Consider the following 115343-nt stretch of genomic DNA (forward strand, 5'->3'; position numbering starts at 1 on the left):
CCCATGGAGCTTTACTGTAGCCTGGTATTGGAACTTTGTGCATCATGTACAGGATAGGTGGGAAGCTGAGAAGCAGGGGCGCCAGCCTCTGTGGAGCTGTCGGTGGGATACCACCCTTGATGTACGGAGTTTCTAACTCGTCGCCCTTATCGGGCGAGAGGACCATGCCAGGTGGGCAGTTTGACTGGGGCGGTCGCCTCCCAAAAGGTAACGGAGGCGCCCAAAGGTTCCCTCAGAATGGTCGGAAATCATTCGTAGAGTGTAAAGGCAGAAGGGAGCTTGACTGCGAGACCTACAAGTCGAGCAGGGACGAAAGTCGGGCTTAGTGATCCGGTGGTTCCGCATGGAAGGGCCATCGCTCAACGGATAAAAGCTACCCTGGGGATAACAGGCTTATCTCCCCCAAGAGTCCACATCGACGGGGAGGTTTGGCACCTCGATGTCGGCTCATCGCATCCTGGGGCTGAAGTAGGTCCCAAGGGTTGGGCTGTTCGCCCATTAAAGCGGTACGCGAGCTGGGTTCAGAACGTCGTGAGACAGTTCGGTCCCTATCTGTCGCGGGCGTAGGAAGTTTGAGGAGAGCTGTCCTTAGTACGAGAGGACCGGGATGGACGCACCGCTGGTGCACCAGTTGTCACGCCAGTGGCACAGCTGGGTAGCTATGTGCGGACGGGATAAGCGCTGAAAGCATCTAAGCGTGAAGCCCCCTCCAAGATGAGACTTCCCACAGCGCAAGCTGGTAAGACCCCTCATAGACGATGAGGTTGATAGGTTCGGTGTGGAAGCGTGGTAACACGTGGAGCTGACGAATACTAATCGGTCGAGGACTTATCCACACACTCTTAGCAAACATGCAGATCCAGTTTTGAAGGTGCGACCTTCAAACGTTCCTCGGTAGCTCAGTTGGTAGAGCAATCGGCTGTTAACCGATCGGTCGGCGGTTCGAGTCCGTCCCGAGGAGCCATATATACGGAGAGTTACCCAAGAGGCCGAAGGGGACGGTTTGCTAAACCGTTAGTATGCGCAAGCGTAGCGAGGGTTCGAATCCCTCACTCTCCGCCATATGATTTCTTAATAACATAGCAATTTGGCGGTGTAGCTCAGCTGGTTAGAGCGTTCGGTTCATACCCGAAAGGTCGGGGGTTCGATTCCCTCCGCCGCTACCATCCTAAGTTGCGGTCGTGGTGGAATTGGCAGACACACCATCTTGAGGGGGTGGCGGGGCGACCCGTGCGAGTTCGAGTCTCGCCGACCGCACCATAATAGTATCACTTGCATGGCCCGTTGGTGAAGCGGTTTAACACAGCAGCCTTTCACGCTGTCATACAGGGGTTCGAATCCCCTACGGGTCACCTAAAAAACCAACTAGTTGTTGGGGTCCCCGCAAAGTACTCGGAATATGCTTCAGAGCATACTCTTCACTTTGTGGGGGAAATAGTGGAGGCTTAGCTCAGCTGGGAGAGCATCTGCCTTACAAGCAGAGGGTCGGCGGTTCGATCCCGTCAGCCTCCACCATAGTTACTACTGACCGAAAAGGTCCCTGTCGCGGGATGGAGCAGCTCGGTAGCTCGTCGGGCTCATAACCCGAAGGTCGCAGGTTCAAATCCTGCTCCCGCAACCAAATTATTCACTTGAACTACGTCGAATGTACATCTTGCTCAAGTGAGATGGGAGTATCCGTAGGATGCAACCAAATATGGAGCTGTGGTGAAGTTGGAGTTCACGCCGGTCTGTCACACCGGAGGTCGCGGGTTCGAGTCCCGTCAGCTCCGCCATTTTCCTTCAAGGAATTGGCGAATGAAACAAATGAGGCTCGGTAGCTCAGTCGGTAGAGCAGAGGACTGAAAATCCTCGTGTCGGCGGTTCGATTCCGTCCCGAGCCACCACTAATATGATATGCCGGTATAGCTCAATTGGTAGAGCACCTGACTTGTAATCAGGGGGTTGTGGGTTCAAGTCCTATTGCCGGCACCACTTGTTGGGGTATAGCCAAGCGGTAAGGCAACGGACTTTGACTCCGTCATTCCTAGGTTCAAATCCTAGTACCCCAGCCATTTGCACGAGCCATTAGCTCAGTTGGTAGAGCATCTGACTTTTAATCAGAGGGTCGAAGGTTCGAGTCCTTCATGGCTCACCAGTTTTTTCTCAATAAGGAAAGCAGTGCTGCACGGCAAATACGCCGTAAGCCTTTTCTGTTTTTTTAAACCATGCGGGTGTGGCGGAATGGCAGACGCACCAGATTTAGGTTCTGGCGGGAGACCGTGGGGGTTCAAGTCCCTTCACCCGCACCATAGTAACAGAAAGGGTTTGTAGCCAGAGCAAACCTTTTACCCTGAATATGCGGACGTAGCTCAATTGGTAGAGCGTCGCCTTGCCAAGGCGAAGGTCGAGGGTTCGAGACCCTTCGTCCGCTCCATATGTGCCCTTAGCTCAGCTGGATAGAGCGTTTGACTACGAATCAAAAGGTCGGGAGTTCGAATCTCTCAGGGCACGCCATTTCTTTCATATGAAACCGCAGAGTAGGACGATCTCCTACTCTTTTTTGCATAATTTGAGGACAATTTTACAAATTTTAAGTATTTTTTCCTTGTATCTCCCATGAGCATCCATTACTTTAGGATTAGGATGCTCTCTATTCATAAAAACAGGGGGTAAACCGCGTAGGAGTGGCTGTTACAAACCTGACTGAAGAATCCAAAGAAACAGGAGTTGTATCATCATGAACCCAATAAAAGTGGAAAATACGCATCCTGCTGTAACCAAGCTCATTGACAATATACAAAAGGTTCTGATTGGAAAGCGTTCTGTGATCGAATTGATGGTGTCTGCCGTTTTGGCGAATGGACACGTACTTTTGGAGGATGTACCTGGCGTAGGGAAGACCATGCTCGTACGTGCATTGGCCAAATCGATTGGCGGAGCCTTCAAACGCATTCAGTTTACGCCTGACTTGCTGCCGACCGATGTAACAGGGGTAGCGATCTTTAATCAAAAGAGTCTTGAATTCGAGTTTCGCCAAGGTCCGTTGTTTGCCAACGTCATCTTGGCGGATGAGATCAACCGGACATCGCCAAAGACCCAATCTTCCTTGCTGGAGGCAATGGAAGAGCGTTCCGTGACCGTAGATGGCGTGACCTATCGGCTGGAGGATCCATTCTTTGTCATGGCTACCCAAAACCCTTTGGAGTACGAAGGGACATTTCCTTTGCCGGAAGCCCAGCTGGACCGCTTCTTGATGCAGCTTAGTCTGGGTTACCCGAGCGTTGAGGAAGAGATGCGAATGCTCACTCGCTTCTCGGAAGCCAATCCATTGAATCAGTTGGAGCCTGTCATGACCGCAGAGGAATTAAAGCAGCTCCAGGAGCAAGCAGCCAGGGTAAAAGTATCGGATGGGATCAGGGAGTATATCGTGCGCCTGTGCCATCGTACCCGTGATCATCATCATATTTATTTGGGAGTGAGCCCGCGGGGTGCTTTGGCTCTGTATCGGGCCGCACAGGCACTGGCTTTCGTTCGCGGACGAGATTACGTCATTCCGGACGATGTAAAAGAGCTGGTTCCTGTCACATTTGCTCACCGGATGATCGTGAAGCCGGAAGCACGTCTGGAAGGAGCGACCGTTGATCGGATTCTAACGGTGATTTTGGCCGAGACCCGCGTGCCGGTCAGCTGAGGCGGTGACTGCGGATGAGACAACAAAGATGGGGCAAAGTCAAAGTAATCGGGTTGGTCTTGCTCACGTATGTATTTGCAAAATTTCAGGGCGGGTTTGCTAGCTGGTTTTTGTTTTACAGCAGCCTTGTCTTCTTGGCGTATGAACTGCTTACGTACTTCTTTCTGTTCTTTGGCCTGGAGGTCGTGCGTGAAATTGACCGCAACCGCCTTCAGAATGGCGATGACGTGATTGTAACGATTCGGCTGCGTCGTCGGTTCTGGTTTCCACTCGGCTGGAACATGGTGCTCGAGCCGCTGCCGGATCGATTGGCGGGCGTGTATGAGCCGCATCGACAGCTCGTTTTCCCATGGTTTAAGCGAGAAGTGGAGTTTCGCTACGTCATTCCCAATCTGCCGCGCGGATACTACCGCCTGGGTGACTGTGTGGTGAGTGGGGGCGACTTCTTCGGATTTATTGAAAGGAGAAAAGTGTACCCGCTGACGCATGAGTTTCTCGTCTATCCGACGTATCAGACGATTGAGCATTGGGCGTTGGGTGACGGCAGCTTTAGCGGGAATGTGCACGTCTCCCACCGTCGCTCTGATGATGTGGCGGCAGTACGCGGAGTGAGGGAATACCATCGCGGAGACCGCCTCAGTCAGATTCATTGGCGGGCTTCAGCCAGAGGGACTGGACTGAAGACAAAGGAATTCGAGCATCAGGCGATGAACCAGGCTGTGTTTTTCCTGGACGTCGAAAAGGCGAGCTATCAGAAACTGCCTGAGAACCTGTTTGAAACGGCAGTAAAGCTGACGGCGAGTCTGATCGCCTATGCCAACCGCAATTTGTATCATTATGGACTGGTGTATAAGCAGCACGAGAGGATCAGTATTCCGGCTGCCATCTCACATTCGCATTTTTTGCACGTATTTGACCAGCTGGCCCGTGTCATGCCGCAGGGAAGTGATGCTTTCTCACGTGTGGTGGGCAGGGAGGCATTGGAGCAGCCGCAGGGCGTAACGCTGATCCTGGTGACTCCACGCGTAGAGAAAGAGCTGATAGGACGTCTGATTGCCCTCTCACAAAAGGGCAGGCGAATCCAACTGTTCTTCGTGCATGCAGAGGCTTCGATATCTGCCGAACAGCGGAAAACCTTGCAGCTGCTTACGGCCAGCAAGGTGTCATGTACAGCGATCCACATCGATCATGACGAGTGGAAACGGATAGGGGGTGCGTAGACTCATGCGTGTATGGAAACGTCCCAGTCTGCTGGAGTGGGTGTCGGCCCTCTTGCTGTTCCTGATGATACGAGAGTGGCTGCTGCCTTTGCAAGAGCTGACGGATACAGGGATGCTCTGGCCTTTTCTCGGGATAGCCGCCATCGTCCTGATCCTTGATCAGATCATACCCTACCGCTGGTTGACCTTACCGATCAAGCTGGTTGTCATCTTGTTCCTTCTGCACACGACGCTGTTTGACACTTCGATATTCGGTACACAGTGGCTCAAGGAGCTGGCTGCGCAGATGCTGCGAGATATCCCGCACGCCTTTCAGCAGGATTGGGGAGCGATGTCTCCTGTGACGCGGAATGCCTTGTTTGACCTGCTTCTCACGGTCCTGCTGTCGATGATCACTTATTTGGTGCTCGAACAGCGTCAAGGACTGTGGTTTGTCGTATTGACGGAGCTTTATCTGGCTGTTCTCGATACATTCCTTCCGTACGAGGGGGATGGAGGAATTATCCGCACCTTGATTTACGGATTCTTGCTGCTCGCGGTCAGCCATTTGACGACCATGACGAAACACGCTACGCTGGCGGGGAATCGGAGCTGGATCGCGCTGCGAACGTTGATCGCTCCTATTCTGATCATTGCGGTAAGCGTCGGCATAGCCTATTCGGCTCCGAAAAAGGATGCGAGCTGGCCAGATCCTATCGCGTATTTTACGGGTCAGAATCAGGGAGCTCCTGTCGGGGCTATGAAGAAGGTCGGCTACGACAATAACGATGAACGCCTTGGCGGTCCGTTTTTGCAGGATGATACCCTCGTGTTCGTCGGTATTACGAATGAAGAAAGCTATTGGCGCGGGGATTCCAAGGATCTCTACACCGGAGTCGGCTGGGAAAAAGGAATCCGCGAGTACGAGTCCATCCTAGACCCGAGCAAATACGAATGGAAAGACCAGCTGTTCACCGGCTTTGAAACAAAGAAGGTCAAGGCTACCCTGCAATTCAAAGGTCCACAGCAGTTCGCAACTGTCTTTTATCCAGGACAGTTGAACAAAGTAAGCAATTACCGGCCGCCAAACGCGACAGTCGTCTACGACAAGATGAATCAACAGCTGGAAGTGCGGGCAGGAGCGGTCAAGCTGCTGCAGACAACGAACCATTCGAATCAGCCGGCTACAGGGCCCAACACCCTGCTGTTGAAGCTGAATCAGTATGAGATCGAGGCCGAAGCGCCGATCGTCAGTGAAAAAGCCGTGACCGAAGCGGGGACTGAGTACCCGAAAGAGATCAAGGAGCGGTACTTGCAACTGCCGCCAAGCCTTCCGCCACGAGTCAAGGAGCTCGCGCAAAACATCACCAAGGATGCCAAAACTCCTTATGAAAAAGTGAGGGCCATCGAGAATTACTTGCGTTCGAGTGGAAAATATAAGTATGAAACGAAGGATGTTCCTGTACCGAAGGAAGGTCAGGACTTCGTCGACCACTTCCTGTTTGATAGCTATCGCGGCTATTGCGACCATTTCTCTACATCGATGGCTGTCCTGCTCCGTTCCATTGACATCCCGACAAGATGGGTGAAAGGGTTTGCGCCGGGCGAGCGAGTCGGGCAAGATGAGCAAGGAAATCAAATCATGGAAGTGCGAAATAAGGACGCTCACTCGTGGGTGGAAGTGTACTTCCCAAACCACGGATGGGTACCGTTTGAAGCAACCAGCACGTTTATGTCTCCAGTCCGCTTCAAGTATGATCTGCAAACCTCAGAGCCGCAGGTTCCGCTGCCATTGCCTGATTTGGGGAATGTGGCTGCACCGGATCGGGGTGACGGACGTCTCGATGATCTGGAAGAGGGAGATAGCGTTTCTGGAAGAGGGAGATAGCGTTTCTGGAAGAGGGTTTTCGATCCCGTGGCAGGTAAATGCAGGAATCATCGTCCTGCTTGTCGCCGGTGGATACGTGGCCTGGAAACGCAGGCAAGACCTCAATGTATGGTGGCTCCGCCGGCAAATGAAAAATGAACGAAGCACGGAGTACAATGTGCGCTACAATCTGCTGATGCGCATGATGGAGAGCGTCTACACGCGCCGCCAAAAGGGTGAGACCTTGCGGGAATACGTGGGTCGAATCACCATACCGGGTGACAAAAGGCAGGATCTGCGTTATCTTACGGAGCTGTATGAGCGCATGATTTACGGATACAAGGGTATGGAACAAAAGGCGCGTACAGTTGCAGAGCAATTGATGGAACGATTGATCCGTCAACTGAAGCCTTGAACAATGCCTTGTCATCTGCTAGAATGACGATCAATGAGTCTCGTATAATGATCAGGAATATGGCCTGAAAGTTTCTACCGCCCAACCGTAAATTGGGCGACTACGAGGAAGCACTTCGGATTTTTGTACATGCAACCGCACATGTGTACACAAGCTGGGACGCTGCCTCCGTAACAATGGTCGGAGGCAACAGTCCCGGTTTTTTTGCAAATATGCGACAATTGCATGGCCGTATCCGAGAGAAGCGGATAATTTACGTAACGAGTGAGTAACTGGGGTGCCAAGGGCGCCGGTACTTGCGAGTCCTGTGCTTTGCAGGAGAAGGGGGATATGATGGACAAGTCATTGGAAATGGTTGTCGTACTCGATTTCGGAGGCCAGTACAATCAATTGATCGCGCGTCGTGTTCGCGATCTGGGCGTTTACAGCGAGCTCGTGCCTTACAACACGCCTGTGGAAAAGATCAAGGAGATGAACCCAAAAGGGATTATTTTCTCCGGCGGACCTGCAAGCGTATATGAAGAAGGAGCACCGAAAGTAGATCCAGCCATTTTTGAACTGGGCCTGCCAGTACTGGGTATTTGCTACGGTATGCAGCTCATGAGTCACATGCTCGAAGGGAAAGTGGAGCGCGCGGGCAAACGCGAGTACGGAAAAGCGGAACTGCGCTTGCAAGATGCGCACAATCTGTATGAGAAATGGGATGCAAACGAAATCGTGTGGATGAGCCACTCCGATAAAGTCGTCGAGCTCCCGACCGGATTCCGCGTAGACGCAGTGAGCGACAGCTGTCCAGTAGCGGCCATCAGCAATCCGGATCGCAAGCTGTACGGGGTACAATTCCACCCAGAAGTTCGTCATACCGTAAAAGGGACCGAGTTTATCTCTAACTTCCTGTTCAATATTTGCGGTTGCGAAGCGAACTGGAGCATGACCACCTTCATCGAGGACGAAGTGGCGCGCATCCGTGAAACAGTAGGGAACAAGCAAGTGCTGTGCGCACTGAGCGGCGGCGTGGATTCCTCTGTTGTAGCTGCATTGATTCATAAAGCAATCGGCGATCAGCTGACTTGCATGTTCGTGGATCATGGTCTGCTGCGTCAGGGTGAAGCAGACAGCGTAATGGAAACGTTCGGCAACCAGTTCCACATGAAAGTGATCAAAATCGATGCACGTGAGCGTTTCTTGAACAAGCTCAAAGGCGTGTCCGATCCTGAGCAAAAACGCAAAATCATCGGCAACGAGTTCATCTACGTATTTGATGAAGAAGCAGCGAAGCTGACCGACATGGACTTCCTGGCACAAGGCACATTGTACACGGACATTGTAGAGAGCGGAACGGCAACGGCTCATACGATCAAATCCCACCACAATGTAGGCGGATTGCCTGAAGACATGAAGTTCGAGCTGATCGAGCCGCTGAAAGCACTGTTCAAAGACGAAGTACGCAAACTGGGTACAGAGCTGGGCTTGCCAGATGAGATCGTATGGCGCCAACCATTCCCAGGTCCTGGATTGGGTATTCGCGTTTTGGGTGAAGTTACAGAGGAAAAACTCAAGATTGTTCGTGAATCTGACGCAATTCTTCGCGAAGAGATCGCTAAAGCAGGTCTTGATCGGGAAATCTGGCAATACTTTACGGCTCTGCCAAACATGACAACTGTAGGGGTAATGGGCGATGTACGTACTTATTCCTACACGGTAGGGATTCGGGCGGTAACTTCCATTGACGGAATGACTGCTGACTGGGCACGTATCCCATGGGATGTGCTGGAGAAGATCTCGACTCGTATCGTAAACGAGGTAGACAACGTAAACCGCATCGTCTATGATGTGACCTCCAAGCCGCCAGCAACAATCGAGTGGGAATAGAGTCTCGTAAAAAGACGAAAATTGAGTAAGCAAATAGAACAAATCATTAAATTCCGGATGTTATCGAGTGGTAAAAAATTAATGTTCGTATTTTCGTTGACAATCACTATGTCACCTGATACACTTCTGAATGTGAACAGGTAATATAAGAAGGTTCGTATATTCTTGAGAATATGGCTCAAGAGTTTCTACGGGGTCGCCATGAACGACCTGGCTACGAACAAAATGTCAACGGGATGCGTTAATTGTTATTATTATCGAAATTGTTCCCGGAATGTTTTGTTTAAAAGGCCAGGCGTAGGAATGCGCTACGGCCTTTTTTATTGCCACAACGACATTTTGGGGGGAACTATCGGTGCGCAAGTATTTTGAGTTTGACAAACTAGGCACCAACTACCGTCGCGAGACTATCGCAGGTATCACCACGTTCTTGGCAATGGCATACATTCTGGCTGTGAATCCGTTCATGCTCAGCGGTGCAGATCTACCAGCTGATCTGAAAGCGAACTATCCGGAGTTCGGAGCCGTATTTACAGCAACCGCTCTGGCAGCAGCACTCGGTACTTTGCTGATGGCCTTCATCGGTCGCTTGCCAATCGGACAGGCACCAGGTATGGGATTGAATGCATTCTTCACCTACACCGTTGTGTTGACCATGCAAATTCCTTGGCAGCAAGCACTGGCTGGCGTTTTCCTTTCATGTACGATCTTCCTCATCCTGTCTCTGACGGGTGTTCGTGAAGCGATCATCAATGCGATTCCGAAGGGTTTGAAATACGCGGTATCTGCAGGGATCGGTTTGTTTATCGCCTTTATCGGTTTTAAAAATGCGGGTATCGTGGTAGCGAATGAAGCAACGTTTGTGTCGCTGGGTCATTTTACTTTCTTCCACGAAGGCATGAAGCCAGAGCAGATTCTGGCTGCGAAAAATGCATTGCTCGCTGTATTCGGTCTTCTCGTTACCGTTGTTCTGATGGCTCGCAGAGTAAACGCGGCGATCTTCGTCGGGATGGTAGTTACAGCGGTTGTCGGTATGATTTTCGGGCTGGTTAGCCTTCCTGATAAAGTGGTTTCTGCTCCACCAAGCCTAGCACCTACTTTTGGTGCGGCATTCCAATACCTCGGTGATTTTTCTTCTTTGTTCAGTGTGAAAATGCTGATTGTGGTATTGACCTTCCTGTTCGTAGACTTCTTTGATGCGACAGGAACGCTGCTGGGTGTAGCCAGCCAAGCAGGTCTGCTGAAAGATGGCAAGCTTCCACGCTCGGGCAGCGCGTTCTCGTCTGATGCGATTGCAGGTATGGCAGGTGCGATCCTCGGTACTTCTACCACGACTGCCTATGTAGAATCGACAGCAGGGGTAGCGGCAGGCGGACGTTCTGGTTTTACCGCGCTGGTTACAGGTTTGATGTTCATTTTGGCTCTGTTCTTCTCGCCGCTTCTGGCGATCGTAACACCGGCTGTTACCGCTCCGGCGCTGATTCTGGTAGGGGTATTGATGGCTTCTCACATCACGCAAATCGCTTGGAATGAGATGGATGAAGCATTCCCGGCTTTCCTGACCATCATCCTGATGCCACTCACTTACAGTATTGCGACTGGTCTGGCTTCCGGGTTCATCGTGTATCCGATCGTCAAAGTGCTGAAAGGAAAAGCGCGCGAAGTACATCCGGCTATGTACGTGCTGTTCTTCGTCTTCCTGGCATATTTCATCTGGCTTCGCGAATAGGATCAACGCATAGAACGGCTTCCTTTCATTCGAGGGAAGCCGTTTTTTCTATGGAATGACACCGGTGGACATTCCCCGTCTTGCATGAGCACTGCCTTTCGCGGTATGATAGGAAAAATCTTTTCTAGAGGATGGTCCTGATGATCGGTCTAAACCTTTTCCTAGAGCAGCATCACCACGGCTAGAGCGTTTGTATCTTCGGAAATTTTTCCGCAGGTGCAAGCGCTTCTTGTGCTTCGTGCCTGCGGTGGTGAATGAAAGCCATGCGGGCACCTTGTCGCCGCGCATGGCTTTTTTGCATTTCCCATTCAAACGAGAAAGAGGTGCTTTCCCATGGAAAACAGCGTACTGAAAAACGTCAAAGGCACGAAGGATTTTATGCCGCAGGAGCAAATGCTGCGCAACCGCATACGCCGAACGCTCGAGGAGGTGTTTGAAGCGTATGGGTGCAAGCCTTTGGAGACGCCCATGCTCGCCAATTACGACCTGCTTGCCTCCAAGTACGGAGGGGGAGCGGAAATCCTGAAGGAAGTCTACCGATTGAGCGATCAGGGAGAACGGGAGCTGGCACTGCGCTATGACCTGACCGTTCCATTGGCCAAGGTCGTCGGGATGAACCCGGAGATGCGTTTGCCCTTTAAACGCTATGAGATCGGCAAAGTGTTCCGCGATGGTCCTGTCAAACCAGGGAGATTCCGCGAGTTTGTGCAATGCGACGTGGATATCGTCGGGTCAGCCTCGATGTTGGCAGAAGCAGAGCTGATCAGCATGGCCTTTGACGCATTTGATCGCCTGGGGCTTGAGGTCTATATCGAGGTCAACAACCGCAAGCTCCTGTCAGGCATCTTGCAGGAGCTGGGGATTCCCGAGGACCGGGCAGGTGACGTCATGCTTTCACTCGACAAGCTCGAAAAGATCGGGGTGGCTGGCGTGCAGGAGGATCTGCGGGAGCGGAAGGTGGATGAATCGCTGATCACGGCGATCGTTTCCTTTTTGCAAGAGGGAGAGATGACGCTGGCGAGTCTGGAAGAGCGCTTTTCCTCGGCGTTGGTTCAGCAGGGGATACAAGAACTCAACCAATTGTTCGCGTATGTCCAGGGGGCTGGTGCGGCAGGAGACATTCGTTTTGCTCCGTTCCTGGCGAGAGGGCTTGGCATTTATACCGGGACGGTTTATGAAATCTTTTTGCAGGATCAGCGAATCACCTCCAGTATCGGCAGCGGCGGGCGCTACGATAAAATCATCGGTCAATTTTTGGGGGATGGAAGGGAGTATCCGGCTGTTGGCATCTCGTTTGGTCTGGATGTCATCCTCACTGCCTTGACCATGGAGAGTGTCGAGCATGACGAGCGGGCAGCAGATGTGCTGGTGGTCCCGCTCGGAACCGAGGCACTCAGCCTGGGACTGGCCAATCGACTGCGTGGCTGCGGCATCAGAACGGAGCTGGAGCTCTCAGGACGACGTTTAAAAAAAGCACTCGATTACGCGAACAAAGAGAGGATTCCCTTTGTCCTGATTTTCGGGGAGAACGAAGTGGAGAGTGGAGTCGTGGTCTTGCGTGACATGAGGGAAGGAAATGAGGAAGCGGTCCCGCTCACCTCCATCGAACAGCGGCTTTCTGAGGCGATCACGAATAGGTAGTCTTTTATTTCCCGTTTCGGTACGATAGGAGAAAAGGGGGAGTTTGCATGAGAAAATGGCTCTTGATGCTAATTTGCACCCTATCTTTCCTGTCTGCTATTGTTCCCTCGGGGGCTTTTGAAAAGATTGAACCGACCACCTTTGCCCCTCTCTACAAAGCCGATGTGCGAGTCGATCCCGCAGGCAAGCGTGTAACGGGGAGTGTCGAGATCCGCTTTTGGCCAAAGGATGCGTCACATGCCTATCTGCACCTCTATCCTCTCACGTTTACAGAAGAGCACAAAGATGATTTGTGGGACGAACTTTTAGGCAAACATGCGGGACTTGGAACGTATGATAGTAACAGGATCACGGTACAGGGGAAACCGGTTGCATTCAAACGGATACAAGACGTAATCGAAGTGCCGCTCGTTTCTGCCAAAGCATCAGAGCCGGTCATGCTCAAGCTGTATTTTGATATGACTCTCCCTCAAAACGAAGGAAGGATGTCCTACGACGAACATTCTCTCTGGTTGGGGAATTGGCTGCCGATTCTCGCTGTCTTTGACAAGGCGGGGTGGCATCTGGACCCGTACGAGCCCATCGGCGATCCCTTTTTCAGTGAGAATGCCCATTACCAAGTGAATGTCACCCTGCCAGCCGCCTATCAGCTGGCGAGTACCGCGACTGACAAGGCAGCAACCGTGGACAGCTCGGTGCAGGGAGAAAAGACATACCGTCTGCAAGCGATGAACGTGCGGGATTTTGCCATGGTGGTGATGGACTCTACCTATCATTCGCTGGAGGACAAGGTAGGCGGCACCAATGTCAGGACCTGGTATCGGGACAAGGACTTTGACACTCAGGCGAAGCAAACTCATTTTGCTGCCGTAGAGGCGCTCCGTTACTTCAATAGCCAGTTCGGGGATTATCCGTATACGGAATACGATGTGGTCCGGACCGGAGGGAGCATCAATGGGATGGAATATCCGTCCATCGTCTTTTTGGACGGCCGTCACTTTACGCAGGAGGGCAATTCCGGAATCGTCACGGCCGTACATGAAACGGCCCACCAATGGTTTTACGCTCTGGTCGGCAACAATCAAGTCGAGGAAGCTTGGCTAGACGAAGGCTTTGCCGAATATGCTTCACTCGCCTTCCTGTCAGACAAATATCCCAGGCTGGGTGCGAGTCGCGTACTCGGGCGCTTGGAGCATGGGACGACCGTCTCTTCATATGCACAGGAAAAGCTGCGTCCGTGGCAGCCTCTGCGGGCATTTCCGGATAATGAAAGCTACAGCGCCCTCGTCTACTCTCGTACGACTTCCATGCTGTGGAAGCTGCGGGAGGTATGGGGAGAAGAGCGATTGCACGAGGTCTTGCGACGATATGTGAACAACTACCGATTTGGCACTGCCAGCGGAGCGGAATGGAAGGCTCATTTGTCTAGGGCTGCCGGAGAGGATTCCAGCGCGTTTCTCGATTATTGGCTGAATGCAGATTGGAGTCAAAAGGACGCCGCCGAAGAATGGCTGCAGCGTCAACGTCAGAATCAAAGGAATCTCGGGCAACCTATACAGGATGGAACCATAGAGAAGTAACCTGAAGGCAGGGGAACGCCGTGTGGCGAAAAGGGTGGATAGGCAGCTTCGCAGTTGGAATCGTTCTGGTCGGTATGTTAGGGGTAAGAGTATGGATGGGACAGGCAGGCGCGGATGAGGTGGAGACGTTTTTGCCGGAGCAGATTCCGGCAGCTGCCTCGTACCGTGCGGATGTGCAGGTCGAGATGAAGACGCATACGGTCAGGGGGACAGTGGCCGTTCGTTTTGCCCCTCAGGATGACAAGGCCTATTTTCATCTGTACCCGAATGCATTTCAAGCAAAAGCCGACTTGAGCGGAGAGAATTGGGAGCAGGTTCTCGGGAAGCAGCGGGAGCCGGGGAACATCCAGATCACGGAGGTGCGGGTCGATGGAAAAAGGGTGCCTGTCCTGCTGAAAGGGGAACTGGAGACCTTGCTCGAGGTTCCGTTAGCGGGAAAATCGGCTGCCCAGCAGACGGAGGTAGAGCTTCGTTTTGCTCTTCAAGTTCCCTATAACAACGGGCGACTTTCTTACAACGATCATGCCATGTGGCTGGGCAACTGGCTGCCGATCCTGGCGGTGAAGGGAGACGGGGGCTGGAGGCTGGATCCCTACGCAGCCATTGGCGATCCTTTTTACAGCGAGATGGCAAACTATCGCCTGCGGGTACAGCTCGAGGAAGGCTATCAGTTGGCCTCAAGCGGCATTGAGAGCATCGCGGTCGTGACCCAGACTCGTCCGCAGCGACAAACCATCTATGAGTTGGACGCTTGGAATGTTCGTGATTTTGCTCTTGTCGTGATGGACGACACTTATCGACAGCTGACCGGCAAGGTAGGGGATGTCACCGTGCGGACGTGGTCGCAGGAGGGAGATGATCCCGCTTCGGTCGATCATTTGCACCAGGTAGCCATGAAGTCCTTGAACTACTACGGTGAGCAGTTTGGGCGATATCCGTATCAGGAGTACGATGTGGTGAAGACGGGCGGCTTTTTCGGGGGAATGGAATACCCGAGCATCGTCTTTATTCAGGATGAGTACTTCGGTCGGACAGATCCGGTCGCAGACGCGATTGTGGCGCATGAAACGGCACACCAATGGTTCTATGCTCTAGTGGGCAATGACGAAGTGCGAGAGGCATGGATGGACGAGAGTCTGACTGACTATGCGACGATGGCCTTTTTGTACAGCAGCGATCCTAATCGCGCCCGCGGGTATATCCAGCTTCGCCTGAGTCAGTCCAAAGCGGCAGAGAGGTACGCGGCGCAGGGCCTGAATGCTTGGCAGTCTCTTCTGCAATTTCCGACCTGGAAAAGCTACACCGATCTGGTCTATGGACGTGGAGCGGCGATGTGGTGGACGCTGAGAGAGAGCTGGGGAGAGAAGCAACTGCACCACCTGCTGCGGCAATACGTCCATGACAACCAATACGCGCAAGCCGATGGGCAGGAGATCATCAAGCTGCTTTCTCAGGCAGCGGGGGCGGATGCCACTCCTTTCATCGACTATTGGCTGAGGTTGAAGCTCGATGAGAGAGGTGCTGCAGAAGCGTGGGTGGAAAAGGGTAAACACGAATGATGGTATTAATCTCTTTTTATAATGTTCGGATACAAGGTTGACAGGCAAAACTTCTCCCTGCTACACTGAGGAAGTTGAAAGAAATGAGCTCGAATAGCCCAGGCGATGAGGACGGCCAATATGCCGTTAGTCGGTTGGGTTTTCTAATGATGATACTGACATAGGGGGCGAAGGGTGCCATGGCCAAACCGTTAGCAGGTGTCATAATGGGCAGCACGTCTGATTGGGAAACGATGAAGGAAGCTTGCGCAATCTTGGATGAGCTGCAAGTACCATATGAAAAGAAAGTGGTGTCCGCACACCGCACTCCCGACTTGATGTTTGAGTATGCGCAAAGCGCCAAAGAGCGCGGCCTGGAAGTGATCATCGCAGGGGCGGGAGGAGCAGCTCACCTGCCGGGCATGGTAGCAGCGAAGACGGAGCTTCCTGTGATCGGAGTGCCAGTGAAGTCCTCCAATCTCAATGGTCTGGACTCCCTGCTGTCCATCGTTCAGATGCCGGGCGGAGTGCCAGTGGCAACTGTCGCTATCGGTAAAGCAGGAGCCATCAATGCAGGACTCCTGGCCGCACAAATCCTGGGGATCAAATATCCGGAAATTCAGGGGCGCTTCGTCGCAAGGCGAGATGCGGTCCGGAACAAAGTGCTGGAGGCTAGTGAACTCGAATGACAAACACAACGAATAAGCAGATCAAACCGGGATCGACCATCGGCATCCTTGGCGGCGGACAGCTAGGGCGAATGATCGCTCTCGCCGGACGAGCTATGGGCTATCGTTTCGTTACGATGGACCCGACCGAAGACGCTCCATGTGGACAGACGGCCGATCGGCAAATCGTCGCCAGCTATGAAGATGTGGAAGCAGCTATGCAGCTGGCAGCAGTCAGTGATGTCATTTCGTATGAATTTGAGAATGTGGATGCCAGGGTGGCTGAAGTTTTGGAGAGTCAGGCCTACGTACCGCAGGGAAGCCGCTTATTGCGGGTCACACAGAACCGCATTCGGGAAAAGACTGCGATCCGTGAAATCGGCATTCCAGTTGCACCTTTCCACGTGGTGGCGAGCCTTGCGGACTTGCAGACCGCTGTTCGTGAGCTGGGCCTGCCTGCCGTCATGAAAACAGCGACGGGCGGTTATGATGGCAAAGGTCAATGGGTGATCAAAAGCGAAGCAGAGCTTGCGGAAGCGTATGAAACGCTGGCAAAGGCGGGCACGGAGCTGATCGTGGAGCAGTTCGTTCCCTTTCAAATGGAGCTGTCCGTCATCGCCGCACGAAATCCTGCCGGTGAGCTGTCCGTATTTCCGACCGCGGAAAACGTGCATCAGGACAACATCCTGCACCTGAGCATCGTACCGGCACGTGTGAGCGAAGAGGTCAAAGTCCGTGCAGAGGAAATCGCGCGGACGATAGTGGAAAAGCTGGATGTGATCGGGCTGATCGCTGTGGAGATGTTCTTGACCGCAGACGGGCAATTGTACGTGAACGAACTGGCTCCACGTCCGCACAACTCGGGACATTTCACGATGGATGCTTGCGTGACCTCGCAATTTGAGCAGCATGTCCGGGCGGTATGCAACCTGCCTCTGGGATCAACAGAGTTGCTCTCTCCGGTCGTCATGGTTAATATTTTGGGAGAGCATCTGCAGCCGGTCCTGGATCGGATCGATAGCCTGCCTCGCTCTGCTAAGCTGCACTTGTACGGCAAAGCAGAAAGCAAAGTGAAGCGAAAAATGGGACATATCAACGTGTTGGCCCCTACTGTGGATGAAGCGCTCGCAGCCATCGAGCAGCTGCAAATATGGACGAATAAAACGGAGGTACAATCATGATCGAACGTTATTCCCGACCAGAAATGCGCGCCATCTGGACAGAACAGAACAAATTTCAAGCGTGGCTGGAAGTGGAAATTCTCGCATGTGAAGCATGGTCCAAGCTGGGAGTCATTCCTGAAGAAGACGTGAACAAGCTGTGGGACAAAGCGAGCTTTGACATCAAGCGGATCTACGAAATCGAAGAAGAAACGCGCCATGACGTTGTGGCATTCACCCGTGCGGTATCCGAAACACTGGGAGAAGAAAAGAAATGGGTGCATTACGGCCTGACTTCTACGGACGTGGTGGATACAGCCCTTTCCTATTTGCTGCGTCAAGCCAACGAAATTCTGGAAAAAGACATTGAGGATTTCATTGCCGTTTTGGCTGACAAGGCACGTGAGCATAAGGATACCGTTTGCATGGGCCGAACTCATGGCGTACATGCGGAGCCGACGACTTTTGGCCTGAAGCTGGCACTGTGGCATGAAGAAATGAAGCGCAACCTCGCTCGTTTCCGCGCTGCGAAAAAAGAAGTGGCTTACGGAAAAATCTCAGGTGCAGTAGGTACCTACGCGAACATCGATCCGTTCGTAGAGGCGTACGTATGCGAAAAGCTCGGTCTGTCTCCAGCGCCGATTTCTACGCAAACCCTGCAGCGTGACCGACATGCGGAATATATGGCGACACTGGCTCTGATCGCGACCTCCCTGGAGAAATTCGCGACAGAGATTCGCGGCCTGCAAAAGAGCGAGATGCGCGAAGTGGAAGAGGCATTTGCCAAAGGGCAAAAAGGTTCTTCTGCGATGCCGCACAAGCGCAATCCGATCGGCAGCGAGAACATTACAGGTATGGCTCGCGTGATCCGCGGCTATATGCTGACTTCCTACGAAAACGTATCTCTGTGGCATGAGCGGGACATTTCCCACTCTTCTGCGGAGCGCATCATTTTGCCGGATGCGACCCAAGCACTCAACTACATGCTGCGCCGCTTCAGCAACATCGTGAAAAACTTGACTGTCTTCCCGGAAAACATGAAGCGCAACATGGATCGCACCTTTGGTCTGATCTATTCGCAGCACGTCATGCTGAGCCTGATTGAAAAAGGCATGAGCCGCGAGCAGGCATACGACACGGTACAGCCGCGCGCAATGCAAGCGTGGGAAGAGCAGCGTTCTTTCCGTGCCATCGTGGAAGAAGACCCAACCATCAGCGCTGCGCTGACCAAGGAAGAGCTGGACGCGTGCTTCGACTACCGCTATCATCTCAAGCACGTGGATACCATTTTCCAACGTCTTGGCTTGCTGTAAAAAGCGTCAAAAATATAGACGAAAAGAACCGTCAGGAGCTTCCTGGCGGTTTTTCTCGTAAAGATTAGGCGAAGCGAAACTTTCCGGATTGTGGCGAGAGCGTGTCCAAAAGGGATGAGATGCCGCGCGATTTTCCCACAGCTTTCCACATTCTTTACGCGCTTTTGCCACACCGGATTGCTACCATGGACTTGTCCGAAGAGGGAGCGGCGGGAATGGATTACGCAAGCTGCATGTAAAACTTACAAAAGTGTAAGGTTCCTGAAAGTTAACTCGATAGTTCCCACTTCAGATCCCCTTTACAATGAAATCAACTCATACGGATCAATGAAATGGGAGATCGATTATGAATACCGCACTGTTATATCCAACATTAAGTCATCAGCAAATTTACGAAGAATACTCCGCCAAAATATATCGCTATTTCCGCTACCGTGTCAAAAACGTCTGGGATGTCGAGGATCTGACCACGACGGTATTCATCAAGGTATACTCCAAGCTGGAGCAGTACGATGGCCGTCACCCGTTCGGAGCGTGGATTTTCCGCATCGCTCACAATGCCCTGATCGACTACATGCGCAAAAAGCGGGAATGCCCGGTCGATCAAGAGACGTTTTCCTCCATGAAGGCAACGGATGATTTGCCGGAGGAGTGTCTGATGACGCAGGAATCCACAGATGTCCTGTGGCAGAAGGTACATACGTTGACGGCTGATCAGCGCAATGTGATTCAGCTGCGGTACCTGGCTGATCTGAGAATGAACGAGATTGCCGAGATCCTGGGAAAAACGGAAGCATCGGTCAAAATCCTGCACTTCCGCGGAATCAAAAAGCTGCAGCAGATCATGAAGGCGCAAGCCTAGGGTGGACGACAGGTCCATCCTTTTTTGCTTTCTGAAGTTTAATTTGGCTGGCGTGACAAAGGATGAGAGTATAAGAAAAAAGGTGGGTGCTTCGCTCGTGGACTGGGCGACAAGCCCAGTTTTTCTAAGGTATAGTAGAGGATGGAAGAATGCAAGACTTAGGATGAGGGGAGCTTAGCACGATGTCGACCATTATGATCGTTGAGGACGATCCCAAGATCAATCAATTACTTCAGAACCAACTGGAAAAATACGGTTACCATACAGTGAATGTCGAGCATTTTGACCGGGTCATGGACGTATTTACGGAGGTCCGCCCCGACCTGGTCCTGCTCGATGTGAATTTGCCAAAGTTTGACGGATTCTACTGGTGCCGTCAGATGCGCCAGGAATCAAATTGTCCGATTCTGTTCATCTCCGCACGCGACAGTAAAATGGATCAGGTCATGGCATTGGAAAATGGGGCAGATGATTACATCACCAAGCCGTTTGATTACGATGTGGTCATGGCCAAAATCCGCAGCCAGCTTCGGCGCGCATACGGCTTGTACGCGCCTCAGGAGGGGGAGCGGACGGTGGAAGTGGCAGGCCTCAAGCTCTTTTTGGAGCGGATGGAGCTATCGATACACGATAACAAGGTCGAGCTCAGCAAAAAGGAAGTCCTGCTGCTGGAAGCGCTGATGAACCAGTATCCGCGTGTCGTCAGCCGGGAGCGCCTCCTGGAAAAGCTGTGGGATGAACAGTTCGTGGATGAAAATACGCTGAACGTCTATATCACGCGCGTGCGCGGGAAGCTAAAGGACATGGGGCTGGAGGGAGCCGTTGAAACGGTGCGCGGCTCTGGCTATCGCTTGAAGGCTGTCTGGGAGGACGGACAATGAAGCTGTTTCTCCGGGATCAATGGGCTTTTGCGGCTTTCTTCCTCGTGCAGCTCATCCTGCTTCTGTTAATCTTTGCGCTGGATGGGTACTGGAACGAGTCGCTGATGATATATGCCGTATTCCTGTCCGTCTTTTTTGCAGGTGCTTTCATGGTTGTGCGTTATTTGACCCACCGTTCCGTCTATCAGCGTTTGAGCAACCCGGTGGAATCGCTGGAGGAGCTGATGCAGACTCACGGGAATGCCGCGCTCAGCCGCGCTCTGGATGAGACCTTTATGGAGCATTATCGCCTGTACAAGGAACAGCTGCATGCCTATGAAAACAAGCAGCGAGACTATACGACGTTTATCCAGCAATGGGTGCACCAGATGAAGACACCGATCTCCGTCATTCATCTGCTCTTGCAAAATGAAGACGATCCGACCGCTGAAAGTGTGCGGGAAGAGGTCGACCGCATCAAACGCGGACTGGAAACGGTTCTGTACATTGCACGCCTGGATCGATTTGAACAGGATTTTCTCATAGAGCCGGTGACACTCCACAGCCTGGCGCAAAATGTACTCGCGGAAAACAAGCGGCTGTTCATCCGCAATCAGGTCTATCCAGAGCTAAAGGTGGACGGGCACTGGAGGGTGGAATCGGATGAAAAGTGGCTTTCCTTTGTCTTGACCCAGCTGTTGACCAATGCCGTTCGTTATTCGGCGGGAAAAAGCAACAAGGTGACAATCCGTGCTTACGAGCTCGGCCCCAGTGTGGCGCTGGAGGTCCAGGATTACGGGATCGGAATTCCACCCGAGGACACCAGGCGTGTGTATCAACCGTATTTCACAGGGGAAAACGGCCGGAAATACCCGGAATCGACGGGAATGGGGCTGTATTTGGTCAAGGAAATTTGCGGACGTCTGCATCACGGGGTAGAGCTGGAGTCAGAGGTAGGAGTGGGGACGACGGTGCGGATCATCATGTCCGCTGTGCTCCCAACCTTACAAGATCGTAAGAAAGCTGAAAGTTAATTCGATAGCGATGCGACCCGCGCTTCCGTATAGTGGGTATGTAGGTGAGAAAGGAGCAAGGCCGATGGACATGTTGCAGGTGAAAAGTCTGAGTAAAATATACGGAGGCAAGGTAACTTACCGCGCGCTGACCGATATAGATTTTACGATTCGCAAAGGAGAATTCGTAGGCATCATGGGACCATCCGGCAGCGGAAAAACCACGCTGCTGAACATGATCTCGACCATCGATTCTCCGACCTCGGGGGTCGTCCTATTGAGTGGAACCAACCCGCATCTGCTGAAAAAGGAAAAGCTGGCACTGTTTCGACGCAGGGAGCTGGGATTCGTCTTTCAGGACTTTAATTTGCTCGATACGCTGACGATCGGGGAAAATATCGTTTTGCCGCTCACGCTGGAGGGAGAGAGTGTCGCAGTCATGGAGGAAAAGCTGCAGACGATCGCCGCGAAGCTGGGCATAGAGGAGATTTTGGACAAGCGGACGTTTGAGGTATCCGGCGGACAGCGCCAACGGACAGCGATCGCGCGTGCCATCATCCATACGCCATCTCTCTTGCTCGCGGATGAACCGACAGGGAATCTCGATTCGAAGTCATCGCGCAGCGTGATGGAAACGCTGGCGGCTATCAATCAATCAGAAAATACGACCATGATGATGGTCACGCATGATGCCTTGGCAGCGAGCTATTGCCACCGCGTCATTTTTATCAAGGACGGTCAGTTGCACAACGAAATGTACAGGGGAGAGAGTCGCCAGGTGTTCTTCCAGAAGATCATTGACGCACTGTCGTTTTTGGGAGGGAACAACTATGACCTTTCGACAATTCGCGTGTAACAACGTACTGCGCAACAAGCGTACGTATGCCGCTTTCTTTTTGAGCAGCGTCTTTTCCGTCATGATCTTTTTTGTCTATGCGATGTTCATTTTTCACCCGGGGATTGCCGACGAGGAAATTCACGGGTCCGTGGCGACCGGGATGATGGTGGCAGAGTACATCATTTTCCTGTTCGCGTTTTTCTTTCTCTTTTACTGTGTAGGTGCATTCCTGAAAAAAAGGGAGAAAGAGTTCGGGATCCTGTTCATGCACGGTATGACAGCGAGGCAGCGCAATCTTCTGATCTTTATGGAAAACATGCTGATCGGCGTCTTTTCCATCATTTGCGGGATTGGGCTCGGTCTCGTGCTAGGCAAGCTGTTTTTCCAATTCGCCGGATTTTTGCTGGATGTGCAGGCTCTGGCGTTTTACTTTCCGTGGCAGGCGATCGTTCTGACCTTCGTCGCTTTTTTGATCCTGTTCGGGGCGATCTCGCTTTTTACCGTCTTGTTGCTGCGAAGCCGCTCTCTGCTGGATCTGCTCCAGGGAAGCCAGCGTCCAAAGAGGGAGCCAAAGGCATCCGTATTTCTTTCGCTTTTGGCAGCAGGGCTCTTGCTCATTGCTTATACGCTCGCGCTCACGGCAGACGGCATTTCGGTAGTCGTCCTTCTTCTGCCCGTCACAGTCCTGACGATCGCCGGCACGTACCTGCTCTTCACGCAGATGAGCGTATTTCTGATCGGTTTTATGAAGAGGAACCGTTCCCTTTATTGGAAACGGACCAATCTGATCACGCTGTCTGATCTCGACTACCGGATGAAGGACAACGCCCGGATGTTTTTCCTCGTCTGCATCGTCTCGACGATCGCCTTTTGTGCCATTGGAACACTGGCTGCGCTCGCCGGGTCGATCCAGGAAACGGTGATCAAGACCAACCCGTTTGCCTTCGAGTACCAGACCAAAACCGGGAATCCGTACGAGCAAGAGCATCTTTCCTTGATCGAGAACGGTCTGCAGCAAGCAGGTTTTTCCTTTGAGAAGCATCAGGTGATGATGCGGGTGCTGCCGCAGAAGGTGAATGACGAGAAGGTCGGCGTCGTGAAGCTGACAGATTACAATCGGTTTGCCCTTGCGGCGAATACGCGGGAGCTCAAGCTGAATGAAAATGAAGCGTTCCTGGTCGTCCGCTGGTTTGGCGATGCTGTGGAAAACAAGGTGCTGGATGTCGGGCAGAGCCAGCTGATCGTCAAAACGGACACGAAAATCAATCCATTGCTGAGTGGACTGGACTTTGACCGCCTGGCGGTGATACCCGATGCCGTCTATGACAGACTGAGCGGCTTGGACGAAGAAACGCGCTTCGGATACGTAGTGCCCAAATGGAAGGATACGCAGGAGATCAGCTTGAAGCTGCAAGAGGAGATCGACCATTCCACCGATCAGTACTACTTTTCCGCCCGAGCACCGGTCTACCACACCATGAAGCAGATGGCGAACATGGTGCTCTTCATCGGATTGTTTGTAGGGGTACTGTTCTTTGTGGCGGCGGCGAGCTTTCTTTACTTCCGCCTGTATACGGATTTGGAAAACGATAAAAGGCAGTATGGGGCGATCGCCAAAATCGGGCTTTCTGATCAGGAGCTGACCCGAATCGTGACCACCCAGATCGCTCTTCTGTTCTTTGTGCCGATCGTGGTAGCGATCATTCACAGCATGGTTGCCTTCGTGTCCTTGCAGAGCTTGCTCAAGATCATGCTGGTGGCATCTGTCGTGAAGCCGACCGCGATCGTCTTGATCAGCTTTGTGGTGGTTCAGGCCATTTACTTCTGGATTATCCGCAACCGTTACTTGTTCCACTTGAAGCGATCCATGTCCCGATAAAGGCGAAGACAGACCTCGTGAGGAAAGGCATAGCCCTTTGGCGCGAGGTCTTTTCATGTCCTATCGGGAACTTACATAAACTAGGAAGCAAGAACGAACGAGGAGGGGGATGAAGATGGAGAGCGACCAACAGTCGTGGATGGAAAAAGCAGTGAAGATTGCCCTGGAGAATGTGCTTCAGAGCCACGGCGGGCCTTTTGGGGCGATCGTCGTCAAGGATGGGCAAATTATCGGAACAGGCCGCAATGAAGTAACGACGACGAACGACCCGACTGCCCATGCGGAGGTCCAGGCCATTCGGGAGGCATGCCGCAATCTGAATGCATTTCAATTATCCGATTGCGAGCTGTACACGAGCTGCGAGCCCTGCCCGATGTGCCTGGGAGCCATCTACTGGGCGCGTCCGAAAATCGTCTATTTTGCCTCCACAAAGCAGGATGCGGCGAAAATCGGATTCGATGACCACTTTATTTACGAGCAAATCGGAATTCCATACGAAAACCGCTCCATTCCTTTTAAGCAAATTCATCCGGAAAACTACCTGTCTCCATTCGAGGCGTGGATGGAATCACAGGACAAGGTCGAGTATTAGCAGCAGGAAGAGGAGCCGGCAAAACAGTCACCCCCAAGGGGCGTGGCTGTTTTCTTTTTGCCTGCATGCTGTACGTGGGGCTGCCCTAGGAGAAATCTTTCGCAAACCGCACTTTATATCAACCGAAAATATGATAAAGAATAATAAAAAATTGAAAATGCTTTCAAAATGAAATTTTCAGATAAACTGTTGCTTATTGTCGAAATTCGTATTATAGTAACAACATCAATAACGAAATTCGTCCACATTCGAAAGTAATTTGACTGTTTAAAGGACCAATTATTAGGGAAAAAGACGAATAAGGTAGGGATGATATGGAAGAGAAATTCCGACGATCTCTTTATCCAGAATTAGATGACATCGACTACGGTATTGTCCGTGCCCTGCAGGAAAACGCGCGTGTACCGTTCACCCAGATTGCAAAGGAGCTTGGCGTCACGGAAAAAACAATCCGGATGCGGGTTCAGCAAATGCAGGATGAAGGAGTCTTGAGCTTGGTTGGCATTGTAAATCCAGTCAAGGCGGGGCTAAACGTACAGGCTTTTGTTCAAATTGCTACAGAAGCGGACAAGCTGGACGATGTGGTCGCGGTGTTGAACGGAATAGTGGAAGTACGCTTGGTGGTCCTGACATCTGGTGATTACCAATTGATCACGCAAATTCTGGTTCGCAACTACGAAGAATTATCCGAATTTTTAATGAAAACCATGAACAAGATTCCAGGGGTTACCCGGATAAACGTGATTAATGAATTGAAGATCTTAAAATCCAAGTACAAATTCGTTCGGTGATTCATCGCGACATCGGAAGGGGGAATGCCACCGGAGTAAGTGCCGTTGGGAGAATCGCATTCCATGGAAATGAGAGCACAGAGCAAACAATCACTGAAAAGCAGACAGCAGGGGTGTATAAAAGTTTTGGCTTAGCCAGGACGCTTATACCTACAAAAAAGAGAAAAGGGGTCATCCTATGTTTTCGAAAAAAGCCAGCAAAACATTGATGAGTGCCGTACTGGGAACCATGCTCTTGGTAACAGGTTGTGGAGGAGGAGGCAGCGCCGCTCCTAGCACAGAAGGTGGAAATGCAGCAGCTCCTGCACCATCTACAGGTAAAAAGGTAATCAACATCGGTCTGAAGGCAGATCCGCCTTCGATGGATCCGAATATTTCGACTTCGCTGTATGACCGTCAAGTCTACGCGAGCCTTTATGACAAGCTGTTTGAGATCGACCCAAGCGGAAAAGTAGTGCCAATGCTGGCGGAATCCTACGAGGTAACCCCAGATGGTAAAACATACACCTTTAAATTGAAGCAAGGCGTTAAGTTCCACGATGGAACCGAATTTGACGCTGAAGCGGTGAAGTTCAATTTCGAACGGAACATGACAGATGCGAAATCGAAGCGTAAGGGCGACATGAAATTCGTGGACTCTGTAGCTGTGGTAGACAAAAACACAGTGAAAGTACAAATGAAAGAACCGTTCGCTCCATTCCTGTCCATCCTGGCTGACCGTGGCGGTACCATGGTATCCCCTGCAGCAGTCAAACAGTATGGCGATCAATACCTGAACCACCCAGTGGGAACCGGGCCATTCGTCTTTGTTGAGCAGGTAAAAGGCGACCACGTCACCTTGAAAAAGAACGAAAACTACTGGAACGGTGCACCGAAAGTAGATGAAGTGACTTACAAAGTATTCACCAATGGTACGGCGAAGGTGCAAAACCTGCGTTCCGGCATGCTGGATATCATCGACGATACACCAGTAAAAGAAATTCCAGCGGTAAAAGGCGATTCCAACCTGACCCTGACGGCAGAATCCGGCTGGGGCTACCAAGGTCTCTATCTGAACAACTCCCGCGCGCCGTTTGACAACAAATACTTGCGCCAAGCTGTAGATGCGGCAATCGACCGCGAAGCATTGGTAAAAGTACTGTTCAATGGCTATGCGGCACCTGCTCGCACGGCATTTGCAAAAGGCAGCTTGGCTTACAACGAAGCGTTGAACACACCAGTAGCTCCTGACGCTGCGAAGATCAAAGATTTGCTGGCGCAAGGTGGACAACCAAACGGCTTCAGCTTCAAGCTGTACATCACGTCTTCCCCTGAAAACGAACAATTGGGTGCGGTTCTGCAAAACATGTGGAAACAGCATGGCATCAACGCTACTCTGGAAAAACTCGAGTACGGCCAATTGCTGGAAACAGGCGAGAAGGGCGAATTCGACGCATTGCAACTGGGCTGGTCCGGACGTCAAGACCCTGACCAAAACTTCCATGACTTCGTAGTGACTGGACAATCCAACAACGATGGCCGCATTACTCTGCCGAAATTGGACGAGCTGGTACTGAAAGCACGCAGTGAAGTGGATGAAACAAAGCGCAAAGCGATGTATGAAGAAGCAACCAAATTGCTGCAAGACGAAGCTGGCTACTCCTACATGTACCATCAGTTCGTGCTGATCGGCATGAACAAGAAAATATCTGGATTCACGTATGTTCCAGACGGTTTGATCCGTACAGCAACGCTGGACAAGCAATAAGCTTGCGGGCTCAGGAATCACTACACTATAACAGCAAGAGCGAGGAGGAATTGTCATGATGTTTGTGGTCAGACGCCTGCTGCTGACAATCCCGATTCTCCTGCTGGTGTCGATTCTTACGTTCTCTTTGATCCATATGATCCCGGGCGATCCTGCCCGGGTCATTTTAGGACAAGAAGCGACACCGGAAGCCTATCAGGCACTGCGAACGGAGTTGGGACTCGACAAGCCGATCGTGGTGCAATATTTTTCCTGGCTAGGAAAAGTGGTTACGGGTGATTTGGGAATGTCCATTACGGACCGGATTCCGGTCTCCGAATTGATTAAGCAAAGGCTACCCGCAACGGTGGAGCTGACAATCGGGACTTTTCTCGTAGCGATCCTCATCGCATTTCCTGCGGGGATCCTGGCGGCGACGCGGCGCGGTACCTGGATTGATTATACGAGTACCTTTACTGCACTAGGAGGTATGAGTATCCCGAGCTTTTGGCTGGCGATGATGATGATCATCTACTTTGCCGTTGAGAACCAATGGCTGCCTTCATCGGGCTACGTTTCCTTCTTTGAAAACCCTACGCAAAACCTGCTGGCCATGATTCTGCCTTGTGTGGCCACTGGCCTGAGGGAATCGGCCGTCCTCATGCGCATGCTGCGCTCCTCGCTATTGGATGTGGTCAACATGGACTTTATTCGCACTGCGAAAGCAAAAGGCTTGAACGAAGCGCGCACCATTCTGGGTCATGCCTTGCGCAACGCGATGGTACCCGTCGTAACGACATCCGGTCTGATGATCGCAGGTCTCTTGGGAGGTCTTGTCATTACGGAATCGATCTTTTCTATCCCTGGTTTTGGGCGTTTGATCGTTGAATCCGTATTCAAACGGGATTATGTGACCGTACAAGGTGCAATTCTTGTTTCCGCTGTACTGGTCGTTATCGTAAACCTCGCTGTAGATATTTTGTACGCAGTTATTGACCCACGCATCAAAAGCGGGAAAGGAGCGGGCGAGTGATGAAAACCCTAGGCAAATTTCTCCGAAACGGGCTTGGTGTCATCGGAGCGGTGATTATCCTCGGACTGATTGTGGTGGCGATCTTTGCACCTCAGATTGCTCCGTTCGACCCCAATGCGCAAGACTACAACAAAATCCTGCTCGCTCCTGGCGGCGAGCACCTGTTTGGAACGGATGACCTCGGCCGCGATATATTCTCTCGTGTCGTCTACGGGGCACGAATCTCCATGGAAGCCGCATTGATTTCTGTCGGGATCGCGATGCTGATTGGCGTACCGATCGGTCTTTTATCCGGCTACTACCGCGGTTTTTGGGACGAGTGGATCGTCATGCGAAGCGTTGACGCGATGCAGGCATTTCCTTTCCTGATCCTGGCGCTTGCGATCTCTGCGGTTCTCGGCTCTGGATTCGGCAATGCGATGCTGGCGATCGGGATCGGCTTTGCCCCTGCCTTTGTCCGCATCACACGCGGTCAGGTACTGACTCTTCGCAATATGGAGTACATTCATGCAGCTCGTTCGGTCGGTGTAAAAGATGCACGCATCATTTTCCGCCATATCTTGCCGAATGCACTCAACCCGATCATGATTCAAGCTACGCTTGCGATGGCGTCCGGTATCATCGCAGAGGCATCTCTGTCCTATCTGGGACTTGGCGTCCAACCTCCCACACCTTCGTGGGGCAGCATGCTGAATCAGGCGCAGACGCTGATGTCAGTTGCGCCTTATGCCACCTTCTATCCCGGTATTGCGATCTTCTTGGTCGTACTCGGATTCAACTTGCTGGGTGACGGATTGCAACAGGTTCTAGATCCGCGGTCACGAAAATAATAAAGGGAGTGGAGCAGATGACGACCATCTTGGAAGTGGAACAACTGAGAACCCGGTTTCGCACAGACAGCGGTGTCGTCAGTGTCGTTGACGGCGTCGACTTCTCCATCCGTGCCGGCGAAACGCTCGGTGTCGTAGGTGAATCAGGCTGTGGGAAAAGCGTAACCAGCCTTTCAATCATGCGGCTGCTGCCGCCCAACGGTAAATCGGAAGGATCGATCCGCTTCAACGGGAAAGACGTGCTGGATCTGTCGGAAAAAGACATGCAGCGAGTTCGTGGAAACGAAATCGCGATGATTTTCCAGGAGCCGATGACTTCTCTCAATCCGCTGCATACGGTAGGTAAACAGATTGAAGAAGCAGTCATGCTCCATATGAAAGTGGGCAAGGCGCAAGCGAAAGAGCGGGCCATCGCCATGCTGAAAGCAGTAGGGATGCCGCGTGCGGAAGAGATCTACGGCGAATTCCCGCATCAGCTCTCCGGCGGTATGCGTCAGCGGGTCATGATCGCGATGGCGATGTCCTGTGACCCCAAGCTGATCATCGCGGACGAGCCGACCACGGCGCTCGACGTGACGATCCAGGCGCAAATCCTCGATCTGATGCGCGACCTCAAGGAAAAGACGGGGACTTCGATCATGCTGATCACCCACGATTTGGGTGTTGTAGCTGAAATGTGCGACCGCGTCATCGTCATGTACGCCGGCCAGGTCGTGGAAGAAACAGACGTAGACACGCTGTTTGAGAGTCCGAAGCATCCATACACGATCGGCCTCATGAATTCGATTCCAGAGCTCGACGATGAGCGCGAGTACCTAGACACCATTCCGGGAGCTGTTCCATTGCCGCAGCAAATGCCAAAAGGCTGCCGATTCGCTCCGCGTTGTTCCAAAGCAATGGCGATCTGTCATGAACAGCCGCCTGAGCTGTTGCAGCTGGAGGGCCAAAAATGCCGCTGCTGGCTGTATGCAGATGGGGGGGAACAAGAATGACGACACCTCTGTTGGAAGTCAAAGGATTAAAGCAACATTTTCCCATCAAGGGCGGATTCCTGAAAAAAACGACGGGGTATGTAAAAGCCGTCGACGGTATCGACCTGCAAGTGTTTCCGGGCGAAACGCTGGGAATCGTAGGGGAATCAGGCTGTGGCAAATCGACCACGGGACGAAGCATTATGCGCCTCTTGGAACCGAGCTCAGGCGAAGTATGGTTCGACGGCAAGGATTTGGCAAAGCTTCCGAAAGAAGAAATGCGCCAGATGCGCCGAAATTTGCAAATGATTTTTCAGGATCCGTATGCATCCCTGAACCCTCGCATGACCATCAAACAGATTTTGATGGAGTCGCTCATGGTGCACAATATTGGTACACCTGCCGAGCGTGAAAAGACGATCGAAGAGATCATCGAGATTGTAGGTCTTCGCAAAGAGCATTTGAACCGCCATCCGCATGACTTCTCGGGTGGTCAGCGCCAACGGATTGGGATTGCGCGTGCATTGGTAGTAAAACCTAAGCTGATCATCGCCGACGAGCCCGTATCCGCTCTGGACGTATCCATCCAGTCGCAGGTGCTCAATCTGCTCAAGGACTTGAAGAAAGAATTCAATCTGACACTCATGTTCATTTCCCATGACCTGTCAGTCGTCAAGCATTTGTGCGACCGGATCGCTGTGATGTATTTGGGCCGCGTCGTAGAAATCGCCGATAAACGCACCTTGTTTGAAAATCCGAGCCATCCGTATACACGGGCTTTGCTGTCCGCAGTACCGGTGGCCAAACCCCGCCAAAAGCGGGAACGCATTTTGCTCACTGGCGATCTGCCGAGTCCGGCAAATCCGCCTAGCGGTTGCACCTTCCATCCGCGTTGTCCTTACGCTACGGATGTATGTAAAACGACAGTACCGAGTCTGGCCGATATCGGAGCCGGGCAGCTGGTATCCTGCCATCTGGTGCAATCGGGTGAACTTCGCCGTTAGAGGCAGGACGGAGGAACAACATGATTTACTGGCAACTGTTTATCGCGTTTTTCCGCATCGGTATTTTCGGTTTCGGGGGAGGTCCTACCATGGTTCCCCTGTTTCACACCGAGTGCGTGAAAAAGTACAAATGGGTAACAGATGAAGACTTTGCAGATAATCTGGCACTGGGGAATGCTCTTCCGGGACCGATCGCAACCAAGCTGGCTGCGTTTATCGGCTACCGGGTAAGAGGCTGGAAGGGCGCATTGGTGGCAAACATCGGAGTCGTAATGCCAATTGTCATCGTGATGATCGCGCTTTTGGAAGTCATCTACAAGTGGAAGGATGCGCCAGGGGTTTACGGCATGATTCAGGCAATCGGTCCTGTAATCGCGGTCATGACCGGCGTGCTCACTTGGGAGTTTTTGCAAAAGGCTTGGCAAGGCGCTTCCAACAAAACCGGTGTAAGTATTTCGCTCGCCCTTTCTTTGGTCGCTTTGTTGTTTCTTGACTGGCATCCAGGAATTGTCGTAGCAATCGCTTTGGTGATTTCCTTTGCTTACTCTACCTGGTCGGTCCAGAGGCGCAAGAAAAAGGACGGCAAGGAGGGCGCAGCATGATTTATCTTCAGTTATTCTGGGCATTTTTCATCTCGAACATTTTGGGATACGGCGGCGGCCCTCCCAGCATTCCGCTGATCCAGAATGAAGTCGTCGATCATTACAAATGGATGTCGGTGAAGGAATTCGGGGAAATGCTTGCAGTAGGGAACGCACTCCCAAGCCCTATCGCGACGAAGCTGGCTGGCTATGTCGGCTACCAGGTAGCAGGAGTTCCCGGAGCGATAGTAGCGTTGCTTGCGACAGTAGCTCCTACGGCGATCGCGATGATCCTGCTCCTGCAATTCATCAATCTTTTCCGTAGTGCTCCACAAGTAAAAGCCATGACTCAATCGGTCCGCCCAATAGTCACGGTACTTTTGGGAACCATGACATACCAGTTTATCATGGGTGCGGTAGAAGGAATCGGGTGGATGCAAACCATCATCCTGTCCGTTGCTTCTTATCTGCTTCTGGAAACCTGGAAAGTACATCCTGCGTTTGTCATTTTGGGAGCCATGGTGTACGGGTACATCTTCATTGGCTAGGATCAAGTTCACAAGGAGGCATAACTTCATGGTTAAATATGACGCAATGGAATACCCGTATGCATCTCGGCGTATGACCACTTTTGCTAAAAACGGGATGGTAGCCACTTCACAGCCGTTGGCAGCGCAAGCAGGCTTGGATATTTTGAAAAAGGGCGGAAACGCCATCGACGCTGCTATTGCAACGGCAGCTTGCCTGACTGTCGTAGAACCGACGTCCAACGGCATCGGCGGTGACGCGTTCGCGCTGGTATGGGTAAAAGACGAGCTGTACGGACTGAACTCCAGCGGTCCGGCTCCGCAAAGCATTTCGATCGAGGCGGTAAAAGCAAATGGACATGAAGAAATGCCTACGTACGGCTGGACTCCGGTAACTGTACCCGGTGCGCCTGCTGCTTGGGCGGCGCTGTCCAAACGCTTTGGCAAATTGCCTTTGACAGAAGTTTTGAAACCGGCGATCGATTATGCAGAGAACGGTTATCCGCTTTCTCCAACACTCGCTCATTACTGGAAAGTGGCCTACAAGAAATTTTCCAAATTGTGCACAGGTCCAGAATTTGCGCATTGGTACGAGACGTTTGTCCCAGGTGGAAAAGCACCGCAAGCGGGTGATATTTGGAAATCCCCAGGACATGCAGCAACCCTGCGCCAAATCGCAGAGACGAATGGCGAGAGCTTCTACCGCGGAGAGCTGGCAGAGAAGATTGATGCTTTCTCCCGTGAGTGCGGCGGCTTCTTGAGAAAAGAAGACCTGGCTGCGTTTGAGCCGGAGTGGGTCAAACCGCTGAGCGTGAACTACCGAGGTTATGATGTATGGGAGATCCCGCCGAACGGCCAAGGCATGATTGCCCTGATGGCACTCAACATCCTCAAAGGCTTTGACTTTGATGCCAAAGACACGACGGAAACGTACCACAAACAGATCGAAGCCATGAAGCTGGCGTTTACAGACGGTTTGAAATACATCACCGAATCCAGCAAAATGAGCGTCACGGCAGAAGAGCTGCTGGCAGATGAATACGCAGGCACTCGCCGCGCATTGATCGGAGACGAGGCACTGACTCCGGAGCCGGGAAATCCTCGTTCCAGCGGTACCGTCTACTTGGCAACGGCAGACGGCGAAGGCAACATGGTATCGTTCATTCAGAGCAACTACATGGGATTTGGCTCTGGCGTAGTGGTTCCGGGTACAGGCATCGCCCTGCAAAACCGCGGGCACAACTTCTCGCTTGATCCGGCTCACGATAATTGCCTGGAGCCAGGAAAAAGAACGTTCCACACCATCATCCCAGGCTTCCTGACAAAAGACGGAAAGGCAGTCGGACCATTTGGCGTCATGGGCGGATTCATGCAGCCGCAAGGTCATGTGCAGGTCGTCATGAACACCATCGACTTCCATCTGAATCCACAGGCTTCCCTCGATGCGCCTCGCTGGCAGTGGACGGAAGGCAAGGTCGTCGAGCTGGAGCGCCACTTCCCTGAGCATTTGGCGATGGCACTCGAGCGCAAGGGACACCAAATCAAGTGGGCGCAGCTGGGCAACTACTTCGGTCGCGGTCAGATCATCTGGCGCGATGAAAACGGCGTGCTCTCCGGCGGTACCGACATGCGCACGGACAGCAGCATCGCGGCGTGGTAAAAGTGAGGAAATAACGAAGAACCGTATGGAGCAAAAGCTTCCGTACGGTTCTTTTTTGTGACAAGGCTTTGGGGTTAGACAAAGTACCGCTGCAAGGTCAATCCATAGATAAAGATACCAAAGATCAGAGCTGTGGAAATACTGAATCCACAGACAGCTCCAATGCCCGTTCCAATTCCCCGAACACCACAATTCGCGATTGCCGGAACACTTCTTTCCCTTCTCGAAACAAGAGGATGGTCGGAGCGGTAAAAATGAGAAACTCCCCGGACAGGCTGGGGATCGTTTCAATCGAAGTGACCATGAATGGCACCTGTGTAAAGGACTTTAACAGCTCCTTTGTTTTTGCAAAGGTGGCATCGCATACCCCGCAGTTTTCCATTTTGACAAACAGCATGCACACAGGATACTGGGCGATGTCAGCCCTAAGCTCGGATAGTTCCTTATATTCTCGCATGTGCGGTCACCTCGGCTAAAAGCATGATAACTCTACCTCACCATGATAGCAAAAAGCCCTCTGCTGAGACAGAGGGCTTACGACGCGTGCACTACTATGCTCTCACAACGCTTTCAAACTGTCCTTTATGCGCTCCGTTGCAGAAAGGTTTGTTCGACGACAAACCGCATCTACAGAGATGGGCTTGCGCCTTTGTTTCCAGGGGTTTTCCTTCGCCATCCAGCAGGGTGAATTCTCCCGTCACGAGCAGTGGACCATTATCCAAGACCTTGATATCCGACATCTTCTCACCTCCTGTCCCTTCTGGTTATTTTTTCACAAAATGTGAGCGATTAGACAGGCCGTAAGTATGGAATGTGCACGGCCTTTTTTGCTACCCTTCGACACTATTTTTACTGAAACGGCCCCTTTTTATGAAAAAAATCCCAAAAATTTTTTGGGTACATGCAACAAAAATTCCCATATTCCCGTCTGTGAGTGTGATGAGGATTCCCTAAAAGATGGAAGGAGGGCATGGGGTGCTGTCCTATTTTGTGGTAGTTCCGGTGCTTCTCGTCATGATCATTGCAGTCTATACCGACCTGCGCAGACGTCTCATATACGACTGGCTCACTCTTCCAGGAATCGCCTATTTTCTCATTTACCATGCGTTTGCCCATCCGGACCAATGGACTATGTATGGGCTCGGGGTCGTTTTGACCGGGGGGATCTCCTTGCTGATGGCGATGGTGAGCAATGGGCAATTGGGAGGAGGAGACATCAAGCTGTTTGCACTGGTGGGAGCGGCAGTAGGCTGGGAAGCAGGTCTTTATATCTTGTGTTTCACTTACCTGCTCGCAGGACTCATCGTCATTCCGATCTGGCTGGCATCCAAATGGTCAGGGAATCAGGCGACGGGACGGGAAATTCCTTTGGCTCCTTTTATCGCGGGGGGAACGAGCCTATTGCTCATGGCTGTAGCATTTATCTGATGATGGATAGGGAGAGGGAATCACTCGATGTTGGAATCGAAACGAAGGGCAATCATCTTTTTGGCGCTGTCTCTCATTTTGGCGGCGACGGCAGGCTTTTTGTTCTTGAAAAAAATCAAGGACTTGAATTCACAGCTCGGAGAAATGGTGGACATTTACGTGGCGAGCACAGATATCGCATCCCGGTCGCTCATTTCGCCCGACCAAATCAAGACCATGCAAATTCCAAAAAAATATGCGGATCATTCGTATGTGACGGATAAGCTCAGTCTGAAGAATCAGGTAACCGTTGTTCCCTTGTCGGAAGGAGACATCATTACGAAAAACATCATCAAGCCCGCTGCCACAGTAAGAGACCAGAACAATCGCCTCGTGACGGTGTATGCTTCCGGCAACATTGTATTCGACCAGCAGCTCGAGGCATTGGACCGAGTCGATATCATTGTCTCGCACGAGGTGAATGGGAAGCCTGCGACGGAAGTCTTCATGAAGGATGTGCCGGTCGCCATGGTCGCGAAGACAGACGACCACTTTAAAGGAGTCGCCTTGGAAATGCCGTTTGAACAGGTGCCTGCATTCATACACCAGCAGCACTACGCCGAGGTCATGCGGATTCTGAAGGCCAATGTAGGCAAGGGTGAGCTGGGCATCCCGCAGCCGTTTCAGGAGCCGCAGCCCAAGGAAACTCCAGCACCGGCAGCTGGGGAGAAAAGCCCGTCTGCACCAGCGAATGGTCAACAGACACCAGCGAAACCCGCTGCGCCTAGTCAACCGACAGCTGAGCCATCTAAATCTGCACAACCGACATCTGTCGTCAAACCGGAGGGCAAGTCATGAATCCAGATCTGAAAATTCTTGTCGTTGCCGACTATGATTCGATCAAGAGCTTGTTGAGTGAAGCTCTCAGCCATTTCGGAAATGTCCAATTCACTACGTCGCGTGAAGTCAAAAAAGAAATCGACCGGATCGCACCTGATGTCGTTTTGATCGTGCAGCCCGAGGATGGATCAGGGGTCGAGCTGGTGCAATACATACAGGGAGAACTTCCGGAAGGGCTCGTCATTTTCTTGACGGAAAAGCAGGACTTTGGCTTGCTCCGGGATATCATCCGCGCAGGCGCCATCGAGTATATCGTTCTGCCTGACGAACTGGTGCTGCTCACGGATCGGCTGGACAAAATCGCCGAGCTGGGGCAAACGCAGCAGCGAAAAAAGGGGACGGCTACCTCCGGCAAAGCGTTTGTTCGCGGCAGAGGAAAAGTGTACTCCTTTTACAGCGGGAAAGGCGGATGCGGGCGCACGCAGCTGGCGACCGGCTTTGCGCAGGCACTCAAGCTGGAATCGACTGCACGCGTTCTTTTAATCGATTTGAATCTTCAGTATGGCGGGGTGGAGACCTTTTTCTCTCTGGACTCGAGTCGTACACTTGCCGATCTGGTCCCGGTCATGAATGAGATGAATGAAAATCACATTCGCAATGTTTCCCTTCGCGAGACGCATTCCAAGCTGGAGGTGCTGGCGAGCCCGCGCGATGCCGAAACAGCGGAAAACATCTCGGAGGAGTTCATCACCAGGCTCATTCGAGCGAGTCGACGCAGCTACGACTTCGTGATCATCGATCTGCCTACCCATATGAATGAACTGACGTACACGGCGCTGGAGGAATCGGACTTCATCTACTATGTGATGAATCTGGATACGCCGTCTGTCCAAATCTATCGGCTGACCGAAGAACTGTTCAGAAGACTGCGAATCGATACGGAAGGACGGCTCGAGGTCGTGGTCAACCAGGTCGGCAGGGATAACGAGCTGACCGTTTCCGATCTGAAGGGACTGATCCAGGCTCCGATCTCAGCCCAAATCAGCCGTGATCATAAAGGTATCCAGGCTGCAGTGAATCAGGGACAGCCCTTGCAGCGGGAGGCCAACGAGAAGAAGCTGATCCCGGCAGCGAAAGAAATACGAAAATGGGTACTGACCAAGCTGTCGTAGGAGGGAGATTGCCATGGCGTTGTTCAGGCGAAAAGAAGAGAAGCACATCGCGACAGAAGAAGCCCCGCGCCCGGTAGCGGCTCCTGCGTATCACAATCCGTACATCGATGAGCTGGCGGAGCATTACAAGTCAAGGCTTTTGCGAGAGACCAATCTGGAGCGGCTGACGAGTCTCGCCTCAGGAGAAATGCGTCTCGCGATCGAGCGCATGGTTTCTCAGTACATGTCAGAAGAGAAGGTCGTCATCCCGCGCAATGAAAAGGAAGTGCTGCTGACGCGTCTGATCAATGAGTCGGTAGGATTAGGGCCTTTGGAGCCGCTGCTCGCTGACCCGGATATTACCGAAATCTCGATCAATGGCCATCAGGAAGTGTACATCGAGAAAAAAGGCAGGCTGGAGCTGACCGATTTGAAGTTTCGCGATGAGGAGCACCTTCGCCATATCGTAGACCGGATCGTAGCCCCGCTCGGCCGCAGGATTGACGAGAGCTCGCCGATGGTCGATGCCAGGCTGAAGGACGGCAGCCGTGTGAACGCGGTCATTCCGCCGATCAGTCTGAATGGGACGCTCGTCTCGATCCGGAAATTCCGCAAAGACCCGTATTCCATGGCGGATCTGATGAAGTTCGGGTCGTTTGATGGAGCGATGTGCCGCTTTTTGCAGGCCATCGTAGAAGCAAAGATGAACGTGCTCATCTCCGGAGGAACAGGGAGCGGGAAGACAACGCTGCTCAATGCCGTATCGCGCTCGATTCCTTCCTATGAAAGGGTCATTACGATTGAAGACTCGGCGGAGCTCAAGCTGGATCGCTCCAACTGCATCGGGCTGGAGGCGCGTCCGCCCAACATGGAGGGAAGAGGCGAGATCACGATTCGGCATCTGGTGAAGAACTCGCTGCGGATGCGGCCGGATCGCATTATCGTCGGTGAGGTTCGCGGTGCAGAGGCATTTGACATGCTGCAGGCGATGAATACCGGTCACGAAGGGTCGCTTACGACGGTCCACGCCAATTCCCCGCAAGACGCTTTTACCAGGCTGGAAGGGATGGTCGTCATGGCGGGAATGGATCTGCCTTCTTCCATTATCCGCGAGTACATCGTGAGTGCTCTGGACTTTATCGTGCAGGTCACACGGCTCTCGGACGGGACGCGCAAAATGATGTCCATCTCGGAAGTATTCACAGGACCAGACAAGCAAGTGGTCGTAAACGAGATATTTCGCTTCCAGCGGATCGGGATGGGCAAAAAGGGGGAAGTGCTGGGGTATTTCACTCCTACGGGCAAGGTTCCCCAGAGTCTGGAGCGGCTGCGGATGTTTGGAATCGAACTGGAAGAATCCATGTTTACGATGGGCGAGGTGAACAAGCGTGAGCATCTCTATCCTGTTTAGTCTCTCTGTGCTGCTCGCGATCTGGGGGATGTACGAATACCTCGGCTACCGTGCGAAAAAGACGGAGTGGAAAAAACGCACGGAAGAGTGGTACGACATCAAATCCAAACGGAAGAGCTTCATCATTGTGTGGGGAGACCGCTTTGACCGCACCCCTCACGCAAAAGAAGTCCAGCAAAAGCTGGTTCGCGCCAATATTGCGCTGGCTCCGTCCGAGTATTATGGCATTCTGCTCATCGGCGCGATGGGAGTGGCTTTCTTTCTCAACAACGTGGTAGGCTTGCATGCTCCTTACAATCTGGTGGGTGGCGCAGCATGCATGTACATTGCCCAAAACCTGATGTTCATCGTGCGCCGCAACAAATACCAGGAACGACTGAACGACCAGCTGTCAGACGTATGCCGATTGCTAGCCAATTCCTTGCGGGCAGGCATGACCCTCTCACAGGGAATCGAGCTGGTGGCCAAAGAGATTCCGCAGCCGGCTGGGCAGGAATTCAGCCGCATGGCGCGTGAGCTGCAATTGGGCGTCAGCTTCGACCGGGCCCTGACAGATATGGAAAAACGCATTCCAACGAGAGATTTTCGGATCTTCGCCGCTACGCTGTTCATCCAACGGCGAGCAGGGGGCAATCTGAGCGAAGTGCTCCAGGAGATGGCGGAGACTCTGGAGGATCGCCGCATCGTCAATCAGGAGATCAAGACCATGACGGCTGAGCAGCGATACGTGTCGATTCTTGTCCCCATTATGCCGATTGCTCTCGTGCTGATGATGAACACGATGAATGAAGGCTTCATCGATCCGCTGTTTTCGGGATTCGGCCTTGTTCTATTGGGCTTCTTCATCGTCGGTACCGTGCTTTCCTACGTGCTGGTCAAAAAAGTCACCAACATAAAGGTGTGAGAAAATGGACGCCCTGATCATCACGAGTATGTTCTTGTTTCTGCTGTTCTTTTTGATCTTTTTGAAAGAAGCCTATCGGTTTTCAGTCGAAAGGGAGAAGCTGATCGCCCACGTCCATGACGCGACTGGCAACAAGGTCTACGATGTGCGAAAGCGGGAGACCTCCTCGCAAAAGTGGCTCAAGCGGATGCTCTCCTACAGTGATGACTACGCGGCACTTGGACAGCGCATCAATTTTTTCAGTGAGTCGCACGAGGTGGAGGAGTGGCTGCTGAAGGCGGGCCGTCCGCTCGATCTGACAGTGGCCCGGTTCCAAGGGGCTAAAATCCTGCTCGCCCTGCTCGGTTTTATCGCAGGAACGGCGTTTTTCATACTGGGATTTCCCTTCGCGCAGTTTGGCTTGATCATTTGGCCGCTAGCCGGCTACTTCCTGCCCATTATCCTGCTGAAAAGAAAAGCGAGAGAGCGGCAAAACCAGCTGCGCTACGACCTTCCGGAATTTCTCGATACAGTAAGCGTCACCCTTCAGGCGGGGGTAAGCCTTGATCAGGCGCTGCGCGATGTCATCCAGTTTTTCCACGGACCGCTGCGGGAGGAATTCTCCCGTTTCAATCAAGAGCTCGATCTGGGGGTCCCGCGAGAGAAAGCGTATGAGCAGCTGCTGCGACGCAATGACAATCCGGAGTTTCAGATGCTGATCAAGGCGCTGATCCAGGGGATGAGGCTCGGGGTTCCGATCGCCGTCACCTTTAAAATCCAATCGGAAAACATGCGCCGCATTCGCAAGGAACTAATCAAGGAAAAAGCGGCGAAGGCTTCGCCAAAAGTGACGCTGATCACGACATTTGTCGTCGCTCCGACCGCTATCATGCTCATTGGCGGCCTAATGGTGCTCAACATCATGGAGAACGTAGACATGTTTTCCAGCCTGTTTGGAAAATAGTAGGAATCCCTTTGAAGGAGGTGATGCCCCTCGGAAGGAAGGATATATCGAAAATGGTGTTAATTGGCGAAAAAATGAGAAGAATGAGGGGAGTAATAATATGATGACAAACATGATGCAAAACCTGTATGCAAAGGTAACGACTTCGCTGAACAACCAGAGAGGGGCACAAGCCATTGAATGGATCGCATTGGCAGGGGTCGTGCTGGCCGTATTTGCTGCCATCCAAACCGTATTCAAGGGCGATACGGCAGTCGGAAAAGCGGTTTCCGACACGCTCTCCAGCATCATTGGAAAACTGGACTGATTCTTTTGGCAGGTGCCGGTGATAGGGGGATACTCAGATCGCCGGCACCCCTGCTTCACATACATAACCGTAGAAATCAACAGCAGGGAGGGTATTTCGCTTGAAACGTATCAAGCCATTCATACTGGCTGTCCTGATTCCTGGCTTATTGCTTCTGCATGCTTGCTCTTCGGAGACAACGACGCCGACACCGCCAGCAGCGACTACGGAGCCCGCCCAGCCAGCGGGTACAGACAAGGGGAATGGACTGCAGCCGCATGAGCAGACTGCCCAAGAGCCTAGCAGGGATGAGAAGCTGGAGGCTCTGAAGGCTCTGATTCCGGACAGCGTGCCGAAAATCCCGGAGACCACCGAGGAATTTTACACGCAATTGCCTGGGCGTTATTCCGGCATTCTATACGGCGAGAAAGATGAAGAAATCGAAGAGATTCTCAAACAGTTTCCCGTTATCGATAACCCGGATCAGGAAACGATCGAGCTCTATTATCGCGCCCTGCTGGGACTGTTCGCGGAGGATTATCCGGATCCACAGGACATCATCGACCAAATCAAGCTGGCTTCCTTTGGGAGTCCGGAAATCGATGATCCTCGCTTCAAGTTCAAAGAGCAATACAACGTGGAGATTCTGCTCGATGCGAGCGGCAGCATGGCGGCAAATGTGAATGGACAGACCAAAATGGAAGCAGCCAAAAAGGCCATTCAAGCTTTTGCCGAATCCTTGCCGGAAAAAGCGAATGTTGCCCTGAGGGTGTACGGACATAAAGGCAGCGGCAAGGATTCGGATAAAGCCCTATCCTGCGGGAGCAGCGAGCTGGTCTACCAGCTCCAGTCTTACCAGGCCAACGGACTTTCGGCTGCGATGAATCAATTCAAGCCGACGGGGTGGACACCGCTCGCATTGGCCATGCAGCAGGCCCAAAATGACCTGGGCAAGTTCAAAGGCGACAAAAACACGAACATCATCTACCTGGTCAGCGACGGGATTGAGACGTGCGGCGGAGATCCCGTCGCAGTGGCGAAGCAATTGAGCGGCTCAGACATCACCCCCATCGTAAACGTGGTGGGCTTTGGCGTGGACGGAGAAGGGCAGAAGCAGCTGAAGGAAGTAGCCAAGGCGGCGGGTGGACGCTATGTGCTGATCCATGACCAGAGTGAACTGGAAAAAGAGTTTAATCGGGCAAAAGAAGTGGCGAACAGATGGAAGGCTTGGAAAAGCGATGCTTCCTATGAGGCAAACTCCACACATATCTCACGGTCCGTCGATATTTCGGTATTTGCCTATGACTGGAAAGCGATCGCCAGAAATGAAAGCTACAATATGAATTCCGCGATCATTTCGCTGGGATATCACAATATCCTGCCCGATTCGATCACAGATGAGCTCGATAAAATCAAGGAGAAACAGGAGGACGCGGCGCTCGAGCGGGCAGACGAATTGGAAAAGTTCCTGGATACGTTGAACGATAAGTCCTACAAGGAAGCCAAAGAAGCGATCGACAAGCAATTTCAAGCAAATGTGAAGACCAATTAATTCGGGGCCCAAAAACACTTTATTACCTTGAGAATACTTGGCGGGGAGGTTCATATCGTGAGGAGCCGGTTTATTCGTCCCATTTTGGCTGGGACCTTCGCTTTTTTCCTTCTGCTGTTGCACTGCTTCCCGATCATCGTCATGGCGGAAAGCACACTACCCGTACCGAATCTGCAGGCGCCCAATTATCAGCCTCCCGATCTGCAGGCACCGGAATGGGAGACGCCCGATCTGCAGGCCCCGGAGTGGGAAACGCCAAAGCTGGAGTCACCGCAGTGGGATACGCCGCAATTGCAAGCGCCGAATCAGGGAGTACCGAATCTGCAAGCGCCAAACCAAGGCGTACCCAACCTGCAGGCACCGAATCAAGGAATTCCAGAGCTGAACGGGCCGAATTGGAATATTCCCGAGCTGCAGGCACCCAATATACAAGCTCCGAATGGGCAGACGCCCGAACTGCAGGCGCCCGACAGAAACGTGGTGCCGCATCAGCCCGCGGACTTGTCTACGGACCCCCAATCACCGGAGCCCTTTAGCGAGAAAAAAGAATACGACATCATGAAGCTGTCCATCAAAGACATGATGGGAGGGACCTTGACGTATTCCGCCGATCTGATTCAGCAGGGAGAAGTGGACCTGCGCACCGGTGCGGGAAAATACGGATTCTTTCTGCTGCAGGTGGGGCTGAAGGGTGTGGATATCGCTGCAAAGGACACACCCTTGGGCAATGTGACGAGCCTGACTCTCGATGGCTTGGACGCCAAAGGAGCATATGACAGCTATCGTTTTGTCCTGCAGCAAAACCCGCTGAACACAGGGGCAAACATCAACACGCTCGGATCTTTTTCCAACGCAGCCAACGCGGCGAATCAAGTAAGAGTCCCGGGCCTTGTTGCGGGTCTGAATGTCGGGGTCGCCGCCATCAGCCTGCCTTTCGACACCTATGAAACGTTCAGCAAATTCGGTCAGGCGTTTGACAGCGGCCTCAGTGAGGATAAGCAAAACGAAAAGTTCGTAGACGGGGTCGGGGCCCTGGGCAGCACGCTCATGGATGCCGGAGTGATCGCTTCCGTGATACCGGGAGGACAGACGGTGGCCGGCGTGCTGGTGATTACCGGAGGCATTCTCTGGGGAGTGAGCAAGCTGGTCAAGTGGAGCGACAAGCTTTCGAAGGGCGCGGTTTCCCGAGGGATTCGGGATGGAATCGGCAAAGCGGTAGGATGGATGAAGTCCATATTTTCACACTAACGGAGGTCTCGTCCGATGAAAGTGACAGAAACGGCACCGGTCCGAGCGCAGATCGACAAATACAAGCGCTTCCTGGAAAAATCGCAGCTGTTCAACCATGCGGCCAAAATCAACGATCGACTTTACTACAACGTACAGTACTGGAAGTGGGGAAAGAGCGAGGCAGCCGGTTACCTCATCCTGAGGCCGGACGGAGAAGAGGTGCCGCGGGAAGAAGCGGTGCCGGTACTGCGCTTGTTCATGCTGCATAATGTGGCTGCACACGAATTGAACAAAGAGCTGGCACAGGCGAAAGACAAACCCGTCTGGATGTACACGGAAAAACGGGATCATCTGCAAGCTTTGCAGCCCCATTACGAGGATCAAACGGACGAAACCATCCGTAATGACATGAAGAGTCTCATCGATGTATGCCAGTACGTGATAGAAACGCGGGATCAGCTCCAAGCTCTCTACGACAAAGGGGTCGAGTCGCTGAATCATGTGCTGAGGGTGGGCTATGTCGCTCCCGAAGACAAAAAGGACCTGGACGATTTGTTCCACGAGGCGAATTACAAGCTCTACGTAGGATTGCGCAGACAAGCAGAAATCAGGGAATCGGTCGATCGACTGGCTGCGTTCCTGCAAAATGTCGAAGTGCCGCTTCCTGGCGAGCTGAAGGCCAAGCGCAAGAAATTGATTGATTTGCTTGACTCCTACAGAGATAAAAAGCTGAGAGCCACGAATGACGAATCCATCGAGGGATTCGAGGCTGTTGCGTCGGGGCGGCCCGTCCCCTTTGAATCCAGGGAACAGCTGATAGACGCGTTTGAAAAGAAAAAGGAATATCATTTTCAGAGCAAGATCGTGCCCATTATTCGAAACTCGTAAGGTTGGATGAGGCAGGGAGGGAGAAGCCATGAATCCGATGAAAGCAAGCATCCATTTTTACGCGCGAAATATAGAATCGCTGCTTTTGCTGTCCACCGTCATCGTGCTGCCTTTCTTGATCGTGCACAACATGACGCTCAACTACGTGAATTTCCTGGCTGCCATCACGGGAGCCAAGGTCGTGTCCAGCTTTTTCAATCTATTTTTGCTTCTGCTGTTTTTGATGGTCGTACAAATCCCGTTTGCGCAGTTCGTGTTAAGCGACCTGGAAGGAGAGGAGCGTCCGCTGCGCAAGGCATTCCGGGCATTCGCCGAGCATGGCTTTGCGGTCTTCCTGTTTGGCATCGTCTATGTGCTGGCGGTATGCACGGGGATGCTTCTCTTTGTGATCCCGGGATTGATCTTGCTTATGCTGTTTTACCTCACCCCCTATTTGGTCGTGATGAAAGGAAAATCGCCATGGCGATGCCTGCGTATGGCTTTGGATATGGGAAAGAAGCATTTTGTCCAAATCTTTGGGCTGCTGATGTTGGCAAGCGCGATCGAATGGGTGATCAGCCTGGTGGGACTCTATTCAGTCACTTTCATCACGACCAGCTTCGGAGCTGTATTTTTCACGCAATTGCTGTTGAACCTGATCCTGTTTCCCTTTGTGGCGATCCTGTTCACGATGTATACCTACAAATGGAGTACAGAGCGGGAGAGGGTGGAGGACGTTTTGGCACTGGAGGGATGATACCATGGGAAAATCACGTGAGAAGCTAAAGAATGAGCGGGGCTCCGTGACTGTGGAGTTCATCGGTATCTTGCCCTTTGTTTTTCTGATCCTGCTGATCCTGTGGCAGTTTTTGACCGGCGTGTACGCGGTGATCATCGCGCAGTCGGCAGCCAATGAAGCGGCAAAGGTGTATGCCATCACGCAAAGTTCCAGTGAAGCTCTGAATGCTGCGCAGCACATCGTAGGGAGTGCGGGTGGAGGCATTGCCTATAATGGCGGTGACTCTGGCATTTCCGGCGACGGCAGCTACTTTACGGCGAAAGTCGGTGTGAATTTGGATTTGTTCTTTCTGCCGGATTTCATCAAAGATAACATGAGCGAAGAAGACAGGGTGATCTCCTTCTCGAGAGAGCTGCGAGGACGGGTGATTCATTAAAATGAGACAGGCGATCATGCACGTGCGCAATGAGCGAGGAAATGTCACCATCCTGGTGCTGACCATTTTTTTCTTTCTGCTTCTTGTGATCTTTTCGGTCTTGTTTAACATCTCTACCATTTTCGTCGACAAGGAAGTAGCGGCAAACAGTGCTCAGCAAGCCAGTTTGGCAGCGACGGATATCATCTACGATGAGGCGGAGGAGGCCATCCATACCTATGACCGATCCATTAAGAGCTGGACGGACCCTATCTTTATTTGGCCGCTGGTCGAAGAGCAAATGAAGTCCATCCAAGCTTCCCATCCCGACTGGTCGTCGAGTGAAGTCCGGTTCGAAGCCATCGATCGTGTCTTGCTCTCTGCCATACCTACTTATCCCACTCTCGAGATGTATGTGGTGATCGGACTGCATCAGGCTTCGTCCCAGATTCCCGGCGTCGTCACGGACATTTTGGCGAGCAACAAGAGCACGCTCAGCGGATCCTCCCTGAAGCTTTTCAATGGGGAAGACCGCATCGAGGTGAGGACATCGGTCCGGTATGAGAGCAAAACATTTGGGCTGGATTTCATGCCGGAGCATGCTGAACAAATCTATCAGACCGGCGAAAGTCGGAAAATCGGCTTTATCCAAGTGACAGGATGGGAGCAGCTTCCTCAGACGTTAACGGAGGGAAGCAGCTGGTGACCCATGCAACAAGCTCTAAGGAGGCGGTATACATGAGAGAAAAACGCAGATGGCATCGTATCCTTGGAGGCATGCTCGTGTCTCTCCTCCTGACAGGCTGCTCGATCGGGGCAGCAGGCTCGATGATTTCCGCTCCCCAAGCACAGCTTCCCCAATCCGCGCAGGAGTTGATCATGGCAGCACCCGGACCGATCTCCGGCGTCCCCTTTTACCAGCCGCAGTATCCTCAGCGCGAAAAAATCGCTCAAATCCTCGATGGACTGCCTCCCCTTTTGGACGGCATGGATGAATCGCTGCTGAGACTCTATTGGTCAGAATTGCTGAAGCTGTTTTCAGAAGATTATCTGAGCCCGCAGATGGTGGTAGACCGGTGGAAGATGGCTTCATTCGGGAGTCCGGATATTGGAGATGCGCGTTTTCTATTCCGAGAGCACTTCAATGTAGAAATCATTCTGGATGCGAGCGGGAGCATGCGGGAGAAAATCGGGGAGAAAACCAAGATGGAGCTGGCCAAGGAAGCGATCAAGGAGTTTGCCGAATCCCTACCGGAAGAGGCGAAAGTCTCATTGCGCGTATACGGACATCAGGGAAGCGGCTCCGATGCAGACAAACAGCGGTCATGCAGCAGCAGCGACATCGTCTATCCGCTTCAGTCCTACGATGCTGGGAAGCTGGATGAAGCGCTAGGGCTGTTTGAGCCGGCAGGCTGGACGTCAATCGCATATTCCCTGCAAAAGGCCAGTGAAGATCTGGCCGCATTCCCGGCAGAAAAAAATACGAATGTGATTTACCTAGTCAGCGACGGGATTGAAACGTGCGGAGGAGATCCAGTCGCGGTCGCCAAAGAATTGTCCCAGTCAGACATCATGCCCTTGCTCAATGTCATCGGCTTTGATGTGGATGCACAAGGGCAAAAGCAGCTGAAGGAAATCGCTCAGGCATCGGAAGGGCTGTACGCCAATGTAACCAATCGTGATCAATTCCGGCAGGAGCTGGAGAGAGCCCGTGAAATCGCACAGAAGTGGGAGCAATGGAAAAAGGACGCGATGACTGAAGTAGACGCGGTTCTGATCGACAGGCGAAAGTGGATCGATGCGTACGATCGCGACTGGTACGAGAAAAATTGGCGTGAGAGTCTGAATATCGGAGCAGCCATTGAGTATTTGGAGGCGACGGGGAAGATCGGCAGGGAAGCAAAGAATTTCCTCGTGCAGCAACGAGCGGCCAGAGAGGCATTGGCTACGGACGCAAAGGAAGAACTGACCGATTACCTGGTTCATCTCACGAATAAGACCTATGAGGAAATGAAAGTGGAGATCGAACAAAAATACAGCGGGAATTGATGTCCCGCTGTATTTTTTGTTTCCTAGATATAGGTGAACGTCACGACTTGCTGCAATTGCGTATCGACTCCGATCGCGATCGCTTTGAGTCCGTCCGTATAGTAAAAATAGCGTTTGAGATCAGCGGGATTGGCATAGGATGATTTGACCAGCTGAAAGGCGGTGGGCGTCAGCAGTTTCTGTGCACGGATAAATTCTGCAGCTGCCCTTTCCAAATCGTCTTCAGTGGTGGCATCGGCTGCTCTCTCTCCATTTGGGCCGACCTTATCGATGGACACCGAGAGCGCTTGCTTGGACTTTGGGTCAATAATCGCGTGGTAGGCGGCGATTTCCCCCGCTAGCGGCTCGCGGTTCAGGACGACGTGGACGGGAACCCCTCGAAAGATCGGCTCTCCTGAAGTCGATTCCACCAGCTTTGCCGGATCATCAAGTGTAATTTGCCGATCCGTGGCGTCCACTTCAATACGATAATATTGTCTCACAGCGGCAGAAGCAATTTGAGCTGCTTCTTCTTTTGTCAGCCCTTGCACTTGATCAGGGGAAGCCGTGATGGGATTGCAGCCCCCAAGCACAGCAACAAACAGGAGCATGAGCCCCTGAATCCACGCATATTTCTTCATTCGTACCCTCCGTATGTTCCTTGAAGTCAAGTTCTATAGTAGCAAGGATTGAGCCATCTCGAAATCGATTTTCCTTTCCAGTACCTTACGAAGTTGTAAGCTTGGGGAGAGGAGATTTGCAGCAGAGAAAGGAAATTCCAGCTGAAGAGACGAAACATTCGGTGTATATCCATTTTCAAAAGGGGGAGCGGGCATGAATGCAAAAGAACTGAGTGAGGCCATTCAATCCTATGTAAGAACGGAGACCTTTCCCGTCGGCGTGAAATTGGTGAAAGAGGAAGCCGATTTGCCTCGAAAGGCAAAACGCCCCACCCGAGATTTGGGCTACCAAATTACAATCTGTCAGGCAGTTGGCTTTTCCCGCCGATACGGCTGGAGCATCGCCATGAACGGAGCGGATCTTTCCTGTCCCATCGCCCAGGTGGCATTTGGATACGAGGAACAGCTTCCTTTCTACTCGGAAGGAAATCTGGCCTGCGGGATGTATACCGACACGCTGGAGACAGGGGCAAAGAGCGAACAGGACGTTCCCAAGCTTACGCAGGAGGAGAGCGGCTATTACGTGTCGTTTCCGTTGGAGCGGGCAGAGGTGGACCCTGATGTTGTCGTCATCTACGGAAATTCGGCTCAGGTCATGAGGCTGGTTGCCGGGATGCTGTACAAGAGAGGCGGATCGATTCCGTCCACCTTCTCCAGTAGGGCAGACTGTGCGGACATCGCGATCAAGCCCCTGCAAACAGGCGAGCCGCAAGTCATCGTGCCCTGTTATGGCGATAGGCTGTTCGCGCAGACACAGGACCATGAGATGGCTTTTAGCTTCCATTTCCGCGATGCGGCAGAGCTCGTCGAAGGGCTGGCCGGCACACAAAAAGGCGGCATACGCTATCCGATTCCGTCCTTCCTCCGTTATCAGGCTGAGTTTCCCCCTACGTATCAAAAGCTGGCGGGAATGTTCGGTGAATCAAAGGATAAGGAATTGTCCTCGTAGGGAGAGGTAGGCTGTGCGTTTATTGGCTGCGAATAGGCGAAGAGGCATCGCCTTGACCGTTTGCGTGGCGGTTCTGGTACTTGGTACACCTCATCCACGATAAGAAGCAAAACATCGTTCCTGTCCGCATGCGCGTCATCGACCAAGTGGACGGCCAGTTTTATAGCTATATCTATAAGAAATGTTACAGCTGTCCGGTAGAGGAACAGAAGGGGAAGGGCTTTTTGAGGAAAAGCGAGAAAATCCGGACGAAGCCTGTTCCGAGGCTGGCCCGCGCAGATGTTTTTTTTCGCAAGCTGGACATTGGTATGAGGGATCAAGTTACAGCTGATATTTTCATAAAAGTGAAACGAAGCCCCCAGCCAAAGTAGCTGAGGGCTTCGTTTTTTTAAAAGAAAAACTTACACCAGATTCTCCGGATTCAAGCCTTCCAGCTCTGGCAATACGAAACGGCCGTCTTTGCGGATCAACACGTCGTCAAACCAGATTTCACCGCCGCCGTACTCAGGACGCTGGATTTGCACCAGATCCCAGTGAACGGAAGAACGGTTGCCGTTGTCGGCTACGGTGTAGGCATTACCCGGCGTGAAGTGGAAGCTGCCTGCGATTTTCTCATCGAACAGGATGTCGAGCATCGGGTGCAGGATGTGCGGGTTGAAGCCGATCGCGAATTCCCCGATGTAGCGAGCTCCTTCGTCTGTGTCGAGAATGTCGTTCAGCGCCTTGGTATTGGAGCTGGTGGCTTCGACGATTTTTCCTTCTTTAAACGTAAACTGGACATCGGTGAAGGAAATGCCGTTGTAGTTGGTTGCTGCATTGTAAAAGATGGTTCCTTCTACGGAGTCACGGACAGGTGCCGTGTAGACTTCGCCGTCCGGAATGTTGCGTTTGCCGTCGCACTTGATGGCGCTGATGCCTTTGATCGAAAAGCGCAGGTCGGTTTTCGGCCCGACGATGCGTACGCGATCGGTGCGCTCCATCAGTTCCTTGAGCGGAGTCATGGCATTGGACATTTTCGCATAGTCCAGGTTGCACACGGAGAAGTAGAAATCCTCAAAGCCCTCCAAGCTCATGCTCGACAGCTGTGCCATCGACTTGTTTGGATAGCGCAGAACGACCCAGCGCTTGTTCGGTACACGCTCGTTTGTATGTACAGGCTGGTACAGGACGCGGGAGTAGATGCCCATTTTGTCCTCAGGCACATCTGCGTATTCATTGATGTTGTCATAGGCGCGCACGGCGATGTACGCGTCCATGTCTTTCATCCGATCGTATTCAAATTTGGCCATCAATGCCATATGCTCTTCGCTAGTGCCTTGGTACAGGGCGCGGTTCACTTCCTGATCCTTCAGCGTGACCAGTGGCAGGGCACCGACCGCAAAGGACTCGCGTACCAGTGCGCGAACCAGTTCAGGCTGCAGTCCCGTGTTTTCGATCAGAACCTTTTCCCCTTTTTGCAGATTGAGCGAGTAGCGGACAAGACGGCTTGCGAGTTCATTAATCCGTGGATCTGCCATGTTTCGCAACCTCCATAGTAAAATTTTTTTTAACGTGTAAGAATTTATGAGCGCAACGCTTATAAATTCTGGAGCGCATAAAAACGATCCACTATAACGCGGTCGCTCCTCTTTGAAATAACCTCGATAGAAGTTTTTTTATTAGATATATTATTGCACAATTTCAAGCCAGCATGCCAGTGTATATGCAAAGCTTTATAAGCATGCCTCGTAGATTCTCACGATGTCCTCCGCGTTCAGCTTGCGAGAGCTGGGCAAATGACCGGCGCCGCGACCGCCGATGGTCACAGCCTCTGCAGCCATTCCCGCCAGTGCGTCACGAGTAACTCCAAAATCGGACAAGCGCTCGGTAATGCCCATGCGTTCATACCAGCTTTGCACCGCTTCGATCGTGGCATGGGCGGCCGCCAGCTCCTCTTCTTCCGTCACGCCAAAGCAATGACGCCCCATTCGAGCCAGTCTTTCTGGACGATCTTCGAGGATCACCATCTTAAAATAAGGAAGAGACAAAATCGCGAGGCCGCGTCCATGTGCCATGTCGTAGATGCCGCTCAAAGGATGCTCGATGCCATGCAAGGGCATACCCGCGCCTCGGCCTGCATTGGCAAAGGGGCTGATCCCGAGGGTACTGGCCCACAGCAGGGTAGAGCGGGCTTCTTCATTGTCAGGTTCTTCGATGGCAGTGATCGAGTGCTCCACAACCAGGCGGATGAGGGTCTCGGATATGCCGTCCTGCACATGCGTACCCTCTGCGCTGATCAGATAGCTTTCAAATAAATGAGAGAAAATGTCCGCACACGCCTCGGCGGTGACGCGGGCAGGGACCGTATAGGTGGCGGATGGATCGAGTATGGCCATCTTGGGATAGAGAGCGGGCCCGTTGATGGATGACTTTTCGTGAGTGTCCCAGTGGGTCAATACACTGATGTTATTGGCTTCCGATCCAGTCGCAGCAACAGTGGGAACCGTCAGTAACGGCAAAGCCTCTTGAACAGGGACGAGCTCTTTGCCTGTTCCGCTAGGATTGCCGCGCATATAGTCATAGATCGCACGGCCCGACTTTGCAGCGGCTGCGATCGCCTTGGAAGCATCCATCACAGATCCGCCGCCAACCGCGAGGACAAAGTCGCACGCATGCAGGCGGGCAAGAGCCGCTCCGGCGTCTACGGTAACCGTACGTGGATTGGGTTCAATTTTGTCAAAAAGAATACTATCTACTTCCGCTTCCTGCAAAAGCGACTGTACCCGATCAAGCAGTCCTGTACGCTTTGCAGCATTGCCTCCCGTGACGAGCAGCGCCTTTTTTCCCAATGTCTTCGCGGCCTGGCCCAAACGATTGAGTTCGCCAACGCCAAAGTAGATGTGGGTAGGAAAAGATACTTCAAAGGGAAACATCTGAATACCTTCCTTCTTTCCGTATAGGTTGCACCAAAATCAGTGTACCACACGAATGAAAAAGGAGCCCATTATTAGGGGCTCCTCATGCTTGGTTTATCCGGGTGCATCAGGCGAACTCGAACTTTCGCTGATGTCAGCTTGGGGTCCTTTTAGTCGAATCGACCTACTTTTAGCAACGATCGTAAGCAGGCAAATGTAAAGCTGGTATGGATGACATGTAAACGAATATTTACATAAGGTTCCCCTTACTATTACTAGTAATTTCCGAACTATTGTCGAACGTCGTTCGCGTATTTTTCGTTGATAAATGCGTATGATTGTGTTTTAATGTAGTTGAATCGTTCGTGAATTAACAGCAACTCAACCTTTTTAGCTGGGAAGGTGGCTCCTACAGTGGAAAAACAGGAACAACTCTACGAAGGTAAGGCGAAACGTATTTATCGGACATCGACGCCTGATCAATACTGGGTGGAGTACAAAGACGACGCAACTGCATTTAACGGAGAAAAAAGAGCGCAGATCACGGGAAAAGGTGAACTGAACAACCGGATTACCGCAATCTTTTTCACCATGCTGAAAGAGCGTGGGATCGACAACCATTTCATCCGCCTGTTGTCAGCCACTGAGCAGGTCGTTCGCAAAGTGGAAATTATCCCGCTGGAAGTAGTCGTCCGCAATATCGCAGCAGGATCGTTGGCAAAACGCCTCGGCATGAAGGAAGGGACCGTCCTTCCGCAGCCTGTTGTCGAGTTCTACTACAAAGACGATGCTTTGGGAGATCCGCTGGTGAATGCGTCCCACATCAAAGTGTTGGGGATCGCGAGCGAAAGCGACCAGGCTACCTTGGAGCGAATGGGCCTCGCAGTCAATGAAGTGCTGCGTCCATACCTGCGGGAGCGCAATATCACACTGGTTGATTTTAAATTGGAGTTTGGCAAAACTGCGGACGGAGAAATTCTCCTCGCCGATGAAATATCGCCGGACACGTGCCGGTTCTGGGACTCAGAAACAAATGAAAAGCTGGATAAAGACCGATTCCGTCGGGATTTGGGCAATGTAGAAGAAGCGTATCAAGAAATGTTGAAAAGATTGGGAGGAGACGTACATGTTTAAAGCTATCGTATATGTCACTTTGCGCGAGAGCGTTTTGGACCCGCAAGGACACGCAGTAAAGGGTGCCCTGCATTCCCTCGGTTTTGATGAAGTAAGCAATGTGCGCATCGGAAAATACATGGAGCTCGAGCTGGGTACAAACGACCGCGCCCAAGCTGAAGAGCGCGTGCGTGAAATGTCTGAAAAGCTTCTGGCCAATACGGTGGTTGAAGACTATCGCTTTGAGATCGTGGAGGGCTAATGAGATGCGAGTAGCGGTTATCGTCTTTCCTGGCTCCAATGCCGACATCGATTTGCACAACGCGGTTGAAGATGTCATGGGAGTGCCGGTAGATTACGTATGGCACTCGGATACAGACCTCTCCCAATATGACGCGATCTTTCTGCCAGGTGGATTCTCCTATGGCGATTACCTGCGCTGCGGCGCCGTCGCCCGTTTTTCGCCGGTCATAGAGCAAGTGGTGAAAGCGGCCGAGGAAGGCAAGCTGGTCATGGGGATTTGCAATGGATTCCAGATCCTGACCGAAGTGGGGCTGTTGCCGGGCGCACTTTTGCGCAACCGTTCGCTCAAGTTCCGCTGCAAGCTGTCTGCGCTGCGCGTGGAAAATAACGATACCCCGTTTACCCGCGACTTTGCGGCTGGGGAAGAAATTCATATTCCGATCGCCCATGGCGAAGGAAACTACTACTGTGACGAAGAGACATTGGCTGCGCTCAAAGCGAACGGCCAGATCGTGTTCCGCTATCACGGCGAAAATCCGAATGGTTCTCTTGAAGATATCGCAGGGATCTGCAACGAGCGCGGAAACGTGCTGGGCATGATGCCTCACCCGGAGCGTGCCGTCCATACTTGGATGACTTCCGATGACGGACGCCGCATGTTTACCTCGATCCTGAAGACGTGGAGGGAAAAAAGCAGTGTCACAACTCACGCATAAAGAACCGACAGCGCAGCAAATTGCCGATCAAAAGCTCTATCGCGAGATCGGACTGACGGATGAAGAATACAATCGGGTAGTGGATATTATCGGCCGTAAGCCGAACTGGACGGAAACCGGTCTTTACAGCGTCATGTGGTCAGAGCACTGCTCGTACAAAAACTCCAAGCCAGTACTGCGCCGCTTCCCGACCAAGGGTCCTCGCGTTTTGCAAGGTCCAGGGGAAGGTGCGGGTATCGTAGATATCGGCGACAACCAGGCTGTCGTATTCAAAATCGAGAGCCATAACCACCCGTCCGCGATCGAGCCTTACCAAGGTGCGGCTACAGGGGTAGGCGGCATCATCCGTGACGTGTTCTCCATGGGCGCGCGTCCGATTGCACTCCTCAACTCGCTTCGTTTCGGGGAACTGAAGACTCCTCGTGTGAATTATTTGTTCGAGCACGTCGTTGCAGGGATCGCCGGCTACGGCAACTGCATCGGGATTCCGACTGTGGGCGGCGAAGTGAACTTCGACCCGACCTACGAAGGCAACCCGCTGGTAAACGCGATGTGCGTGGGTCTCATCGACCATGAGAAAATCCAAAAGGGTGTTGCGTCCGGCATCGGCAACCCGGTGATCTACGTAGGCGCAAGCACAGGCCGCGATGGTATTCACGGGGCGACCTTCGCATCCGAAGAGCTAACCGAAGAATCGGAGAAAAAACGCCCAGCCGTACAAGTGGGCGATCCGTTCATGGAAAAACTGCTGCTCGAAGCGTGTCTGGAACTGATCGACACCGGTATCGTCGTAGGGATTCAGGACATGGGAGCGGCAGGACTCACCAGCTCCAGCTCCGAGATGGCTTCCAAAGCGGGCAACGGGATCGAGATGAATCTGGATCTGGTTCCGCAGCGCGAAGCAGGCATGTCCGCGTATGAAATGATGCTGTCAGAATCCCAAGAGCGTATGCTCGTCGTCGTGGAAAAGGGCAAGGAAGCGGAAGCAATCGCGATTTTCGATAAATGGGGCTTGGCCTCTGCTGTCGTGGGTAAAGTAACAGAAGACAGCATGCTGCGTCTGCTGCACAAAGGCGAGGTAGTGGCCGAGGTGCCGGTAAACAGTCTCGCAGACGAAGCGCCTGTCTACCATCGTCCATCGGCAGTTCCTGCTTACTACGAAGCAAATGCCAACGTGGATGCGGTAGCGGCGATCAACCAGCCTGCTGATCTGAATGAAACGCTGAAAAGCTTGCTGGCACAGCCGACGGTAGCGAACAAAGCATGGGTGTATGAGCAGTACGATCACATCGTGCGTGCCAATACTGCAGTCAAGCCTGGCTCTGATGCTGCAGTCGTCATGGTTCGCGGCACACGCAAGGCATTGGCAATGAGCACTGATTGCAACGGCCGTTATGTGTACCTGGATCCAAAAGCGGGCGGCGCGATCGCAGTGGCGGAATCTGCACGCAACGTCGTTTGCTCCGGTGCTGAGCCGCTGGCCATCACAGACTGCCTGAACTTCGGCAGCCCGGAAAAGCCTGAGGTGTTCTGGCAATTTGAAAAAGCGTGCGAGGGCATGAGTGAAGCCTGCGTGGCGCTGGATTCGCCGGTCATCGGCGGCAATGTCTCTTTCTACAATGAGCGCAGCGGTGACGCGATCTACCCGACTCCAACCGTGGGCATGGTAGGTCTCATCACGGATGTTGACCATATTACGACGCAAGACTTCAAAAACGAAGGCGACGCGATCATCCTCTTGGGTGAAACATTCGCGGAGCTGGGTGGCTCTGAATACCAAAAGCTGGCGACAGGCGCTATCTCCGGCCGTCCGCCGCAAATCGATCTGGCAAAAGAAGCAGCGGTGCAAAAGCTGACGCTGGCTGCGATTCGAGGTGGACTCGTCACGTCTGCGCACGACCTGTCTGAAGGCGGTCTGGGTGTTGCACTGGCTGAATCCTGCTTCGGTAAAAACCTCGGCGCGAAGGTGACGCTGGAATCTGCACTGCGACCGGACGTGCTCCTGTTCAGCGAATCGCAATCCCGCATTTTGCTCAGCGCCTCCATCGATAAAGTGGAAGCCCTGCTGGCCCTGGCAAAAGAACATGGCGTACCTGCACACCAAATCGGAACCATCGGCGGAGATGAGCTGGTCATCAGCGTGAACGGTACAGAAGCGGTCAACGCTTCCATTCAAGAGGTGAAAGCAGCCTGGAAGGATGCGATTCCATGTTTGATCGGATAATCTGGGACGAACTGAATGAAGAATGCGGCGTCTTTGGCATCTACAACCACAGGGAAGCTCCCCAGCTGACATACTTGGGGCTGCACGCTTTGCAGCATCGCGGTCAGGAGAGCGCAGGCATCTGCGCCTCCGACGGCGAAAAGTGGTATAAGCATCGCGGGATGGGACTCGTGGCGGAGGCGTTTGGCAAAGGCGATCTGGAGAAGTTCAAAGGCCATATCGCCATCGGCCACACTCGCTACACGACGGCTGGCTCGAGCAAAATCGAGAATGCACAGCCGCTCTTTTTCCGCTATGCGCAAGGCAGCATGGCTGTCGCTCACAACGGAAACCTCGTAAATGCAGCCTTACTGCGTAAAGAGCTGGAGGCAAAAGGCTCCATTTTTCAAACCACAAGTGATACCGAAGTCATTGCGCACCTGATCGCCCGCTCCGAGAGAACGGATCTTCCGGGAGCGGTGAAGGATGCTTTGCAGCACATCAAAGGCGCTTATGCGCTCTGTGTGATGAATGAGCGCCAGCTGGTGATTGCCCTTGATCCAAACGGTCTGCGCCCGCTGTCCCTGGGACGTTTGGGCGACGCAGTCTGTGTGGCGTCCGAGACCTGTGCTTTTGACATTATCGGCGCCGAGTACTGGCGTGACGTCCAACCGGGCGAGCTGATTGTCGTCGATGAAAACGGCATCGTGGAAAGCACTCATACCGAAAAGACACAGCGTTCGATGTGCATCTTTGAATACATTTACTTTGCACGCCCCGACAGCGATATCGACGGGATCAACGTGCATATGGCGCGCAAACGCCTGGGCAAGCAGCTTGCCGCAGAATCTGCGATTGATGCGGATGTCATCATCGGTGTGCCGGATTCCAGCATTTCTGCTGCGATCGGCTTTGCCGAAACGACTGGCATTCCGTACGAGATCGGTCTGATCAAGAACCGCTATGTCGGTCGTACGTTTATCCAACCAAGCCAGGAGCTGCGTGAACGCGCGGTTCACATGAAGCTGTCTGCTGTGCGCAAGGTCGTCGAAGGCAAACGCGTCGTGATGATCGATGACTCCATCGTACGCGGCACGACCAGCAACCGCATTGTCCGCATGCTGCGCGAAGCAGGTGCCAAGGAAGTGCATGTGCGCATCAGTTCACCGCCCGTCATGAATCCGTGCTTTTACGGAATCGATACTTCGACGCGTGACGAGCTGATCGCGGCCACCAAATCCGTAGAGGAAATTCGCCAGGCGATCGAGGCTGATTCGCTCGCGTTCCTGTCTGTAGAAGGAATGCAGGAAGCGATTGGCCGAAAAGATTCGACGGCTCCAAATAACGGTCATTGCCTCGCTTGCTTTACCGGGCAATATCCAACCGAGATTGATTTTGAAGAAGCGCTGCCGGCTCTCAAGTGCTAAGGCCTCGTACAAGGGGGAGAAACGATGAGTGAAGCATATAAACAAGCAGGCGTCGACATTGATGCGGGGAATGAAGCAGTCGAACGCATGAAAAAGCATGTGAAGCGGACATTCCGTCCCGAGGTACTGACCGATTTGGGCGGTTTCGGAGCGCTGTTCCGCATGGATACCAAGAAATATGAAAAACCGGTTCTCGTGTCAGGTACAGACGGAGTAGGCACGAAGCTGAAGCTGGCGTTTGCCATGGATAAGCACGACACCATCGGCATCGACGCAGTGGCGATGTGCGTGAATGACGTGGTCGTTCAAGGCGCAGAGCCGCTCTTTTTCCTCGATTACCTGGCTGTCGACAAGGTCATTCCCGAGAAGATCGAAGCGATCGTCAAAGGAATTGCGGACGGCTGCTCGCAAGCAGGCTGCTCCCTGATCGGCGGGGAAACAGCCGAAATGCCAGGCATGTACGCGGAGGGAGAGTACGATATCGCAGGATTTACCGTAGGTGTAGTCGATGAAAGCAAAATGATCACCGGTTCCACCGTAGCGGTGGGCGATGTGTTGATCGGGCTTGCATCCAGCGGCGTGCACAGCAACGGTTTTTCTCTCGTGCGCAAGGTGCTGCTCGCAGACAAAGGCATGTCGCTGCATGATCACGTAGACGTTCTGGGCAAAAAACTGGGCGAAGAGCTGCTGACCCCGACTCGCATTTACGTGAAGCAGGTGCTGTCCGTACTGGAAACGCATGAAGTCAAGGCGCTCGCTCACATCACAGGCGGCGGCTTTACCGAAAACATCCCGCGTGTGCTTCCGGAAGGCACGCAAGCCGTGATCGATGTCGGTTCCTGGCCTGTGCTGCCCATCTTCCAGCTGGTTCAGGAAGCGGGCGACATCTCTTATCCTGACATGTACAAAACCTTCAACATGGGGATCGGCATGATGCTGGTCGTAAAACCAGAGGACGCGGTATCCGTCATCGAAAAGCTCCAAGAGCTGGGTGAGCAGCCGTACTTGATCGGGAACATTCAAGCAGGTGAACGCAAGGTCGTGTACAACGGGGTGGAGTGGTGAAAAAGGTAGCCATCTTTGCCTCGGGCAGCGGTTCCAACTTTGAGGCGATCGTGCAAGCCGTGCAAAGCGGGAAGCTGAACGGTGTAGAAGTCTCGCTCCTGGTATGCGACAAGCCAGGGGCAAAGGTTTTGGAGCGGGCGGAGCGCCTGGGGATTGAAGCCTTTGTGTTCGGGCCCAAGGCGTATGCGGATAAATCAGCCTTTGAAGCGGAAATCGTCGCGCAACTGCAGCAGCGTGATGTCTCCCTTGTGGTTCTGGCAGGGTACATGCGACTCGTTGGCGAGACGCTGCTGGCCGCTTATGAAGGCCGTATCATCAATCTGCACCCATCCCTTCTGCCGGCATTTACAGGCAAGGATGCGATCGGTCAAGCACTCGCCTACGGGGTAAAGATAACAGGAGTAACGGTACACGTGGTGGACGCCGGTCTCGATACCGGACCGATCATCGCGCAGATTCCTGTGGCCGTGCAAGAAAACGACACGCCAGAGACGCTGGCAGCACGCATCCATGAAGTGGAGCATGGCCTCCTCGTCGAGGTCATCAGCTGGCTGGCGGATGGGCGTGTAAAGCTGACGGGGCGTCATGTCCAGCTGACGTAAACAAATGCTTGAATCGATAGAAAAGCGCTATGTTCGTACGGGAACAAGCGCTTTTTTTGCGTGGAAAAGGAGTCTCCCATTTTTAGCGGAATGAAAAAAGTGGCAGCATCACAGTTTTGCCAACGAAGGATGGGTGAGCTTTGTTTGAATTCTCTCTTCAGTAGGCTCTACAGCCTGTTAAAGGCACAAGAAAAAGACGTGCTCGAAGATTATTTGACGGAAATCGTCGCGGATCATTTCGAGGATCACGATGTACTGGCAGATTTTCTCGCTCATGTTACCAAGGAGCAGTGGGACGAGCTGTCACAGATCGAGGTGACGACCCAAAAGACATATGCCAAGCTCTCAGGCCACGCGACAGACAGCAGACCGGATCTGGTCATCTCGCTGCGCCGCAAGCAGAAGCCGTGCCTCATCTTTTTCGAGAACAAGATCGACAGTGGAGAAGGTCACGTACAGCTGAAGCGCTACGCCGATCACCTGCAGCTCCACGAGCAGGACGGGGTCCGAACCTACCTGTTTTACGTGACCAAGAGACACGATCCCAAAAGGCGTGATGAAATCATGTCGCCAGCCAGCAGGACGCAGTTCTTTCCGCTCAGGTGGTACGAATTCTACAAGTGGCTGAGCCAGCATCCTGACCCGTATTCCCGAAAAATTCTTGCTTATATGGAGGAACTGCAATTGAACGAGACCCGAAAATTTATGCCGCAGGACATATACGCCTTGCAACATATGGCGCGCCTTCAGTCCATGATGGATGCGAGTCTGGATGGCGCGGTAGATGAGACGATGACCAACTATTTTGGCAAGGCGATCGGCTGGTCCAATCGAAACGTGCAGATGAGAGATTTTGATCGATACATCAAGACGAACGACCAGGGAAATGGCATCTGGGTCGCATGCGGCTACTATTTTACAGAAGACGACTATCCGCTGGTCAGCGTCATCATGGAAGTCAATCCGAATGCCAAAGGCCGTGCAGACATCCTCGCCGCGATGAAGTGGATGGTCGAAAATCGGGGGGAGTGGCAAGGAGAAGCATTGCATGACCCGACGAAATGGTCCAGCATTTCCTGTGATGTCAGTCTGCTGCATTTCCTCGGGGAAGATGACCACATATTGGCGATCCAAAAGCATTTCATCGAAAAACTGGAGGAATTGCACGGGCTGCAGCAGCAATTTCCTCAGCTAGTGTGGAAAAACTGACGGGACAATCGAACACAAGGGATAAAAGTAAACCAAATGGTACCTCCTGACATATGGTAAAAGGAAGCGTAAAGCCGTAACGAGGAGGTGCCCATTTGAGCGGGGACTTTGTAACCGATTTGCTGGGCAAGCTAAGCAAGAAGACTGGGCGGGAATGGACGCTGGCGGACATCATGAAGCTTGCGGAGAAGTTCCCAAAAGGTGGCTCGAAAGATATCGACTCGGTCATGAACGAATTGTCAGATATGGGGCTGAATGTTCCGGAAGAAACGCGGGAAAAAGTGAAGGAACGCATGAGCAGCGGTAAGGCCATCACCCTGGACGAACTGGGGAGCTTGATGCCCAAGGACGTCAAAGGCAAGCGCAGCAAAATCAAAAAGCCGAAGACGGCAAAGGGAAAGTCCAAACATCTCTCCCTTGCGGAACGCGTGAGAAAATTGTCCAGCAAAAAAAAGAAATCGCGGTAATGAATCGCATAAGATAAGAAAAAAGCAGTCGCGAGTGCCGAACGGGCATGGGCGGCTGCGTTTGTTTTGCCTGACGAAAACCTTGATGAAAGCGTACATTTATGTTTTAATAGTAAAGGAATGTTCGTGTTTTGTTTCGATAACACACAAAAAAGCATCGCAGAACTGCCAAACCTACCGCTTAAACGCGGTCGCTCATCCATGAACAAACATCGATCAGATTTACTTACTAAAAGTCCAGGAGGTTCTATCCGTGAGTGTGAAAAAAGCGTTGATCAGCGTTTCCGACAAGACTGGATTGATTCCGTTTGCCCGTCGTCTGGCAGCTGCCGGGGTAGAAATCATTTCAACCGGAGGTACGGCATCTCTCTTGAAAGAAGCGGGTGTACCCGTCATCGGCATCTCCGAGGTAACCGGTTTTCCGGAAATTTTGGACGGACGCGTAAAAACGCTGCATCCGAATATCCACAGCGGCCTCTTGGCTGTGCGTGACAATGAAGCACATCAAAAACAGCTGGAAGAGCTGCAGATCGAAACGATTGATCTGGTTGTCGTCAACCTGTATCCTTTTAAAGAAACCATTGCCAAACCGGGTGTGAGCTTTGAAGAGGCAATCGAAAATATTGATATCGGCGGTCCTACCATGCTCCGTTCCGCTGCGAAAAACCATGCTTTCGTAAGCGTCGTCGTCGATGCTGCTGACTACGAGACGGTGGCAGCCGAGATCGAGGCGAGTGGGGATACGGCTTTGGAGACGCGTCGCCGTCTGGCTGCCAAAGTATTCCGTCATACCGCTGCCTACGATGCCTTGATCTCCCGCTACTTGAGCGAGCAGGTAGGCGAGCTCTTGCCTGAGAGCTTCACCGTGACTTACGAGAAAGCACAGGATCTGCGCTACGGCGAAAATCCTCACCAGCGTGCAGCCTTCTACCGCGAGCCTTTGGCAGGTACGGCAAGCATCGCCTATTCGCAGCAATTGCATGGCAAGGAGCTCTCTTACAATAATATTAATGATGCGGATGCTGCACTCGCGATTGTCCGTGAATTCACGGAACCGGCAGTCGTTGCGATCAAGCACTCCAACCCGTGTGGCGTAGGCATTGGCGCAAGCATTCGCGAAGCCTACCAAAAAGCGTATGAGGCAGATGCGGTATCGATCTTTGGCGGCATCGTGGCAGCCAATCGCACAATCGATCGCGATACGGCTCTGGCTATGAAAGAAATCTTCCTGGAAATCATCCTGGCTCCGGACTTTACCGAAGAAGCGTTGGCAGTGCTGACAGAGAAAAAGAATCTCCGTCTCCTGCGCATTCCGACTTTGAATGAGGCTTCCATCAAGGCAAACAACTTCCGAGTAGCCCCGGTCGCAGGCGGCGCCTTGGTGCAAGACTACGATCTGAAACAGCTGGAAGACGCAGAAATTCGCGTCGCCACAGACCGCGAGCCGACTGCAGAGGAAATGGAGCAGCTGAAGTTCGCGTGGAAAGTAGTCAAGCATGTGAAGTCAAACGCCATTCTGCTGGCAAAAGACAACATGACCGTCGGCGTAGGTGCTGGCCAAATGAACCGCGTAGGCTCTGCGAAAATTGCCATTGAGCAAGCAGGGGATCTGGCAAAAGGCTCCGTCTTGGCATCTGACGCGTTCTTCCCGATGTCTGATACGGTAGAAGCGGCTGCAGCTGCCGGGGTTACGGCGATCATTCAACCTGGCGGCTCCGTCCGTGACCAGGAATCGATTGACGCATGCAATCGTTTTGGAATTGCAATGATTTTCACCGGTACTCGTCATTTCAAACACTAATAGAGCGCATGACCTCTAGCACAGGAGGAAATACGATGAATATTTTGGTTATTGGCGGTGGCGGTCGCGAGCATACCATCGCGTGGAAATTGCTGCAAAGCCCGAAGGTAAAGAAAGTGTATTGTGCTCCAGGCAATGGCGGCACGGCACAAATCGCCCAAAACGTACCAATCAGTGTGAATGATTTTGCGGCATTGGCCCAATTTGTAAAGGATGAGGGCATTGACCTGACTGTTGTTGGCCCGGAAGATCCGCTCCTGGGCGGCATCGTGGACTTTTTTGAGGAGCGAAACCTGCCGATCTTCGGACCAAACGGCAGAGCGGCAATGATTGAGGGCAGCAAGTCGTTTGCGAAAAAACTGATGATGCGCTACAGCATCCCGACCTCCGCCTACGAGTCTTTCCTCGATTATGAATCAGCGGTCGCCTATGTGCGCGAACAGGGAGCGCCGATCGTCGTCAAAGCGGATGGCTTGGCAGCGGGCAAAGGCGTCGTGGTAGCGGAAACGCTGGAGGAGGCGGAAGAGGCTCTGCGCCAGATCATGGAAGAGAGCATCTTCGGTGAAGCCGGGGCACGCGTGGTCGTTGAAGAATGCATGCGCGGGGAAGAGCTGTCCCTGCTGTCCTTCGTGGATGGCGCGACTGTGAAGCCGATGATTACTTCGCAGGACCACAAGCGAATTTTCAATGATGACCGCGGACCGAATACAGGCGGCATGGGGACGTACGCGCCTGTTCCGCAAATGTCCGATGAACTGGTCAATCAAATCGTAGAGACGATCGTCAAGCCGATGGCGGAAGGGATGGCCAAGGACGGGATTCCGTTCAAAGGCATACTGTACACAGGCTTGATGATCACGGAGCAAGGTCCAAAAGTGGTGGAGTTCAATGCCCGCTTTGGTGATCCGGAGACGCAGGTAATCCTTCCGCTGCTCGAGACGGATCTGGTCGATATCGTCGTGGCTACGATCAAGGGTGAGCTGGATGCAGTCGACGTGAAATGGAAACAGGGAAGCGCCGTGTGCGTCGTCATGGCGGCACCCGGCTATCCAGGGGATTATCCGAAAGGTCAACCGATCCAGGGACTCGATCGAGCAGGAGCGGATGTGACAGTCTTCCACGCAGGCACCAAAGCTACGGAAGAAGGCATCGTAACGAGCGGTGGACGCGTGCTCGGTGTGACGGCAACTGGAACTGATTTGGCGAAGGCACGCGAGGCAGCGTACGAAACGGTACAAGCGATTTCCTTTGAAGGAGCCCAGTACCGGACCGACATCGCAGCCAAGGCCATGCGCCACCAGCAATCGAAATAAAGACAAAGCAGCAGCCCAGGCGATCCTATGCCTGGGCTGCTGCTGTTTTTGCGTGTGCGATCACGCTTCGAAATTTTGGGAGACAGTCACGGGTACCCCTGATTGCTTGCGCTGTTTGCGTGCAAAAGCGAGGGAGACAAAATACACGACCAGAAACAGCACCATCAGCAGGGCGGACAACCGATACATCATGGCGTAGCTGGAATGTGCTGCAATAGTCCCGAGCAGGATGGAGCCGATCGCGATCCCGCAGTCGATGGAGTTCAAAAAGAAGCCATTCGCCATGCCGCGCTGCTCCGGTTTGACTTCCTTGACCATCCATGCCTGGGTAGAAGGCTGGATGCACCCATAGCCGAGGCCGTACAGCAGAGCCGAAATGATGAGGATTGTGTCGTTATGGACCATCGACAGGCCGATCAGGCCAAATGCGATCAGAATGGCTCCTGGAGGGAATACGGCGATGTGGCCTTTTTTGTCAAACAGCTTCCCTGCGACAGGGCGAACCAGGACGATCGCAATCGCGTTGCAGAGGAAGAACCAGCTGATATGCTCAATGCCTGCTTCTTTCCCGTAAATAGCTAAAAAGCTCACCAGCCCGCCATACGTGATGGACATGCAAAAATTGAGGAAGGCAGGGAGCAGGATCTTCTTGTCATAGAACCGCTTCAGCCCCTTCTCGTGGCCGTGAGCCCCTGGATTTGGCTGTTTGTAAGCGCGAATGATGGCGGTGAGCGGGAAGATCAAAAGGATAAGGACGACCCCGACGGAGAGCATCGACCCGAATCCGAAAGTGGACAAGACGAAAAGACCGACCATGGGACCGAGAGCTTGAGCAAGGCTCTGAGACAAGCCGTAATAGCCCATGCCTTCCCCGATCCGTTTGGCAGGGATCGCATTCGTCACAATCGTCGGAAGCGTGGTGCTGCTGATCCCGAACCCGAATCCAAACAACGCCCGCATCAGGAGCAGCAGAACCATGGATCCGGTCCAGTAGTAGCCGGCGGTGGTGAGACCAACGATGCACAAGCCGATGATTAAAATGACTTTGCTGTTCTTCGATTTCAACAGCTCGCCTGTAAATATACGGGCGACAATAGCGCCTAAAGCAAAAAAGCTGGCAGTCAGTCCCGCCATGAAGTCATTAGCTAAGTAAGTTTCTTTCGCATAAGTGGGGAAGGTTGGCAACTGCATTTGAATGATCAGAAACAACAGCAAATTGCTCACCGTAATCAGGACGAAATCCTTCGACCACAGTTTCTCTCTTTGTTCTCCCAATGGTGTCACTCCTATTCTTTTGTATGTCTGTTTACGTTGTCGGTGATTCGCAGCAAGGTCTGACGCAGGATTTGCAGCTCTTCCTGACTCAGGCCGTCTACAACCTCCGCGATGGCCTTTGCCTCTGCAGGGGAGGCCAGCTCAATCCATTCTCGTCCTTTGGGGGAGAGCATGAGCAGAAAGGCACGCCGATCCGTTTCGCTTGTCTTTTTCTCGATAAAGCCTTTTTTGGACAATGCATCCAAAATCCGCGTGATGGTCGGCTGATCTTTAGCGGTGCGAAGGGCAAGCTCCTTCTGATTGATGCCCTCTTGTTTGCTCAGGCAGAACAAGACGGAGAATTGCTCAGGGGTCAGATCGAATTCACGCAAATGAGTGGTAACGTGCATGACGATTTTTCGGTATGTTTTTCCCATTAAAAAGCCAATCGATTCATCCTGCCAGTGCTCTGTCAACGTGGATCCTTCTTTCATCGAAAATACTTGCTGTGACAATTATATGCTAAACAAGTAATTTTGCATAGAAAAATAACCGCCAATCTTACTGGCGGTATCTTCCTTTTTTGCGGGAGGTGTTGTACAAAAAATACCCCATCACGGCAATTACTCCAACCACCATGACGATGGTGAACAGATTGTGGGACAGCCATTCGTACATGGCAGAGCCGCTCCTCATGCCGCTTAACATAGACATAGCCCCCTAGGAATAGGTTGGATAACGATGCTCATCACTGCTGTATTGCTCAGACTGGCTTTTTTCACGGGATGCAGCACTTTCCATCTCTCTGCTCTGCAGCTCGTTGTCCTCAGAACGGAGGGTGACGAAATCCCGTGCCGCTTTCTCCAAAAGCTCATCTTCAGCAGACAATCGGTGGCTCTTGGATCTGTAGGAGCCCTCCTGCTTGACGGAAGGGGTGCTTTGCTGCATCTGCTGCGTGCTGCTGTTTGTCTGGGTTTCCTCGTTTTTGCGGGAATTCATCTTGTTCGTTACCTGCTTCATGACCATTTGGACACCTTTGCCTTTGGCCTGATCCCAGATGTTTTGCATCCCTTTTTCGGAACGAGTGTTGATCCCCATCGCTCGGTACATCGGACAATGCCTGGTCACACCTTCCGCGACCTTCATAGCGGATAGGGCCATCAAAAGCCAAGGAGCGTTGTACGGGCGTCTGCTCATCTTACCGATGCCGTAAGCGAGTCCCACTAATCCCCCGGTAATACGGATGATGGCGTCAGTGGTGCCGACGTTCTTGTGCATGTCGTTAGCCTCCTATCGAATCCTTGTGATAGGGCTAGTCTGTGTTGTTCTGCCGAATCGCACGCGCGGAAATTGTTACTAGCGAGGAGACAGCAGGAGGACTACGGTCGCTCACGGCGAAGGAGTTAAGCAGGAAAATGAATGAGCATTCAGTTGGAAGGAGAGAACAAAAATGCGGGTACGACCCTTATCATCGGAAGAGCATCTTCACTTGATCCGCGTCAGCAGACGTTTGGCCCCGGCAAGTATGTGGATCATAGGCGCCCAAGTGTTGAATGTCTATACAAAGTCATGGCAAAACGTCCATGTCGTCACGGCGGGCGAACGAATTGCCTACGTGGGCGAAAAGGAGCCAATGGTGGATGAGCAGACGGAAGTGGTGGATGCAACCGGACAATTTCTGGTGCCAGGCTATTTCGAACCACATGCCCATCCGTTTCAGTGGTACAATCCGTATTCACTTGCCGATTTCGCTTTGCAAAGAGGGACGACAGCGCTGGTGTCCGATACGCTGATGCTGATGAACCTGCCTTTTGAACAAATCGATGCAATCATGGGATCGCTCGAAGCCCATCCCGTGAAGCAATATTTCTGGGGAAGGCTTGACCCGCAAACGGGGAAAGCACACCCGCAATTTACAAAAGAGGGCTTGGCGCGCATGCTGGAGCACCCGCTGGTGATGCAGGGAGGGGAGCTGACCGATTGGCCGGGAGTGCTGGCCGAAGATGAAACGCTTTTGTTCGGTTTAAAGCATACGAGAGATTTGGGCAAGCGCATGGAAGGGCATCACCCCGGTGCTTCAGCGGAGACTTTGAATGCGGCTGCGGCAGCTGGCATTACGGCCTGCCACGAAGGGATCACGGCTCAGGATTTGCTGCAGCGATTGCAGCTAGGCATGTACGCCACATTGAGGCACTCCTCGATCCGCCCAGACCTCCCAGAGCTGGTGAAAGGATGGCTGGAGCTGGGGCATCCCTGGTCGCCTCGCATGATGCTGACTTCTGACGGAAGCACACCGCCGATGCACCGGAGTGGACTGATGGACGGGACGATCCGGGTCGCGATCGAAGCAGGCATGCCCCCGGAAGAAGCATACGTGATGGCGTCGTTGAATCCGGCTGTGTACTACGGGCTGGATGCAGAGATAGGCGGGATCGCACCGGGTCGAATCGCGGACATGCTGCTGCTGTCAGCCAAAGAAGACCCGACACCCGTCGTTGTTTTTGCCAATGGAAGACGGGCAGCCCAAAACGGAGAATTGCTGATCGCCACGGTCGAGCCGCGATGGGAGGAATACGCGTTTCCCGCTGTCGATGTGCTGAAGGGGCGGGCTCGCGCAGAATGGTTCCGCTTGCGGCCGATAGAGGGAAAAGCGCCAGTGCTGAACATGATGAATGCCGTCATTACCCGTCTGGACATGGAGGAGCTCCCGGTAGACGAACAAGGCTATGTGACGCTTCAGGACGACCCGGAGCTCGCCCTGATCGCGAGTGTCGATCCAGCAGGCCAAAGGAGGAGTCTGGCCGTGCTGCGAGGGTATGGCAAAGACTTGCATGGGTTGGCCAGCACGTACACAGCTTCAGGTGAGTGGGTCGTCATCGGGCGTGACCCGGAGGCGATGGTGCAAGCCCTGGAGCGAGTGCGGGAAATCGGGGGCGGTGTTGCGCTCATCGACGAGGGAGCCATTGCGTGTGAATGCCCGCTCCCTTTGGCAGGAAAATTCTCTGCCGCTCCGATGGACGCAGTCATCAGCATGGCAGAGGCATTGATTCACAAGATCCGGGAAAAGGGGCATGTCCATCTCGATCCCCTGTATTCCATCCTGTTTTTTACCGCGACGCATCTGCCCTACGCGAGGCTGACGGCAGACGGAATCATCGATGTCAAAACGGGCCGTATCGTGCTTCCTTCGCTTCCACTCGAATGAGTGGAAGTATTTTTTTTACGCGAAGGAAATCATTAGCGGGGCTTATGATTTCCGAAGAGCATAACAAAGTGCCTCAGCGTATGCTTCCGGCATTGCTTCGGTAAAACTCTCCTTTAAACGCGGTTGCTCATCCATGAACAAGCCTCGATATAGTTTTTTTATTCATAACGTTAATGCTTTGACATGCTAAAGCGATGATATATCAATTTAATTTCAATGTGAGTCCAAAATCGCCGAGTATGTATTACTCAAACATGTAAATCAAAATTATATTTTTTTCTCTTGTAAATTTTCCGATTTATTTTACAATAAAGAAGAACCGGGCCATCTCTATCTTTATACCTATTAGAAGAAGTGCTTACAAAGTCGCAACCAGGTAAATGGGGGAAATGGTTTTGGGAAAACAAAAAATAAAGATTTATTAAAGGGGGATTCAATTCCGCATGAAAAAGCTCTCTCACGTCAGCATTCTATCTGCGGTATTGGTAGCAAGCGTTGCATTAACTGGTTGCGCGGGTGGTAACAACTCAGCAGGAGGAAACAATGCGAGTGGCGGAAGTCAGCCGCCGGCACAGACTCAGCCGAGCAGCAATTCCGGCAGCAGCGGCGGAAGCGCGGCACCTGCAAACGGAGGAGTTATCAAGATTGCGACGCAGACACCCCTTTCCGGGAATCAATCCTCCCTGGGCGACGCAATCAAGACTGGTGCAGAGTACGCTCTGAACCAACGCAAGGAAGAATTCAAGGCACTCGGCTTCGACGTCCAGCTCTTCCCTCAGGATGACCAGGCTGACCCGAAAATCGGGGTATCGAACGCGGAAATGCTGATTTCCGACCCTGATGTGTACGGCGTTGTCGGACACTTGAACTCCGGTGTTGCCATCCCTTCGTCCGTGAAGTACGAAGAAGGCAAACTGGTCATGGTATCCCCAGCGAATACTGCGGTCAAGTTGACGGAAGAAGGCAAGAAAACGGTACACCGTATTTGTGCGCGCGACGATGCACAAGGACCGAAAGCAGCGATGTACGCGAAGAACACGTTGGGCGTAAAAACGGCTTTCATCATCCACGACAAGACCGCTTACGGTCAAGGTCTGGGCGATCAAGTCAAAATGCAGTTTGAAAAAGATGGCGTGCAAATCCTTGGCTATGAAGGAATCACGCAGGGTGAAAAAGACTACAGCGCAGTGCTGAATCAGGTTACGGCAAAAAATCCAGATATCATCTTTTTTGGCGGATTGTACCCAGAAGGTGGTATTTTGGTGAAACAGGGCCGTGAAAAAGGCTACAAGGGATATTTTATGGGTGGCGATGGCTTGGACTCTTCTGATATGATTAAAATTGCCGGTCCTGCCGTTGAAGGGGTTGTCTTCACGTCTGTTGCGGGAGACGTGACGCAAACTGAAGAGGGCAAGAAATGGGCCGAGGAGTACAAGAAAACCACGAACAAGCCTCTCGAAACGTATTCTGTTTACGGATTTGACTCCATGAACGTCATCCTGAACGGGGTATTGGAAGCAGTCAAAGCGAATGGCGGCAAGAAGCCTACTCGCGAGCAAGTCCTCGATGCTGTACACAAAACCAAAGATTTCCAAGGGCAATTCACAAAAGTCACCTTTGATGACAAAGGGGACAACTCAAATGCAGATGTATTCATTTATAAGTATGACAAAGAAAAGTCCAACTTTGTAGGTAAGGCACAGTAAATCACCTAACATCGCAGATCTTATCTTACAGCCTCATCCAAATAAGGGGCGACACGCGATGTGCGCCCCTACTTTCATGGGCATTCGTCATTTACTTAATAGTGAATGCAGAAAATTTCTACAAGTTTACGGAGAAATGAGGGATGGGAAAGCATGTTGCTCAACATTTTGCCTCAGGTGTTAGTTGACGGTTTAACGCTTGGCTTCATGTACGCTGTCGTGGCACTTGGCTACACCATGGTTTACGGTATTCTGGAATTTATCAACTTTGCTCATGGTGAAATTTTCATGGTGGGGGCCTTTGTCGGAACAGAAGTACTGCTCATTACTGACGCACTGGGTGCACTAAAAGGAATGAATCCGTTTGTCGCTTTGTTCATCACACTTGTCGTTGCGATGGCTTTGACAGGGGGATTAGGGGTTTTGATTGAGAGGGTTGCCTATCGACCGCTGCGAGGGGCTCCGCGATTGGTTCCACTGATTTCTGCCATCGGCGTCTCGTTTTTGCTGCAGGACCTTGTTCGTTTTACGGAAGCGCTGGCTCGTAACGAGTTTTATCTGAACACTCCTACTCTTTTCACTAGTTCGATCTCTTTGGGCGGAGTGGCTACCATCCCAGCAAAAGGATTGGTTGTCATTGTGCTTGCGATTGTAATGATGGTGGCTTTGACTCTGTTTGTGAACAAAACAAAGTGGGGAATCGCCATGCGAGCCGTAGCACAGGACAGAAGCACGGCATCGCTGATGACTATAAATGTAGACAAAGTTATCATGCTGACATTCCTGATCGGCTCCAGCCTCGGCGGTGCGACAGGCGTGCTGTTTGCACAAAACTACGGGACGATCGACCCGTACATCGGCTTTATTCTCGGACTCAAGGCATTTACCGCAGCTGTCTTGGGTGGTATCGGGAACCTGCGAGGTGCGATGGTGGGCGGCGTGCTGCTCGGATTGCTGGAGTCACTCTCGGGGGCTTACATGGGACCGCTGACCAATGGAGCTTTCGGTGCAGAGTACAAAGACGTGTTTGCGTTTAGCATTCTAATCCTCGTGCTTCTCTTCAAGCCGGAAGGGCTGTTTGGCGAAGCTGTGAAAGAGAAAGTGTAGGTGATTACGGTGGCAAACATGAAATGGAAATCGTTCAATGGCATTCCTCTTCTCGTCACACTGATTTGGATCGTAGCATTTGCAGCCTCCCTGCACTTCTTGGATAAATCGGTCCTTGCGTTTTTGGGAATTCTCTCTTCCATCGTTTTGGTTTATTACACAAACACATCCAAAGCGATCAAGATGGTGATAGGGGCAGCTGTGCTTCTCATCATCATTCCGCTGGTAGCCGGGGACAACCGCTACTACATGGAAGTAGCTTCGCAGGTAGGGATCTACGTTGCGATGGCGCTTGGCTTGAATATCGTAGTCGGCTTTGCCGGATTGCTTGACTTGGGATATGTAGCGTTCTTTGCAGCAGGTGCGTACGCCTACGCGATTTTCTCCACTTCCCAGGCGAACGAATTCATCGCAGGCAACCTGTTCCCGCTGTCGGGAGAATGGTTCTGGCCGTTCCTCATCGTCGGTCTGATCGTCGCAGCGGTGTTTGGGGTCTTGCTCGGTTTGCCTGTGCTTCGTGTAAAAGGGGACTACCTGGCGATCGTAACACTGGGCTTCGGGGAAATCATCCGAATCATTTTCAATAACCTGGACAAACCGATCAACATCACGAACGGGCCGCAGGGGATCACGCCGATTCCGTCCCCGGAGCTGTTTGGCATCAAAATGGGGACGCCGTTTTACTTTTACTTCATCGTATTGTTCGTCATTGCCTTCATCGTACTCGCCAATATCCGCTTCGAGCATTCCCGACTGGGGCGTGCATGGATTGCGGTTCGCGAGGATGAGCTGGCGGCCCAATCGATGGGGATCTCCCTCTTGAATACCAAGCTCGCTGCTTTTGCGACGGGTGCATCCTTTGCAGGTGTCGTCGGAGTCATTTTCGCAGCGAAGCAGACCTTTATCGACCCTACCTCCTTTACCTTGATGGAATCGATCGGGATTCTCGTCATGGTCATCCTGGGAGGAAGCGGCAGCATCCCGGGCGTAGTACTGGGGGCAGCATTTGTTACGATCCTGCAGGTGCAGCTGTTGAAAGAATTCTCTAACTTCCTGCACTCTTTGCAACAATCGGGCATCATCAATCTGCCGAACCAATTGGACCCATCCAAGTTCCAGCGTCTCGTCTTTGGGATCATGCTGATACTCGTGGCGTTGTATCGTCCGAACGGGCTGATTCCGGCGAAGAGGAAGAAAAACGATCTCGATGCAATCAAAGCGAGCAAGTTTGGCCAAGCGAAGCTGGGGATTCTCAGCAAGATTTCTCAAATTTCCTCGGGCAAACAATCGTAGGGACAAGGAGGTAAAGAGATGGCATTGCTAGAAGCGAAAAACTTGACGAAGCGATTTGGCGGTCTCGTGGCCAATCAGGACGTTTCGATATCCATTGATAAAGGTTCGATCACGGCTGTTATCGGTCCGAACGGTGCAGGAAAAACGACCTTCTTTAACATGATTACAGGCTTTTACGAGCCGGATGAAGGCGAGATCCTGCTGAACGGAAAAAGCATCAAAGGTCTTCGGCCAGACCAGATCGCAAGCCGAGGCATTACGCGGACATTCCAGAATATCCGCCTGTTCAAGGAAATGACGGCACTGGAGAACGTGATGGTCGGCGTTCACAGCCGCTTGTCTGCCGGGCTGCTCGGGATTTTGTTCAACACCAAGCGCGTGCGGGAGGAAGAGGAAAAAGCCCGCGTGGAAGCGTACCAGCTGATGGAGTACGTCGGGATCGCCCACGTAGCCAACGAAGCTGCAGGCAGCTTGCCTTACGGTCTCCAACGGCGTCTGGAAATCGCCCGCGCCATGGCGACCAATCCGAGCATCATTTTGCTGGATGAGCCGGCAGCGGGGATGAATCCGCGTGAGACGGTAGAGATGACGGACTTCATCCGCCGCCTGAAGCGTGAGCTGGATTTGACCATCATTTTGATCGAGCATGACATGAAGCTGGTCATGGGCCTTAGCGAATACATCCACGTGTTGGATTACGGGCGCAAAATTGCAGAGGGAACACCGGAGCAAATCCGCAACAACCCGAACGTAATCGAGGCGTATCTCGGAAAAAGCGCGTCGGAAGTGTCGTAGGAGGAGGAAACGATTATGGCATTGTTGGAATTGCAAAACATTCATACCTATTACGGCGGAATCCACGCGTTGAAGGGCTTGACGATTTCCGTAGAGCAGGGCGAAGTCGTCACACTGATCGGTTCAAACGGAGCGGGGAAGTCGACTACGCTGAAAACCATCTGTGGACAGACACGCGCAAAGGAAGGCAAGATCACCTTCAACGGCAAGGACATCACGCAGCTGCGCACGCATGATATTGCGCACCTGGGGATCGCTCACGTGCCTGAAGGACGTCGCATTTTCCCTAAGCTGACGGTTCGTGAAAACCTGGAGATGGGTGCTTTCTCTGTCACGGATAAAAAAATCATCGACGAGGGAGTCGAGCGGGCATTCGCATACTTCCCTCGCTTGAAAGAGCGGATCAACCAAAAGGGCGGTACCATGTCCGGTGGAGAGCAGCAGATGCTGGCGATCGCACGCGGACTGATGATGAAGCCGAAAATCTTGATGCTCGATGAGCCGTCCATGGGCTTGGCGCCTATTCTGGTGGAGCAGATTTTTGACATCGTCACCGAGCTGAACAAGGAAGGGATGACCATCCTGCTCGTTGAGCAAAATGCGAACCAAGCCTTGTCGGTAGCCCACCGCGGTTATGTGATCCAGACAGGTGAAATCATCTTGAAGGACGACGCGCAGACTTTGCTCGCAAATCCACAGGTGCGCGAGGCGTATCTGGCGTAACTAGCACAAGAGAAAAGCCCCGTGCTTCTTTTCGAGCACGGGGCTTTCCACGTCTAGGAGTGTGCCTGCTTTCTAGGCGGAAGAGCTGGAAAGTGGCCCTCTTTTTCGTACGGGTCGCGCCAGGTGAAAATTAGCACTCGCAGGCTATGATCACCAACAAGATAAAAAGCACAAGAACCAACGAGAAATCATCTCCAAAGAAGCCCATTGTCCCTTCCCCCCCTTTATCATGACTGCTGACAGGATATGAGCAAAGTGTTGACTTTGCTTGGACAAATGAGGAGGGGCCAGCGTGGAAAACAGCAAATGGATGTACGCGGATGGCGTGGCATATGATCGCGTGAGGAATAGCATGCACGTCAGGCTTCATTTCTGCTATGATAGTCCTATTCGTCATTTTTGCAATTTTACAAATGGGAAAAGAGTCAGCCCTGGTTTGTGAGGAGGGAGTGCTGTGCTGGACATCAGTCCTCATTTGGTAGAAGGAAGCGAAGCGTTGTATTTGCAATTATATCGATATTTTTGTGTGGAAATTCAGTCGAGACGGCTGCCGTCCGGAACGAGATTGCCCTCTGTCCGTGCTCTCAGTCATCATTTGCGAGTGAGCAAAACGACTGTGGAAACCGCCTATCATCAGCTGCTCGCGGAAGGATACTTGGAAAGCCGGGAGCGGAGCGGTTTTTACGTAGTCGATGTGGAATGGGATGGTCCTGTGTCTGCCGGTCGTGTGAGCAACAATCAGCCCGTGCCGAAAGGGAGCAAGCAGGAACTTGTTCCCCAAGCAGCGGCAGAGGCCCATAGCAAGGCAGCTTTTCCGATTCGCTATGATTTTCATCAGGCGCAGGTCGATGCGGAGCATTTCCCGTTTGAACTGTGGCGCAGGTACACCCATCAGTGCATGCAGCGGGAAAACCAGAGTGTGCTCTATTATGGAGATCGTCAGGGAGAGCTGTCCCTGCGAGAGGAAATCGCTCGCTACCTCAGGCAAGCCCGCGGTGTTCAGGCGACAGCCGAACAGATCGTGATCGGAGCAGGTACGCAGGTCATGATTACCTTGCTTGGCCTTTTGTTCGGCTTGCGCGGACAAGCTGTCGCGATGGAGGATCCCGGGTATAACGGCGTGCGCGCGGTGTTTTTGCATTTGGGCTTTGAGATCCAACCGATTCCACTGGAGGAGGACGGCATCGACGTGGAGGCATTGGGGAATAGCGGGGCAAGACTGGTCTACATCACGCCTTCCCATCAGGACCCTACCGGAATTGTGATGCCCTATGCGAAGCGGCTCAAGCTGCTGCAATGGGCGAATCGGACGGAGAGCTACATCATGGAGGACGATTACGATGGGGAGTTTCGCTACAGCGGACGACCGATCCCGTCCCTGCAAGGGCTGGATACGGAGGGACGCGTCATTTATTTGGGAACGTTCTCCAAAGCATTGCTGCCGACGATCCGGATCAGCTACATGGTCCTCCCCCATTCCTTGCTGTCGATCTATCAAGAGGGACTGATCGAATTTGATCAGACAGCGTCGCGGGTCCATCAGGAGACATTGGCGCTGTTTATGAAGCATGGCGATTGGGTGAGACATATCCGAAAGATGAGGACGCTGTATCGCAAAAAGCATGAAGCCATGCTGCATGTCTTGCAAGAAGAGATGGGGCCGTCTATACGGATTACGGGTCAGGATGCGGGCATGTCGGTAATGGTGGAAGTTCAGAGTGCACACAGCTCTAAAGAGCTCGCCAAAATTGCCGAGGAGGCGGGAATCCGCGTCCATCCGGCCTGTCACAAATGGATCAGACCGGTAGAAAACGCGCTGCCCTCCTTTCAATTCGGCTTTGGCGGCCAGTCCATCAAGGATATCGAGGCTGGCATACGACTGCTTTCACGAGTGTGGAAGCCCTATTTATCATCAGTCGTCCCGTCCTTGGAGGAGAGAGCGTGGAGAAGGGAGCGCAGGTAGCTTGTCGTACACAGCTTTTTCAAAAGGAATGAAACAGATCTTCCCCGTAGCTGCTTCGGGGATCGTGGATGGTCTGGTATTTGGGATATTGGCGAGGCAAGCCGGGCTGGGTGTGACGGAGGCGATGCTGTTTTCGCTGCTGGTCAATGCCGGATCCTCTCAATTTGCAGCAGTAGGACTCATCTCTCAAGGAATAGTAGGCTGGCCGATTCTGGTTTCTACGCTCTTGTTGAATGCGCGGCATCTCCTGTACGGATTGTCGCTTGGTCCAAAATTTCGCGGAACGTCGCCGTGGAAGCTCGCATTGATGGGAGGATGGCTCAATGACGAGACGTATGCGCTCAAAGCGACGTATTTGGCATCCGGTGAAAAACCGAGCCTCCCCTATTTCGCCGGGGCGAGTGCTGCGGATTACCTGATCTGGAATGTCAGCACCTTTGCGGGGGCTTGGTTTGGGGCCGTATTTACCCAGACGGAAGCCTATGGACTTGATTTCGCTTTTGTAGCGACGTTTCTCGGATTTCTCGCCGTGAATCTGGTGTCCCCGTTTCATGTGAAAGTGGCCGGGGGTGCTGCTGCGGTGGCATGCATAGGTTACGCTCTGGGCGGAGCGACGGTGGCCGTCATTACCGGGACGTTGACAGCCGTGGCGATTGGGACGCAGACAGCTGCGTTGACTGGGGCGGTGAGCCGTGAACGATAAAGTCTTGCTGTATATCGGACTGATGGCGCTCATCACGTACTTGACCCGTTTTCCCATGCTCTTGATCAGCTCTCGTTGGGAGATACCGGATTGGCTCAAGCGGGGGCTGGCGATGGTTCCGGTAGGCGTGTTCAGCTCCATGACGATTCCCCCCATTCTGTTTCACGCACCGAAAGGGGAATGGAGTCCGGAATATCTCATTGCCGGGATTGCGGCGCTTGTTGTCGGTCTGTGGAAAAAACAGATCGTACTGGCTCTCTTGGCAGGGGTCATCGTGGTTGCGCTTTGGCGTCAGCTGGCGCTGTGGATGTGAAGGAAAGAAAAGCGGCAGCTTGGGACTGTGAGGAAGTCCCGAGCTGCCGTTTTTTCATGAAGGTCGATATCCGAGCAGTGCGGACATTTCCTGTACGGTCTCCAGCGTCTCGTGCAGGATGTCTTCCTGCTGCGGAAGAACGCGATCCGACGGTCCGATGACACTGATCGAAGCGGTCACTTGACCGGCGGCATCGAAGATCGGAGCGGCGATACCAGTGACTCCTTTGTTGCGGCGATTGGAGCTGATTTCGTAGCCGCGCGATTTGATCACCGCCAGATCTTCCTTGAGGGAATCGATCGAAGTGTAGGAGTAAGGCGTGTATGTTTTGAGTGTCGCCTCCTCTAGGATGTCATCCTGAAATTCCTTTGGCTGATAGGCGAGCAGTACCCGTGCCGCAGTGGTCGAGTACAGCGGGAAACGCCGGAACGATTCCACGGTAAAGCGAACCGGATGCGGAGAGTCCACTTTCGCGACGTAAATGGCGTCCCGCGCATCCTTCACGCACAGCACGACCAGCTCGTTGGTGCGGGAAACCAGACGATGTAAATAAGGCATCGAGAAATCGACGATGTCGTGATTTTTCAATACTTTTGTTCCTAGCTCCAGGAGGGTGTAGCCAAGCGTGTACTGCTTGGTTTTTTCGTTTTGGCGGATAAACCCCTCTGATTCCAGAGTGGAGAGCAGCTTGTGCACGGCTCCCTTTGACATCTCTAGCATCTTGCTTAATTCCGTGACGCCGAGTTCTTTCGGCGAGTCGAGGAAAATCTTTAACAGCCGGCAGCTGTTGCGGACAGAAGAGAGCACTTGATCCATGAAACCGTCTCCTTTGAAGCTCATTGCTCTTATTCTACCATAACGAAGGAAACGCTTACTCCTAGAATTGAGCTAATGGTTTTTTTTATGGGACTACCTTGAATAGTCAGATTCCTTTATGGTAGTATAGCACTATCGTTCTCGAATAGCAAACGCTGTTCTCTATTCGTGAACAACTTAGAAAAATCGGGGGTTGAACATTCGTGAAGAAAAAGGCATTATCCGTACTCTCTATTTTTGCTCTGACAGGTTCCTTGCTTGCAGGGTGTGGCTCGCCAGCACCGCAAGCAGCTGCTCCAGCCCAGCCAGCTGGCTCCAAAGACAGCGCTCCTGCACAGGTGCAGCTGGAAGACACGCTCGTCGTAGCAGGTAATGGCGCAACGGTAGAAAAGCTGATGAAGGATGAGTTCTTCAAAAAGTTCAATGAAAAATACCCGAATGTAAAGCTGACGTATGTGTCTGGCGTTTCTACGGAAATCGTGGCGAAAGTCAAAGCGCAAAAGAACTCTCCGCAGATCGACCTGACCATCGTCGAGGGCGGGGAGCAAGAAAAAGGCCGCCAGGAAGGCTTGTGGGAGACCGTATCCGCAGCTGACATCCCGAATATGAAGAATGTGCCGGGTGATTTGAAGATCAAGGATGACAGCGGTGTCGTCGTGAACTTCACTCCGATGGGAATCACCTACAACACCGAGCTCGTAAAAGAAAAGAACCTCCCTGTTCCGAAGTCCTGGAACGATCTGACCAAGCCTGAAGTAAAGGGCAACATCACCATGACAGACGTAGCGAGCAACTTTGGCCGCTCGACCATGATCATGCTGGCGTATGCCAACGGCGGATCGGAGACGAGCATTGAGGCTGGTTTCCAAAAGATGGCGACCATCGCCGGCTACATGCCTACTTTTGCTAAGAGCGCCGCTCAGCTCCAGCAAAATCTGCAGAACAAGAGCGCAGCCTACACCACTTGGACAATGGCTCGCAGCCTGACGCAAAAAGAAACCGGTTTGCCGGTAGAGTTCGTCTTCCCTGAAGAAGGCGGTAACATCGTGCCGAACGTGGCTACCTTGGTAAAAGGGGCAAAGCATCCGCAAGCAGCGAAAGCGTTCATCGATTTCCTTCTGACAGATGAGGTCCAAACCGCTTATGCGACCAAGCTGTTCTACAACCCTGCCACTCCGGTGAAGCTGCCGGACGATGTGGCAAAAACACTGGAATTTGATCGCTCCAAAGTCGTGAACTTCGACTACGAAGTGCTCAGCAAAGAAACATCCAACTGGCTGGATCGCTTCAATAAAGAAATCGCACCAAAAACAGGAAAGTAGGTGTCTTCGTGACCAAGGTGATTGACGTCGAACTACGCGGCATCATGAAAAAATTTCAAAACAATGTCGTGGTTCAAGACTTCAACCTGCAGGTGGAGCAGGGCGAATTTATCTCTTTCCTCGGACCATCTGGTTGCGGTAAGACCACGACCCTGAACATGATCGCGGGTTTCCTCGACCCCGATGGCGGTGATTTGCTGATCAAGGGGCAGCGCATGAATGGCGTGCCCCCTTACAAGCGGGAGCTGGGAATGGTGTTCCAGACCTACTCCCTCTTTCCGCACATGACGGTGGCGGAGAACATCGCGTACGGCTTGAAGCTGAGAAAAGTAGGAAAGTCCGAAATGCAGGAGCGGGTATCGCGTGTGCTGGATCTGGTAAAGCTGCCGAATGTCGCGGACCGCTACCCCAAGCAGCTGTCCGGGGGCCAGCGTCAGCGTATCGCGATTGCGCGTGCGCTGGTCATCGAGCCATCCCTGCTGCTGCTCGACGAACCGCTCAGCAACCTCGACGCCAAGCTGCGGGAAGAGCTGCGCGATGAGCTGAAGCGTCTGCATCAGGAGATCGGCGTGACGACGATTTTTGTGACGCATGATCAGGAGGAAGCCCTGTCCTTGTCTGACCGGATCGTGGTACTGAACCACGGCTTCGTGGAGCAGATCGGTACGCCATTGGAAATCTACAATGAGCCAGCTTCTGAATTCGTTCATACTTTCATCGGAAAGACCAACCGGATGGAGGGCGAAGTGGTCGACATCGCAGGAGATCGACTCACCCTTCGCACCAAAGAAGGAATGACCATCCATGCAGCCAAGCAGCAGCGCCCGTTTGCACAGGGGCAGAAGGTAATCGTCTTTGTAAGGCCGGAAAAAATCACGTTGACCGATGCGGCCGGGCCGGGGATCAATCAGGCAGAAGGAACTCTGCAGTTGGCTTCGTTCCTCGGGTCTTATACCGAGTGCGAGGTGCATGCTGGCGGACACCACTTGTCTGTCAAAGTGCAGATGAGCGACAAATCGGCGGAGCGTGAGGCGGGGACGAAGGTGTTCTGCCAATGGAATCCGGAAGACGTGCTGGTCATGCCAGCAGAGAGGGGATGACGGATGAGCAAACGTCTCTCGATCACACTGCTGACAGCGCCAGCCATGATTGTCCTCTTGGGTGTCTTCCTGATTCCGATGCTCTTGATGCTCATGCTCAGCTTTCAGGATGAAAACGAAGCTTTTTCTCTGAAAAACTATGCCTTGTTTGTGCAAGATCCGTTTTATGTGGAAATCCTGTGGCGAACGATCCGCGTCAGTCTTTGGACTGTGCTCGCTTCGCTGGTGCTCGGTTACCCGGTAGCGATGTACATGGCGCAGGCAACTGGGAAAATGCGCGGAATCGTCACGATGCTGATTCTGGCCCCGCATCTGATCAGTGTGGTCATCCGCAACTTTGGCTGGGTGGTCGTGCTGGGGGAGAAGGGCTGGATCAATGAATCCTTGGTCGCTCTGGGGATTATCGATCAGCCGCTGCGGCTCTTATACAACGAGCTGGGAGTGGTGATCGGCCTGACCGACTCGTTTATCGCCTACATGGTGCTGGCGCTTGCGACGAGCATGTACGCCATCGATCCTTCGCTGAACAAAGCGGCATCGATTCTCGGTGCTTCGCGTGTCCGCACCTTTTTCACTGTGACGCTGCCGCTCAGTCTGCCTGGCATCATTGCGGGAACGACGCTGGTGTTCAGCCTGTCCATGAGTGCATTCGTCACACCTGCGCTGATGGGTGGAACATCCGTCAAAGTGATGCCGGTCATCGCCTACGAGCAAATCATGGCGACGTTAAACTGGCCGCTGGGTGCCGCTCTTGCCTTCCTTCTGTTAGGAAGCACGATCGTGCTCGTTACGCTGTACACCAAGCTGATTGAAACGAAGAGGTACAAAGAGGTGTTTGCGTCATGAAAAAGATCAACATACTAGGGCTCATTACCTTTTTGGTGCTGCTTTTGGTCAATCTGCCGTTTCTGGTCATCATCCCGAGCTCGTTTACGGCTGCAGGGTATCTGGCTTTTCCGCCTGAGGGCTTTTCCTGGCAATGGTATTCCATGATTTTGGACAGGCCGGAGTTTATCGATTCGCTCTGGACGAGTCTCAAGCTGGCGGCCATCACAGCAGTGCTGGCGACCTTCCTGGGCACCCTCGCGGCGTTTGCCTTGTCCAAATACAAGTTTCGCGGGAGTGGAGTGCTCAACGCCTTGATGCTCTCGCCCCTCACCGTTCCATCGTTGATTATCGGGATCTCAGCACTGCTGTTCTTTACACGGATCGGCATCGCGGGGACGTTTACCGGTCTCTTGCTCGCTCACATCCTGATTTCTATTCCGTATGTGGTGCGGCTCGTATTGACTGGTCTCAGCTCCTTTGATTACACGCTGGAAAAAGCGGGATACATGCTGGGAGCTCATCCGTTTCGCGTGTTCTGGGACATCACACTTCCGCTCCTGCGGCCTGCTATCGTGTCCGGAATGATCTTCTCGTTCTTGACGTCGTTTGACAACGTGACGGTTTCGCTCTTTTTGGTGGCCCCGGATACAACGACACTGCCGCTGGCGATTTTCACCTACATGCAGGAGACATTGGACCCGTTGGTGGCTTCCATCTCGTCCGTCGTCATTCTGCTGAGTCTGGTGTTCATCATTCTGCTGGAAAAGGTATACGGACTGGAGCGCCTATTCGGACTCAATTCTCAATCCCACTAAGGAAGAAGAGGCACTATGTCAATTCACACGTATTTACAAGACAACATGACACACTTTCTGAAGTTGCTCGAAGAAGCGGTCAACATGGATTCCCCATCGCGGGACAAAGAGTTGGGTGACCGAATGGCAGGGTGGTTTGCCCTTCAATTTCAACGCTTGACCACAGGGGCGGCGGAGCTGGTCCCGAACTCCCTATATGGGGATCAGGTGCGGTGCACATTGGGCAACGGGGATCGACAAGTGCTGATCATCGGTCACTACGATACCGTGTGGCTAAAAGGAGAAGCGGCGCTCAGGCCCTTCTCCATAAAGGACGGCAAAGCGTACGGTCCGGGCGTTTACGACATGAAGGCTGGAGTGTTGCAGGCGATGTTTGCAATGCGTGCCCTGGTGCAGCTCGACCGCTTGCCGAAGGATAAAAAGATCGTCCTGCTGCTAAACAGCGACGAAGAAATCGGAAGCCCTACTTCCCGCAAGCTGGTGGAGGAGGAGGCATCGAAGTCGATCGCTTGCTTCGTGCTGGAGCCGCCGACAGAGCCATCAGGCGCACTGAAGACGTGGCGCAAGGGAAGCGCTCATTTCACGCTGCAGGTGCACGGGGTGTCGGCCCATGCCGGGGTCGATCATCAAAAAGGGATATCGGCAATCGAAGAAATGTCCAGGCAAATTCAATATCTGCATTCGCTTACCGATTATGACCGCGGGACGACGATCAATGTCGGCACGGTCAATGGCGGGATCGGCTCGAATGTGGTCGCTGATTTTGCCGAGGCGCAAGTGGATGTGCGGATCGTTTCCATGGAGGAGGCTAGGCGGATCGAACGGGTCATTCGCGAGCTGAAGCCGTCTCTCGCGGGGACGACCATCGAGGTAACCGGAGGCATCAGGCGTCCACCGATGGAGAGGACGGAAGAGACCGGAGCGTTGTTTGAGCTGGCTAAATCAATCAGCGATAGCGAATTGGGGCTCGCGCTCGAGGAATCAGGGACAGGCGGGGTGAGCGACGGGAACTTCGCAGCTGCATGCGGCACCCCTACTCTGGATGGTCTCGGCTCCAAAGGAGGATTGGCCCACTCGCCGGAGGAATGGATCGAACTGGGTGAAATATCGGTCCGCGCTGCGCTGCTGGCGCGTTTGATCGAAGAAGTATAGAGAGAAAACAAGGAATAAGAAAAAGGCATCTGCCCGATGTGAGAAGCAAATCACATCGAGGCAGGTGCCTTTTCAATTCTCTCGAGGGCAATCATCACTTGATCTCACGCAGGAAACGGCGTCCGATAAAGAGGGCGAGCATACTGATCAGGACAGCGATCGCTCCCGCGTAAAACGGAATGCTTGGGGCATAGACCTCTGACAGTTTTCCGGCGAGCCATGGAGCGATGGCACCGCCTACGAACCGGACAAAGCTGTACGCGGAAGAGGCGACGGCCCGCTCCACAGGGGCGACGTCCATCACAGAGGCAGTCAGGATCGTATTGATGATCCCCAAGATCCCGCCGGCCAGGATGATCGCGACGACCAGCCCTGTCTGGGAAGTGACGCCAAAACCCATGTAGGCGAGGTCGATGGCCAAAAGCAGAAGCATGGCAAACAGAGTCGGAACAGAACCGAAGCGGTCCTGCAGCTTTGGTGCGATAATGACGGAGGTCACGGCTAGCAGGACGCCCCAGAAAAAGAAGACGAGACCCAGGCTATGCTCATCCATGTGCAGGACAAACGGTGAATAAGCGAGCAGGGTAAAGAAGCCAAAGTTATATAATAGGGCAGTGACGGCCATCGTAAACAGACCAGGGTAGCGCAAGGCGCGGAAGGGATCCAGGAGCGACGTGCGTTTCGCAGGCTTTGGAACATCCTTCAGCAAAACATAGACGGCCAGGAATGCGATGGCCATCAAAACGGATACGCCGAAGAAAGGGCCGCGCCAGCTGATTCCGCCGAGAAGACCTCCAAGGAGTGGCCCGACCGACATACCCAGACCGATTGCGGCCTCGTACAAAACGATGGCGGAAGCTGTACCGCCAGTAGCTACGCTGACGATGACAGCGAGTGCTGTTGAAATAAAAAAGGCATTTCCGAATCCCCATCCGGCGCGGAACCAGACGATCCCGTTGACGGAGCTTGCCATGCCGCCCAAAAAAGCAAAGATGATGATCGCAAGCAACCCGAACAGCATGGTGCGTTTGGGACCGATCCGGCTTGACAGCCATCCGGTAACCAGCATGGTGATTCCGGTCATCAGCATGTAGCTGGTAAACAGCAGCGATACCTGACTAGGAGTGGCATTCAGCTTGCTGGCGATGGCAGGCAGGATCGGGTCTACCAATCCGATCCCCATGAAGGCTACTACGCAAGCGAACGCAACGGCATAAGCAGATTTGGTCTGCTTCAGGATCGTACGAAGTGAATGTGCATCTGAAGACATCTAGTTGTTTCCTCCCTTATATTGTGAAGTCAGCTCGGTTCGTTTGCTGACGATTCTCTCAAGTTTCTCCTCATAGCTTTGCAAGAGCTCCTGCATCCGCTCGATTTTGCTGACGAGCAAATCGCGCTGCGGTGTGAGCGTATCTTCCAATGTTTGCAGCATCTCAATCCGTTTGAGCAGCTCAGGCCCATCCAGATCGCGGTTTTTGTAATGCTCGTTGTAAAAGTCCCGCTGCTCCTCATAAAGCCGGCCGAGCTCGACCATGTTTTTGATTTCGCCCAAGGAGGCACCGAGCAAATCACGCATGTCTTTGACGTAAAGGATCCGCTCTACGTCAGCATCCGTATACATGCGATAGCCGCCCTCGGTCCTCCCCGATGGAGACACGAGTCCCAATTCCTCGTAATAACGGAGGGCTCTTTTGGTCAGTTTGGTTTTCTGTGCGACTTCCTCGATTTTGTACATGCCCTCCCTCCCTTCATTGATCCCTTTCATTTCCCGAATCGTTTGGGGCACAACAATAACTTTAACGTAAACGTTATGGTTTTGCAATGTGAAAACTTCTCGATCTAGGATTTGTTTTCCAAAAAAGAGTTATGCGAGCGGGAGACAGTAGTTTGTTATTGAGAGATAATGGAAGGTAGGTAGTACATTTTCCGAGGAAATGAGGGTGAACACGATGCACTATCGTCGTTTGGGCAGCAGTGGTATGAAGGTCTCTGCACTGGGACTCGGCACCAATTCATTCGGAGGACGAGCAGACGAAGCGACCTCTACACGGATTATCCATCAGGCGATCGATAGCGGAATTACATTTATCGATACCGCGAATATTTACACGAACACGGAGTCGGAGCGCATTATCGGAGGGGCTTTGGAAGGCAGACGGCATGAAGTGGTGCTGGCGACCAAGGCAGGGCTGGTACGCGGCGAAGGACCGAATCAAAAAGGCTCCTCCCGCTATCACTTGCAGATGGAGCTGGAAAACAGCTTGAGACGGCTGCGAACCGATTATGTGGATTTGTACCAGATCCATACGTTTGATCCCGATACGCCATTGGAAGAGACACTGAGGGCACTGGATGACATGGTGCGGTCAGGGAAAGTGCGGTATATCGGGGCATCGAATTACGCGGCGTGGGAACTGGTCAAAGCACTAGGGATCAGTGAGCGGCTGGGGCTGAATCGCTTCGTATCCACACAAGTCAGCTACTCTCTGGCTGACCGTTCACCGGAAAAAGAGCTGGTTCCAGCATGCCTCGATCAGGGAGTCGGCATCATTCCGTACTTTCCGTTGGCAGGCGGGATCCTGACCGGAAAGTACACCTCCACACAGCAAGCGCCTGAAGGATCGCGTGCGGATAAGGAGCCGCGCTTTACCCGGTTTTTGAACGAGGACAAGGTGGCCTTTGGACAAAAGCTGAGCAGCCTGGCAAACGAGCTGGGACATTCGCCTAGCGCCCTGTCTCTCGCATGGCTGATGCATCAGCCAGTCGTCTCCACCGTGATCGTAGGAGCGACGCGCGTGGAGCAGCTGACGGATAACGTCCCCAGTACATCCATCCAGCTGGACGAGTCTACTCGATCGCAGCTGGATCAGCTGAGCGAGCCGTACCGCCATGGAGAGCCTTTCGCTGTCTACCGCTTGTCCTAGCTGCAAAAGGAAATGAAAAACGATCCTCACCCCAAGCATTGCTCGGAGAGGATCGTTTTTTGTCAGATCATTTATTCGGCAGCCATGCTGCTTTCTTTCAGAATGACGTCATGCGCGCCGCCTTCTACCAGACTTGTAGCGGAGACGAGCGTGATGCGTGCTTTTTGCTGCAGCTCTGCGATCGAGAGGGAGCCGCAGTTGCACATCGTCGATTTGATTTTGTGGAGGGTGCGGTCCATGTTTTCACGCAAGCTGCCTGCGTATGGAACATAGGAGTCTACGCCTTCCTCGAACACCAGGCTTTGTTTGCCGCCGGTGTCGTAGCGCTGCCAGTTGCGGGCGCGGTTGGAACCTTCACCCCAATACTCTTTTACGAAGTTGTTCCCGATCTTCACTTTTTTGGTCGGGGACTCGTCGAAGCGGGCGAAGTAACGGCCCAGCATCACGAAATCGGCACCCATCGCGAGCGCCAGCGTCACGTGGTAGTCATGCACAATTCCGCCGTCAGAGCAGATCGGGACGTAAATGCCGGTTTCTTTGAAATATTCGTCGCGGGCAGCAGCCACTTCGATCACAGCGGACGCTTGGCCGCGGCCGATCCCTTTTTGCTCGCGAGTGATACAAATGGAACCGCCGCCGATTCCTACCTTGATGAAGTCAGCGCCAGCTTCGACCAGGTAGCGGAAGCCTTCCTTGTCGACCACATTCCCTGCACCGATGTATACGTTGCTGAAGTTTTCTTTTACATATTGGACGGTTTCTTTTTGCCATTCACTGAAGCCGTCAGAGGAGTCGATCACGAGGACATCCACGCCTGCTTCCACCAGAGCAGGTACCCGTTCCTTGTAGTCCTTTGTGTTGATCCCGGCTCCGACGATGTAGCTCTTGTTGGCATCCAGCAAGGACAGCGGATTGTTTTTGCGAGAATCGTAGTCTTTGCGGAAGACGAGGAAGTCCAGGTTTTGGTTATCGTCCACGATTGGCAGACAGTTCAGCTTGTGCTCCCAGATGAGATCGTTCGCTTCCGAGAGAGAGATTCCAGATTTTCCGTAGATCAGGGAGGAGAAAGGTGTCATGATTTGGCTGACTGGCTTATCCAGCGAATCGCGGCTGATGCGATAATCGCGGCCAGTGACGATGCCGAGCAGCTTGCCTTTTGCAGAACCATCTTCGGTGATCGCGACAGTAGAGTGACCCGTTTGCTCTTTCAGTTCCAAAATATCTTTCAGGGTGTGGCTCGGCGTCAGATTGGAGCGGCTGACAACGAAGCCTGCCTTGTAAGCTTTTGCTTTGCGCACCATGGTCGCTTGGCTTTCGATCGACTGGGAGCCGAAAATAAATGAAATACCGCCACATTGAGCCAAAGCCACCGCCATGTGATGGTCGGATACAGCTTGCATGACTGCAGATGAGAACGGTATGTTTAGTGAAATGGCTGGCTTTTCGCCCTTTTTAAATTTGGTGATAGGGGTGGCAAGGTCAACGTTTTGCGGAGTGCATTCCTTTGTCGTGAGGTTAGGAAGCAACAAAAACTCGTTGAACGTCCGAGATGGTTCTGTGTAATAAAAAGCCACTACTCTCTCCTCCTATGAAATCTTTTTATTAGAGAATTTTACTCATGGTACTGTGAAGACGCAATAACGTCAATAGGGAATCGAAAGGTGGAGTGTTTTCTTGCTAAAATCTCTCAATCCGCGCGAACAGACTGAATTATTCGAACAAATGGAATTGGAAAAAACGTATATTTTCTGCGGAAATTTGCGGCTTCGGAGGGAACGGGCCCTCACCCTCGCAGATACCGGCGAGAGAGGCTTGCAGGCGGCTGGATCGTACCTTCGAGGGATGCCCTTTCACGCTTTCACGTTTTATCTAATAGAAGAAACAGGCAGGTATTCGATAAGAGGGATGCTGGAAGAGTTTCGGGCAAGGCTCGAAGGGGACGACGGGTCGCAAAGGCAGGGAGTTCTCACGGCAGTGGAATCGTGTGTAGAGCGTTTGGAGATTCCTGATGTGATCGAACGAAAAACCATGCTCCTGATGAAGCTCACGGACCCCGAGAAGCTTTTGCCGCGCGGAGAATCCTTTCAGATTGAAGAGGCAAAAGGAAAAGCGGCTGAAGATCTGGCGGCGGCGATCGGCATGCTGAGCTTTCGGGCCGAAGAGATCAAGGAAATGCCGCACATCGCGCTTGCATCCGAGGAAGGTGAGCTGATCGCGATGGCTGGCTTTCACGCCTACGAGGACGACTTCGTCGAGATCGGAAACATCGGAACGGCGGCCGAGTATCGAAAGAAGGGACTGGGCATGCAAATTACCTCGGACATCTGCCGGATCGGACTGCAAAAATCGCCGAACGTGTACTTGTTTGTCTTTGCGGATAATGAAGCAGCGGTCCGTGTTTATGAAAAGCTCGGGTTTGCCACCGTGGAGCGGTATGGATTTGTCACGTTCCAGTGGTAGATACAGCGGAAAAAATCCCCTTTCCATCGAAAGGGGATTTCTCTATGCTGCCTATCCTTTGAACGAAATCGGAATCGTCATCGTAAAGCAAGGACCGTCCGGGTCGTTTCGGGCCACAATGGTGCCTTTGTGTGCTTCAAAGACCGCTCGGGCAATGGCCAATCCCAATCCGTGCTTGCCCGATTTGCCTTTCCGAAAGCGCTGGAACAGGTTGGCGAGCAATGCTTCCTCGATCTGCGGACCGTCATTGGAGATGCTGATGACCGCATTTTGGCCAATCATTCTGCCGGTGATCATCAATCGGCTCTTGGCGTAGCGCAGCTGGTTTTCCATGATGTTGACGAAAGCGGTGCTCAGCTGCTCACCGTCCGCTTCGACGATCAGCTCGGGAGGCAGGTTCAGCTCCCATTCCACATTCGGATTCAGTACAGAAAGGCGCTGCTTCATCAGATGCATCATTTCAGCCAGATCGACGCGTCCGATCTGCATCAGCTGGGAGACCGACTCGATCTTGGTCAAATACAGGAGCTGGCCGACTACCTTCTCCAGCCGCTTGCTCTCTTCCATGATGATCGCAAGTCCCTTTTCCGCCTGTGGTCCCTGAAAGACACCTTCCAGCAGACCCTGAGTATAGCCCTGGATCGCCATGATCGGCGTCTTCAATTCATGGGAGATGTTTTGAATGAAATGGCGCTGGGACTCGTCGTATTCCTTTAACTGATTTTTCATGGAATCGAAAGACCGTGCCAGCTGTCCGATCTCATCTCCGCGATCCATCGTGAGCGGGATATCAAACTGACGGCGGGCGATTTTCTTGCACAGCTCGTCCAGACTGCGCAGCGGCTTGCTCAAGTATCCGCTGAACCAGATGGCCAAGAGCCAGCTGACAAACAGCAGCAGACTGAAGACCAGGAGGAACTGGCGAGTCAGGATGGAGTTGATCTGATTGAGCTCCTGCTCTTTGGAGAACAGGACCATATAGTAAGGGAAGCCGTGGTAGTCCATTCGTTTGCTGACGAACAGATAGTTCTCGTTCCCGCGATCCAAAGTGCCGTGCTGAAGCTGATTGTTCGGTTGGGACGCAGCTCTGGCAAACAGCTCCCTGCTGTCACTGAAAGGAATTCGTTCCGTACTCCGGCTCCCGAGTTCTTTCCCATTTTCCGCGTAAACGATCATATCAAACGAATATTCATAGCGGGATAAGAGCAATTGCAAAAAGTAGGGAGCCGCAGCAGGAACCGGGAGAAGCTCGTTGTTTTCATTAAAGGTGATGTGCTCGGACAGCGTGTAAAACTCGTCTTCGAGCAGCTCGTACGTATTCGAGACCAAATATTGCTTGACCGCCAGCGGATAGCCTACGCCAAGTCCGATCCCGAGCACGCTGGTGAGGATCATGAACAAGATCAGGATTTGCCGGGAGAGCGGCAGGTTTTTCAACAGGAATTTGCTCATATACGCGTCATCCGGTAGCCGAATCCGTAGACCGTCTCCAACGGAAATTTCGGCATTTTTTTGCGGATTCGTTTGACGAGATCATCGACAGCCCTATCCGAGCCGATGTAATCCTCGCCCCAGATGGATGTGAGGATCTGCTCCCGATTCAAGGCCAGTCCCTGATTGTGCAAGAGGTAGATGATCAGTTCGAATTCCTTGGTCGTCAAATCGATCAGCTCTTCCCCTTCTTTTACTTGCCGCCCTTTTTCTGAGATCATATAAGGACCCACATTTACCCAATCCTGAAAGGTCTGTGCCTGAACTGGGGCCGCACCTGGCTTTTCATAGGTGCGCTGGAGCAGCTTCTTGGCGCGGATGACCAGCTCTCGCGGGAGAAACGGCTTCGCCAGATAATCGTCGCTGCCCAGTTCGAGCCCGATGATCTTGTCTACGTCCTGATCGCGTGCGGAGATGAAGATGATCGGCACGTTGGACTTCTCGCGGATGAGCCGCAAAAGCTCGTAGCCATCGATGTCCGGCATCATGATATCGAGGATCCAGAGATGAGGCTGTTCTTCTTCGAGATAGGGCAGCACGTCATTCCCGCTGGAGAACGCCTTGACCTGCAGACCGGCGCTTTGCAAGTACGATTGCAGCAATTCTAGTAGGTTGGTTTCATCGTCCACCAGATAGACGAGGTAGGGGGTATTCATGATTCAGCCCTCGCTTTGCAACTGTCATTTCTTACTGTTTTTATTGTAGCATAGGAAAAATAGCGTTGTGTGGCAGTCCCGTAAGAGAATCGTGGAAAACGTGTGGAAGGCAGGATTCCCTGTGGGCCTCGCGAAAGAGTTAGGGAAACCATCCCAGAAAAATGGAAAGGAGCGATCCCATGCAACGACGCATTTCATCGTCTCTCATGCTGTTATCCTTGCTGCTGCTCACTGCTTGTACCGGTCAGCCTGTCGAGACTCAGCCCAAGCCGGCCCCAGAGCCGCCCGCTCCGATCGTACAGACGCCACCGCCGACAGAGCCGGCACCGCTTCCCTATACGGCCCCGTTAACCGGTCTCGGGAGCCAGGAGCGCCTGGACAGCAAACGCCCCATTATGGTGATGATCAACAACGCTCCGCCAGCACGCCCGCAGTCCGGGATCAGCAAGGCGGATATGATTTATGAAGTACTGGCAGAAGGTGAAATGACACGCTTCCTCTCGATTTTCCAAAGCCAGGAGCCGGACGTGATTGGACCTGTTCGGAGCATACGTCCCTATTTTATCCAAATCGGGATCGGATTTGACGCTGTTCTCGTTCATGCTGGGGGAAGTCAGGAGGCACTGACGGCCTTGGCACGCTCCGATTACAGCCATCTCGATGAAATTCCAAACGGCCGCTATTTCTGGCGGGAGAATTTCCGCAAAGCGCCGCATAACCTGTACACCAAGCCAGACCTGATCAAGCAAGCCATGCAGGATAAGAATATGCGGATGACGTCCGAGGTTCCGCACTTTACGTTCCTTCCAGCGGATGCAGTGATTACCGAAGGGGAGCCTGCGACCAAGGTCGATCTCACTTTCCACTCTCTGAACAAAGCGGGCTTTGTCTACGACGAAAAGGTAAAGAAATACATGCGTTTTACGGCCGGCAAGCCCCACGTGGACCTTAGCGACAACAAGCAGCTGTCTGCGACGAACCTGCTGGTGATTGCAGCCAAGCACCGCGTGCTGGACAGTGAAGGGCGGCGTCAAGTAGACGTAGTAGGCCCTGGCGACGGGTATTTGTTTCAGCAAGGAAAAGCGCGCAAAATCAAGTGGAAACGCTCAGGCGGCGTGATTCGGGCTTACTCGGATACAGCGCTTACCGAGGAGCTGCCGCTCTTGCCAGGAAATACGTGGATCGAGATTCTGCCGACCTCTCCCGGTTTGGCCCAAGCTCTGAAGTTTCAGTAGGAAGAAAGGGTTGCAGACCTCGGCGGTTTCTTCTAAGATAATTCATGAAGGCTTTAACGCTTCAAAATTTCACAGTGAGAAACTGCATTTCGATCCGATAACGGGGTGAATAAATATGCAACTGGAAAAACTGAAGGGCAAAGGAATTGAGCAGCTGTTCGAAGCGGTTCTGTCCTTGGAAACCATGGAAGAATGCTATCAATTTTTTGATGATCTGTGCACGGTAAACGAGATGCAATCACTCGCACAGCGTCTGGAAGTGGCACGCATGCTGCGCAAAGGCTTTACCTACAACCAGATCGAGGCTGAGACAGGAGCCAGCACGGCTACCATTTCCCGCGTCAAGCGCTGCTTGAACTACGGCAATGACGGCTATCAAATGGCGCTGGAGCGGATCGGCAAATAGAGTAGGGGGCAGGCATCGTTGATTGACTATCGCAGTTGGCGCCATACGTTTAAACTAGATCCGGACAAATCCATTGACGACGAGGCTCTGGAGGCGATCTGCGAGTCGGGGACAGACGGAATTATTGTCGGAGGCACGTACGGTATCACCTTTGACAATACGCTCGATCTGATGTCGCGCATTCGTCGCTATGCCGTTCCAGCTGTATTGGAAATATCCTCGCTGGATGCCGTCGTACCGGGCTTTGATTCGTATCTGATACCGCTCGTCATCAATGCGGGAGATCCAAACTGGATTTTTTCTCCGCATGTGTCGGGCCTCAAAGCGTACGGCTCCTACATTCATTGGGATGAAATCATCGCGGAAGGCTACCTGATCGCCAATCCCGATGCGGGTGTCGCCGAGCTGACCCGGGCGCGTCCGATCGAAGATGCAGCGGAAGCCAAAGCCTATGCGCAGGTGGCCACCAAAATCTGCCGTCTCCCGATCGTCTACGTGGAGTACAGCGGCACATACGGTGACCCGCAAATCGTCCGTGCATGCAAGAATGGCGCTGACGAAGCTCATCTCTTCTACGGGGGCGGCATTCGCACACCGCAGCAGGCCGCGGAGATGGCCGCGATTGCCGACACGATAGTCGTGGGCAATGTCATCTATGATGATTTGCAGGCCGCTCTGGCGACTGTGAAAGCTGTAAAGGGGTAACCGAAAGAGACCATGTGAGTGGTCTCTTTTTTTGTACAGGATTTCACGGGAGATGACACGATCTGCTGGTAAGATGGGAGTATGAATCAAAGCCAGCTACAGTAAAGGAGCCTTGCCATGAATCCTGCGATTGAACAAATCATTACGCTGCGAAAAGAAGGAAAGCTGGATGAAGCGATCGCACTCGCCAATAAGCTGGTCGCCGGAGAACCGAACAGCCCGATTGCCCACTACCAATGCGCCTGGTGCCATGATGCGGCAGGGCTGGAGCGGGAAGCCGTCCCCTATTACGAGAAAGCAATTGAACTGGGGCTGGCTCCAGAGGATGATCTGGCGGGGGCCTTGCTGGGACTGGGCAGTACCTACCGCACGCTGGGGCTATACGAGCAGGCAGCAGCTACGCTCGCCAAAGGCAGGCAGCAGTTTCCCCAGGACCGTTCCTTTCCCGTATTCCTCTCGATGGCCTACTACAATCTGGGCAGACACCATGAGGCGATGACGCTTTTGCTGCAAAACTTGGCAGAGACGTCAATCGACCCGACCATCTCTGCCTATCGGAGGGCGATTGTGCATTACGCAGAAGACCTCGACAAGACCTGGTAAGCAGTAAGCAGGAGTTCCAACTCCCCCCGTTGTACATGTACATCAGCGGGGGGTGCCTATGTACAAATTAATTCTGGTAGATGACGAAGAAGATGTGAGAGAAGGGGTCAGTCAGGAAATTGACTGGCATGGCTATGGCTTTGAAGTGCTGGCAAAAGCCGAGAACGGAAAAGAAGCTCTGGACATGGTCGAGCGCTTGAGACCGGATGTGGTCGTGACCGATATCAAAATGCCATTCATGGACGGCCTGCAGCTGGCAGAAGCCGTGCGCCGCCAGTTTCCCGCGACCCGAATCATCATCCTGACGGGCTTTGACGAGTTTGAATATGCACAAAAGGCAGTCAAGCTGCACATCGACGAATACGTGCTCAAACCGTTTTCTGCCGTCGAACTGATCGATGCGCTGATCAAGGTGAAGAACCGGATGGATGAAGAAGCCGCCCATCGGGAAAATAATCAACTGCTCCGTGAGAGCTATCGGAAAAGCTTGCCGGTATTGCGGGAAGTTTATTTGTCCTCCCTTTTGACCCGCCAGCTGACCAGAGAGGATATCCTGGCCAAAGCGGCGGAGTACGGCGTCCCGCTGCATGGATCTGAATTTGTCGTTTCGGTCATTTGCCTGGACCAAAAGAAAAAAGAGGAGCAGCAAATCCTTCTGTTTGCAGTAAAAAACATCGCGGAGGAGCAGGTCCAGCTGGGCTCATACGCGGGCATCGTTTTCCTGCACAATGATCTGGTCGTGCTGCTGCTTCGGAAGGAGGCAGGCCACGAGGAGCGGCTGTATCATCAGATGCAGGTGCTCGGAGAGGAAATACGGCGTACTGTCGAAAAGTACCTGAATGTTACCGTGACAGTGGGTGTCGGGTCGGAGATAAGCGATGTGACGCGGCTGCCCTATTCGTATGAGGATGCGGGGCTGGCGCTGGATTACAAAGGAATCCTCGGAACCAACCGGCTCATTTTCATCTGCGACGTAGAGAAGGAGCCGCGGGAGAGCGTACGCTTCGACGAGAGAAAGGAGCACGAACTCGTCCGCTGCATCAAGATGGGGACCCTGCCAGAGCTGCACGCGATCGTAGAGGAATTGTTTTGCGATGTGGCGGAAGGGAATGTCTCCATTCACGATTACCGTATCTACTTGCTGGAGATCATGACGACGATCCTCAAGACCGCACAGCGAGCCGATGTGGACATGGATCAGCTCTTCGGCGGACAGTCCAATCTGCTCGCGGAGATTACCACGTTTAACAGCGTGCAGGAGGCAAAGGATCGGGTCATCGACATTTGCGAGAAGATCATGGGCAGCATCGCGAGCGGGCGGCACCATACGTACAAGCGTCTCGTCGATCAGGCCATTGCTTACACGCACAAGCACTATCAGTCTCCAGACATCTCCATACACAAGGTGTGCGCAGACCTGCACATCAGTCCCGGCTATTTCAGCAGCATTTTCAAACGCGAGACGAGGACGACGTTTGTCACCTATCTCTTGCAGCTGCGCATGGAAAAAGCAAAAGAGCTGCTGCGAACCACGGATCTGAAGACCTTTGAGATCGCGGAACAGGTCGGCTATACGGATGCCAATTACTTCAGCTTCTGCTTTCGCAAGCACGTAGGTCAGTCAGCCAAAGAGTACCGCAATAGCAGCGGCAAAGAGGAGTAGGGCATGAAAAGGCTCCTGTTTGGCGTTGTGGACGCAATCAAGGCCAAAAGCATCCAGTTTATCATCACCACTTCCTTCACCCTCGTCACTGTGCTCGTCGTGCTGTTTGTCGGCGTGATGCTGTACAGCAAATTTTCGGATACGGCGGAGCAAAACGCGTACCTGAATACGCAGCAAATCCTCGAGCAGGTCAAATACAATCTGGACAGCTATTTGATCGGGACGACGCAAATCTTCGAGCTGGTGGACGACAAGATCAGACGCAGCCAGAGCGTTACCTCGGAAAAGCTGAATGAACAGCTGGAAGCCATTGTGGAAACAAGAAAGGACATTGTCTCGATCGCCGTTTTCAGCAAAAAAGGAGAGCTGCTGATGGGCACTCCTGCCAAGCCGATGCGCAATAACAGCAAGCTGACGGAGCAAAGCTGGTTCCGGTCAGCCATCGACGATCCAAACAACTTGTCTTTTTCCCTGCCGCACATTCAAAATCTGTTCAAGGGCGAGTATACCTGGGTCGTCTCCATGAGTCGGGGAATCACGCTCAAAGGGGAAAACGGGGATATCCCGGCCGTTCTTTTGGTCGATGTGAATTTCAAGGAAATCGATGACCTGTGCCAGCGAGTGGGACTCGGGAAAAAAGGCTACGTCTACATCATCGATCTGGTGGGGAATATCGTCTACCATCCGCAGCAGCAGCTCATTTACGTCGGGCTGAAAAACGAAAATCGGTCCCTGCCGCTGAAGTATTCCTACGGCAGCTATGTGGATGAGACCGAGGGGGAGAAGCGTCTGATCACCATCAAAACGGTCGACCAGCTGGGCTGGAAGATCATTGGCGTCTCCTATATGGACGAGATTGTCACGACCAAAAACGAAATCAGCCGCTTCATTTTCTGGCTGCTCATATTCGTCATCGTCATCGTGCTGTTCGTGCTCTCCTACATCTCTGCGAAAATCTCCAGACCGATCAAAATGCTGGAAAGATCGATGGAGCGGGTAGAGCAAGGGGATTTTACCGCGGGCGGGCCCATTCGCGGGAGCCAAGAGGTGGAGCAGCTCTCTTCGCGCTTTCATTTGATGATGGATAAAGTGCGGGAGCTGATGAACCAGATCATCGCCGAGCAGGAGGCCAAGCGAAAGAGCGAGCTGGAGGTGCTGCAGGCCCAGATCCATCCCCACTTTCTGTACAATACGCTCAACTCTGTGGTACGCATGGTCGGCATCGGAAAGAATGAGGATGTGATTACGACCATCACGTCCTTGTCCAAGCTGTTTCGCATCAGCTTGAGCAGAGGGAAGAGCATCATCACGGTGCAAGAAGAGCTGGAGCATGTCAGGCATTATCTGATCATTCAAAAAATGAGATACAAGCAGAAGTTCGAATACGAGATCGAGGCGCAGGACGAAGTGCTTTCCTGCAAGACGTTAAAGCTGCTGCTGCAGCCGATCGTGGAGAATGCGATCTATCACGGGATCGAGCACATGGCAGACCCGGGATTCATTCATATCTCCGCTTCGCTTTGCGAGGGGAAAGTGCTGTTTCAGGTAAGGGACAACGGTCTGGGCATGTCACCTGAAGTGCTCGATGGGGTGCTGGCGGGGTCCTATAAAAGCGAAGGCGGCTCAGGAGTGGGCATTCATAATATTCACGAGCGAATCCGGTTGTCCTACGGAGAAGGGTATGGACTTGAGATGGAGAGCGAACAGGAGGTAGGGACAGTGGTCAAAGTATGGATTCCCTGCCTGCCGGACGACGCACAAGAGGGCTGACGGCATGGGGACAATCAAGCGATATACGCTGTACACATTGTTGATGCTGATCGCGATCACTGCTTTTTATTCCTGCGAGGCAAAGGTGGAAGACCCGAAGCAAAGCAAGAAGAAAACCGTGGCGCTGATCGTGCGCATGAAGCATGGGGACTACTGGCGGACAGTGAAGCTGGGAGCGGAGATGGCGGCAAAGGAATACGATCTCAATCTCAATTTTTACGCCCCGGATTACGAGGAGGATTCCCAGAGTCAGATGGAGCTTCTGCGACAGGCGACACTCGATGGCTACGATGCGCTGGTAGTGGCTCCGAGCGATGATCAGGTGCTGCAGGAGACAATCGGATTGGCCCAGTCTTCCGTGCCGATCATCACGCTCGATACAGAAGGGCAGCTGCCGCAGGTCAAAAGCTACATCGGAACGGATAATTACGATATGGGTAAAAAAGCGTGCGAAAAAATGGTGCAGCTGATCGGAAAAAAAGGCCATATCGCTTTGGTCGGCACGGGCAGGAGCACGGCGAATGCCGTGAGCCGGGAAAAGGGCGTCCGCGATGTCATCGCGCAAGACAAGCAGGTGGAGCTGGTGCCTGTCGACTACGTCCAGCTGGACAAAAAACTGATCGGGGAGCTGACCCGGGAATTGGTGCGCCACAATCCGGGGGTCAAAGGCATCATCGCTTTGGATGCGAGCACGTCCATTGGCGTAGCGGAAGAAATCGAGAAAATGGGCTTGCAGGAAAAGATCAAAATCGTGGCCATCGACAGTCCGCCGGAAGTGCTGGAGTATCTGCAGGAAGGAGTCATCTCGGCCACGATCATCCAGAAGCCATTTTCCATGGGCTACCTCGGAGTCAAATACGCGCTGGAAGCAAGCGAAGGCAAGCAGGTGCCAGAGCGCGTGGATACAGGGACCAAAGTGATCGACCGCGATAATATGTTTTGGTCTGAAAATCAAAAGCTGCTGTTTCCCTTTGTGAAATAAAAAACTGATGAGGATTTTCATGAAAGAGTGCAGGATTTTCGATAGCAACCGGATTGGAAAACGCTTACATTTTGTATATATCAGATGTTCACATAGGGGATAAAGGGGGAAGTTTTCATGAGAAAGCTAATGGCTACTACGCTGGCAGCAGCGGTGACTCTCTCGGTAGTAGGTTGTTCCCAATCTTCAGGCGGTTCACAGCCGGCAGCAGGCGGGGGCGGCGGCAGCACGGCAGCACCTGCACCAGCGGCGCAAACACCCGCACCGGCAGCACCCGCAGGCAATCCCAAGATCGGTGTCGCCATCTACAAGTTTGACGATACCTTCATGACAGGCGTGCGCAATGCCATTTCCAAAGCAGCAGAAGGCAAGGCAGAAGTGGACATCGTCGACAGCCAAAATGCACAGCCGACCCAAAATGACAAAGTCGATCTGTTCATCAACAAAAAGGTAAGCGCTCTCGCCATCAACCCGGTGGATCGGACTGCAGCCGGCGTCATCATCGACAAGGCCAAGCAAGCCAATATTCCGGTCGTCTTCTTCAACCGCGAGCCGATGCCGGAAGATATGCAGAAGTGGGATAAGGTGTACTACGTAGGAGCCAAAGCGGAGGAATCCGGCACGATTTCCGGCCAATTGCTCGTCGATTACTGGAAAGCGCATCCGGAAGCGGATAAAAACAAGGATGGCGTGCTGCAGTACGTCATGCTCAAAGGGGAGCCAGGGCACCAGGACGCAGAGCTTCGCACCAAGTTCTCGGTCAAAGCGATCGAAGACGCAGGCATCAAGGTGGAAAAGGTCGCCGAAGATACTGCGATGTGGGATCGCGTAAAAGGGCAGGAGAAAATGGCGGCATTCCTCGCTGCTTCCGGCGACAAGATCGAAGCGGTGCTGGCCAATAACGATGATATGGCTCTGGGCGCGATCGAAGCGCTGAAGGCGGCCGGGTACTTTACAAACGGCAAGTACATGCCGGTCGTCGGCGTAGACGCGACAGCGCCAGCGCTCAAGGAGCTGGAATCCGGCACGCTGCTCGGCACGGTGCTCAACGACGCGAACAACCAAGGGAAGGCTACGCTCAACATCGCGGCTGCCCTGGCCAAGGGAGAGACGCCGAACAAGGATACCACGGGCTTTGACATCACAGATGGCAAGTACGTCTGGGTGCCGTACAAAAAAATCACAAAGGAAAATATGAACGACGCGAAATAAATCTTGCCGGCAGGTAGGCCGCAGGAGTTCGGATAGGGCGAGAGAGTCGGTTGATGGAAAAATCGATCTGTCTCTCTTGCCTTTTTCCTTTTGAGAGGGCAACGCGGCATCGACTTTCACGTGAAAAGGAGGCATCGGCATGTTTCAGAGCGCTTATTTGCTCGAAATGAACAAGATATCCAAGGAGTTTCCAGGCGTGAAGGCACTCGACGATGTCACGCTGAAAGTGCGGCCAGGAACCGTCCATGCTCTGATGGGAGAAAACGGAGCGGGCAAGTCGACCTTGATGAAATGCTTGTTTGGCATCTACAAGCCGGACGCCGGCGAGATTTTGCTGAATGGCGAGAGCGTGACGCTGGGGAGCTCCAAGGATGCCCTGGAGCGCGGCATATCCATGATCCATCAGGAGCTGCATCCGGTCCCTTTTCGAAATGTGATGGAGAACATCTGGCTAGGTCGTTTTCCAGTCAAAAAGGTGGGTCCTTTTCCGTTTGTGGATGAGAAAAAAATGGTGAGAGACACCGAAAAGCTGTTCGCCGATCTGGGAATGGATCTGAATCCTCATGAAATTGTGCGCAATCTCTCCGTTTCCAAGGTGCAGTCGCTCGAAATCGCCAAGGCGGTCTCTTACCATTCCAAGGTCATTGTGATGGACGAACCTACGTCCTCGTTGACAGGCAACGAGGTGGAGCAGCTGTTCACCATCATCCATGAACTGAAGAGCAGGGGCGTTGCGATCATCTACATTTCACACAAAATGGAGGAAATTCTGCGTATATCGGATGACGTGACCATCATGCGCGACGGCAAGCTGATCGGGACCTGGCTCGCCTCTGAGCTGACGACAGATCTGATCATATCGCGAATGGTAGGACGAGACCTCACCCAGAGATATCCGCAAAGGAGCAATACTCCGGGAGATGTCGTACTCCATGTCGAAGGCTTGACCTCGGCCTTTGCGGAATCTTTTCGGAATGTTTCGTTCGAGCTGCGAAAGGGAGAGATCCTGGGAGTAGGCGGATTGGTAGGGGCACAGCGGACGGAATTGATCGAGGCGCTGTTCGGCATGCGGTCGATCCGCTCGGGAAAAGTGCGTCTGCATGGCAAAGAGGTGCGGATCAAATCCCCCCGGGAAGCCAAAAGGCACAAGATGGCGCTCTTGACGGAGGAGCGGAGGGTGACTGGAATCATTCCTGTCCTGCCCGTGCTGGAAAATACGGTGATCGCCAATCTGGCCAACTATCAGACTCCTTACCTGCTGCTCAATGACCGGAAGCGGCGAGAGGATGTCAGTCAAAGCATTGATAAGCTGCGGGTGAAGACGCCGTCGATGAAAGCCTTGATCAAGAATCTGTCGGGCGGCAATCAGCAAAAGGTTTTGCTCGCGAGATGGCTGTTGACAGAACCGGATATTTTGCTGCTCGACGAACCTACGCGCGGGGTAGACGTCGGTGCCAAGTACGAAATCTATGCCATCATTGCGGATCTCGCCAAGCAAGGAAAGAGCATCATCATGATCTCATCTGAGATGCCGGAGCTGCTCGGGATGTCGGATCGCATCATGGTGATGAGCGGCGGGCAGCTCTCAGGCGTCATAGCCGGTGCTGATGCGACGGAGGAAGAAATCATGCGACTGGCGACCAAGAACTTGGGCTGACCAGGGGAGGAGGACTCACATGAGCAGTACTGCACAAAAGCGCATCCAAGGGTTTGTGACGCAAAACGCCATCTATATCGTCCTGGTCGTGCTGATCGCCGGCATCGCCATTTACGATACCCAATTTCTATCGATAACGACTTTGCGGGATATTCTTTTGCAGTCATCGACGCGCGCGATTATTGCGCTGGGGGCCGCCTTCGTCTTGATCACGGGTGGAACGGACCTTTCTGCGGGTCGTGTCGTCGGACTGACAGCCGTTATCTCGGCGTCGATGCTGCAAGCGCAGGATTACCCGCGCAGGTTTTTCCCCGACCTGCCCGATCTGCCGCTCCTGATCCCGATCTTGATTGCGATCGCGGTGGGGCTTTTGGTGGGCCTCATCAATGGAATCATCGTGTCCCGCTTTAGCGTTCCACCGTTTATCGCTACTCTGGGAACGATGGTAATCGTCTACGGGGTGAACTCGATTTACTTCGATATGGAGCCCAATCAATCCCAACCGATCGGCGGTCTTCGGCAAGATTTTAGTCATTTGGGGACCGGCTTCATCGGCCCGAGCGGCCCGTATTCCGTCCCGTACATCGTGATCATCGCCATCGTGGTCGCGTTCCTCGTCTGGGTCGTTTTCAACAAGACGAGGCTCGGGAAAAACATGTACGCGATCGGAGGCAATATCCAGGCAGCGACAGTGTCGGGTATCAACGTGGCCTGGAACATCATGATCATCTACGCCATCGCAGGTGGACTCTACGGTCTGGGCGGAGTACTGGAATCGGCGCGCACAGGAGGCGCAACGAACAACTACGGCAACATGTACGAGCTGGACGCCATCGCAGCCTGCGTGGTGGGGGGAGTCTCGACCTCTGGAGGGATCGGTACTGTCCCTGGCGTTTTGGCTGGTGTTTTGATCTTTGGCGTCATCAACTACGGGCTTACCTTTATCGGGGTCAATCCGTACTGGCAGCTGATCATCAAAGGTTTGATCATCGTGGCGGCGGTGGCCTTTGACATTCGAAAATACCTGGCGAAGAAATAATAGGCGCACCCCCGATTCGAGCAAAATGCGAACCGGGGGTGTTTGCATGCGTCCTCGCAAAAAGGAGCTGCCCGATCGCTCGTGACAGCTCCAGCTATAGGTTTACTTGTTGCGAGGAACGTAATCCGGGTAGTCGGTGATGATGTCGTCCACGCCAGCCTTGAGCAGCGGCTCGACTTCCTCCGGTTTGCGCACCGTCCAAACCGAAATCTGCATGCCGAGGTCATGGATGCGATTGACCAGTTCCTCTGTCACCAGCTTTTGAGTAGGGTTGACATAATCGGCGTAGGTCGCAAATTCAGCCAGCTTCTCGTCGGTCAGGTCGTTTTTGTTACTGGTCAGCACACCTACCGGAACAGCGGGCAGCAGCTCGTGAAATGTCTTGATCGAGTCGAAGTTGAACGATTGCACGATGATCTTTTCGTTAGCAGGCTTGTCCATATTCCGCTCAGACAAGGCGGCAGCCACTTGCTCCTCGATACCCGGGTATAGCTCGGGTGACTTGAGTTCAATGAGAATGCCAGTCTTTCCGCGGAATTCATCGAGTACCTCGTCAAAGGTAGGGATGCGCTCCCCGGCAAAATCCGGTCCAAAGAAGCTGCCGGCGTCCAATTGGCGAATTTCATCCAGCGTAAAGCTGCTCACTTTTCCGGTGCCGTCCGTTGTACGATCCACGGTGTTGTCATGAATCACGACGAGCTTTCCGTCTTTAGTGGCCTGCACATCGATTTCGATGTAATCGGCTTTCATTTTCACGGCCTTGCGGAATGCCGCCATCGTATTTTCAGGCGCGTACCCCGAGGCTCCCCGGTGAGCGATTGTGTCCACGCGGTCTGCCTTTTCGTTTGGCGCGGCCATGACGGCAATCGGCTGAATCAGTCCTGTCAAAAGGGTGGCTGCAAGCAACATCTTTCGCATTTGGATCATGTCGGGAATCTCCTCCTTGGATTGGAACTTCCCCTTGAAGATAACGGAGCAATGTAAAGAGGAAGTGAAGGTGTTGTAAAGAAGGGGCGGCTTGCCTCATTTTCGTTCAGAAGGCCTGTATGATGAGGAGTGTCGTTATTTCCAATGGATCGGTTTTCCAATTAATTTGGAGGGCGTGAGGAAAAAAGCACCATACCAAAAGGCCGAGGGACCGAAACTAAATGGAATGTTTTTCCGTCTAATGCTGTAAGAGAAGCATTTTTGGGGGGAACAGGATGAAGCCGATCACTCGCAGCAGATGGCGAATCGCGGCTGGCGTCTGCTATTATCGGTGGAAGCGGCATGCGCAGTGGCTCTTCGGAAAAAAGAAGTATGCAAGAAAAAGAAGCGCTGAGCTTCTGCCCCATGTTCATTTTCGCCATCAGACGATCTTGCTGCGGCAGCTGCAGGACGTGGAGATGTGGATGCAGCACAACAAGGTAACCAATTTGCGTATCGCTGCGGGTCGGCTGAATCAGGTCACGATCCTGCCAGGCGAGACGTTTTCCTATTGGCGATTGATAGGCAAGCCCACACGGAAAAAAGGCTATCTGGACGGGATGCTGCTGTCGCACGGCAAAGTCACGGCGGGAGTGGGCGGAGGGCTGTGCCAGTTGTCCAATTTGCTGTACTGGATGACCCTGCACACGCCGCTGACCGTCACCGAACGCCATCGGCACAGCTACGACGTTTTCCCTGATTCCGGGCGTACACAGCCGTTTGGAAGCGGAGCGACCTGCTTTTACAACTATCTGGATCTGCAGATCGCCAATGTGACCAAGAGCACATTTCAGCTGCATGTATACGTGACCGACTCGCATTTGGTCGGGGAATGGCGATCGGACATGCCGCCGACACGAAGGTATGAGATCGTAGAGAAAGAACAAGCGATTAGGCCGTCCTTGTGGGGTGGATATGAGCGCTCTAATCGGCTGTACCGCAACGTGTTTTCCCTGGATGGGGAATGGCTGGATGAGGAATGGGTGACGGAAAATCGAGCGATGATGATGTATGAGCCCCTATTGCCAGAAGCGCAATCCCATGCGAGCGGACAAAATTAGAAGAGGATGATGTTTCCTATTCCGTATACGAACTGGAACTCGGCTCCAATCTGTGCGAAAATAGGAACATATGCACTCGTCTCGTAACGTGGAAAGGTGGACTTATACAAATGTCTTCTGTTGATCGTATCGTATCAGGTTTAAACCCCGAGCAGCGAGAAGCTGTTCTGACTACAGAAGGGCCCGTATTGATTCTGGCCGGAGCGGGCAGTGGCAAGACAAAGGTTCTCACCCAACGAATTGCCTATCTCATTAGTGTGAAGCAAGTAGCGCCGTGGAGCATCCTGGCGATTACGTTTACGAATAAAGCGGCACGTGAAATGCAAAACCGCGTGGCGGGCCTCATCGGGGGAGCGGCGGCGCAGGATGCCTGGCTGTCGACCTTTCACTCCTTGTGCGTACGCATCTTGCGCCGGGATATTGACCGTTTGGGGATCAGCCGCAGCTTTTCCATCCTGGATGCGGGAGATCAGCTGTCAGTCGTAAAGCAGTGCTTGAAGGATCTGAATATCGATCCGAAGCAATACGAGCCGCGCTCCATTTTGGCGGCGATCAGCACGGCGAAGAACGAACTGACAGATCCGGAGACCTTTGCAAAACTGGCGGGAGATCCATTTTCACAGGTAGCGGCCAAGGTCTACGAGGCGTATCAGAAAAAGCTGAAAAACAACCAGTCGCTGGACTTTGACGATCTGATCATGACGACCGTGCGTCTGTTTAAAGAAGTGCCGGAAGTGCTGGAATTCTATCAGAAAAAATTCCGCTACATCCATGTCGATGAGTATCAGGATACCAACCGCGCCCAGTATCTGCTGATTTCCATGCTGGCAGACAAGTACCGCAACGTCTGCTGCGTGGGGGATGCGGATCAGAGCATTTACAAATGGCGCGGGGCAGATATTTCCATCATTTTAAACTTTGAAAAAGACTATCCCGAAGCGAAAATGATTAAACTGGAGCAAAACTATCGTTCCACGAAAACGATCCTGCAAGCAGCCAACCAGGTGATCGCCAACAACAAGCTGCGCAAGGAAAAGAAGCTGTGGACGGATAATGCAGGCGGCGAAAAAATCAGCTGCTTCCAGGGGGATTCGGAGCATGACGAGGCGTACTTCATCGTCGATTCGATCCGCAGACAGATGTCCCAGTACAAGCGCTACGACAAGTTTGCCGTCCTGTACCGGACCAACGCCCAATCCCGTGTGGTGGAGGAAGTGTTCATCAAATCGAACATCCCATACACCATCGTAGGCGGCACCAAGTTCTACGACAGAAAAGAGATCAAGGACATTCTCGCTTACCTGCGTTTGATTTCCAACCCGGACGATGACATCAGTCTGGCTCGCATCATCAATGTACCGAAACGAAATATCGGGGATACGACTGTAGACAAGCTGCAGGCGTACGCCAATGCAAACGGACAGTCTCTCTTCCAGGCCATTCAGGAAGCGGGATACATGGGGCTGCCCGCACGCACCACCAATGCGATCCTGTCCTTTAACGATCTCATCACGAGCTTGATGCAGATGACGGACTACCTCAGTGTCACCGAACTGGTGGAAGAGGTGCTCAAGCGATCAGGATACCGTGAATCGCTGAAAGAAGACAAAACCTTGGAAGCGCAGGCTCGCCTGGAGAATATCGAAGAGTTTCTCTCCGTTACCCAGGAGTTCGAGCGCAAAAACGAAGACAAGAGCTTGCTCGCGTTCCTGACCGATTTGGCACTCGTGGCAGACATCGATTCACTGGACGGGGAGGATGACAAGCAGGAAGCTTCCGCTGAAGGCCAGGTCGTTCTGATGACCTTGCACAGCGCCAAGGGACTGGAGTTTCCGGTCGTTTATCTCGTAGGCATGGAGGAGGGAGTCTTTCCGCACAGCCGCTCGCTGTTTGACGAGTCCGAGATGGAAGAGGAGCGCCGCCTCGCCTACGTGGGGATTACGAGGGCGGAAGAACGACTATTCATGACCTGCGCGCGGATGCGTACGTTGTTTGGTCGGACGAATGTCAATGCGCCTTCCCGATTCCTGCAGGAAATTCCCGCTGAGCTGCTCGACGGCAGCCCTGTTGCTGACAGAGGCTACGGTGGCGGGGGAGGCGGCGGTTTCGGTCAACGTGATGCAGCCCGCTCTCCTTTTGGCACAGGTGGCTATCAGGCAGGAGCAGCCCCTCGCGTAGGGATGGCTCAGCGCACTGCTGCGACAGCCGGATCTCCATTTGCTCGTCCAGCAGCCCAGGCAGGCAGCAAACTGCCGGGGCATGGCGCGGCAGCAGGTTTGGATTGGAAAGTGGGAGACAAAGTAAAGCATGGCAAGTGGGGCACAGGGACAGTCGTCAAAGTGAAAGGAGCCGGCGACGACATGGAGCTGGACATTGCGTTCCCGAGCCCGACCGGCATCAAAAAGCTGTTGGCCAAATTTGCGCCGATTGAACGGGGATAAAGCAACAGAATCGGTAAAGTAAAGGATGAGCGAGATGGATCGACTGACGGCGGAAACAAAAATGAAAGAATTAGCGAAACGAATTGAGCGGCATAATCGTCTTTACCATGAAGAGGATCGGCCTGAGATCACAGACCAGGAATACGATCAATTGATGCGGGATTTGCGAGAGCTGGAAAACAGCTTTCCGGAACTGGTCGCAGCGGATTCCCCGACCCAGCGCGTGGGCGGGGAGCCTCTCCCTTTCTTTGAAAAGGTGGTACATAAAACGCCGATGCTCAGCTTGGGCAATGCCTTCAATGAGGAGGACCTGCGGGATTTTGACCGTCGTGTCCGCCAGGCAGTCGGCAATCAGGCAGTGCGCTATGTGGGTGAGCTCAAGATCGATGGACTCGCTGTCTCGCTACATTATGAAAACGGCGTGTTTGTACGGGGGGCTACTCGCGGGGACGGAACGACGGGTGAAGACATTACCCAAAACCTCCGAACCATTCGCTCCATTCCCCTTCGTTTGACGAGACCGCTCTCACTGGAGGTTCGCGGCGAGGCGTACATGTCCAAAGGCGCGTTTGAGAGGCTGAACAAGGAGCGCGAGGAACGGGGCGAAGCTCTTTTTGCCAATCCGCGCAACTCTGCAGCGGGCTCATTGCGACAGCTGGATCCCAAGATTGCCGCTTCCCGTCAGCTGGATACGTTCATTTACGGCATCGGGGAACTACAGGGAGAAACAGTCGAGTCTCATAGCGAAGGTCTGAACCTGCTGGAAACATTGGGCTTTGCCGTCAATCCCGAACGTCGTGTGTTCGACAACATCGAAGACCTGATCGCGTTTATTGCCGGATGGACGGAAAAACGGCCAAGTCTGCCGTACGAGATCGATGGCATGGTGATCAAGGTGGACAGCTACGCACAGCAGCAGGAGCTCGGATTTACCGCCAAAAGCCCGCGTTGGGCCATTGCGTATAAGTTTCCTGCAGAAGAGGCGATTACGGTGCTGGAAGGCATCGAGGTATCGGTGGGGCGTACGGGTGCGGTCACGCCAACGGCTCTGCTGAAGCCTGTGAGCCTGGCAGGAACAACGGTCAAGCGGGCTTCCCTGCACAACGAGGACATCATTCGGGAAAAAGGATTGATGATTGGCGATCACGTTGTCGTCAAAAAAGCGGGTGACATCATACCGGAAATTATTGCGGTGCTCCCGGAGCGCCGCACAGGGGACGAGAAGCCATTTTCCATGCCGAGCCATTGCCCGGAGTGCGGCAGTGATCTCGTCCGTCTGGAAGAGGAAGTGGCACTGCGCTGCATCAATCCAATGTGCCCTGCCTTGATTCGTGAAGGCATGATTCACTTCGTGTCCCGTACTGCCATGAACATCGATGGACTCGGTGAAAAAGTAGTGGCGCAGCTGTTTAACGATGGCATCATTCACAGTGTGGCAGATCTCTACTATTTGCATTTGCAGCGTGATGTGCTGCTCGGCATGGAGCGGATGGGCGAAAAGTCGGTCGACAACCTGCTGGCCGCAATCGAAGCCAGCAAGCAAAACTCACTGGAGCGAGTCCTGTTCGGCTTGGGAATTCGTCTGGTGGGTGCAAAGGCAGCGCGGGTCATCGCGGAGCATTTTGGCACCATGGATGCGATTATGCAGGCGAGCGAGGAAGATTTGACTCAAATCGACGAGATCGGTCCGAAGATGGCGGCTAGCTTGGTCAATTACTTCGAGCAGCCGCAGGCAAAAGCCGTCATTGAACGGCTGAGGGCAGCTGGAGTGAATATGGAATACAAGGGCTTGCGTATCGAGGGCGGAGCCGATTTGCCTTTCGCCGGCAAAACGATCGTGCTCACAGGTACGCTGGCGCAAATGTCGCGTCAGGAAGCCGAAGAGGCAATCGCGCGTCTGGGCGGCAAAGTGACGGGCAGTGTTAGTAAAAAAACGGATCTGGTCATTGCGGGTGAAAAGGCGGGCTCCAAGCTGGAGAAGGCTGAAAAGCTGGGGGTAGCTGTGATGGATGAAGCTGGCTTCCTGGAAGTATTGGGGAGCAACAGCTAATATCTGATCAGGGTGCGGCGACGGACTGGATGAGTATAGAGGGGGACGTGAAGAGCATGAAAGGCTTCCTACGAGTGGGATACGGAGCAATGGTTTTGGTATTCTTGGCAGGCTGCGGAGTCACCGGGCAGCAGAGTAAACCGGCTCCACCATCCGTGACGGCAGCAGCTCTAAAGGGTGACCTAACGTATCAGGATGTTTTGGAAAGAGGAGAAACCGTGCACAATCTGGCGATGACTGCAGATGCTGAGCGGATTTGGGTGGGAACCCATTCGGGCTTGTACAGTTCCACTCCTGGAGGACTGTGGAGCCTCTTATCGACCCAGCTCGAGCAGCATGACATCGCAGGCTGGTATGTCGATCCCAAAGACCCTCATCAAATATTTGCAGCAGGCAGCGCAGGTGTACTTCGCTCCGTAGATGGCGGAAAGCAGTGGGAGACGATCGGAAAAGGCTTGCCTGCTGCTGCTGATATTCGCAGCTTTGCCGGGATTCGCGAAGGGGAGCAGATTCGTCTGTTCGCCTTTGTGTCCGGTGAAGGTATCTACCAGTCCGTAGACAGCGGTGAACAGTGGAGCCTCTGGCAGCCGATGGACCAGGAAGTATTTTCCATGGACTTTGACCCAGAAGAAAACCGTCTCTATGTAGCGGCGCAATTCAGCTTGCTCTATAATGAGAACGGGGAATGGAAGACAGAGGTGCTCCCAGGGGCACAGCAGATCTACTCTCTTTCCGTCGACCGACGCACTGGCGTTTTGGCTGTCGCTACGGAACAAGGCATATTTGAAAAAAACAATGGCGAGTGGAGACTGCTCGATGCGCGTTCACCTGAAAAGCTGATCATGATCTCTTCTGGTGAAGGTGATACCAAATGGGTTGGGGTAGGAGAATCTGCACTCATCTACAAGCTTTCCGACAACAAATGGGTCAAATGGAATTAACGAAACGTTAAGACGTTTTTTACACAAAAGGAGCAGCGTATGAAAGCGAAGTTTTTGACAGGATGCAGGCTGATGGCGGTGTTCCTTCTCGTAGCTGTAACGGCAGGCTGCTCATTGCTGCCGCGCGGCGGTCAGGAAGCAGGGCCTGAGATCACGACGCCATCCTTGTCGCCGGTCGTGGAAGTTTCCGAAGATTACTACGGGAGTATCCCTCCTTACAAGCCTAACCAGACGCGCGGAATGCTGAGCGAGACGAAGTACCGCATCGATTTCAGCCATTTGGAGCTGGGATTGATGGAGTTTGCCCGAGATACGTTCCCGACATCCGAATACCTGTTCCAGGAAGGGCAGCAGATCAAGCAAGAGCAGGTCAAGGAATGGATCGCCCAGGAAAAGACGGGTGCTACCAACGGACAAAAGAAAAAAGGGATTCTGGTGCACGTGCTGGAGCATGATTACCTCAGCAAGGAAAAGGATCGCTTGGGGCAATTGGAAGGCATCGTTCTGGGGCTGTCGCTTTCGCCTGAATATCAGGATGCGACAGGCCAGGATAAAATGTACACGACGCAGGAACTGCAGGCAAAGGGTCAGCAGCTGGCGGCACGCATCGTCCAATCGGTTCGTGTGAATACCCCGACTGTACCCATGGTGATTTTGCTGTATCAGGTTCCAGAAGCGAATTCCTCTCTCGTGCCAGGTCGCTTCATCATGTCGGGGACGGTCAATGCAAACGAAGCAGCCATCTCCAAGTGGCAGCCGATTGAAGAGGAATACTACTTGTTCCCGAGCACGGATTTGGAGAAGAAGTACCCTCAGCAGTCCTTGCAGTTCGACAAGCTGATGCGTCAGTCCCAATCGTACTTTGGGGAGTATATCGGGATGACAGGCGTAGGGAGATTCATGGGTGGAAAGATGACAGAGCTGACCATTACGGCAACCGCCGAGTATGACTCCCGTACCGAGGTGCTGCAGTTCACCCAATTCGCTGCAGGCAGCATCGATCAATTGTTTGACAAGAGCGTGCACGTCAATCTGTACGTTCAATCGATGAACAAGCCGCTGTCGATCTACATCCGACCGTCCACCGGCGAACCGTATATGCATATTTACAGGCAGTAATGACACAGAAGGCTCCTTTACGTGAATCGTGGAGGAGCTTTCTTTTTTTGTTGGGAAGACACAACACATCTGTATAATCGTGATCAATGATTGAACAAAAGTGTTCATGCCTGTATGTGAATCTCCCTTATTGTTTTTCGAGAAAAATGCAAACACTAACGGAGACTGTGTGAGGTCGGTTTTGTTGGTATGATCCTTGCATATGTATAAAGAGTGAACCCAAACATGGAAGAAATCGATAAGGAGGCGTCACAATGCAAGTAGAATTCAAAAACGAGGCGTTTACCAATTTTAGCTTACCAGAAAATAAAAAGGCGTTTGAAGAAGCACTCGCGAAAGTTGAAAGCGAGCTGGGCCTGGAATATGACTTGATCATCGGCGGAGAGCGCATCAAAACCGAGAAGAAATCCCGCTCCATCAACCCTTCCAATAAAGAACAAGTAGTAGGTGTGGTATCCCAGGCTGACCAGGCACTGGCTGAAAAAGCGATCCAAGTGGCAGCTAGCACCTTTGAAACGTGGAAAAAAGTACCGGGCACCTCCCGTTCCCGTTACCTGACCAAAGCAGCAGCTATCCTGCGTCGCCGCAAGCATGAGTTCTCTGCTTGGCTCGTAAAAGAAGCCGGTAAGAGCTGGGCAGAAGCAGATGCGGATACCGCAGAAGCAATCGACTTCATGGAGTACTATGCACGTCAAATGGATAAGCTGTCCCAGCGCCACGATCTTCCTCGCATTCCGGATGAAGATAACGAGCTGTACTATGTTCCGCTCGGCGTAGGTATCGTAATTCCGCCATGGAACTTCCCGCTCGCAATCATGGTAGGGATGACGACTGCAGCGTTGGTAGCAGGTAACACCGTTGTTCTGAAGCCTGCTTCCACCACTCCTGTCATTGCTGCGAAATTCATGGAAATCCTCGAAGACGCTGGCGTACCGGCAGGTGTGGTAAACTTCGTGCCAGGCTCCGGCAGCGAAATCGGCGACTACCTCGTCGAGCATATCCAGACTCGTTTCATCAGCTTTACTGGTTCCCGCGATGTAGGTCTGCGCATCAACGAGCTGGCTGCAAAACATCGTCCAGGACAAAAATGGATGAAGCGTCTGGTTGCGGAAATGGGCGGTAAAGACTCCATCGTGGTAGACAGCGATTGCGACATCGAATTGGCTGCGCAATCGATCGTAGCGTCTGCATTTGGTTTCTCCGGTCAGAAATGTTCCGCTTGCTCCCGTGCAATCGTACACCAAGACGTATACGACCAAGTGCTGAACCGCGTAGCAGAGCTGACCAACAGCCTGACTGTGGGCGACATCCGCAGCAACGAATTCTACACAGGTCCAGTCGTTGACGATAAAGCGTACAACAAAATTCTGGAATACATCGAGATCGGTAAAACTGAAGGCAAACTGGTTGCTGGTGGCGAAAAAGGACCAGAAACCGGCTACTTCATCAAGCCAACCGTATTTGCTGACGTAGCTCCAGACGCACGCATCATGCAGGAAGAAATCTTTGGACCTGTAGTGGCGTTCTGCAAAGCGAACGACTTTGACCATGCCATGGAAATCGCAAACAACACCGAGTACGGTTTGACTGGCGCTGTCATCAGCCGCAACCGCGCAAACCTCGAGCGCGCTCGTGAAGAGTTCCATGTAGGTAACCTGTACTTCAACCGCAAGTGCACAGGCGCGTTGGTAGGCGTGCATCCATTTGGCGGCTTCAACATGTCCGGTACAGACTCTAAAGCAGGTGGACCAGACTACCTCTTGCTGTTCACCCAAGCCAAACTGGTTTCCGAAAAACTGTAAGACGCAACATCAAGCACAAGCTGCCTCCACGGAGGCGGCTTTTTTTTGCCCATTTTGTCCACACTACTAACAAGAACCAAGTGCGGGCAGGTGAGGAAGCTGTTTACGTTTGTCGTATCTGGTCTATCTGCTTTTTTCCTAGTCTATCTGTTGATGCCGGCCGCTCATTGGCTGGCCTGGAAAACACAGCTGCTGGATATCCCGAGAGGACGAAAGGGACACAGTCATCCGACGCCGCTATCCGGTGGGGTGGCGATGTTTGTCGGGATGATTGTAGTGTCCACTTTTTTTGCGGGGGTGCAAAAAACGGTTGCGGTTTTGGCGGCTGGAGGTGCCGTTTTGATGGCGATCGGGTGGGCCGATGATGCCTTCAAAGCGCAGCAAAAAGATTTTCCCGCACTGCCCAAGTTATTGGTGCAGTTGTTGGTAGGAGTGATGGTATTTTTCTTTGACATCCGTTTTCGCGGGGTTAGTCTTTCCTGGTTGGGTGGTGAGGATGGCGCATTTGTCATGTTCCCTGTGTGGGTATCTTTTCTGGCAACCGTGCTGTGGATAGTCGGCTTGATCAATATGGTGAACTTTTTGGATGGAGTAGATGGCTTGGCGGCGGGAGCGACCGTTTTTTCAGCCGTCACGCTGTTCTTTCTTTCCTTGGTCAAGGGGCAGGATCTGACAGCATTGCTAGCCGTATCGTTGGCAGGGGCAGCGCTTGCTTTCTTGCGTTTCAATTTTTATCCGGCAAAAATTTTCATGGGAGATGCGGGCTCGATGTTTTTAGGCTTTGCCTTGGCGATCATTTCCCTGGAGGGGACGATGAAGGGGGCCACGCTGATTTCACTCGTGGTAACGGTACTTGCTTTGGGGCTGCCGGTCATGGATACGGTACAGGTCATGATCAGCAGGCTGCTCGCGGGATCTCCCATGTATCAAGCGGATCGCCGCCATGTGCATCATCGGTTGATGTCACACGGGTTGACGGCTAAACAGACAGTGGTTGTGCTGTATTTGGTCAGCTTTCTTTTCTCAGCTTTGTCGCTGTTTCTGTTTTACTTCCAAAAAATTTGACGGAGCGCAGCTAGGGTGTGTAGAAATGGTACTGGTTGCGTCCAGCCGCTTTTGCGGCGTAGAGAGCTTTGTCGGCATTGGTCAGGAGCTGATCGCCGCCTGTGGCAGAGTGAGGATAGAGAGCGATGCCCATGCTGGTCGTGCAGAGGAAGGTGTTCTCCTCGATCTCCCATGGCTTTTGCAGAGCTAGCAAAATGCGTTTCGATACCTTTTCCACCTGTTGCCGCGACTGGATTCCCGTCAGGAGGACGATGAACTCGTCGCCACCCAGACGTGCGACTGTATCTCCTTCGCGTACGCATGAAGTGAGGCGTTCTGCGAGCATTTGCAGGAACAGATCACCTGTGCTGTGCCCCAAGGTGTCGTTGATCTGTTTGAAGTCGTCGCAATCAAGGAAGAGGACGGCGACCATCTCAGCGTTTGCCTTTGCTTTTGCTATGGCATTCTGCAAATGGATGGAAAGCAGGCGTCGGTTTGGCAGGCCGGTCAATCCGTCATGATACGCCAAATACTCCAGCCTGGACTCGAGGTTTTTGCGTTCGGTAATGTCGCGTGTGACTGAAAACACATGGGTGCACACGCCTTCTTTGTTAAAGATGGGGGATAGGATCGACTCGCCGACCACGTCGCCTTCACTGGTGAAGTGAATTGGAACACGGCTTTCAACCGCTTTTGTGTACATGCTCTTCAATACGGAAGCTTTTTCTTCGGGGTACACATCCTCCATTCGCTTGCCGTATGCATCTTCCGTGAGGCCGGCTACCTGCATCGCGGCAGGGTTCATCAGGACGTAGCGAAACTGAAGATCGTGACTTTCTGCCTCCTCAACAGACATAAGAAAGAACATATCTGACATATGATGAAAAAAGCTGTTCAGGATATCCCCGTATTGACTGATTAATGTTTCAATGTCTAGCTTTGACATATCTGTGTTCTCCTGATTGTAGGCTTGTCCACTGTATTATAGTATAGCAAGCCATGCGAAGAAAATGATGAGCCGATGGTAGGAGTGCGGGGTTTACTGGGTATTGGTCGAAGTGGTAAAGTAAGGTTATCCTTTTTCATGGTTATCGGGAAAAACAAGGAGTTGTCATATGCGTAAAAAGCTACTGCCTGTCCTGATTCATCGCTTGCCGCAAAATGCGATGTCCCGGACGATGGGGAAAATCACTGCTTCCAGATTTAGTCGATTAGCGATTCAGCGGTATATACGCCATTATCACATTGATTCTACCGTCATTGAAAAGCCGGTAAGCCAATATCGCACCCTGAAAGAGTTTTTCTGCCGCCGCCTCAAACCAGAGGCAAGACCGATCGCCCCAGGTGACCATGTCATCGTCAGCCCGGTGGACGGAACGGTGTCCCAGATGGGAGATATTTGCGAAGGCACTCTGATTCAGGCCAAAGGAAAAGAGTTTGATGTCGTCGAGCTGCTCGGCGGTTCTGCAGAAGAGGCCAAGCGCTATTACGGCGGCAAATTCATCACGATCTATCTGAGCCCGAGAGATTACCACCGCATCCATATGCCTGTGGATGGCGATCTGATCCGCTACTGCTATTTGCCGGGGCGCCTCTATCCGGTGAACAAGCTCGGGATCGAAAATGTGGATCGGCTCTTTGCTCGCAATGAGCGCCTCGTCACTTACATCAAGACCAAGGACATGGGCGATCTGGCGCTGGTGAAAGTCGGAGCCTTGTTCGTGGGGAGTGTGAAAGTTTCCTA

The 115343-nt window shown here is 52.8% G+C and carries 105 protein-coding genes, 15 tRNA genes, 1 rRNA gene and 2 riboswitches (2 of these 123 cut by a window edge); of the genes, 103 read left to right on the plus strand and 18 right to left on the minus strand.

Features of this window, described 5'->3' with window-relative positions; all coding sequences use genetic code 11:
* From JNE38_RS03035 to ggt, 43 genes are all read left to right on the plus strand, one after another.
* Positions 1–836: ribosomal RNA gene (locus JNE38_RS03035) — 23S ribosomal RNA — on the plus strand; it begins 2092 nt to the left of the window's first position.
* A gap of 52 nt (positions 837–888) precedes the next feature.
* Positions 889–964: transfer RNA gene (locus JNE38_RS03040), tRNA-Asn, on the plus strand.
* Between the two features lie 7 nt (positions 965–971).
* Positions 972–1062 (plus strand) — tRNA-Ser (locus JNE38_RS03045).
* A 27-nt stretch (positions 1063–1089) separates the two neighbouring features.
* A tRNA-Met gene (locus JNE38_RS03050) sits at positions 1090–1166 on the plus strand.
* A 9-nt stretch (positions 1167–1175) separates the two neighbouring features.
* Positions 1176–1260, plus strand: a tRNA-Leu gene (locus JNE38_RS03055).
* A gap of 18 nt (positions 1261–1278) precedes the next feature.
* Positions 1279–1352: transfer RNA gene (locus JNE38_RS03060), tRNA-Glu, on the plus strand.
* 87 nt (positions 1353–1439) lie between these two features.
* Positions 1440–1515, plus strand: a tRNA-Val gene (locus JNE38_RS03065).
* Between the two features lie 29 nt (positions 1516–1544).
* Positions 1545–1621, plus strand: a tRNA-Met gene (locus JNE38_RS03070).
* A gap of 77 nt (positions 1622–1698) precedes the next feature.
* A tRNA-Asp gene (locus JNE38_RS03075) sits at positions 1699–1775 on the plus strand.
* 35 nt (positions 1776–1810) lie between these two features.
* Positions 1811–1886 (plus strand) — tRNA-Phe (locus JNE38_RS03080).
* A gap of 12 nt (positions 1887–1898) precedes the next feature.
* Positions 1899–1974 (plus strand) — tRNA-Thr (locus tag JNE38_RS03085).
* A 5-nt stretch (positions 1975–1979) separates the two neighbouring features.
* Positions 1980–2054 (plus strand) — tRNA-Gln (locus tag JNE38_RS03090).
* 7 nt (positions 2055–2061) lie between these two features.
* Positions 2062–2137 (plus strand) — tRNA-Lys (locus JNE38_RS03095).
* A 72-nt stretch (positions 2138–2209) separates the two neighbouring features.
* Positions 2210–2291, plus strand: a tRNA-Leu gene (locus tag JNE38_RS03100).
* 49 nt (positions 2292–2340) lie between these two features.
* Positions 2341–2416, plus strand: a tRNA-Gly gene (locus JNE38_RS03105).
* A 3-nt stretch (positions 2417–2419) separates the two neighbouring features.
* Positions 2420–2496 (plus strand) — tRNA-Arg (locus JNE38_RS03110).
* Positions 2497–2719: 223 nt separating this feature from the next.
* Positions 2720–3673, plus strand: coding sequence for an AAA family ATPase (locus tag JNE38_RS03115; RefSeq protein ID WP_203355192.1), 954 nt, complete (start codon positions 2720–2722; stop codon positions 3671–3673).
* A gap of 14 nt (positions 3674–3687) precedes the next feature.
* Positions 3688–4893 (plus strand): DUF58 domain-containing protein, encoded by a 1206-nt coding sequence (locus JNE38_RS03120; protein WP_203355193.1) that lies wholly within the window; start codon positions 3688–3690, stop codon positions 4891–4893.
* Positions 4894–4897: 4 nt separating this feature from the next.
* Positions 4898–6760, plus strand: coding sequence for a transglutaminase-like domain-containing protein (locus JNE38_RS03125; protein ID WP_238933540.1), 1863 nt, complete (start codon positions 4898–4900; stop codon positions 6758–6760).
* A complete protein-coding gene (locus JNE38_RS30495; RefSeq protein ID WP_238933541.1) occupies positions 6717–7154 on the plus strand; it encodes a DUF4129 domain-containing protein in 438 nt (145 codons plus the stop codon). Before JNE38_RS03125 ends, JNE38_RS30495 begins: the two co-directional genes overlap by 44 nt.
* Before the next feature lie 20 nt (positions 7155–7174).
* Positions 7175–7277, plus strand: a riboswitch (purine riboswitch).
* A gap of 210 nt (positions 7278–7487) precedes the next feature.
* A complete protein-coding gene (gene guaA / locus JNE38_RS03130) occupies positions 7488–9026 on the plus strand; it encodes a glutamine-hydrolyzing GMP synthase (protein ID WP_203357398.1) in 1539 nt (512 codons plus the stop codon).
* Positions 9027–9161: 135 nt separating this feature from the next.
* Positions 9162–9263: riboswitch (purine riboswitch) on the plus strand.
* A gap of 118 nt (positions 9264–9381) precedes the next feature.
* Complete coding sequence (locus tag JNE38_RS03135) at positions 9382–10755, plus strand: NCS2 family permease (protein WP_203355194.1); 1374 nt, start codon at positions 9382–9384, stop codon at positions 10753–10755.
* Positions 10756–11088: 333 nt separating this feature from the next.
* Positions 11089–12396: a histidine--tRNA ligase gene (locus JNE38_RS03140; RefSeq protein ID WP_203355195.1), complete on the plus strand. Its 1308-nt coding sequence runs from the start codon at positions 11089–11091 to the stop codon at positions 12394–12396.
* Between the two features lie 47 nt (positions 12397–12443).
* Positions 12444–13976 carry a M1 family metallopeptidase gene (locus JNE38_RS03145; RefSeq protein WP_203355196.1) on the plus strand — a complete coding sequence of 511 codons (1533 nt, stop codon included), beginning with the start codon at positions 12444–12446 and terminating at the stop codon, positions 13974–13976.
* A 20-nt stretch (positions 13977–13996) separates the two neighbouring features.
* Positions 13997–15535: a M1 family metallopeptidase gene (locus tag JNE38_RS03150; RefSeq protein WP_203355197.1), complete on the plus strand. Its 1539-nt coding sequence runs from the start codon at positions 13997–13999 to the stop codon at positions 15533–15535.
* 179 nt (positions 15536–15714) lie between these two features.
* Positions 15715–16203, plus strand: coding sequence for a 5-(carboxyamino)imidazole ribonucleotide mutase (gene purE, locus JNE38_RS03155; protein ID WP_203355198.1), 489 nt, complete (start codon positions 15715–15717; stop codon positions 16201–16203).
* Positions 16200–17363 carry a 5-(carboxyamino)imidazole ribonucleotide synthase gene (gene purK / locus JNE38_RS03160; RefSeq protein ID WP_203355199.1) on the plus strand — a complete coding sequence of 388 codons (1164 nt, stop codon included), beginning with the start codon at positions 16200–16202 and terminating at the stop codon, positions 17361–17363. Before purE ends, purK begins: the two co-directional genes overlap by 4 nt.
* Entirely contained in the window at positions 17360–18655 is a 1296-nt protein-coding gene (gene purB, locus JNE38_RS03165; protein WP_203355200.1) for an adenylosuccinate lyase, read from the plus strand. Before purK ends, purB begins: the two co-directional genes overlap by 4 nt.
* Positions 18656–19001: 346 nt before the next feature.
* On the plus strand, positions 19002–19517 hold the full coding sequence (locus JNE38_RS03170) for an RNA polymerase sigma factor (protein WP_203355201.1): 516 nt from the start codon (positions 19002–19004) through the stop codon (positions 19515–19517).
* Between the two features lie 182 nt (positions 19518–19699).
* Positions 19700–20398, plus strand: coding sequence for a response regulator transcription factor (locus JNE38_RS03175; RefSeq protein WP_203355202.1), 699 nt, complete (start codon positions 19700–19702; stop codon positions 20396–20398).
* Positions 20395–21411, plus strand: coding sequence for a sensor histidine kinase (locus tag JNE38_RS03180; protein ID WP_203355203.1), 1017 nt, complete (start codon positions 20395–20397; stop codon positions 21409–21411). The genes JNE38_RS03175 and JNE38_RS03180 overlap by 4 nt, the downstream gene beginning before the upstream one ends.
* Positions 21412–21475: 64 nt before the next feature.
* Entirely contained in the window at positions 21476–22246 is a 771-nt protein-coding gene (locus JNE38_RS03185) for an ABC transporter ATP-binding protein (RefSeq protein ID WP_203355204.1), read from the plus strand.
* Positions 22221–24107, plus strand: coding sequence for an FtsX-like permease family protein (locus JNE38_RS03190; protein WP_203355205.1), 1887 nt, complete (start codon positions 22221–22223; stop codon positions 24105–24107). The genes JNE38_RS03185 and JNE38_RS03190 overlap by 26 nt, the downstream gene beginning before the upstream one ends.
* A 115-nt stretch (positions 24108–24222) precedes the next feature.
* A complete protein-coding gene (locus JNE38_RS03195) occupies positions 24223–24699 on the plus strand; it encodes a nucleoside deaminase (RefSeq protein WP_203355206.1) in 477 nt (158 codons plus the stop codon).
* A gap of 314 nt (positions 24700–25013) precedes the next feature.
* A complete protein-coding gene (locus JNE38_RS03200; protein ID WP_203355207.1) occupies positions 25014–25490 on the plus strand; it encodes an Lrp/AsnC family transcriptional regulator in 477 nt (158 codons plus the stop codon).
* Positions 25491–25668: 178 nt separating this feature from the next.
* The gene (locus JNE38_RS03205; RefSeq protein WP_203355208.1) at positions 25669–27237 is read left to right on the plus strand and encodes an ABC transporter substrate-binding protein; all 1569 of its coding nucleotides are present in this window, start codon (positions 25669–25671) and stop codon (positions 27235–27237) included.
* A 55-nt stretch (positions 27238–27292) separates the two neighbouring features.
* The gene (locus JNE38_RS03210; RefSeq protein ID WP_203355209.1) at positions 27293–28249 is read left to right on the plus strand and encodes an ABC transporter permease; all 957 of its coding nucleotides are present in this window, start codon (positions 27293–27295) and stop codon (positions 28247–28249) included.
* On the plus strand, positions 28249–29079 hold the full coding sequence (locus tag JNE38_RS03215; protein WP_203357399.1) for an ABC transporter permease: 831 nt from the start codon (positions 28249–28251) through the stop codon (positions 29077–29079). Before JNE38_RS03210 ends, JNE38_RS03215 begins: the two co-directional genes overlap by 1 nt.
* Positions 29080–29096: 17 nt before the next feature.
* Entirely contained in the window at positions 29097–30071 is a 975-nt protein-coding gene (locus JNE38_RS03220; protein WP_203355210.1) for an ABC transporter ATP-binding protein, read from the plus strand.
* Positions 30068–31054, plus strand: a complete 987-nt coding sequence (locus tag JNE38_RS03225) for an ABC transporter ATP-binding protein (protein ID WP_203355211.1) — start codon at positions 30068–30070, stop codon at positions 31052–31054. Before JNE38_RS03220 ends, JNE38_RS03225 begins: the two co-directional genes overlap by 4 nt.
* A 20-nt stretch (positions 31055–31074) precedes the next feature.
* Positions 31075–31656 carry a chromate transporter gene (locus JNE38_RS03230; protein ID WP_203355212.1) on the plus strand — a complete coding sequence of 194 codons (582 nt, stop codon included), beginning with the start codon at positions 31075–31077 and terminating at the stop codon, positions 31654–31656.
* Positions 31653–32183 carry a chromate transporter gene (locus JNE38_RS03235; protein WP_203355213.1) on the plus strand — a complete coding sequence of 177 codons (531 nt, stop codon included), beginning with the start codon at positions 31653–31655 and terminating at the stop codon, positions 32181–32183. The genes JNE38_RS03230 and JNE38_RS03235 overlap by 4 nt, the downstream gene beginning before the upstream one ends.
* A 28-nt stretch (positions 32184–32211) precedes the next feature.
* Complete coding sequence (gene ggt, locus JNE38_RS03240) at positions 32212–33822, plus strand: gamma-glutamyltransferase (protein ID WP_203355214.1); 1611 nt, start codon at positions 32212–32214, stop codon at positions 33820–33822.
* A 124-nt stretch (positions 33823–33946) separates the two neighbouring features.
* Here the strand turns inward: ggt and JNE38_RS03245 are convergent, their stop codons facing one another.
* Together JNE38_RS03245 and JNE38_RS03250 are read right to left on the minus strand one after the other, a co-directional pair.
* Positions 33947–34279, minus strand: a complete 333-nt coding sequence (locus JNE38_RS03245) for a thioredoxin family protein (protein ID WP_203355215.1) — start codon at positions 34277–34279, stop codon at positions 33947–33949.
* A gap of 94 nt (positions 34280–34373) precedes the next feature.
* Positions 34374–34562 carry a CDGSH iron-sulfur domain-containing protein gene (locus tag JNE38_RS03250; RefSeq protein ID WP_203355216.1) on the minus strand — a complete coding sequence of 63 codons (189 nt, stop codon included), beginning with the start codon at positions 34560–34562 and terminating at the stop codon, positions 34374–34376.
* Between the two features lie 235 nt (positions 34563–34797).
* Here JNE38_RS03250 and JNE38_RS03255 point away from each other — a divergent pair, with 235 nt between their 5' ends.
* The 14 genes from JNE38_RS03255 (at position 34798) to JNE38_RS03320 (ending at position 47616) form a co-directional block, all read left to right on the plus strand.
* Positions 34798–35250 (plus strand): prepilin peptidase, encoded by a 453-nt coding sequence (locus JNE38_RS03255; RefSeq protein ID WP_238933542.1) that lies wholly within the window; start codon positions 34798–34800, stop codon positions 35248–35250.
* Between the two features lie 27 nt (positions 35251–35277).
* A complete protein-coding gene (locus JNE38_RS03260) occupies positions 35278–36087 on the plus strand; it encodes a flagella basal body P-ring formation protein FlgA (RefSeq protein WP_203355218.1) in 810 nt (269 codons plus the stop codon).
* Positions 36084–37241, plus strand: a complete 1158-nt coding sequence (locus tag JNE38_RS03265) for a CpaE/TadZ family protein (protein WP_203355219.1) — start codon at positions 36084–36086, stop codon at positions 37239–37241. Before JNE38_RS03260 ends, JNE38_RS03265 begins: the two co-directional genes overlap by 4 nt.
* 13 nt (positions 37242–37254) lie before the next feature.
* On the plus strand, positions 37255–38631 hold the full coding sequence (locus tag JNE38_RS03270) for a TadA family conjugal transfer-associated ATPase (RefSeq protein WP_203355220.1): 1377 nt from the start codon (positions 37255–37257) through the stop codon (positions 38629–38631).
* Entirely contained in the window at positions 38609–39535 is a 927-nt protein-coding gene (locus tag JNE38_RS03275; protein WP_203355221.1) for a type II secretion system F family protein, read from the plus strand. Before JNE38_RS03270 ends, JNE38_RS03275 begins: the two co-directional genes overlap by 23 nt.
* A 4-nt stretch (positions 39536–39539) precedes the next feature.
* Positions 39540–40478: a type II secretion system F family protein gene (locus JNE38_RS03280; RefSeq protein WP_203355222.1), complete on the plus strand. Its 939-nt coding sequence runs from the start codon at positions 39540–39542 to the stop codon at positions 40476–40478.
* A 100-nt stretch (positions 40479–40578) separates the two neighbouring features.
* Positions 40579–40785 (plus strand): hypothetical protein, encoded by a 207-nt coding sequence (locus JNE38_RS03285; RefSeq protein WP_238933543.1) that lies wholly within the window; start codon positions 40579–40581, stop codon positions 40783–40785.
* Between the two features lie 100 nt (positions 40786–40885).
* Complete coding sequence (locus tag JNE38_RS03290) at positions 40886–42316, plus strand: VWA domain-containing protein (RefSeq protein WP_203355223.1); 1431 nt, start codon at positions 40886–40888, stop codon at positions 42314–42316.
* A 57-nt stretch (positions 42317–42373) separates the two neighbouring features.
* Entirely contained in the window at positions 42374–43564 is a 1191-nt protein-coding gene (locus JNE38_RS03295; RefSeq protein ID WP_238933544.1) for a hypothetical protein, read from the plus strand.
* A 15-nt stretch (positions 43565–43579) separates the two neighbouring features.
* Positions 43580–44434 (plus strand): hypothetical protein, encoded by an 855-nt coding sequence (locus tag JNE38_RS03300; protein WP_203355224.1) that lies wholly within the window; start codon positions 43580–43582, stop codon positions 44432–44434.
* Positions 44435–44462: 28 nt separating this feature from the next.
* The gene (locus JNE38_RS03305) at positions 44463–45170 is read left to right on the plus strand and encodes a hypothetical protein (protein ID WP_203355225.1); all 708 of its coding nucleotides are present in this window, start codon (positions 44463–44465) and stop codon (positions 45168–45170) included.
* Positions 45171–45174: 4 nt separating this feature from the next.
* The gene (locus JNE38_RS03310) at positions 45175–45588 is read left to right on the plus strand and encodes a TadE family protein (protein ID WP_203355226.1); all 414 of its coding nucleotides are present in this window, start codon (positions 45175–45177) and stop codon (positions 45586–45588) included.
* A 1-nt stretch (position 45589) separates the two neighbouring features.
* Positions 45590–46273 (plus strand): TadE/TadG family type IV pilus assembly protein, encoded by a 684-nt coding sequence (locus JNE38_RS03315; protein ID WP_203355227.1) that lies wholly within the window; start codon positions 45590–45592, stop codon positions 46271–46273.
* A 32-nt stretch (positions 46274–46305) separates the two neighbouring features.
* Entirely contained in the window at positions 46306–47616 is a 1311-nt protein-coding gene (locus JNE38_RS03320; protein WP_203355228.1) for a VWA domain-containing protein, read from the plus strand.
* A 23-nt stretch (positions 47617–47639) separates the two neighbouring features.
* Here JNE38_RS03320 and JNE38_RS03325 read toward each other — a convergent pair whose 3' ends face one another.
* Positions 47640–48236 (minus strand): hypothetical protein, encoded by a 597-nt coding sequence (locus JNE38_RS03325; protein ID WP_203355229.1) that lies wholly within the window; start codon positions 48234–48236, stop codon positions 47640–47642.
* A gap of 193 nt (positions 48237–48429) precedes the next feature.
* On the opposite strand from JNE38_RS03325, the gene JNE38_RS03330 reads away from it, so the two are divergent.
* Positions 48430–49224 (plus strand): DUF169 domain-containing protein, encoded by a 795-nt coding sequence (locus JNE38_RS03330; RefSeq protein ID WP_203355230.1) that lies wholly within the window; start codon positions 48430–48432, stop codon positions 49222–49224.
* A 401-nt stretch (positions 49225–49625) separates the two neighbouring features.
* Here the strand turns inward: JNE38_RS03330 and JNE38_RS03335 are convergent, their stop codons facing one another.
* Positions 49626–50741, minus strand: coding sequence for an aminopeptidase (locus JNE38_RS03335; RefSeq protein WP_203355231.1), 1116 nt, complete (start codon positions 50739–50741; stop codon positions 49626–49628).
* A gap of 195 nt (positions 50742–50936) precedes the next feature.
* Positions 50937–52136: an iron-containing alcohol dehydrogenase gene (locus JNE38_RS03340; protein ID WP_203355232.1), complete on the minus strand. Its 1200-nt coding sequence runs from the start codon at positions 52134–52136 to the stop codon at positions 50937–50939.
* Between the two features lie 396 nt (positions 52137–52532).
* Here JNE38_RS03340 and purC point away from each other — a divergent pair, with 396 nt between their 5' ends.
* The 11 genes from purC (at position 52533) to purD (ending at position 64277) form a co-directional block, all read left to right on the plus strand.
* Entirely contained in the window at positions 52533–53252 is a 720-nt protein-coding gene (gene purC, locus JNE38_RS03345; protein ID WP_203355233.1) for a phosphoribosylaminoimidazolesuccinocarboxamide synthase, read from the plus strand.
* Entirely contained in the window at positions 53245–53493 is a 249-nt protein-coding gene (purS, locus tag JNE38_RS03350) for a phosphoribosylformylglycinamidine synthase subunit PurS (RefSeq protein ID WP_203355234.1), read from the plus strand. Before purC ends, purS begins: the two co-directional genes overlap by 8 nt.
* Positions 53494–53497: 4 nt before the next feature.
* Positions 53498–54190 carry a phosphoribosylformylglycinamidine synthase subunit PurQ gene (gene purQ, locus JNE38_RS03355; protein WP_203355235.1) on the plus strand — a complete coding sequence of 231 codons (693 nt, stop codon included), beginning with the start codon at positions 53498–53500 and terminating at the stop codon, positions 54188–54190.
* On the plus strand, positions 54171–56414 hold the full coding sequence (gene purL, locus JNE38_RS03360) for a phosphoribosylformylglycinamidine synthase subunit PurL (RefSeq protein WP_203355236.1): 2244 nt from the start codon (positions 54171–54173) through the stop codon (positions 56412–56414). Before purQ ends, purL begins: the two co-directional genes overlap by 20 nt.
* Positions 56399–57820, plus strand: coding sequence for an amidophosphoribosyltransferase (purF, locus tag JNE38_RS03365; protein WP_203355237.1), 1422 nt, complete (start codon positions 56399–56401; stop codon positions 57818–57820). The genes purL and purF overlap by 16 nt, the downstream gene beginning before the upstream one ends.
* A gap of 24 nt (positions 57821–57844) precedes the next feature.
* The gene (gene purM, locus JNE38_RS03370) at positions 57845–58885 is read left to right on the plus strand and encodes a phosphoribosylformylglycinamidine cyclo-ligase (protein ID WP_203355238.1); all 1041 of its coding nucleotides are present in this window, start codon (positions 57845–57847) and stop codon (positions 58883–58885) included.
* The gene (gene purN / locus JNE38_RS03375) at positions 58879–59487 is read left to right on the plus strand and encodes a phosphoribosylglycinamide formyltransferase (RefSeq protein ID WP_203355239.1); all 609 of its coding nucleotides are present in this window, start codon (positions 58879–58881) and stop codon (positions 59485–59487) included. The genes purM and purN overlap by 7 nt, the downstream gene beginning before the upstream one ends.
* Before the next feature lie 144 nt (positions 59488–59631).
* Positions 59632–60696, plus strand: a complete 1065-nt coding sequence (locus tag JNE38_RS03380) for a PD-(D/E)XK nuclease family protein (RefSeq protein ID WP_203355240.1) — start codon at positions 59632–59634, stop codon at positions 60694–60696.
* Positions 60697–60791: 95 nt separating this feature from the next.
* Positions 60792–61163: a hypothetical protein gene (locus tag JNE38_RS03385; protein WP_203355241.1), complete on the plus strand. Its 372-nt coding sequence runs from the start codon at positions 60792–60794 to the stop codon at positions 61161–61163.
* Between the two features lie 253 nt (positions 61164–61416).
* On the plus strand, positions 61417–62964 hold the full coding sequence (gene purH / locus JNE38_RS03390; protein WP_203355242.1) for a bifunctional phosphoribosylaminoimidazolecarboxamide formyltransferase/IMP cyclohydrolase: 1548 nt from the start codon (positions 61417–61419) through the stop codon (positions 62962–62964).
* A 35-nt stretch (positions 62965–62999) separates the two neighbouring features.
* Positions 63000–64277: a phosphoribosylamine--glycine ligase gene (purD, locus tag JNE38_RS03395; RefSeq protein ID WP_203355243.1), complete on the plus strand. Its 1278-nt coding sequence runs from the start codon at positions 63000–63002 to the stop codon at positions 64275–64277.
* Between the two features lie 60 nt (positions 64278–64337).
* Here purD and JNE38_RS03400 read toward each other — a convergent pair whose 3' ends face one another.
* The 4 genes from JNE38_RS03400 to JNE38_RS03415 all read right to left on the minus strand — a co-directional run bounded on the left by JNE38_RS03400 (position 64338) and on the right by JNE38_RS03415 (position 66809).
* Positions 64338–65552 (minus strand): MFS transporter, encoded by a 1215-nt coding sequence (locus JNE38_RS03400; RefSeq protein WP_203355244.1) that lies wholly within the window; start codon positions 65550–65552, stop codon positions 64338–64340.
* Between the two features lie 11 nt (positions 65553–65563).
* Positions 65564–66025 (minus strand): MarR family winged helix-turn-helix transcriptional regulator, encoded by a 462-nt coding sequence (locus JNE38_RS03405; protein WP_238933545.1) that lies wholly within the window; start codon positions 66023–66025, stop codon positions 65564–65566.
* A 67-nt stretch (positions 66026–66092) separates the two neighbouring features.
* Positions 66093–66239, minus strand: a complete 147-nt coding sequence (locus JNE38_RS03410) for an EYxxD motif small membrane protein (RefSeq protein ID WP_203357823.1) — start codon at positions 66237–66239, stop codon at positions 66093–66095.
* Between the two features lie 12 nt (positions 66240–66251).
* Positions 66252–66809 (minus strand): YgaP family membrane protein, encoded by a 558-nt coding sequence (locus JNE38_RS03415; protein ID WP_203355245.1) that lies wholly within the window; start codon positions 66807–66809, stop codon positions 66252–66254.
* A gap of 172 nt (positions 66810–66981) precedes the next feature.
* Here JNE38_RS03415 and JNE38_RS03420 point away from each other — a divergent pair, with 172 nt between their 5' ends.
* The 6 genes from JNE38_RS03420 to JNE38_RS03445 all read left to right on the plus strand — a co-directional run bounded on the left by JNE38_RS03420 (position 66982) and on the right by JNE38_RS03445 (position 74360).
* Positions 66982–68736, plus strand: a complete 1755-nt coding sequence (locus tag JNE38_RS03420) for an adenine deaminase C-terminal domain-containing protein (RefSeq protein WP_203355246.1) — start codon at positions 66982–66984, stop codon at positions 68734–68736.
* 443 nt (positions 68737–69179) lie between these two features.
* Positions 69180–70442, plus strand: coding sequence for a branched-chain amino acid ABC transporter substrate-binding protein (locus JNE38_RS03425; RefSeq protein ID WP_203355247.1), 1263 nt, complete (start codon positions 69180–69182; stop codon positions 70440–70442).
* A gap of 153 nt (positions 70443–70595) precedes the next feature.
* A complete protein-coding gene (locus JNE38_RS03430; RefSeq protein WP_203355248.1) occupies positions 70596–71549 on the plus strand; it encodes a branched-chain amino acid ABC transporter permease in 954 nt (317 codons plus the stop codon).
* 9 nt (positions 71550–71558) lie between these two features.
* Complete coding sequence (locus JNE38_RS03435; RefSeq protein WP_203357403.1) at positions 71559–72842, plus strand: branched-chain amino acid ABC transporter permease; 1284 nt, start codon at positions 71559–71561, stop codon at positions 72840–72842.
* A gap of 18 nt (positions 72843–72860) precedes the next feature.
* Positions 72861–73637 carry an ABC transporter ATP-binding protein gene (locus JNE38_RS03440; RefSeq protein ID WP_203355249.1) on the plus strand — a complete coding sequence of 259 codons (777 nt, stop codon included), beginning with the start codon at positions 72861–72863 and terminating at the stop codon, positions 73635–73637.
* 15 nt (positions 73638–73652) lie between these two features.
* The gene (locus tag JNE38_RS03445; protein WP_203355250.1) at positions 73653–74360 is read left to right on the plus strand and encodes an ABC transporter ATP-binding protein; all 708 of its coding nucleotides are present in this window, start codon (positions 73653–73655) and stop codon (positions 74358–74360) included.
* 130 nt (positions 74361–74490) lie between these two features.
* Here the strand turns inward: JNE38_RS03445 and JNE38_RS31045 are convergent, their stop codons facing one another.
* On the minus strand, positions 74491–74835 hold the full coding sequence (locus tag JNE38_RS31045) for a YjcZ family sporulation protein (RefSeq protein ID WP_343071503.1): 345 nt from the start codon (positions 74833–74835) through the stop codon (positions 74491–74493).
* Here JNE38_RS31045 and JNE38_RS03455 point away from each other — a divergent pair.
* Genes JNE38_RS03455 through JNE38_RS03465 form a run of 3 tightly spaced genes read left to right on the plus strand, consistent with a single transcriptional unit; the run spans position 74815 to position 77339 of the window.
* Complete coding sequence (locus JNE38_RS03455; protein ID WP_203355252.1) at positions 74815–76323, plus strand: MocR-like pyridoxine biosynthesis transcription factor PdxR; 1509 nt, start codon at positions 74815–74817, stop codon at positions 76321–76323. The genes JNE38_RS31045 and JNE38_RS03455 overlap by 21 nt on opposite strands.
* A gap of 1 nt (position 76324) precedes the next feature.
* On the plus strand, positions 76325–77026 hold the full coding sequence (locus tag JNE38_RS30505) for an AzlC family ABC transporter permease (protein ID WP_238933546.1): 702 nt from the start codon (positions 76325–76327) through the stop codon (positions 77024–77026).
* Positions 77016–77339, plus strand: a complete 324-nt coding sequence (locus tag JNE38_RS03465) for an AzlD domain-containing protein (protein WP_238933547.1) — start codon at positions 77016–77018, stop codon at positions 77337–77339. The genes JNE38_RS30505 and JNE38_RS03465 overlap by 11 nt, the downstream gene beginning before the upstream one ends.
* Before the next feature lie 54 nt (positions 77340–77393).
* Here JNE38_RS03465 and JNE38_RS03470 read toward each other — a convergent pair whose 3' ends face one another.
* Positions 77394–78155, minus strand: a complete 762-nt coding sequence (locus JNE38_RS03470) for an IclR family transcriptional regulator (protein ID WP_203355253.1) — start codon at positions 78153–78155, stop codon at positions 77394–77396.
* Between the two features lie 203 nt (positions 78156–78358).
* Here JNE38_RS03470 and JNE38_RS03475 point away from each other — a divergent pair, with 203 nt between their 5' ends.
* The 5 genes from JNE38_RS03475 to JNE38_RS03495 are packed head-to-tail and all read left to right on the plus strand — an operon-like array spanning position 78359 to position 83372.
* The gene (locus JNE38_RS03475; protein WP_203355254.1) at positions 78359–79477 is read left to right on the plus strand and encodes an ABC transporter substrate-binding protein; all 1119 of its coding nucleotides are present in this window, start codon (positions 78359–78361) and stop codon (positions 79475–79477) included.
* A gap of 8 nt (positions 79478–79485) precedes the next feature.
* Entirely contained in the window at positions 79486–80577 is a 1092-nt protein-coding gene (locus tag JNE38_RS03480) for an ABC transporter ATP-binding protein (protein WP_203355255.1), read from the plus strand.
* A gap of 3 nt (positions 80578–80580) precedes the next feature.
* Positions 80581–81423, plus strand: a complete 843-nt coding sequence (locus JNE38_RS03485) for an ABC transporter permease (RefSeq protein WP_203355256.1) — start codon at positions 80581–80583, stop codon at positions 81421–81423.
* Positions 81420–82220 (plus strand): ABC transporter permease, encoded by an 801-nt coding sequence (locus tag JNE38_RS03490; RefSeq protein ID WP_203355257.1) that lies wholly within the window; start codon positions 81420–81422, stop codon positions 82218–82220. The genes JNE38_RS03485 and JNE38_RS03490 overlap by 4 nt, the downstream gene beginning before the upstream one ends.
* 15 nt (positions 82221–82235) lie before the next feature.
* Positions 82236–83372, plus strand: coding sequence for a M20 family metallopeptidase (locus JNE38_RS03495; protein ID WP_203355258.1), 1137 nt, complete (start codon positions 82236–82238; stop codon positions 83370–83372).
* Positions 83373–83466: 94 nt separating this feature from the next.
* Here JNE38_RS03495 and JNE38_RS03500 read toward each other — a convergent pair whose 3' ends face one another.
* Together JNE38_RS03500 and JNE38_RS03505 are read right to left on the minus strand one after the other, a co-directional pair.
* Entirely contained in the window at positions 83467–84642 is a 1176-nt protein-coding gene (locus JNE38_RS03500) for an MFS transporter (protein ID WP_203355259.1), read from the minus strand.
* Complete coding sequence (locus tag JNE38_RS03505) at positions 84643–85107, minus strand: MerR family transcriptional regulator (RefSeq protein WP_203355260.1); 465 nt, start codon at positions 85105–85107, stop codon at positions 84643–84645.
* Positions 85108–85321: 214 nt separating this feature from the next.
* Between JNE38_RS03505 and JNE38_RS03510 the strand changes: the two genes are divergently transcribed.
* Complete coding sequence (locus JNE38_RS03510; RefSeq protein ID WP_203355261.1) at positions 85322–86296, plus strand: aldo/keto reductase; 975 nt, start codon at positions 85322–85324, stop codon at positions 86294–86296.
* A gap of 71 nt (positions 86297–86367) precedes the next feature.
* On the opposite strand, the gene JNE38_RS03515 is transcribed toward JNE38_RS03510, so the two are convergent.
* Positions 86368–87870 carry an IMP dehydrogenase gene (locus JNE38_RS03515; RefSeq protein ID WP_203355262.1) on the minus strand — a complete coding sequence of 501 codons (1503 nt, stop codon included), beginning with the start codon at positions 87868–87870 and terminating at the stop codon, positions 86368–86370.
* Between the two features lie 100 nt (positions 87871–87970).
* Between JNE38_RS03515 and JNE38_RS03520 the strand changes: the two genes are divergently transcribed.
* Positions 87971–88756, plus strand: coding sequence for a GNAT family N-acetyltransferase (locus JNE38_RS03520; RefSeq protein ID WP_238933548.1), 786 nt, complete (start codon positions 87971–87973; stop codon positions 88754–88756).
* Between the two features lie 51 nt (positions 88757–88807).
* Here JNE38_RS03520 and JNE38_RS03525 read toward each other — a convergent pair whose 3' ends face one another.
* Positions 88808–90208 (minus strand): sensor histidine kinase, encoded by a 1401-nt coding sequence (locus tag JNE38_RS03525; RefSeq protein WP_203355263.1) that lies wholly within the window; start codon positions 90206–90208, stop codon positions 88808–88810.
* On the minus strand, positions 90205–90903 hold the full coding sequence (locus JNE38_RS03530) for a response regulator transcription factor (RefSeq protein WP_203355264.1): 699 nt from the start codon (positions 90901–90903) through the stop codon (positions 90205–90207). The genes JNE38_RS03525 and JNE38_RS03530 overlap by 4 nt, the downstream gene beginning before the upstream one ends.
* A gap of 179 nt (positions 90904–91082) precedes the next feature.
* Between JNE38_RS03530 and JNE38_RS03535 the strand changes: the two genes are divergently transcribed.
* From JNE38_RS03535 to mglC, 10 genes are all read left to right on the plus strand, one after another.
* Positions 91083–92138 (plus strand): DUF3048 domain-containing protein, encoded by a 1056-nt coding sequence (locus JNE38_RS03535; protein ID WP_203355265.1) that lies wholly within the window; start codon positions 91083–91085, stop codon positions 92136–92138.
* Between the two features lie 115 nt (positions 92139–92253).
* Positions 92254–92544, plus strand: coding sequence for a YerC/YecD family TrpR-related protein (locus JNE38_RS03540; RefSeq protein ID WP_055747723.1), 291 nt, complete (start codon positions 92254–92256; stop codon positions 92542–92544).
* 18 nt (positions 92545–92562) lie between these two features.
* On the plus strand, positions 92563–93249 hold the full coding sequence (locus JNE38_RS03545; protein ID WP_203355266.1) for a heptaprenylglyceryl phosphate synthase: 687 nt from the start codon (positions 92563–92565) through the stop codon (positions 93247–93249).
* Positions 93250–93366: 117 nt separating this feature from the next.
* Positions 93367–93852 carry a tetratricopeptide repeat protein gene (locus JNE38_RS03550; RefSeq protein WP_203355267.1) on the plus strand — a complete coding sequence of 162 codons (486 nt, stop codon included), beginning with the start codon at positions 93367–93369 and terminating at the stop codon, positions 93850–93852.
* Between the two features lie 58 nt (positions 93853–93910).
* Entirely contained in the window at positions 93911–95515 is a 1605-nt protein-coding gene (locus JNE38_RS03555) for a response regulator (protein ID WP_203355268.1), read from the plus strand.
* Between the two features lie 3 nt (positions 95516–95518).
* Positions 95519–97285, plus strand: a complete 1767-nt coding sequence (locus tag JNE38_RS03560; RefSeq protein ID WP_203355269.1) for a sensor histidine kinase — start codon at positions 95519–95521, stop codon at positions 97283–97285.
* A 4-nt stretch (positions 97286–97289) separates the two neighbouring features.
* A complete protein-coding gene (locus JNE38_RS03565) occupies positions 97290–98267 on the plus strand; it encodes a substrate-binding domain-containing protein (RefSeq protein WP_203355270.1) in 978 nt (325 codons plus the stop codon).
* A gap of 117 nt (positions 98268–98384) precedes the next feature.
* The gene (locus JNE38_RS03570; RefSeq protein ID WP_203355271.1) at positions 98385–99479 is read left to right on the plus strand and encodes a galactose ABC transporter substrate-binding protein; all 1095 of its coding nucleotides are present in this window, start codon (positions 98385–98387) and stop codon (positions 99477–99479) included.
* 139 nt (positions 99480–99618) lie between these two features.
* Positions 99619–101136: a sugar ABC transporter ATP-binding protein gene (locus JNE38_RS03575; protein ID WP_203355272.1), complete on the plus strand. Its 1518-nt coding sequence runs from the start codon at positions 99619–99621 to the stop codon at positions 101134–101136.
* Between the two features lie 19 nt (positions 101137–101155).
* On the plus strand, positions 101156–102175 hold the full coding sequence (mglC, locus tag JNE38_RS03580; protein WP_203355273.1) for a galactose/methyl galactoside ABC transporter permease MglC: 1020 nt from the start codon (positions 101156–101158) through the stop codon (positions 102173–102175).
* A 102-nt stretch (positions 102176–102277) separates the two neighbouring features.
* Here mglC and JNE38_RS03585 read toward each other — a convergent pair whose 3' ends face one another.
* Positions 102278–103093 carry a glycerophosphodiester phosphodiesterase gene (locus JNE38_RS03585; protein WP_428993713.1) on the minus strand — a complete coding sequence of 272 codons (816 nt, stop codon included), beginning with the start codon at positions 103091–103093 and terminating at the stop codon, positions 102278–102280.
* Between the two features lie 284 nt (positions 103094–103377).
* On the opposite strand from JNE38_RS03585, the gene JNE38_RS03590 reads away from it, so the two are divergent.
* The 7 genes from JNE38_RS03590 (at position 103378) to JNE38_RS03620 (ending at position 113620) form a co-directional block, all read left to right on the plus strand.
* On the plus strand, positions 103378–104202 hold the full coding sequence (locus JNE38_RS03590; protein ID WP_203355275.1) for a VanW family protein: 825 nt from the start codon (positions 103378–103380) through the stop codon (positions 104200–104202).
* A 110-nt stretch (positions 104203–104312) separates the two neighbouring features.
* Positions 104313–106643 carry a DNA helicase PcrA gene (gene pcrA / locus JNE38_RS03595; RefSeq protein ID WP_203355276.1) on the plus strand — a complete coding sequence of 777 codons (2331 nt, stop codon included), beginning with the start codon at positions 104313–104315 and terminating at the stop codon, positions 106641–106643.
* 34 nt (positions 106644–106677) lie between these two features.
* On the plus strand, positions 106678–108693 hold the full coding sequence (ligA, locus tag JNE38_RS03600) for an NAD-dependent DNA ligase LigA (RefSeq protein ID WP_203355277.1): 2016 nt from the start codon (positions 106678–106680) through the stop codon (positions 108691–108693).
* A 56-nt stretch (positions 108694–108749) separates the two neighbouring features.
* On the plus strand, positions 108750–109634 hold the full coding sequence (locus tag JNE38_RS03605) for a WD40/YVTN/BNR-like repeat-containing protein (protein WP_203355278.1): 885 nt from the start codon (positions 108750–108752) through the stop codon (positions 109632–109634).
* Positions 109635–109673: 39 nt separating this feature from the next.
* Positions 109674–110753, plus strand: a complete 1080-nt coding sequence (locus JNE38_RS03610; RefSeq protein WP_203355279.1) for a CamS family sex pheromone protein — start codon at positions 109674–109676, stop codon at positions 110751–110753.
* A gap of 254 nt (positions 110754–111007) precedes the next feature.
* Positions 111008–112555: an L-glutamate gamma-semialdehyde dehydrogenase gene (gene pruA, locus JNE38_RS03615; protein ID WP_203355280.1), complete on the plus strand. Its 1548-nt coding sequence runs from the start codon at positions 111008–111010 to the stop codon at positions 112553–112555.
* 90 nt (positions 112556–112645) lie between these two features.
* Positions 112646–113620 carry an MraY family glycosyltransferase gene (locus tag JNE38_RS03620; protein WP_238933549.1) on the plus strand — a complete coding sequence of 325 codons (975 nt, stop codon included), beginning with the start codon at positions 112646–112648 and terminating at the stop codon, positions 113618–113620.
* 10 nt (positions 113621–113630) lie between these two features.
* On the opposite strand, the gene JNE38_RS03625 is transcribed toward JNE38_RS03620, so the two are convergent.
* Positions 113631–114545: a diguanylate cyclase domain-containing protein gene (locus JNE38_RS03625; protein ID WP_203355281.1), complete on the minus strand. Its 915-nt coding sequence runs from the start codon at positions 114543–114545 to the stop codon at positions 113631–113633.
* 169 nt (positions 114546–114714) lie between these two features.
* Between JNE38_RS03625 and asd the strand changes: the two genes are divergently transcribed.
* Positions 114715–115343, plus strand: the 5' portion of a protein-coding gene (gene asd, locus JNE38_RS03630) for an archaetidylserine decarboxylase (RefSeq protein WP_203355282.1). It continues 214 nt past the right edge of the window; 629 of the gene's 843 nt are visible here — the first part of the coding sequence; the start codon lies at positions 114715–114717; its stop codon lies beyond the right edge, outside the window.

The sequence above is a fragment of the Brevibacillus choshinensis genome, assembly GCF_016811915.1.
GTDB classification, from domain to species: Bacteria; Bacillota; Bacilli; order Brevibacillales; family Brevibacillaceae; genus Brevibacillus; species Brevibacillus choshinensis_A.

Excerpts from the sequence above, each read along its gene's own strand:
- JNE38_RS03115 (WP_203355192.1), top strand. The coding sequence starts at position 2,720 with ATGAACCCAATAAAAGTGGAAAATACGCATCCTGCTGTAACCAAGCTC.
- JNE38_RS03120 (WP_203355193.1), top strand. The coding sequence starts at position 3,688 with ATGAGACAACAAAGATGGGGCAAAGTCAAAGTAATCGGGTTGGTCTTG.
- JNE38_RS03125 (WP_238933540.1), top strand. The coding sequence starts at position 4,898 with ATGCGTGTATGGAAACGTCCCAGTCTGCTGGAGTGGGTGTCGGCCCTC.
- JNE38_RS30495 (WP_238933541.1), top strand. The coding sequence starts at position 6,717 with ATGATCTGGAAGAGGGAGATAGCGTTTCTGGAAGAGGGAGATAGCGTT.
- guaA (WP_203357398.1), top strand. The coding sequence starts at position 7,488 with ATGGACAAGTCATTGGAAATGGTTGTCGTACTCGATTTCGGAGGCCAG.
- JNE38_RS03140 (WP_203355195.1), top strand. The coding sequence starts at position 11,089 with ATGGAAAACAGCGTACTGAAAAACGTCAAAGGCACGAAGGATTTTATG.
- JNE38_RS03145 (WP_203355196.1), top strand. The coding sequence starts at position 12,444 with ATGAGAAAATGGCTCTTGATGCTAATTTGCACCCTATCTTTCCTGTCT.
- purE (WP_203355198.1), top strand. The coding sequence starts at position 15,715 with ATGGCCAAACCGTTAGCAGGTGTCATAATGGGCAGCACGTCTGATTGG.
- purK (WP_203355199.1), top strand. The coding sequence starts at position 16,200 with ATGACAAACACAACGAATAAGCAGATCAAACCGGGATCGACCATCGGC.
- purB (WP_203355200.1), top strand. The coding sequence starts at position 17,360 with ATGATCGAACGTTATTCCCGACCAGAAATGCGCGCCATCTGGACAGAA.
- JNE38_RS03170 (WP_203355201.1), top strand. The coding sequence starts at position 19,002 with ATGAATACCGCACTGTTATATCCAACATTAAGTCATCAGCAAATTTAC.
- JNE38_RS03175 (WP_203355202.1), top strand. The coding sequence starts at position 19,700 with ATGTCGACCATTATGATCGTTGAGGACGATCCCAAGATCAATCAATTA.
- JNE38_RS03180 (WP_203355203.1), top strand. The coding sequence starts at position 20,395 with ATGAAGCTGTTTCTCCGGGATCAATGGGCTTTTGCGGCTTTCTTCCTC.
- JNE38_RS03185 (WP_203355204.1), top strand. The coding sequence starts at position 21,476 with ATGGACATGTTGCAGGTGAAAAGTCTGAGTAAAATATACGGAGGCAAG.
- JNE38_RS03190 (WP_203355205.1), top strand. The coding sequence starts at position 22,221 with ATGACCTTTCGACAATTCGCGTGTAACAACGTACTGCGCAACAAGCGT.
- JNE38_RS03195 (WP_203355206.1), top strand. The coding sequence starts at position 24,223 with ATGGAGAGCGACCAACAGTCGTGGATGGAAAAAGCAGTGAAGATTGCC.
- JNE38_RS03200 (WP_203355207.1), top strand. The coding sequence starts at position 25,014 with ATGGAAGAGAAATTCCGACGATCTCTTTATCCAGAATTAGATGACATC.
- JNE38_RS03205 (WP_203355208.1), top strand. The coding sequence starts at position 25,669 with ATGTTTTCGAAAAAAGCCAGCAAAACATTGATGAGTGCCGTACTGGGA.
- JNE38_RS03210 (WP_203355209.1), top strand. The coding sequence starts at position 27,293 with ATGATGTTTGTGGTCAGACGCCTGCTGCTGACAATCCCGATTCTCCTG.
- JNE38_RS03215 (WP_203357399.1), top strand. The coding sequence starts at position 28,249 with ATGAAAACCCTAGGCAAATTTCTCCGAAACGGGCTTGGTGTCATCGGA.
- JNE38_RS03220 (WP_203355210.1), top strand. The coding sequence starts at position 29,097 with ATGACGACCATCTTGGAAGTGGAACAACTGAGAACCCGGTTTCGCACA.
- JNE38_RS03225 (WP_203355211.1), top strand. The coding sequence starts at position 30,068 with ATGACGACACCTCTGTTGGAAGTCAAAGGATTAAAGCAACATTTTCCC.
- JNE38_RS03230 (WP_203355212.1), top strand. The coding sequence starts at position 31,075 with ATGATTTACTGGCAACTGTTTATCGCGTTTTTCCGCATCGGTATTTTC.
- JNE38_RS03235 (WP_203355213.1), top strand. The coding sequence starts at position 31,653 with ATGATTTATCTTCAGTTATTCTGGGCATTTTTCATCTCGAACATTTTG.
- ggt (WP_203355214.1), top strand. The coding sequence starts at position 32,212 with ATGGTTAAATATGACGCAATGGAATACCCGTATGCATCTCGGCGTATG.
- JNE38_RS03245 (WP_203355215.1), bottom strand. The coding sequence starts at position 34,279 with ATGCGAGAATATAAGGAACTATCCGAGCTTAGGGCTGACATCGCCCAG.
- JNE38_RS03250 (WP_203355216.1), bottom strand. The coding sequence starts at position 34,562 with ATGTCGGATATCAAGGTCTTGGATAATGGTCCACTGCTCGTGACGGGA.
- JNE38_RS03260 (WP_203355218.1), top strand. The coding sequence starts at position 35,278 with ATGTTGGAATCGAAACGAAGGGCAATCATCTTTTTGGCGCTGTCTCTC.
- JNE38_RS03265 (WP_203355219.1), top strand. The coding sequence starts at position 36,084 with ATGAATCCAGATCTGAAAATTCTTGTCGTTGCCGACTATGATTCGATC.
- JNE38_RS03270 (WP_203355220.1), top strand. The coding sequence starts at position 37,255 with ATGGCGTTGTTCAGGCGAAAAGAAGAGAAGCACATCGCGACAGAAGAA.
- JNE38_RS03280 (WP_203355222.1), top strand. The coding sequence starts at position 39,540 with ATGGACGCCCTGATCATCACGAGTATGTTCTTGTTTCTGCTGTTCTTT.
- JNE38_RS03285 (WP_238933543.1), top strand. The coding sequence starts at position 40,579 with ATGATGACAAACATGATGCAAAACCTGTATGCAAAGGTAACGACTTCG.
- JNE38_RS03300 (WP_203355224.1), top strand. The coding sequence starts at position 43,580 with ATGAAAGTGACAGAAACGGCACCGGTCCGAGCGCAGATCGACAAATAC.
- JNE38_RS03305 (WP_203355225.1), top strand. The coding sequence starts at position 44,463 with ATGAATCCGATGAAAGCAAGCATCCATTTTTACGCGCGAAATATAGAA.
- JNE38_RS03310 (WP_203355226.1), top strand. The coding sequence starts at position 45,175 with ATGGGAAAATCACGTGAGAAGCTAAAGAATGAGCGGGGCTCCGTGACT.
- JNE38_RS03315 (WP_203355227.1), top strand. The coding sequence starts at position 45,590 with ATGAGACAGGCGATCATGCACGTGCGCAATGAGCGAGGAAATGTCACC.
- JNE38_RS03320 (WP_203355228.1), top strand. The coding sequence starts at position 46,306 with ATGAGAGAAAAACGCAGATGGCATCGTATCCTTGGAGGCATGCTCGTG.
- JNE38_RS03325 (WP_203355229.1), bottom strand. The coding sequence starts at position 48,236 with ATGAAGAAATATGCGTGGATTCAGGGGCTCATGCTCCTGTTTGTTGCT.
- JNE38_RS03330 (WP_203355230.1), top strand. The coding sequence starts at position 48,430 with ATGAATGCAAAAGAACTGAGTGAGGCCATTCAATCCTATGTAAGAACG.
- JNE38_RS03335 (WP_203355231.1), bottom strand. The coding sequence starts at position 50,741 with ATGGCAGATCCACGGATTAATGAACTCGCAAGCCGTCTTGTCCGCTAC.
- JNE38_RS03340 (WP_203355232.1), bottom strand. The coding sequence starts at position 52,136 with ATGTTTCCCTTTGAAGTATCTTTTCCTACCCACATCTACTTTGGCGTT.
- purS (WP_203355234.1), top strand. The coding sequence starts at position 53,245 with ATGTTTAAAGCTATCGTATATGTCACTTTGCGCGAGAGCGTTTTGGAC.
- purQ (WP_203355235.1), top strand. The coding sequence starts at position 53,498 with ATGCGAGTAGCGGTTATCGTCTTTCCTGGCTCCAATGCCGACATCGAT.
- purF (WP_203355237.1), top strand. The coding sequence starts at position 56,399 with ATGTTTGATCGGATAATCTGGGACGAACTGAATGAAGAATGCGGCGTC.
- purM (WP_203355238.1), top strand. The coding sequence starts at position 57,845 with ATGAGTGAAGCATATAAACAAGCAGGCGTCGACATTGATGCGGGGAAT.
- purD (WP_203355243.1), top strand. The coding sequence starts at position 63,000 with ATGAATATTTTGGTTATTGGCGGTGGCGGTCGCGAGCATACCATCGCG.
- JNE38_RS03405 (WP_238933545.1), bottom strand. The coding sequence starts at position 66,025 with ATGAAAGAAGGATCCACGTTGACAGAGCACTGGCAGGATGAATCGATT.
- JNE38_RS03410 (WP_203357823.1), bottom strand. The coding sequence starts at position 66,239 with ATGTTAAGCGGCATGAGGAGCGGCTCTGCCATGTACGAATGGCTGTCC.
- JNE38_RS03415 (WP_203355245.1), bottom strand. The coding sequence starts at position 66,809 with ATGCACAAGAACGTCGGCACCACTGACGCCATCATCCGTATTACCGGG.
- JNE38_RS03420 (WP_203355246.1), top strand. The coding sequence starts at position 66,982 with ATGCGGGTACGACCCTTATCATCGGAAGAGCATCTTCACTTGATCCGC.
- JNE38_RS03425 (WP_203355247.1), top strand. The coding sequence starts at position 69,180 with ATGAAAAAGCTCTCTCACGTCAGCATTCTATCTGCGGTATTGGTAGCA.
- JNE38_RS03430 (WP_203355248.1), top strand. The coding sequence starts at position 70,596 with ATGTTGCTCAACATTTTGCCTCAGGTGTTAGTTGACGGTTTAACGCTT.
- JNE38_RS03440 (WP_203355249.1), top strand. The coding sequence starts at position 72,861 with ATGGCATTGCTAGAAGCGAAAAACTTGACGAAGCGATTTGGCGGTCTC.
- JNE38_RS03445 (WP_203355250.1), top strand. The coding sequence starts at position 73,653 with ATGGCATTGTTGGAATTGCAAAACATTCATACCTATTACGGCGGAATC.
- JNE38_RS31045 (WP_343071503.1), bottom strand. The coding sequence starts at position 74,835 with ATGAGGACTGATGTCCAGCACAGCACTCCCTCCTCACAAACCAGGGCT.
- JNE38_RS03470 (WP_203355253.1), bottom strand. The coding sequence starts at position 78,155 with ATGGATCAAGTGCTCTCTTCTGTCCGCAACAGCTGCCGGCTGTTAAAG.
- JNE38_RS03485 (WP_203355256.1), top strand. The coding sequence starts at position 80,581 with ATGAGCAAACGTCTCTCGATCACACTGCTGACAGCGCCAGCCATGATT.
- JNE38_RS03490 (WP_203355257.1), top strand. The coding sequence starts at position 81,420 with ATGAAAAAGATCAACATACTAGGGCTCATTACCTTTTTGGTGCTGCTT.
- JNE38_RS03495 (WP_203355258.1), top strand. The coding sequence starts at position 82,236 with ATGTCAATTCACACGTATTTACAAGACAACATGACACACTTTCTGAAG.
- JNE38_RS03500 (WP_203355259.1), bottom strand. The coding sequence starts at position 84,642 with ATGTCTTCAGATGCACATTCACTTCGTACGATCCTGAAGCAGACCAAA.
- JNE38_RS03505 (WP_203355260.1), bottom strand. The coding sequence starts at position 85,107 with ATGTACAAAATCGAGGAAGTCGCACAGAAAACCAAACTGACCAAAAGA.
- JNE38_RS03510 (WP_203355261.1), top strand. The coding sequence starts at position 85,322 with ATGCACTATCGTCGTTTGGGCAGCAGTGGTATGAAGGTCTCTGCACTG.
- JNE38_RS03525 (WP_203355263.1), bottom strand. The coding sequence starts at position 90,208 with ATGAGCAAATTCCTGTTGAAAAACCTGCCGCTCTCCCGGCAAATCCTG.
- JNE38_RS03530 (WP_203355264.1), bottom strand. The coding sequence starts at position 90,903 with ATGAATACCCCCTACCTCGTCTATCTGGTGGACGATGAAACCAACCTA.
- JNE38_RS03535 (WP_203355265.1), top strand. The coding sequence starts at position 91,083 with ATGCAACGACGCATTTCATCGTCTCTCATGCTGTTATCCTTGCTGCTG.
- JNE38_RS03540 (WP_055747723.1), top strand. The coding sequence starts at position 92,254 with ATGCAACTGGAAAAACTGAAGGGCAAAGGAATTGAGCAGCTGTTCGAA.
- JNE38_RS03550 (WP_203355267.1), top strand. The coding sequence starts at position 93,367 with ATGAATCCTGCGATTGAACAAATCATTACGCTGCGAAAAGAAGGAAAG.
- JNE38_RS03555 (WP_203355268.1), top strand. The coding sequence starts at position 93,911 with ATGTACAAATTAATTCTGGTAGATGACGAAGAAGATGTGAGAGAAGGG.
- JNE38_RS03560 (WP_203355269.1), top strand. The coding sequence starts at position 95,519 with ATGAAAAGGCTCCTGTTTGGCGTTGTGGACGCAATCAAGGCCAAAAGC.
- JNE38_RS03565 (WP_203355270.1), top strand. The coding sequence starts at position 97,290 with ATGGGGACAATCAAGCGATATACGCTGTACACATTGTTGATGCTGATC.
- JNE38_RS03570 (WP_203355271.1), top strand. The coding sequence starts at position 98,385 with ATGAGAAAGCTAATGGCTACTACGCTGGCAGCAGCGGTGACTCTCTCG.
- JNE38_RS03575 (WP_203355272.1), top strand. The coding sequence starts at position 99,619 with ATGTTTCAGAGCGCTTATTTGCTCGAAATGAACAAGATATCCAAGGAG.
- mglC (WP_203355273.1), top strand. The coding sequence starts at position 101,156 with ATGAGCAGTACTGCACAAAAGCGCATCCAAGGGTTTGTGACGCAAAAC.
- JNE38_RS03585 (WP_428993713.1), bottom strand. The coding sequence starts at position 103,093 with ATGCGAAAGATGTTGCTTGCAGCCACCCTTTTGACAGGACTGATTCAG.
- JNE38_RS03590 (WP_203355275.1), top strand. The coding sequence starts at position 103,378 with ATGAAGCCGATCACTCGCAGCAGATGGCGAATCGCGGCTGGCGTCTGC.
- pcrA (WP_203355276.1), top strand. The coding sequence starts at position 104,313 with ATGTCTTCTGTTGATCGTATCGTATCAGGTTTAAACCCCGAGCAGCGA.
- ligA (WP_203355277.1), top strand. The coding sequence starts at position 106,678 with ATGGATCGACTGACGGCGGAAACAAAAATGAAAGAATTAGCGAAACGA.
- JNE38_RS03605 (WP_203355278.1), top strand. The coding sequence starts at position 108,750 with ATGAAAGGCTTCCTACGAGTGGGATACGGAGCAATGGTTTTGGTATTC.
- JNE38_RS03610 (WP_203355279.1), top strand. The coding sequence starts at position 109,674 with ATGAAAGCGAAGTTTTTGACAGGATGCAGGCTGATGGCGGTGTTCCTT.
- pruA (WP_203355280.1), top strand. The coding sequence starts at position 111,008 with ATGCAAGTAGAATTCAAAAACGAGGCGTTTACCAATTTTAGCTTACCA.
- JNE38_RS03625 (WP_203355281.1), bottom strand. The coding sequence starts at position 114,545 with ATGTCAAAGCTAGACATTGAAACATTAATCAGTCAATACGGGGATATC.